Below are 113,552 nucleotides of genomic sequence, written 5' to 3'. Positions count from 1 at the left end.
TGAGGTGAGCGCGTGAAGTGAACGCGCTGGGTGAGCACTTGAGCTGTGCGCGCGAGGTGAGCCTGGAGTGAGACCTGTCCGTTCGGCCTGGGCGGTGCCTGCGCAACGCCGCGGGACGCGACGAGTGCCGCCCCTCCGCGCTTGCTAGAACAGCTCACCCTGAGCACCACCAGCGCCACTACCACCAGCGCCACTACCACCAGCACCCGCACCAGTGCCTCGCCCACCCCCCGGGCGGACGGGCAACATGAAGCGTGTGAGGTCCAGCGGCGTGCGCTCGCGGTTGAGCCCCAGGCGTGCGCAGGCCTTGCGCATGCGCTGCTGCAGGAGCTCGGCCCACAGCCCTTCCCCCTGCATGCGGCTGCCGAAGCGGGGATCGTTGTCCCGACCGCCGCGCAGGTCATGCACCCGGGCCATGACGCGCGCCGCGCGGTCGGGAAAGTGCTGCACCAGCCAGTCCTGGAACAAGGGGCTGACCTCCCAGGGCAGGCGCAGCGGAATGCTGAAGGCGGATCGCGCCCCTGCCTCGGCCGCCTGCTCAAGGATGCGTTCCAGCTCGGGCTCGTTGATGAAGGGGATCAGCGGCGACACGCTCACCCCCGCGGGTACGCCGGCCTCGGCCAGCGCCCGCAGCGTCTGCAGTCGCCGGTGCGGGGCCGCGGCCCGCGGCTCCAGGATGCGTGCCAGCGCCGGGTCCAGCGTCGTGATGGAGACGTAGACCGCGGCCATGCCCTGGGCCGCCATCGGGGCGATGAGGTCGAGGTCCCGCTCCACGCCGGACGATTTGGTGACGAGCGAGAAGGGATGGCGGTGCGCCGCCAGCACGTCAATGAGCTGCCGCGTGATGCCCAGCCGGCGCTCGATGGGCTGGTAGGCGTCCGTGGCCGTGCCGATGCACAGCAGGCGCGGCTCGTAGCGCGGGCGCGAGAGCTCGGCGGCCAGGCGCTCGGCCGCGTTCACCTTGGCCACGAGGCGCGTCTCGAAGTCGAGCCCCGGTGACAGGTTCAGGTAGCTGTGGGTGGGGCGGGCAAAGCAGTAGATGCAGCCGTGCTCGCAGCCGCGGTAGGGGTTGATGGAGAGGTCGAAGACGATGTCCGGCGACTGGTTGCGGCTCAGGATGCTGCGGACGTGCTCCTCCACCACCTGTGTCTCGGGGGGCAGCGTCTCTTCCTGCACCTGCTGGTCGAGGCTGCCCCAGCCGTCGTCGTAGACCTCTCGCTGCTCATGCGCGAAGCGGTGCGCAATGGACCAGGCGCTGCCCCGGCCCTTGATGGCCTGCGGCCATGGCAGCGGCACGGCTTCTTCGCGGTCTGCAAAGGGGCCGGTATCGGGCGGGGTCAGCGCGTCAGGCATGCTGTATTTTCGTACAGTACCCAAGGCAGCGCAAACGAATGACCCGGTGCGCCGCATGCCCTTCGCCGCTGAACCGCCCATGCCCCCTTGGCGGGCCGTCACCACCCCGCCCGCCCTCCCCCGCAGGACGTTAAAAAACCCGGCGCCGCGAGTGCGGATCGCCGGGCTTGACCGTGCCGGGCCCACAGGGGGCCGGATCCATCGATCAGTACTCGTCCCCTGCCGGGCTCACGTAGCCCGGTGCCAGGTTCTCGAACTTGGTGTGCATGCGCTGGAAGGCCAGCTTCACCGTGCCCACGGGGCCGTTACGCTGCTTGGCGATGATGATCTCGGCCACGCCCGGCTCCTTGCACTCTTCCTTGGTGTAGTACTCGTCGCGGTAGATGAACATGATGATGTCCGCATCCTGCTCGATGGCGCCCGATTCGCGCAGATCGGACATCATCGGCCGCTTGTCCGGCCGCGTTTCCACGCTTCGGTTCAGCTGCGACAGCGCGATCACCGGGCAGCGCAGCTCCTTGGCCAGCGCCTTCAGGCCCCGCGAGATCTCACCCACCACCGTGGCGCGGTTTTCCTCGCTCGCACCGCCGTTGCCGCTCATCAGCTGCAGGTAGTCGACGATGATCAGGCCGAGCTGGCCGCACATCCGCGCCTGCCGGCGGGCACGGGCGCGCACTTCGCTGGGCGACAGGCCGGGGCTCTCGTCGATGAAGATGGCCGCCTTGCCGAGCTTGTCCACCGCCTCGGAGAGGCGGCTCCATTCGTCGTCCGCCAGACGGCCCGTGCGCAGGTGGCCCTGGTCGATGCGGCCGATGGAACCCACCATCCGCAAGGCCAGCTGCGCGGCGCCCATTTCCATGGAGTAGATGACGACCGGCAGGCCTTCGTTGATGGCCACGTTCTCGCCGATGTTGATGGCGAAGGCCGTCTTGCCCATGGAGGGCCGCGCGGCCAGGATGATGAGGTCGCCCGGCTGCAGCCCCGCCGTCATGCGGTCGAGGTCGTAGAAGCCGGTTCGCACGCCGGTGACGTCCTCCGCGCCCTGCTCGGCCAGCTCATTGACGCGGTCGATCAGCTGCACCACGAGCTGGTCCATGGACTGGAAGCCCTGCTTGGAACGCGAGCCCTCCTCGCCGATGCGGAAGATCTTGCCCTCGGCCTCGTCCAGGATCTCGGTCACGGCGCGGCCCTGGGGCGCCAGCGCGGCGGTGGCGATCTCGTCGCTGGTGGTCACCAGCTTGCGCAGGATGGCGCGCTCACGGACGATCTCCGCATAGCGGCGCAGGTTGGCCGCGCTCGGCACGCTCTGCGCCAGGTCGTTCAGGTACTTCAGGCCGCCGCAGTCGGCCGCCTTGCCCAGCGAGGTGAGCTCCTCGAAGACCGTCACCACGTCGGCCGGCTTGCCGGCATTGATGAGCTTGCCCAGCGCGCCGAAGATCTGCTTGTGCTCGAAGCGGTAGAAGTCCGTCTCGGTGAGCAGGTCGCCGGCGCGGTCCCAGGCGGAGTTGTCGATCAGCAGGCCGCCCAGCACGCTCTGCTCCGCCTCGACGGAGTGCGGCGGCACACGCAGGCGGGCCACTTCGTCGTCGCGAGGGGTGCCGGGGGTCGGAGAAACGATGGCGTTCATGAAACTGCGCGGTCCTTGGCCAGACCCGTCCGCCAGCCCGGCGGCAGCCGGCTGTGGACAAGTCTGTGGATGACGTGGGGGCAGTTCGGGATAACTGCACGCCCCGAAAACGACAAAAGCCGACGGCCAGGAAGGCTGTCGGCTTTGCTGATTGTGCGCAGTACCCAGGGCACTGCGCAATCAGGATTTGGCGAAGGCTTACTCGGCCTCGGCCACCACCTGGACGGTGATCTCGACGACCACGTCGGTGTGGGCAGCGACGTTCACGGGGAACTCGCCCACGGCCTTCAGCGGGCCATGCGGCATACGCACTTGAGCCTTGATCACGGCGAAGCCGTTCTTGTTCAGGGCTTCAGCGACGTCGGCGTTGGTCACCGAACCGAACAGACGGCCATCCACGCCCGCCTTCTGGGCGATACGGATGGTCTTGCCGGTCAGGCTTTCGCCCAGGGCCTGGGCAGCGGCCAGCTTCTCAGCGGCAGCCTTTTCCAGTTCAGCGCGCTTGGCTTCGAATTCCTTGATCGCGGCCTCGGTGGCACGACGTGCCTGGCGGGTCGGGATCAGGAAGTTGCGGGCGTAGCCGTCCTTGACCTTGACGATGTCACCCAGGTTGCCGAGGTTGGCCACCTTTTCAAGCAGGATCACTTGCATGGTGTCTTAACTCCTCAAACCTTGTGCTGGTCGCTGTAGGGCAGCAGAGCCAGGAAACGGGCGCGCTTGATGGCGACGGTCAGCTGACGCTGGAAGAACGCGCGCGTGCCGGTCAGGCGAGCGGGCGTGATCTTGCCGTTTTCGGCGACGAAGTCGCGCAGGGTGTCCACGTCCTTGTAGTCGATCTGCTCGACACCGGCGACGGTGAAGCGGCAGAAACGCTTGCGACGGAACAGCAGCGATTGTTGGTTGCGCTTGGGCTTGCGGTCCTTGGAGAACCGACCCTTACCACGTGCTGGGGGCATAGTGTGACCTCTTAACTTTTCAATCCGGATAACGAATCAGGCGCTGCGAGCTGATCCAGGGCGGTGACATGGAACATCGTTCCACGGCCGTTGCGCTGGGCGCTGAGGAAGCCGCTGAAGCGGGCTTGGCCTCCGATGCCGAGCGTCTGGATGCGCTTGACGATCTCTCCGATCACCACGGCCCGGATCTCCAGGGAGACTTTGCGGGGCCTTCCGGCTTCCTGAACCTCGGATTCGGCCTTGAGGCTGAAATCCAGGGCGGGCATGCCGGCGGGGGTGTAACGGATCAGACCGACTTCCTGTACCTGCGCGGTGAGAACCAGTTGATTCACTGAAAGCGCGGTACGGCTCGCGACAGAACCTGGGGCTTAGGCTTCCTGAGGAGCCTTGCGGGCTTCCTCGCGCTCGACCGCCTTCATCATGACGGAGGGAGCGGTCTCGGCCTTGCTCTTGACCACGGTCATGTGGCGCAGCACGGCGTCGTTGAAGCGGAAGCCGGTCTCGAGCTCAGCCAGGGTTTCCTTGCTGCATTCGATGTTCAGGCACAGGTAGTGCGCCTTGGCCAGCTTCTGGATCAGGTACGCCAGTTGACGGCGGCCCCAATCTTCGACGCGGTGAACCACGCCACCACCGGTGGTGATCAGGCCCTTGTAACGTTCCAGCATGGCCGGAACCTGTTCGCTTTGATCCGGATGGATCAGCAGAACGATCTCGTAGTGACGCATAAACACTCCTTGTGGATTCCAGCCCGGCTCTCGAGATGACAGCCTGGCTGAGGAAGCCGAACCCCAGCGTCTTCTCTGGGTCCGGCAAGGGAAAGCCCGCGATTGTAGCCCACCAATCCGGCACAACGCAATGCGGCATGACGTTTTAGCTGAACAAGGCCCGGCGCTGGGTCGCCGCAGGCCCTGCGAGGCCTGCGCAGATGGCCGGCGGCCGTCCCCGCTGGGTCGCCACCCCGGCGCCGCGCGCTCAGGGCTGCGGCGGCCGGTGCAGCCGCGCGATGCGCTCCCGCACCTCCTGGCTCGGCGGCGGCGTCAGCCAGCTCACCAGCACCATGGCCAGCGCGCCGGCGGGAATGCCGAACACCCCCGCGGAGATGGGCTGGATGCCCCACCAGGTCTCGGCCGGCCCGGGCACCCCGAGGCTCAGGCGCAGCATGGTGCTGGCATGGACCATGTAGTAGACCGTCACGCACAGGCCGGTCAGCATGCCGGCCAGGGCGCCCTGCTTGTTGGCGCGCCCCCAGAAGATGCCCAGCACGAGCGGCGGCACCAGGGTCGCACCGGCCAGCGAGAACGCCGCGGCGACCATGAAGAGGATGTCCGCCGGCTTCTGCGAGGCGATGGCTGCCGCGCTGAGGGCCGTCGCCAGCAGCAGGGCCTTGGACAGCGTCACGCGGCGCGTGGCCGAGGCGCGGGGGTTCACGCCGCGGTAGTAGACGTCGTGCGTGAGCGCGCTGGAGATGGTCAACAGCAGCCCGTCCGCCGTCGACAGCGCCGCGGCGAGCCCGCCCGCCGCCACCATGCCCGAGATCACGTAGGGCAGCCCCGCCAGCTCGGGGGTGGCCAGCATGATGATGTCCCCCCCGATGCGCAGTTCGGCCAGCTGCAGGATGCCATCGCCGTTGATGTCGGAGATGGACAGCAGCCCCGGATCCACGCGCATCCACTGCCCGATCCAGCCGGGCAGCTCGGCGATGGGCGTGCCGACGAGGCCGTTGAAGATCTCGTACTTGACCATCACGGCCAGGGCCGGCGCCGTGAAGTACAGCAGCGCGATGAAGAAGAGCGACCAGGCCACGGAATAGCGCGCCTCGCGCACCGTGGCGGTCGTGTGATAGCGGATCAGGATGTGCGGCAGGCCGGCCGTGCCCACCGCCAGGCAGAAGACCAGGGCGAGGAAGTTGCGCCGGGAGCGGTCGAAGGTCTCGCGTTCGTCCAGCGTTCCCTCGGGCTGCCCCGCGAAGGGCTGCGCGTGAGGCGGCATGCCGGCCAGCGGGAGCGCCAGCTGCTCGTCCTGCTGGCGGGCGCGCGTCCACCGCTCGGTGGCCTCGGCCGGGGTCTTGGGCAGCGCGGCCCGCTGCTTCTCGGCCTGCTGGACCTGCGCCAGCGTGGCCTCGCGGGCCTTGAGCTCGGCGATGCGGCGTGAGGCCTCGGCCCGCTCCCGGGCCAGCGCCTGCTCGGGGTCCTGCAGCTTGCGTTCGTAGTCCCGCGCCCGGTTGGCGAAGAACTCCCGCACGGTGATCTCGCGCGGGTCCTGCACCAGCTCGCGCTCACGCTCGGTGATGCGCTGCACCTGGTAGCCGTAGACCGCCTGCGGCAGCGGCACGCCGGTCTGCTTCACCGAGAGCCAGACCACCGGCACGAGGTAGGCCAGGATCAGGACGATGTACTGCGCCACCTGCGTCCAGGTCACGGCACGCATGCCCCCGAGGAAGGAGCACACGAGCACGCCGCCGAGCCCCACGAAGACCCCGATCTCGAAGGTCAGGCCCGTGAGACGCGTGGTAATGAGCCCCACGCCGTAGATCTGGGCCACGACGTAGATGAAGGAGATCACGATGGCCGCGGCGGCTCCGAAGAGCCGCACCCACTGGCTGTCGTAGCGCTGGCCCATGAAGTCGGGAATCGTGAACTGCCCCAGCCGCCGCAGGTAGGGCGCCAGCAGCAGCGCCACCAGGCAGAAGCCGCCCGTCCATCCCAGCACGAAGGCCAGGCCGCCGTAGCCGCTGAGGTACAGCGTGCCCGCCATGCCGATGAAGGAAGCGGCGCTCATCCAGTCCGCGCCGGCGGCCATGCCGTTGTAGAAGGCCGGCACGCGCCGCCCGGCCACGAAGTACTCCTCCGGGTCCGTGGTGCGCGAGATGATGCCGATGCCGGCGTAGACCAGCACCGTCACCGCCAGGAAGCTGAAGCCGATCCAGCTCTTGGGCATGCCCCACTGCTCCAGCAGCGCCAGCAGGGCCACGAACAGCACGAAGCCCAGCGTGAATCCCGCGTAGATGCGGTTCAGGCGGGGCAGCAAGGGGCGCGAGGGCATGGCAGCAATGATGCGCGAACGCGGCCGGCGGCCGCATCAAGATCAACCCGGCAGGACCCGGCAACGATCAAACCACACGCCCGGCCCTGCAACGGGACGCGCAAGCCGCAGGCGTCGCGCCCTCACAGGAGCCTCAGGGTCCGGCTTTGCCGGCCCTAGAGGCTCGCCCCCCTGGGGGGGCCGGCGAAGCCGGTAGGGGGGGGGTCAACGTTTCGCCAGACGTTGCCAGGTGTCGATGACGCTGTCGGGGTTCAGGGACATCGACACGATGCCCTCCTGCGCCAGCCAGTCCGCGAAGTCCGGGTGGTCGCTGGGGCCCTGGCCGCAGATGCCGATGTACTTGCCCGTGGCACGGCAGGCCGTGATGGCGCGGGAGATCAGGGCCTTCACGGCGGAGTCGCGCTCGTCGAAGTCGCCGGCCAGCAGCTCCAGGCCGGAGTCGCGGTCCAGGCCCAGGGTGAGCTGGGTCAGGTCGTTCGAGCCGATGGACATGCCGTCGAAGTGCTCGAGGAACTGCTCGGCCAGGATGGCGTTGCTGGGCACCTCGCACATCATGATCAGGCGCAGACCATCGGTCCCGCCCGCGGCAGCGCGCTTCAGGCCGCGCTCGGCGAGCATTTCCACCACGCGCTCGGCCTGGCGGACGGTACGCACGAAGGGCACCATGATCTCGACATTGGTCAGGCCCATGTCGTTGCGCACGCGCTTGAGGGCCTCGCACTCCATGGCGAAGGCGTCGGAGAACTCGCCGCTGATGTAGCGCGACGCGCCACGGAAGCCCAGCATCGGGTTCTCTTCGTCCGGCTCGTAGCGCGAGCCACCGATCAGCTTGCGGTACTCGTTGCTCTTGAAGTCGGACAGACGCACGATCACCGGGCGCGGGAAGAAGGCCGCGGCGATGGTGGCGATGCCCTCGGCCAGCTTGTCCACGTAGAAGGCGCGCGGCGAGGCATGGCCCCGGGCGACCGATTCCACGGCCTTCTTCAGGTCGGCGTCGATGTTCGGATAGTCCAGGATGGCCTTGGGGTGGACGCCGATGTTGTTGTTGATGATGAACTCGAGGCGGGCCAGGCCCACGCCGCTGGAGGGCATCTGGGCGAAGTTGAAGGCCAGCTGCGGGTTGCCGACGTTCATCATGATCTTGACCGGGCAGTACGGCATCTCGCCGCGGTGCACCTCGGTGATCTCGGTCTCGAGCAGGCCGTCGTAGATGTGGCCGGTGTCGCCTTCCGAGCAGGCCACGGTGACCAGCTGGCCATCCTTGAGCGTCTCGGTGGCGTCGCCGCAGCCCACCACGGCCGGGATGCCCAGTTCGCGGGCGATGATGGCCGCGTGGCAGGTGCGGCCGCCGCGGTTGGTGACGATGGCGCTGGCGCGCTTCATCACCGGCTCCCAGTTCGGGTCCGTCATGTCGGTGACGAGGACGTCACCCGGCTGCACGCGCTCCATCTCGGAGATGTTGTGGACCAGGCGCACGGGGCCGGTGCCGATCTTCTGGCCGATGGCGCGGCCCTCGGCCAGCACCACGCTGTGACCCTTGAGCTTGTAGCGGTGCTCGACCTGGCCCTCGGCCTGGCTCTTCACCGTCTCCGGGCGGGCCTGCAGGATGTAGAGCTTGCCATCGACCCCGTCGCGGCCCCACTCGATGTCCATCGGACGCTGGTAGTGCTGCTCGATGATCAGCGCGTACTTCGCCAGCTCGGTGACCTCGTCATCGTTCAGCGAGTAGCGGTTGCGCTGCTCGGGGGCGGTGTCCACGGTCTTGACCAGCTTCTTCGTCGCGGCCTTTTCCTCAGGCGTGCTGAACTCCATGCGGATCAGCTTGGAGCCGAGGTTGCGGCGGATGACGGCGAGCTTGCCCTTGGCCAGCGCCGGCTTGTGCACGTAGAACTCGTCGGGGTTGACGGCGCCCTGCACCACGGTCTCGCCGAGGCCGTAGCTCGACGTGATGAAGACCACGTCCTTGAAGCCGGACTCGGTGTCGATGGTGAACATCACGCCGGCCGAGCCGAGGTCGGAGCGGACCATGCGCTGCACGCCGGCGGACAGGGCCACCTCGCTGTGCTCGAAGCCCTTGTGCACGCGGTAGCTGATGGCGCGGTCGTTGTAGAGGGAGGCGAAGACCTCCTTCATCTTGTGCAGCACTTCCTCGACGCCGTGCACGTTCAGGAAGGTTTCCTGCTGGCCGGCGAAGGAGGCGTCGGGCAGATCCTCGGCGGTGGCAGAGGAGCGCACGGCGAAGGTGGCGTCGAGGTTGTCGGCCGTCAGTGCGGCGAAGGAGGTGCGGATGGCCGCCTCGAGGTCCGCCGGGAAGGGCTGCGCCTCGACCCAGCCGCGGATCTCGGCACCGGCCTCGGCCAGCGCGCGGACGTCGTCGGTGTTGAGGTCGGCCAGGCGCTTCTGGATGCGGGCATCCAGGCCCTGGAACTTCAGGAACTCGCGGAAGGCGTGGGCCGTGGTGGCAAAGCCGCCGGGCACGCGCACGCCGGAGGCGGCGAGCTGCGAGATCATTTCGCCGAGGCTGGCGTTCTTGCCGCCAACGACCTCGACGTCGCTCATTCTCAGATTCTCAAACGGGACGACCAGGGCGGCCGCGTCGAAGCGAGAGGACATGGGAAAACTCCGTGATGTTGTGAAACCGGGGTTCCCACGCCGGGCGCAGCGGGCTCGCGGGGGGCGAGCGGCGCGTCCTTCGGCGCAGCACTGGCAACAGACATCACCCGAATCAAGGCATGCGCGGCTCCACCATTTCTGGATTCTGCTTGGAGGAGGAGCGGCTGCATGGCGCTTGCGTGCGGTTGGGTGTGGCGGTCCAGCGATCGAATGCGACCGATTCTACGGGCATCAGCTTCTATGATGGAACACCACGAAACCAGGTTTCCGGAGAAACAGGACATGCCCAATCGCACCGTGTATTTCGTCTCGGACGGCACCGGGATCACCGCTGAAACCTTCGGGAACTCGATCCTGGCGCAGTTTGGCGGCAAGCCCCGCCACGTGCGGCGCCCTTTCATCGACACCGCCGACAAGGCCCGGCAGGTGGTCCGCGAGATCAATGACTTGTGCGATAGCGAAGGCCAGCGCGTCATCGTCTTCGCGACGCTGGTCAACACCGAGGTGCTGGACGTCGTGCGCGCCCAGTGCCGAGGCCTGCTGCTGGACATGTTCGGCACCTTCATCGCCCCGCTGGAAGAGGAGCTGCAGATCAAGTCCAACCACCGCGTGGGCCGCTTCTCGGACGTGGCGAAGAGCCAGGAATATCACGACCGCATCGAGGCCATCAACTTCTCGCTGGCCCATGACGATGGGCAGTCCGCGAAGAACCTGGACACGGCGGACGTCATCCTCGTGGGCGTGAGCCGCTGCGGCAAGACGCCCACCTCGCTGTACCTGGCCATGCAGCACGGCATCAAGGCCGCCAACTACCCGCTGATTCCCGAGGACTTCGAGCGCGGCAAGCTGCCCTCGACGCTGAGCCCGCACAAGCGCAAGTGCTTCGGCCTGACCATCGACCCGGAACGCCTCTCACAGATCCGCAACGAGCGCCGCCCCGGCAGCAAGTACGCCGACATCCTCAACTGCCGCTACGAGGTCAACGAGGCCGAGACCATGATGAAGCGCGAGGGGATCTCGTGGCTGTCCTCGACGCACAAGTCCATCGAGGAAATCGCGACGACCATCCTCCGCGACATTCGCCCCGACAGACTGATCTATTGATCCCCCCCTACTCGCTTCGCGCCCTTGCAGGGCGCACCGGACCAGAGGCCCGGTCCTTCGGCAGGCACAAACGCCACGGCGTTTGTGTCCGGCCTCAGCCCCCCAGGGGGCGCACCCGCAGGCCCGGCTTACTGACCACCCCCTGCTCGCTTCGCGAGCCCCCTCAAGGGGGCACGCACGGCGGCCCGGCAAAGCCGGATCCGCGTGCGTCGCCCTGAGCGGAAAGGCCCGGCTGCTGCGCAGCGGGCCTTTCCTTTTTTTTGGCGCAGCGCCGTTGTGATCGGCGCCCGAGAGTCAGGCCAACAGCCTTTGGCGGGCGCTTTCGTAGAGGCAGATGCTCGCGGCGCTGCCGACGTTGAGCGATTCCTCGCCGCCGGGCTGGGGGATGCCCACGGTCAGCGTGCAGCGCTGCATCAGCTCGGGCTGGACGCCCTGCCCTTCGTGGCCCATCACCCAGGCGCAGGGGCTGGGGAGCTGCACGCGGTGGAGTTCGGCCTCGGCATGCGAGCTGGTGGCGATCAGGGGGAGCTGCAGGCGGTCGAGGTCGGCCGGCTGCAGGCCCTCGACCAGGCGCAGGCCGAAATGCGCGCCCATGCCGGCGCGCAGCACCTTCTGCGACCACAGCGCGGCCGTGCCCTTGAGCGCGGCGATCTGGCGAAAGCCCATGGCCGCGGCGCTGCGCAGGATGGTGCCCACATTGCCCGCATCCTGCAGGCGGTCCAGCACCACGGTGTCCATGCCGGGCTGCAGGGAAGCGTCCGACGGCAAGGCCATCTCGAAGCCCATGCGCGCCGGGCTTTCCAGGCCGCTCAGGCCCTGGAACAGGCTCTCGTTGACGACCAGCACCAGCGGCGCCTGCTCGGCCAGGGCCAGCAGGGACGGATCATGGCAGGCCCCCTCGGTGATCACCGCCATGGACGGCGTGCAGCCGCGCTGCAGGGCCGCCCGCGCGAGGTGGTCGCCCTCCAGCCACACGCTGCCAAGCTTGCGATAGGCACTGGCCTCCTGAGCCAGCTTGCGCAGGCGCTGGAGCTTGGGGTTGTCGCGGGCGCTGATGTGCTGGAGCTGGGGCTTCATTCGAGGAGTGCTTTCACGGGGCCGAAGCTGCGGCGGTGCCAGGGCGTGAGGCCGTGCTCGCGCAGGGCCTGCAGATGCTCGGCGGTGGGATAGCCCTTGTGCCCGGCAAATCCGTACTCGGGATGGCTCTCGTGCCACTGCACGCACAGGCGGTCCCGGTGGACCTTGGCCAGGATGGACGCGGCCGAGATGGCCTGGACCTTGGCATCGCCCTTGACGATGGCCTCGGCGGGGATCTTCAGCGTGGGCAGGCGATTGCCGTCCACCAGGACCTTGGCGGGCTTCAGGCGCAGGCCCTCGACGGCGCGGCGCATGGCCAGCATCGTCGCCTGGAGGATGTTGAGCTCGTCGATCTCCTCGACACTGGCCTCGGCGATGCAGCAGCACAGGGCCTTGGCGCGGATCTCGTCGAAGAGCTGCTCGCGGCGCTTCTCGGTCAGCACCTTCGAATCGGCCAGGCCGGCGATCGGGTGCTGGTCGTCGAGGATGACGGCGGCCGCCACCACGGGCCCGGCCAGCGGACCGCGGCCAGCCTCGTCCACGCCGGCCATCAGGCCCGGCGCATCCCACAGCAGCCCCAGCTGATGCGGGGGCTCAGGACGCGAGGACTTGCGCGATGGCATCGGCAGCGCGCTGCGCGGTGTTGCAGCGCAGGGTCAGGTGTTGCTCATGGAAGGTGGCGATGGCCGCGTCACGACGGGCCGGGTCGTCCAGCCAGGCCAGGCCTTCGCGGGCCAGAGCCTCGGGCGTGCAGTCGTCCTGCAGCAGCTCGGGCACGACAAATCGCCCGGCCAGCACATTCGGCAGGCCCACCCAGGGCTGCAGGCGCTTGCCCTTGATGCGCCACCAGTTCAGCGCATGCAGGCGGTAGGCGATCACCATGGGCCGCTTGAACAGCGCGGCCTCCAGCGTGGCGGTGCCGCTGGCCACCAGCGTGATGTCGCAGGCGGCCAGCGCCTCGTGGGACTGGCCGTCCAGCAGCGTGAGGTCCAGATCCGGCGCATGCTTGCGGACCAGGGGCTGGACCAGCGCCTGCAGGCCAGGCACCACCGGCATCACGAAGCGAAGCTCGGGGCGGACCCGGCTCATCAGCACGGCGGCCTGCAGCAGGGGCTCGGCGATGTAGCGGATCTCGCTCTTGCGACTGCCGGGGAGCAAGGCCACGACGGACTCGCCCTCGCCCAGCCCGAGCTTGCCCCGTGCGGCGGACTTGGGCGGCTCCAAGGGGATGACATCCGCCAGCGGATGGCCCACATAGCTCGCCGGGATGCCGGCCTCGGCCAGCAGGGCGGGCTCGAAGGGGAAGAGGCACAGCACGTGGTCCGTCGAGGCCCGGATCTTGTTCACGCGCTCGGCGCGCCAGGCCCAGATCGAGGGGCAGACGAAGTGGATGCTCTTGATGCCCGCGGCCTTGAGCTTCGCTTCGAGCGCGAAGTTGAAGTCCGGGGCGTCGATGCCGATGAAGGCGCGGGGCGGGTCGGCCAGCAGGCGCTCGCCGAGCGCCTTGCGGATGCCGAGGATCTCGCGCAGGTGCAGCAGCGCATCGACATAGCCGAAGACCGACAGCTTGTGGTGCGGCCACCAGGCGTCGAAGCCCTGGGCCGCCATGCGCGGGCCGCCAATGCCGGCCGCCTGCAGGGCCGGCCAGCGCTCGCGCAGTCCTGCCAGCAGCAGGCCGCCGAGCAGGTCGCCGGAGGCCTCGCCGGCCACCAGGCTGAGGCGGGGCGCGGCCTCAGTCATGCTCAGCGGATGATGCCGCGCGTGGCGGTGTTGAGAAAGTCCAGCATCAGCTGGATGGTGTCCTTCGCGGCGGCCATCTCGCCCTGCAGCGCCATCATCTCCATCTTCGCCTGGTCGACGGTGAGGCCGCGGCGGTAGAGGATGCGGTACATCTGCTTGACGGCATTGAGCTGCTCAGGAGAGAAGCCGCGGCGCTTGAGGCCTTCCAGGTTGAAGCTGCGGGCCTCGGCCGTGTTGCCGGCGGCCATGATGAAGGGCGGCAGGTCCTGGAAGAGGATGGAGCCCATGCCCGTCATGCTGTGCGCGCCGATGTGCACGAACTGGTGCACCACCGTGAAGCCGCCGAGGATGGCCCAGTCGCCCACGTGCACATGGCCGGCCAGCTGCGCGTTGTTCGCGAAGATGGTGCGGTTGCCGACGACGCAGTCATGGGCCAGGTGGACGTAGGCCATGATCCAGTTGTCATCGCCCAGGCGGGTGATGCCGGCGTCCTGCGAGGTGCCACGGTTGAAGGTGCAGAACTCGCGCACGACGTTGCGGTCCCCCACGATCAGCTGCGTGGGCTCGCCGGCGTACTTCTTGTCCTGCGGCGCGGCGCCGATGGAGCTGAACTGGAAGAACTGGTTGTCCCGACCGATGGTGGTCGGGCCCTCGACCACGCAGTGCGGGCCGATGCGCGTGCCGGCATCGATCTTCACGCCGGGCCCGATGAGGGTGAAGGCCCCCACCTCGACCGAGCTGTCCAGCTCGGCCTTGGGGTCCACGACGGCGGTGGGATGGATCTTGCTCATCGACAGCGTTCCAGAGTAATCGGCGAAAGGGGCGGCGCGCCGGGCCTCAGGCCTCGATGCGGCGCATGGTGCACATCAGCTCGGCCTCGCAGGCGATGTCTTCACCCACGTAGACCTTGCCGGTGTACTTGAAGATGGAGGCCTTGGCGCGGTCCAGGGTCACGTCCAGCACGAGTTGGTCGCCCGGCTCCACGGGGCGCTTGAAGCGGGCACCGTCGATGCCGGCAAAGTAGCAGACGGTCTTGTCGTCCAGCTCGGCGTCGAGGCTCACCAGCGTCAGCACCGTGGCCGCCTGGGCCATGGCCTCGAGCATCAGCACGCCCGGCATCACGGGGCGGTGCGGGAAGTGGCCCATGAAGTAGGGCTCGTTGATGGACACGTTCTTGAGCGCACGGATGCGCTTGCCCTTTTCGATCTCCAGCACGCGATCCACCAGCAGAATGGGGTAGCGGTGGGGGATCTTGGCCAGGATCTGATGGATGTCCATCTTGGTATCGGTCGCGGTCGTCATTCTTTTCTCTCTAAGGCGCGCAAACGGTCGCGCATGGCATGCAACTGTCTCAGGGTTGCTGCATTCTTTTCCCAGCTGGCATTGTCGTCGAAGGGGAAGACGCCGCTGTACTGGCCGGGCTTGCTGATGGTGCGGGTGACCACGGTGGCGGCGGACACATGGACGTGGTCCGCGAGGCTCAGGTGCCCCAGCACGATGGCGCCGCCGCCCACGGTGCAGTGGGCGCCGATGCGCGCGCTGCCGGCCACGCCGGCACAGCCGGCCATGGCCGTGTGGGCGCCCACGTGGACGTTGTGGCCGATCTGGACGAGGTTGTCGAGCTTGACGCCCTCCTCCAGGATGGTGTCGCCGAGGGCGCCGCGGTCGATGCAGCTGTTGGCGCCGATCTCGACGTGGTCGCCGATGCGCACGGCGCCGAGCTGCTCGATCTTCTCCCAGCGGCCCTGGCTCGGCGCGAAGCCGAAGCCATCCGCGCCGATGACGACGCCGCTGTGCACGATGCCGTGGGCACCGATGTGGCAGTCGAAGCCGACCGTGACACGCGGCGCGAGGCGCGTGCCCGCGCCGATGCGTGCCCGCGCCTCGATCACGCAATGGGCCCCGATGCGCGCGCCGTCGCCGATCACCGCGCCGGCCTCGATCACCGCCAGGGGGCCGATGTCCACGCCCTGCCCCAGCTGCACGTCGTCGGCGATCACGGCCGACGGGTGGACGCGCGCCGGTGCGAGCGGCCGCACGCGACGGGCCCACCACTGGGTCAGGCGGGCGAAGTAGAGGTAGGGGTCGGGCGTGACGATCACCGCCGCCCCCGGCTGGCGGGCCGCGGCGGCCTCGGCGAGCGCCGGAGCGACGATCACGCAGGCGGCCTGCGTCGTCTGGAGCTGCGACTGGTAGCGCACGTTCGCCAGGAAGGCGATGGCGCCGGCGTCCGCCGTCTCCAGGGATGCGATGCGGCGGATGGGCGTTTCGGGCGCACCAAGAAGATCGCCGCCCAAGGCGGCGATCAGTTCAGCCAGGGTGACGGCGGTGTCCAATCACTTCTGGGCGTTGAGCGCGTCGATCACCTTCTTCGTGATGTCCACGCGGTTGCTGACGAAGCTGGCGTCCTGCAGGATCAGGTCGTACTTCTCGTTGTCGAAGATCTGCTTGACGATGCGGTTCGTGCGCTCGATCAGGGCCTGGAGCTCCTCGCCGCGGCGCTGCTGCAGGTCTTCGGAGTACTCGCGCTTCTTGCGCTGCAGGTCCCGGTCCTGCTCGGCCAGATCACGCTGGCGGCGGCCGCGGTCCGCCTCGGACAGCATCGTGGAGTCCTTGTCGAACTTCTCCGCCGTCTGGCGAAGCTTCAACTCGGCGTCCTTGATGTCCTTCTCGCGACGGCTGAATTCCGTTTCCAGCTTGGTCTGCGCGACCTTCGCGAAATTGCTTTCGCGGGTGACGCGCTCAAGGTTCACGTACCCGATCTTGAGTTCCTGGGCTTGCAAGGTCATCACCGGCGCGGCCACCAGGGCCAGGGCACACAGCGATTTCATCAAGGTGCTCTTCATCAGAATGCAGTCCCGACTTGGAATTGGAATTTCTCGATTCTATCTTTCGCTTCCTTGCGGATCGGCTTGCCCATGCTGAGCTTCAGCGGACCCATGGGGGACATCCAGCTGATGCCGATACCGGCAGAGACCCGGATCGAGTCCAGGGAGACCTTGTACAGCGGGCTCTTGGTGTCCCACACATTACCGGCATCCACGAACGTGAACAGGCGGAAAGACTTGTCGTTGCCAGCCCCTGGAACGGGGATGTAGAGCTCGGCGTTGACATTGGCGCGCAGATTGCCGCCGATGTTGGAGCCCGTCAGGTCGACGGGGCCCAGCGAGTTGGCCTCGAACACGCGCACGGAGCCCAGGCCGCCGGCGTAGTAGTTCTTGAAGATCGGGTACTTGCGCCCACCCAGACCCATGCCCCAGTCCAGCTGGGCGTTGAACATCCAGCTGAACTTGTTGGTGATGGGGAAGAACTGCTGCCACTGCAGGCTGGCACGCGCGTAGCGGGCGTCGCCCAGGGCGCTCATCTCGAGGTTCACGCGCTGGTACTTGCCGGCCGTGGGCGAGATGATGCTGTCCCGCTGCTCGTTTTGCCAGCCGATGGTCATGGGGATGGCCAGGCTGTTGTTGCCCTGCTCGAGCACCTGCAGCTTGTACATCAGCGGGATGCCGGCGTTGGTCGAGATGTGGGTCTTCTCGACGCCCAGGCCGAAGAAGACGGTGTCCAGCTCGGAGAACGGCACGCCGAAGCGCAGCGAGCCGCCGTAGGTGGCGAACTCGTAGACGTCACCGAAGCTGTTGTAGGGCTTGCTGGTGCGGTAGAACACGTCAATGCCGCGCGAGACGCCATCCACGGTGTAGTACGGGTTGACCGTCGAGACCGAGAGGGCACGGCCGGTCTTGGCGGTGTTGACCTCGAGGCCCAGATAGCTGCCCGAACCCAGCACGTTCTCCTCGCGGATGGAACCGGTGAAAGAGATGCCCTGCTGGCTGCTGTAGCCCGCGCCGACCATCACGTTGCCCGTGGGGCGCTCGGTCACGGCGATGGTGACGTCCACCTGGTCCGGTGCGCCCGGGACCTCGGTGGTGTCGACCGTGACTTCCTTGAAGTAGCCCAGACGCTCCACGCGGTCGCGCGAGAACTTGATGCGCGTGCCGTCGTACCAGGCGCCCTCGAACTGGCGGAACTCGCGGCGGATGACCTCATCCCGCGTGCGGGTGTTGCCCGACACCAGCATGCGGCGCACATAGACGCGGCGGCCGGGGTCCACGGTCAGCGTGACCTGCACCTGGCCGGTGGTCTTGTCGATCTCGGGGCGGCTGTCCACGCGGGCGAAGGCGTAGCCGAAGGTGCCGAGGTAGTCGGTGAAGGCGCGCTTGGTCGCGGACACCGCATCGTCCCGGTAGGTCTGGCCCGGACGCACGGCCACCAGGCGCTTGAACTCTTCGTCGCGGCCCAGGAGCTCGCCCTCGAGCTTCACGCCGGTCACGGTGTAGGGCTGGCCTTCCTTGACGGTGACGGCGATATTGATGCTCTGCTTGTCCGGCGAGATGGTGACCTGCGTGGACTCGATCGAGAACTCCAGGTAGCCCCGGTTCAGGTAGTAGGAGCGGATCGTCTCGAGGTCGGCATTGAGCTTGGTGCGCGAATAGCGGTCGCTCTTGGTGTACCAGGTCAGCCAGCCGGTGGTCGTCTGCTCGAGCAGACCGAGCAGCGTGCTTTCCGAGAAGACCTTGCTGCCGAGAATGCGGATCTCGCCGATCTTGGCCGGTTCGCCTTCCGTCACGGTGAAGGCGACGTTGACGCGGTTGCGCTCGAGCGGGGTGATGGTGGTCGTGACCTCCGCGCCGTACAGGCTGCGGGTCAGGTACTGGCGCTTGAGCTCCTGCTCGGCGCGGTCGGCCAGGGCCTTGTCGAAGGGCTTGCCCTCGCCGATGCCGATGTCCTTCAGCGACTTCGTGAGCGCCTCGGTGTCGAATTCCTTGAGGCCGACGAAGCTCACCGCGGCGATGACGGGGCGCTCGTCGATCACGACGACCAGCACGTCGCCGTCGATGTTGATGCGCACGTCCTTGAACAGGCCGGTCGCGAACAGCGCGCGCAGTGCGGCGGCGCCCTTTTCATCGTTGTAGGTGTCGCCCACGCGGAAGGGCAGGCTGGCAAAGACCGTGCCGGGGTCGGTGCGCTGCACGCCCTCGACCCGGATGTCCTTGAGCACGAAGGGATCGACCGCCCATGCATTGCCCGCCTGCAAAGCAGCAGCGAGCGCGAGGGACAGGAGGGAGGGGCGGATGCGCGCGCGCTGGATCAGGTGTGGAGACATGCAGGTGAGAGATCAGTGCAGACCCAGCTTGCGGGTCACGTCGTTGGAAAGGGCCAGAGCCATCATCAGCAGCATCAGGAAGAAACCGGCGCGCTGCAGCCGCTCCAGCCACCACTCGGACACGGGGCGGCCGCTCAGACCCTCGAAAAGATAATACATCAGGTGTCCCCCATCGAGCATGGGCAGCGGCAGCAGGTTCAGGACGCCTAAGCCGACGCTAAGCATGGCCAGCAGCGCGAGGTACTGGTGCAGCCCCACCCGCGCGGCCTGCCCGGCGGCATCGGCGATGGTGATGGGACCGCTCAGGTTCTTGAGCGAGGCCTGGCCGATGAGCATGCGGCCGAAGACCTTGACCGTCATCGCCGACTGCTCCCAGGTCTTGCGAAGGCCGATGAACAGGGCGTCTCCGGCCGGGTGGCTCACCAGCACGGTCTGGGCCGGCGCGCCGACGGCCGCGCGGATGCGGCCGATGCGGGCCTCGCCCTCGACGTCGATGTCGGGCTGCACCGCCACGGGCAAGACCTGGCCCTGTCGTTCGATGCGCCACTGCTGCGCCTGCCCGGGCGCCTGGGCATAGGCCCGGATCAGCCCGACCAGCTGCGCCGCGTCCTGGACGCGCACGCCGTCGATGTCCAGCACGAGATCGCCCGTCCGCAGGCCGGCGCGCGCACCGGCGCCGTCCGGCTCCACCTTGCCGATGACCGGCTCGCGCAGGGGCCCGCCCAGGCCCAGCCGGCCCAGCGTGGCGGCATCCGGCTCGCGGCTGCCCAGCTCGCGCATGTCGAGGCGCACCTCACGGCGGCCGCGGCCTTGCGCATCGGCCATCTGCAGATTCAGCACGGACTGCTCGGTGATGGCCTCGATCACCGGCCATTGCAGGTCCGCCAGCGACGCGACCTCCTGCCAGGCCTGCCCTTCCCGGGCCAGCGCCATCACACGGTCCCCCGCCCGCAGGCCGGCGCGCTCGGCCAGGCCGCCCGGCTTGGGGGATCCCATCACCGCCAGCGGCTCCTGCTGGCCCAGCATGGCCAGCAGTGCGAACAGCACGATGGCCAGAAGGAAGTTGGCCACGGGACCGGCCGCAACGATGGCCGCGCGCTGTCGCAGCGGCTTGTTGTTGAAGGCCTGGGCCCGCTGCTCGGCCGGCACGGGGCCTTCGCGCTCGTCCAGCATTCGCACATAGCCGCCCAGCGGCAGCGCCGACAGGGTGAACTCCGTCGCGTCCGCCGATCGCTGGCGGCGCCACAGGACGGGGCCGAAGCCCAGCGAGAAGCGCAGCACCTTCACGCCGCACGCCCGCGCCACGCTGAAATGGCCGTATTCATGCACGAGGATCAGCACCCCCAGCGCGACGAGGAAGGCCAGCAGCTCCAGCATCAGGCCCTCAGCTGCGCAATGCGCTCACGGGCCGCCAGGCGCGCCCGGGCGTCGAGCGCGAGCAGGCCGTCGAGCGAGTCGCACTGCCCGGCCTCGGGATGCACGGACGCCAGCACGCCGGCATTGACCGCATGGATGTGGTCGAAGCGCAGCTGGCGGTCCAGGAAGGCCGCCACGGCTTCCTCGTTCGCGGCGTTCAGCACGGCCGTCGCCCCCTCCTCGGCGCGCAGCGCCTGCCAGGACAGGTGCAGCCCCGGGAAGCGGCGCTCGTCGGCCTCCTCGAAGCTGAGGTCGCGGCCCGCCAGCAGGTCCAGGCGCGAGGCGCCGGACTCGATGCGCTGCGGGAAGGACAGCGCATACGCGATGGGCACGCGCATATCCGGCGTGCCCAGCTGGGCGAGCACGGAGTTGTCACGGCAGACCACCATCGAGTGGATGATGCTCTGCGGATGGATCAGCACCCGGATCTGCTCGGGCTTGAGATTGAACAGCCAGCGCGCCTCGATCACCTCGAGCGCCTTGTTCATCATGGTCGCGGAATCGACCGAGATCTTGCGGCCCATGACCCAGTTGGGATGGGCACAGGCCTGCTCGGGCGTGACGTCGGCGAGCGTGGCCGGGTCGCGCTGCCGGAAAGGCCCGCCGGAGGCCGTCAGCACGATATGGTCGATGCGCTGGGCCCAGGTCGTGCGGTCCTCGGGGAGGCACTGGAAGATGGCCGAGTGCTCGGAGTCGACCGGCAGCAGCGTGGCGCCGCCCTCCTCCACCGCCTGCATGAACAGCGCGCCCCCGACGACGATGGCCTCCTTGTTGGCCAGCATCAGGCGCTTGCCCGCGCGGGCCGCGGCCAGGCAGGGCGCCAGGCCGGCGGCCCCGACGATGGCGGCCATCACGGCATCCACGTCCGGGTGGGCGGCGACATCGCTCAGGGCCTGGGCGCCGTCCAGCACCTCGGTGCGGCTGCCCTGCTCGGCCAGCAGGCGGCGCAGCTCGCGCGCGGCCGCGGCCTCGGGCATGACGGCAAAGCGCGGCTGCCATTGCAGGCACTGCGCCAGGAGCGCGTCCACGCGGCTCATGGCGCTGAGGGCGAAGACCTCGAACTGCTCGGGGTGGCGGGCCAGCACGTCGAGCGTGTTGGTGCCGATCGAGCCGGTCGAGCCCAGCACGCAGACGCGCTGTCGGCGGGAGGTGTTCATGCGACGAGGGAGTTCAGGGCCAGGGCCAGCGGGAACACCGGCAGCAAGGCGTCGACACGGTCCAGCACACCGCCGTGGCCGGGCAGCAGCTGACTGCTGTCCTTGGCCCCGACGGCGCGCTTGATGAGGGATTCGAAGAGGTCGCCGATCACGCTCATGGCGGACAGGAAGACCAGCGCCAGCAGGCCCAGCGGCAGGCCGAGGCCCGTCAGCAGGCGGGCGTAGAGGCTCGGGGTGTCCGTGTGCAGGCGCGGCTCCAGACCGAAGGTCCAGGCGAGGCCCAGCAGCAGCACGGCGGCCATGCCGGTCCAGACGCCCTCCCAGCTCTTGCCGGGACTGATGGCCGGTGCCAGCTTGCGCCGGCCCATCGTGCGGCCACCGAAGTAGGCGAAGACGTCCGCCACCCACACGAGGCAGAAGACGGAGAGGATGAAGTTCAGGCCGATGCCACGTGCCGTGGCGATCGCCGCCCAGGCCCCCCACAGCAGCACGAAGCCCAGCACGAGACGCCCGGCCCGCGGCAGGCGTGGCCAGCCGGCGGGCCCGAGGCGCAGCGCGTGCGCCGACCCCAGCACCCAGGCTCCGCCCAGCACCCACCACAGCCCGGCCGGCACGGCGGCCAGGCCCGGGCCCAGCAGCGTGAACAGGCACAGCCCCGCCAGCGCAGCGCCCATCGCGAGCGCGGCCGGCTGGGCGAGGCCGTTGAGGCGCCCCCATTCCCAGCCCCCGGCGGCGATGAGCACCAGCGTGACGGCCGCGAACGGCCAGGGCGAGCCGGCGAACAGCGCCGGCAGGAGGATGGCCAGCAGCACGATGGCCGTGATGATGCGGGTTCCGAGCACTCAGGCCTCCAGCGCCGTGTCCGTCTTCACGCCGCCGAAGCGGCGGTCCCGTTCGCGGAAGGCCGCGATGGCGGCGTCCAGCTGGGCCTCGCCGAAGTCCGGCCAGAGGCAGTCCGAGAACACGAATTCGCTGTAGGCCGACTGCCACAGCAGGAAGTTGCTGATGCGCACCTCACCGCCCGTGCGGATGAAGAGGTCCGGGTCCGGCGCATAGCTCATGGCCATGAACTCGGACAGCTTGGCCTCCGTCAGCTCCTCCGGCTTGACGCCGGCCACCAGGGCCGCGCGAGCCGCCTGCACGATGTCCCAGCGGCCGCCGTAGTTGAAGGCGACGTTCAGCGTGAGCTTGCTGTTGTGCAGCGTCGAGGACTCGGCCTCGTTCCAGGCGTTGCGCAGCTTGTCGGAGACCGCATCGCGATCGCCCACGATGCGGATGCGCACACCCATCGCGCCCATGCGGGCCAGGTAGCGCGAGACCGCCGCCAGCACCAGGCCCATCAGGCCTGAGACTTCGTCGGAGGGACGCTTCCAGTTCTCGCTGGAGAAGGCGAACACCGTGAGGTGCTCGATGTTGCGATCGATGCAGGCCTGGACGATGCGCACCAGCGCGTCGACGCCCTGCTTGTGGCCGAAGAAGCGCGGGAGGAATCGCTTCTTCGCCCAGCGGCCGTTGCCATCCATGACGATGGCCACATGGCGGGGGACCGCCTTGCTCTGATCCGTCACGACGCGTGCGGGCTCAGACGGCCAGGATCTCGGCTTCCTTGGCCGTGATCAGCTTGTCGATGTCGCCGATCACGCGATCGGTCAGCTTCTGCACCTCGTCCTGCGAGCGGCGCTCGTCGTCCTCGGTGATGGCCTTGTCCTTCTGCAGCTTCTTGGCCTGCTCGTTGGCGTCGCGGCGCAGATTGCGCACGGCCACCTTGGCATCCTCGCCAGCGCTCTTGACGACCTTGGTCAGGTCGCGGCGGCGCTCCTCGGTCAGCGGGGGCATCGGCACGCGGATCAGGTCGCCCTGGGCCGAGGGATTCAGGCCCAGGTCCGACTCGCGGATGGCCTTCTCGATCTTGGGGCCCATGCCCTTTTCCCACGGCTGCACGCTGATCGTGCGGGCGTCCAGCAGGCTCACGTTGGCGACCTGCGAGATGGGCACGGGCGAGCCGTAGTAGTCCACATGGACCTGATCCAGGATGCCCGGGTGAGCCCGGCCGGTGCGGATCTTCTGCAGTTCGGTCTTGAAGGACTCGACCGTCTTGGCCATCTTGGCCTCGGCGTTCTTCTTGATGTCAGCAATGCTCATGATGCTCAACCTTGTTCAGGAATGGACCCGGGCTCAACGCGCCAGGACACTCAAACGTGGACCAGCGTGCCCTCGTCCTCGCCCATGACCACGCGCTTGAGCGCGCCGGCCTTGAAGATGCTGAAGACCTTGATGGGCAGCTTCTGGTCGCGGCACAGGGCGAACGCGGTGGCGTCCAGCACCTGCAGATTCTTGGTGATCGCCTCGTCGAAGCTGATGCGGGCGTAGCGGGTGGCCGTCGGGTCCTTCTTCGGGTCGGCGGTGTAGACGCCATCGACCTTGGTGGCCTTCAGCATGATCTCGGCACCGATCTCGGCACCGCGCAGCGCGGCGGCGGTATCGGTCGTGAAGAAGGGATTGCCCGTGCCGGCCGCGAAGATGACGACCTTGCCCTCTTCGAGGTACTGCAGCGCCTTGGGGCGCACGTAGGGCTCGACCACCTGCTCGATGCTGATGGCGGACATCACGCGGGCCGTCATGCCCTCCTGGCGCATGGTGTCGGCCAGGGCCAGGGAATTCATCACCGTGGCCAGCATGCCCATGTAGTCGGCGGTGGCGCGGTCCATGCCGACCGAGCCGCCGGCCACGCCGCGGAAGATGTTGCCACCGCCGATCACGACGGCCACTTCCACACCCAGCTGCGTCACCTCCTGGATCTCGCGCACCATGCGCACGATGGTGGCGCGGTTGATGCCGTAGGCGTCATCGCCCATCAGGGCTTCACCGGAAAGTTTGAGCAGGATGCGTTTGTGCGCGGGCATTGTGTCCTCGTCGTGGGTGGTGGGTTGCCGCGATGCCGGGGAGAGCTCCTCCCCGACCGCAGGCGCAAGTGTAAAGGGCGCCAGAGGCGCCCTTTGTTTCCAGCCGTCGCGGTGATTCAAGGAAATCGGGGGCTCCCCCTCATTCCCAGGTCACGCCGAGCGGCAAACCGGGCTCGTCAGCCCGGCCAAAAGACGCTCAGGCGTTCTTGGCAGCGGCAGCCGCTTCGGCGGCAGCCTTCTGGGCGGCCACTTCGGCTGCGAAGTCGTCGACCTTCTTCTCGATGCCTTCGCCGACCACGTACAGGGTGAAGCTCTTCACCGCGGTGGCCTTTTCCTTGAGCATGGCAGCGACGGTCTGCTTGCCGTCGGCGGCCTTCACGAAGACCTGGTCCAGCAGCGAGACTTCCTTCAGGAACTTCTGCACCGAGCCTTCGACCATCTTGGCGACGATGTCGGCCGGCTTGCCGGACTCGGCAGCCTTCTCTTCGGCGATCTTGCGCTCCTTGGCGACCAGCTCGGCCGGCACTTCGGCGGAGGACAGGGCTGCCGGCTTCATGGCGGCGACGTGCATGGCGACGTCCTTGGCAGCCACGTCGTCACCGTCGAACTCGACCATCACGCCGATGCGGGTGCCGTGCAGGTACGAGACCAGCTTGCCACCTTCGTAGCGCTTGAAGCGGCGGATCGTCATGTTCTCGCCGATCTTGCCGATCAGGCCCTTGCGCACGTCTTCCACGGTCGGGCCGAAGCCTTCCTGGGACAGGGGCAGTGCCGACAGGGCGTCGACGTCAGCGGGGTTCTTCTCGGCAACCAGGCCGGCCAGGGCGTTCACGAAGGCCAGGAAGGCCTCGTTCTTGGACACGAAGTCGGTTTCGCAGTTGACTTCGAGCAGCGCGCCGGCGCCACCGACGACAGCCGCCGCCACCACGCCTTCAGCGGTGATGCGGGAAGCGGCCTTGCCAGCCTTGTTGCCCAGCTTGACGCGCAGGATTTCCTCGGCGCGGGTCAGGTCGCCCTCGGCTTCGGTCAGGGCCTTCTTGCACTCCATCATGGGAGCGTCGGTACGGGCGCGCAGCTCGGCGACCATGCTTGCGGTAATAGCAGCCATTTCAATCTCCGTTGGACTGGGAGCCGACGCAGCGGCTCCGCAAATACAGATTCAGCGTGGAAAAAAGGGGCTGAATCAGCCCCTGGTGAGCAAGTGCCGAAGGGCTCAGGCGCCTTCGTTCACTTCCACGAACTCGTCGCCGTCGGCGGCAACAGCCTGCACCAGCTCGGCGGTGCTGTTGGCACGGCCTTCCAGCACGGCGTCGGCCACAGCCTTGGCGTACAGAGCGACAGCCTTGGCGGAGTCGTCGTTGCCGGGGATGATGTAGTCGATGCCTTCGGGCGAGTGGTTGGTGTCAACCACGCCGATCACGGGGATGCCCAGCTTCTTGGCTTCGGCGATGGCGATCTTGTGGTAGCCGACGTCGATCACGAACAGGGCGTCCGGCAGGGCAGCCATGTCCTGGATGCCGCCGATGTTCTTTTCCAGCTTGGCCAGGTCACGCTGGAACATCAGCGCTTCCTTCTTGATGGCGGGCTGGGTGCCGTTCTCGACCTGAGCCTGCATGTCCTTCAGGTTCTTCAGCGAACCCTTGACCGTCTTGAAGTTGGTCAGCATGCCGCCCAGCCAGCGCTGGTCCACGAAGGGCACGCCGGCGCGCTGGGCTTCAGCAGCGACGATCTCGCGGGCTTGACGCTTGGTGCCGATCATCAGGATCGTGCCGCGCTTGGCCGACAGCTGGCGCACGAACTTCAGGGCCTCCTCGAACTTGGGCAGCGTCTTTTCAAGGTTGATGATGTGGATCTTGTTGCGATGGCCATAGATGAAGGGGGCCATCTTGGGGTTCCAGAAGCGGGTTTGGTGACCAAAGTGGACACCGGCTTCCAGCATTTCGCGCATCGTCACGGACATGAGTAACTCCGAAGGTTGGTTCTAAAATCCGGCTCGAATCGCGTCGTAGCGAAGGGCAAAAAAGGCCCGCTCATTGAGCTGCCACGACACGACACCTTTCGATTGCCGGTTTGCGATTGATTTGCCTGATCTGCCTCGATCTGCCTGACACCCCGCCACGGGACAAAGCCCACGACAACGGTGCCGGCCGCGGCGGCAAGCACGATTCAGCTCAGGGCAAGAAGCCCCCTTGAATGGCATGCACTATCCGGCAAAACCCAAAGAGTATAGCACGATTGAAATTCGCCCCCTCCCACCGCGCCCGGTCCTGCCCTCTGGCGCACCGCCCCACCGCCGCTGACCGCGCGGCATTCCACCCCTTCACCACGGCGAGGTCCTGAATGGAAGTCGCCATCATCGGCGCCGGCATCACCGGCATCCACGCGGCCCTGGAGCTGGCCGCCCAGGGCCACGCCGTCGTCGTGTTCGAGCGCAGCGGCAGCGTGGCCTCGGAGTCCAGCTTCGCCCAGGGCGGGCTCAGCGCCCCTGCGCTGAGCGGCGTCTGGGGTGCCCTGTGCGGCAGCCAGCCGCTGGCGCTGCAGGGATCGAGCCTGAGCCACCCCGCCTGGCGCTGGGCCGCGCGCCAGGCCCGCACCCAGCGCGACGACACCATCGCCGCGACCCTGCGCACCCTGGCCCAGCAGAGCCTCGCTCGCTCGACCGTGCTGCGGCGCCAGCTGCAGCTGGACCACGAACGCAGCGAAGGCCTGCTGCTCCTGGTCCGCAGCGAGGCGCAGGCCCGCAAGGCGCAGGCGCTGGCCGAGTCCTGGCAGCAGGCCGGCGTGTCCCATGCCTGGCGGGATGCGGCGCAGTGCCGCCAGCATGAGCCCGGCCTCAATCCGGACATCCCGCTGCATGGCGGCTGGCATCTGCCCGAGGCCGAAGCCACCAATGGCCGCGAGCTGTGCCTGCTGCTGAAGCAGGCGGCCCAGCGTCTGGGCGTGCACTTCAGCTTCCACACCGAAGTCCGCCAGCTGCAAGCCGGCAAGCGCCCCGCCCTCACCCACGGCCCCGCGCCGCAGGCCGGCCTGCCGGCAGTGAGCCCGCGGCAGGACGCGAACAGCGCTGCCGGCCCCGCCACCCTGCCCAGCCCGCGCGAAGTCCAGACGCACAGCTTCGATGCCGTGCTCGTCTGCGGCGCCCAGCTGGAGGACCCGCTGCTGCATCAGCTGGGTCTGAAGCCCGCGCTGCGGCAGGTCTGGGGCCGCACGCTGACGGCGCCGCTGCGGCAGCTGGAAGCCTTCCCGGACCTCGGCCCCCGCGCCAACCTCATCGACGACGAGCAGCAGGTGATCCTCAGCCGCCTGGGCCAGCGCGTGCGCGTCAGCGGTGGCGCCAGCTTCCAGCCCCCAAGCCGGGGCGACAAGGGTTTCGAGGCCCTGCATGCCGTGCTGCACGACTGGTTCCCGGGGGCCATCCAGCCTCAGCAGGTCCAGTACTGGCAGGGCAGCCGCCTGATGAGCGCCGATGGCCTGCCCTTGCTGGGCGCGAGCGGCGCCGACGGCATCTGGCTGAACCTGGCCCACGGCGGACAGGGCGCCGCGATGGCCGCGGGCGCCGCCCAGGTCATGGCCGCGCTGATCGGCGGTCGCGACCCCGGCCTGGACCTCACCCCCTTCGCCGCCGCACGACGGGGCTGAGCTAGAGTGGCCGCATGATCGAGGTCCTCCCGCACGGCGGCCGCCACCCCCTCTTCAGCACGTCGGGCTGCCGCACGCTGGAGGCCGAGGCCCTCGCGGCCGCTCCCGCCCATGCCCTGATGGCCCGCGCCGGCCTGGCGGTGGCCAGGCTCGCCCTCGCCGTCGCCCCGCATGCCCGCCGCGTCTGGGTGGCCTGCGGGCCCGGCAACAATGGCGGCGACGGCCTCGTGGCCGCGCGGCATCTCGCCCTTCAGGGGCTGGACGTCCATGTCAGCCTGTTGAATGCCGGCAAGCCGCTGCCTGCCGACGCGCAATGGGCCCTGGATGCGCTGGCCCCGCTGACGTCGGCGCCGAACGGGCACGTCCGCCTCGGCGCCGCGCCCTGCCCGCCCGCGGACTGCGATCTTTTCATCGATGCCCTGCTGGGGCTGGGCGTGCAGCGGCCACCACAGGGCGCGCTGGCCGAGGCCATCGCCGCGCTCCGCGCCGGGGGCGTGCCCGTGCTCAGCGTGGACCTGCCCAGCGGCCTGCAGGGCGACACGGGCCAGCCTTGCCAGGACGCTGACGGGCGCCCCGGCGCCGTCGCCCGTGCCGATCACACCCTGTGCCTGCTGAGCCTCAAGCCGGGCCTTTTCACGGCACAAGGCCGTGATCTCGCCGGCCGGATCTGGCTCGACACCCTGGGCCTCCACGTCCCGCGCGGCGACGCCGGTTGGCTCATCGCCCCTGGCGATCCGGGGCGGCCGCCTGCACCGGACGTCCGCGCCCACGCCAGCCACAAGGGCAGCTACGGGCAGGTGCTGGTCGTGGGCGGCGCCGCCCACATGCAGGGCGCCGCCGAGCTGGCGGCCTGCGCCGCGCTGGCGGCCGGTGCCGGCAAGGTGTTCGTGAAGACGCTGAGCCTCGGCCCTGAGCACATCCGCCGCGCGGCCGAGCACCGCCGGCCGGAACTCATGGACTGGCCCGATGGCAGCGCCGGCCGTCTCGATGACAGCACCGCCTGGCAAGACCTGACCCTCGTGGCCGGCTGCGGCGCCGGCACGGCCCTCGACAGTGCCGGCCTGCTGCAGCCACTCCTCCAGCACGCCCACCGCCTGGTGCTCGATGCCGACGGGCTGAACAGCGTCGCGACCAACGCACTGGCCCGGCAGGCGCTCGGCAGCCGGCGGGCGCGGGGCCTGCAGACGGTGCTGACACCGCATCCCCTGGAGGCCGCCCGGCTGCTCGGCCACACCGTGGGCCAGGTGCAGAACGACCGGCTGGGCGCCGCGCGCGCGCTGTCGGCCGCATTCGACTGCACCGTAGTGCTCAAGGGCTCCGGCACCCTCATCGCCAGCCCGGGCGAGCCACTGCACCTCAATGGCAGCGGCAATGCCGCGCTCGCGGGCGCCGGCACGGGGGACGTGCTGGCGGGGTGGATGGGCGGGCTGTGGGCACAGCAGTCGCGTGAAGCGCCCCATGAGGTCGCCACACGCAGCGTCGCCCGCCATGGCGAGGCCGCCCAGGGGGCGCGCGCACCGCTGCGCGCCGCCGACCTCATCGAGCAGATGCACGCCTTGCAGCCGCCGCTGCCATGAAGCCCTGAAGCGGCGGCGCCGGGCAAGGCCCGGCGGTCGGCTTCAGCGGCGCTTGCGCGGCTTGCCGGACTCCGTCGCCTGACGCGCCGCAGCCTTGCGCGCCTTCACGGGCGAGGCCGCCGTGGCGCCACCACTGCGCGAGGCGCTCCCCGAGCGTGCACGCTTGCCGCTGGCCTTGACCTCGCGGTCCTGGCGCTGCACCTCGACCAGCTTGTCCGTCGGCTGGCGGGGCGCTGCCTGGCCGGTCTTGTCACGTGGCGGACGGGCGGACGGGCGCGACTCGTCGGTCTCCCGCACGAGGCGGAAGTCGATCTTGCGGCCGTCGAGGTCCACGCGGCTGACCTGCACCTGCACCCGCGCGCCCGTGGCGTAGCGGATGCCCGTGCGCTCGCCGCGCAGCTCCTGGCGCACCTCGTCGAATCGGTAGTACTCGCCGCCCAGCTCGGTGATGTGGACCAGACCTTCGACGAAGAGCGCATCCAGCTGCACGAACAGGCCGAAGCTCGTCACCGCGTTGACGGTGCCGCTGAACTCCTCGCCCAGGTGCTCGCGCATGTAGCGGCACTTGAGCCAGGCCTCGACGTCACGCGAGGCTTCGTCGGCGCGGCGCTCGTTGGCGCTGCAGTGCGCCCCCACCACTTCCCAGCGTTCGACCTCGGTGCTCGCCGACGCCGGATTGATCGGCTTGGCCCTGCCGGGCCGCTTGGGCGGCGTAGGCACGTCCATCTTGGCCGGATCCAGCTGGTAGCGCTTGTTGCCCAGCATGGCCTTGATCACGCGATGCACCAGCAGATCGGGGTAGCGCCGGATCGGACTCGTGAAGTGCGTGTAGGCCTGGTAGGCCAGGCCGAAATGGCCGGCATTGGCCCCCGTGTAGATCGCCTGCTGCATGGAGCGCAGCAGCATGGTGTGGATCTGCGTGGCGTCCGGACGGTCCTTGGTGGCCTGGGCGATGGCCTGGAACTCACCGGGCGAGGGGTCGTCCGACAGCCCCATGCCGATGCCCAGGGCCCGCAGATAGGCCTGCAGCACCGTGCGCTTCTCGGGCGTCGGGCCCTCGTGGACGCGGTACAGCGAATGGTGCTTGCCTCCGGCGATGAAGTCCGCCGCGCAGACGTTGGCGGCCAGCATGGCTTCCTCGATCAGGCGGTGGGCGTCATTGCGGGTGCGCGGGATGATCTTCTCGATGCGGCCGTTGTCGTCGCAGACGATCTGCGTCTCGACCGTGTCGAAGTCGACGGCACCGCGCCGCTGGCGCTGGCTCAGCAGGGCCCGGTAGACCTCGTGCAGGTGCAGCAGGTGCGGCACCAGGCCCTTGCGGCGCGCGGCCTCGGGGCCGTGCGTGTTCGCCAGCACGGCAGCCACCTCGTTGTAGGTGAGCCGCGCATGCGAGCAGATCACGGCCGGATAGAACTGATAGGCAAAGGTCTCGCCCTCCTCCGTGACCAGCATGTCGCAGACCATGGACAGACGGTCCTGGTCCGGGTTCAGCGAGCACAGGCCGTTGGAGAGCTTCTCCGGCAGCATAGGGATGACGCGGCGCGGGAAGTAGACCGACGTGGCGCGCTCATAGGCATCGAGGTCCAGCGCCTCGCCGGGCTTCACGTAATGGCTGACGTCGGCAATGGCGACCAGCAGGCGCCAGCCCTTGAACGCCGTCTTGCCGCGCCCCTGCTTGTGAGGCGTGCAGTACACCGCATCGTCGAAGTCGCGGGCATCCTCGCCGTCGATGGTGACCAGCGGCACGTCACGCAGGTCCACGCGGTTCTTCATGTCCACCGCTCGCACGCGATCCGGCAGCTTGGCGGCCTGCGCGAGGGTCTCGGCGCTGAAGCGATGCGGGACCTCGTACTTGCGCACCGCGATCTCGATTTCCATGCCGGGATCGTCGATCTCGCCCAGCACCTCGGTCACGCGCCCCACGGGCTGCGAGTACAGCGAAGGCGGCTCGGTCAGCTCGACCGCCACCACCTGACCCGCCGTCGCATTCGCGATGGCGTTCTTCGGCACGAGGATGTCCTGCCCGTAGCGCTTGTCTTCCGGCGCCACGAGCCAGACGCCCGACTCGAGCAGCAGGCGGCCGATGATGGGACGCTTCTTGCGGTCGAGGATCTCCAGCACCCGGCCTTCCGGGCGCCCGCGCTTGTCATAGCGCACGATGCGCGCCCGCAGGCGGTCGCCGTGCATCACGGCATGCATTTCCTGGGAGGACAGGTAGAGGTCGGGCTGCCCGTCATCGGGGATGAGGAAGCCGTGCCCGTCGCGGTGCCCCTGCACCACACCCTCGACTTCACTCAGCAGCGCTGCCTGCGAACCGGCATTGTTGCCGGGACCACTTGTGTTCTTAAAATTTTTGATGATAGAATCTCAGCTTTCCTGAAACGGCCAGGCAATTCGTTCAGAGAGATCATAGTTCATGTGATCGGGTTTGAACAAAAAGCTTGGAAACCTTGCCCAGGTGGCGGAATTGGTAGACGCACTAGTTTCAGGTACTAGCGGGTAACTCCGTGGAGGTTCGAGTCCTCTCCTGGGCACCAAATGCTTGCAAAAGCCAGCTTCTGTTCTGCAGAGCTGGCTTTTGTTTTTGCGGCCTCTGTTTTGAGGCCCTCGACGGTGAATGGCTGCAGATCGAAAGACCTGCAGCCATTTTGCTTTGCGGCACGCCAAACACACAAGTGCGATGCCCGTGCGCCAGGCGTCCCGGCGCCCATGCGCAACACCTTGCGCAACACCCCGCACGACATCTCACGCAACACCTGACCCCCGCCCTGCCCCGCCGGAGCACAAACAGGCGAGCGGCGCGGCGCGCGCGCCCATGAAAAAGGCGCGTCGCCCGTCATGGAACGGGGCGGCGCGCCTGGCGGCGTGTGCGACGGCAATGACGCGCCGTCGCATGGCAGGGCGTGGAGGATCAGACCGAGAACTTCTTGGCCAGCGCGTCGGGGCGCATGTCGTCGTAGATCTCGAAAGGCTGATGGATCCAGGGGCTGGTCTCCAGCATCTCGACGTAGTAGTCCGGCGTGTAGGTCGAGACCGACTTCGTCCAGATCACCGCGGAACGCAGCTCCTTCACCGAGGGCATGCCACGCAGGCGCTCGACCACGGCCTTGAGCGTGACGCCGGAATCGGCCAGGTCGTCCACCAGCAGCACGCGGCCGGCCAGCTCGCCCTTGGGCATGGTGATGTACTTGGCGATGTCCAGGCGGCCCTGGATGGTGCCGGCCTCGGCGCGATAGGAACTCGTGGACATGATGCCCAGCGGCTTGTCGAACACGCGGGACAGCACATCACCCGGGCGGACGCCGCCGCGGGCCAGGCACAGGATCTGGTCGAACTCCCAGCCGGAAGCATGCACCTTGAGTGCCAGACGCTCCGTCAGCAGGTGGTATTCGTCCCAGGACACGTACAGGTGCTTGCCGTCGTCGGTCAACATAGATGCTTACTCCAAATGCGATGTGATCGTTGAGAGGGGCTCAGCCCTGGTAGGGATGGCGCAGGAGGATGGTGTGCTCGCGGTCCGGACCCGTGGACACCATGTCGATCGGCGCGCCGATGACCTCTTGCACACGCTCCAGGTAGCGCCGCGCGTTCAGCGGCAGCGCATCCCAGTTCGTGACGCCGAAGGTGCTTTCCGTCCAGCCCGGGAAGGTCTCGTAGATGGGCTTGCAGGCCACGATCTCGTCGGCATCCAGCGGAAGGATGTCGACTTGCTTGCCGTTCAGCTCGTAGCCGACGCACATCTGGATTTCCTTGAGGCCATCCAGCACGTCCAGCTTCGTCAGGCACAGGCCCGTGATGCCGTTGATGATGATCGAGCGCTTGAGGGCGGCGGCGTCCAGCCAGCCGCAGCGGCGGGCACGGCCCGTCACGGTGCCGCGCTCCTGGCCGACGGTGGACAGGTGGTAGCCGACGGTGCCTTCCTTCTCCCACTCGAGCTCGGTCGGGAACGGGCCCGAGCCCACGCGGGTGGTGTAGGCCTTGGTGATGCCCAGCATGTAGTGCAGCATCTGCGGACCGACGCCCGCACCGGCGGCGGCATTGCCGGCCACGCAGTTGCTGGAGGTCACGTAGGGGTAGGTGCCGTGGTCGATGTCCAGCAGCGTGCCCTGGGCGCCCTCGAACAGGATGTTCGCGCCGGCCTTGTGGGCCTTGTGAAGCATGTAGCCGACGTCAGCCAGCATGGGCTTGACCTGCTCGGCCAGGGCCATGGTCTTGTCGAAGATGGGCTGGAACTCCAGCGCGCTGGCGTTCAGGTAGCCCGTCAGTGCGTGGTTGTGCAGATCCAGCAGCTCGCGCAGCTTCTTGGCGAAGCGCTCGGGGTGCTTCAGGTCCTGCAGGCGCAGGGCGCGGCGGGCGACCTTGTCCTCGTAAGCCGGGCCGATGCCCTTGCCCGTGGTGCCGATCTTGCCGCTGCCGCTGCTCTCGCGCAGCGCCTCGCGGGCCTTGTCCACCTCCACGTGGAAGGGCAGGATCATCGGGCAGGATTCGCTGATGTAGAGGCGCGAGCGCACGTCCACGCCGGCCTTCTCCAGGCGCTCGATCTCGGACACCAGATGGGCCGGATCCACCACCACGCCGTTGCCGATGTAGCAGGCCACGCCGTCACGCATGATGCCCGACGGAATCAGCTGCAGGGCCGTCTTCACGCCCTTGATCACCAGCGTGTGGCCGGCGTTGTGGCCGCCCTGGAAGCGCACCACGCCCTGTGCGTGGTCGGTCATCCAGTCGACGACCTTGCCCTTGCCTTCGTCACCCCACTGGGTGCCCACAACGACCACATTACGGCCGCGCGCGATCTCACTGTGCATGATGCTCATCCAATGAAAAGTATTCAGATTGGCGGGCCGCGTCAACGCGCGCGCACCACCCATTGCCCGCCAACAGTGACCAGTTCGCGGTCGCAGTCGAATTCGTCGTTCTCGTGCTCGTGCCCGGGCAGCACGCAGACGACAGTTTCCCCTTGCTCACGCAAGGCTCGCACGGCAGCGCGCAGGGCCGCGTCCTCGCCCCAGGGGGCGCGCACGGCGGCCCGCAGCGGCGTGACGGGGCTCAGCGCCACCAGCGTCTTCAGGTCAAGGCTGAAGCCCACGGCCGGACGGCGGCGGCCGAACACGGCCCCCACCTCGTCGTAGCGCCCGCCGCGCAGCACGGCATCGCTGCAACCGGCGGCATAGAGGGCGAAACGCATGCCGCTGTAGTAGGCATAGCCCCGCAGATCCGCCAGGTCGAAGCCCAGGCGCAGGTCCGGATGGCTCTCGCGCAGGTGGCTGGACAGCCAGCGCAGGTCGTCCAGCGCCGCACGGATCAGCGGATGATCCGGCAGCTGCGCACGCGCCTGGTCGAGGACCTCGAGGCCACCATACAGGCCGATCAGGGCCTGCAGACCCTGAGCCACGACAGCGGGCATGCCCGCCGTCGCCTGGGCCAGGTTCGCCGCATCCTTCGCGGCAAGGGCCGAGACGATGGCATCCAGCGTATCCGCTGGCAGCTTCAGCTCGCCCAGCACGCCTTGCACCAGGCGGGCATCGCCCAGGTCCAGCGTGATGCCGGTCAGGCCGGCCTTGCGCAGCGTGGCGATGGCCAGCTCCTGCACTTCGAGGTCGGCTTCCAGGCCGGCATGGCCATAGATCTCGACGCCGAACTGCAGCGGCTCGCGGCTGCCATGCAGCCCTTCCGGCCGCGTGTGCACCACGGGACCGCAGTAGCACAGGCGCGTCACGCCGGCACGGTTCAGCAGGTGGGCGTCGATGCGCGCGACCTGCGGCGTGGTGTCCGCGCGCAGGCCGAGGCTGCGACCGGACAACTGGTCGACGAGCTTGAAGGTCTTGAGGTCCAGTTCACGACCCGTACCGGTGAGCAGCGACTCGAGGTGCTCCAGCATGGGAGGCATCACCAGTTCGCAGCCGTAGGTCCGCGCCAGATCCAGGAGTTCACGCCGGAGTTCTTCGATACGGCGAGCCTGGGAGGGCAAGACGTCAGCAATGTGCTCGGGCAGCAGCCAAGCAGAGGCCATGGACGTTTCTGGGGGGGTTAAAAACGGCATTGTACCGGGAAGTCCCGGACGGACGAACAGGCGAGCCTACGTGACGCGCAAATGCGGGTCACGCACAACGGGTGAACCGCGGGCGGCCACCCTGCCCTGGCAGCGCCGGGCGGCTCAGGGGCTCAGCGCAGCAGCAGGAGCCCGATCAGCCCGAAGGCCACGCTGGCCAGCCCGACGAAGCGGATTTGGCCGTCGCTGAGGGCGGTCATGCGCTGGAACAGCGCGCGCCAGCGTGCCGGCTGCAGCAGCGGCAGCAGCCCCTCGATCACGAGCATCAAGGCCAGGGCGGTCCAGAGAAGGTCGAGACTCATCGAAAAAGCCCCGCTCGAGGGCGGGGCAGATCTGCTGTGCGGTGGCGGCGCTTACTTCTTGGCCGGCGCTGCGGGACCGGTCGGTGCGCCGCGCATGGCCTTGAAGAACTCGGAGTTCGGATCGAGCACCATCACGTCCGACTTGTTCTTCCACACCGCGCGGTAGGCCTCGAGCGAGCGGTAGAACTGCGCAAACTGCGGGTCGCGGCCAAAGGCCTCGGCATACAGGGCCGAAGCCTTGGCATCGCCCTCGCCCTTGATCAGCTGCGCATCGCGGTAGGCCTCGGCCAGGATGACTTCACGCTGACGGTCCGCATCGGCGCGGATCTTCTCCGCCTCGGCGCTGCCGGTGGCGCGCCATTCATTCGCCACGCGCTTGCGCTCGGACTCCATGCGGCGATAGACCGCCTCGGTGATGTTCGCCGCGAAGTCCACGCGCTTGATCCGCACGTCCAGGATCTCGATGCCGAACTGCTTGGCTTCCTCGACCAGGCGGCGGCGCACGTCCTGCATGACCTTGTCGCGCTCCGTGGCGAGCACGGCCCGGACATCGCGCTTGGTGACTTCCTCGTTCAGCGCCGCCTGCACGATGGGGCTCAGGCGGGCATTCACGGCGCTCATGGTGCTGCCGCTGTTGCGGATGAACTGGCGGGGATCGGTCACGCGCCACTTCACCAGCCAGTCGAGCACCAGGCTCTTCTTCTCGGCAGTGAAGATCGGGCGGGGATCGGGGTTGTCCAGCGTCTGCACGCGGCGATCCAGGAAGACCACGTTCTGGAACGGCGGCGGCGCCTTGAACTTCAGGCCCGGCTCGCTGACCACTTCCTTGATCTCGCCGAGGGCATACACGACGGCAAACTGGCGCTGGTCCACGACGTACATCGTCGAGCTCAGGACCATGAAGGCGACCAGCGCGCCCAGCACGATGCTAGTGATTCGGTTCATGTCGTCGCTCCCTCAACGGCCTTCACGATTGCGCAGGGCATCGCGGTTGCGATCCACCGGTGCGGTGGCGGCAGGCGCCGGCTCGACGGTCACCGGGACCGGCGTGGTGCTCGTGACGCTGGAGTTGCCCTGCTGCATCAGCTTGTCCAGCGGCAGGTACAGCAGGTTCGAGCCGTTGCGGCTGTCCACCATGACCTTGGTGACGTCGCTGTAGATCTGCTGCATGGTGTCGATGTAGATGCGGTCGCGCGTGACGGCCGGCGCCTTCTGGTACTCGACCAGCACCGACTTGAAGCGCTGCGCATCACCCTCGGCACGGGCGATCACGCGCGAGCGGTAGCCCTCGGCCTCCTGGCGCAGGCGCGCAGCCTTGCCCTGGGCCTCGGGGATCACGCTGTTGGCGTAGGCCTCGCCCTCGTTCTTGAGCTGTTCCTTGTTCTGGCCGGCCTTGAAGGCGTCGTCGAAGGCCGCCTGCACCTGTTCGGGGGCCTGCACGCTGCCGACGTTGACGTTCTTGATCTGGATGCCGGCCTTGAGGCGGTCCAGCTGCGCCTGCACCGACTTGCCGAGCTCGGCGGCGATGGCGTCACGCTGCTCGTACAGCACGGAATCCATGTTGGACTTGCCGACGATCTCGCGCACGGCCGACTCGGCGGCCTGGCGGACCGCCTCGTCCGGATCGCGGTTCTCGAAGAGGTAGTCGCGCGCGTCCTTGAGCAGGTACTGCACCGTGAAGCGGATGTCCACGATGTTCTCGTCCTGCGTCAGCATGGAGGAGTCCCGCAGGCCGGTGACCGGCACCTGGTTCAGGCGTCCGACTTCCACCGAACGGAGCTGCGTCACGGCGACGGTCTCGTGAGCCTGGAAGGGATAGGGCAGGCGCCACTGGAAGCCGGCCTCGACCGTCCGGCTGTACTTGCCGAAGGACGTGATGACGGCCTGCTCGCCTTCCTGCACCGTGAAGAAGCCGCTGCCGAGCCAGGCCAGGGCCACGACACCACCGATCAGGCCCATGCCCACGCCAGCGCTGCGCATGTCGGGACCGGAACCGCCCGGCTGGGGTTCGGAGCCGCCGCCTCGACCGCCGAAGAAGCCGGAGAGCTTGCGGTTGAAATCGCGCCAGAGCTCGTCGAGATCGGGCGGGCCGTCATTGCGGCCATTGTTGAGCACAGCACCATCGCGACGGGTGCGCGGCGTCATCAAAGCTCTCAGCAGCGACGCTGCAGCAGCAGCGGTCTCTCGCAGCGTGGGGGCGCCAGCGGCGCGCTCAGCGTGATTCATGCTCATGCCTGTGTGTTGGAATTGGGCGCGGGGTCATTGTCCATCGCTTTGGCCTCCGGATTCGGAAGGCCCCGGCGGCGCGGACCATTCGTCCTCATGTGGCGGCTGGGCCAGGGAAATCAAGCGCGGGTCGTGCGGCGCTGCGTCGGGGGTCAGGCCTTGCTCCCGCATGCTGGTGACAATCTGGGCGCGCAGCAGGTCCAGGCCCTCGCCGCTCAGGGCGCTGACGAAGATGCGCGGCACGCGCTGGCCGTTCGGGCGCTCCATCCAGTCCGAGGGCTGGCGCGGGCGCTGGTTGTCCTCAAGGCGGTCCAGCTTGTTGTAGACCAGCAGCTGCGGGATGCCGGCGGCATCGATTTCCTCGAGCACGCGCTCGACCTCGACCATCTGCTCGTCCAGCACCGGCGACGCCGCATCGACCACATGCAGGAGCAGGTCGGCATCGGCCGCCTCCTGCAGCGTGGCCTGGAAGGCCTCCACGAGCTTGTGAGGCAGGTCGCGGATGAAGCCCACGGTGTCCGACAGCGACACGCTGGTGGACGCCTCCTCGAGGTACAGCGAGCGGGTGGTGGTGTCCAGCGTGGCAAAGAGCTGGTCGGCTGCGTAGGTGCGGGCCTTCACCAGCGCATTGAAGAGCGTGGACTTGCCGGCGTTCGTGTAGCCGACCAGCGAGACGCGGAACACGCCGTTGCGGGCCCGCGCACGGCGCTGGGTGCTGCGCTGGCGCTGCACCTTCTTGAGCCGCTCCTTGATGCTCTTGATGCGGTCGTCGATCATCCGGCGGTCCAGCTCGATCTGGGCCTCGCCGGGGCCGCCGCGCATGCCGATGCCCCCGCTCTGGCGCTCCAGGTGGCTCCAGCGTCGCACGAGGCGCGACGCAAGGTACTGGAGGCGGGCCAGCTCGACCTGCAGCTTGCCCTCATGACTCTTGGCGCGGGCGGCGAAGATCTCGAGGATCAGGGCCGTGCGATCTGCGACCGGCACACCGAGGACACGCTCCAGATTGCGCTGCTGGGCCGGCGAAATGGCCTGGTCGAAGAGCACCGTGTGGGCGCCGTGGGCCTGCACGAGCAGCTTGATCTCGTCGGCCTTGCCGGACCCGACGAACAGCGCGGCATCGGGCGCCTGGCGCTTCGCGGTCACGCGGGCCACGGGCGTGTCCCCGGCCGAGGCGGCCAGCAGGGCCAGCTCGTCCAGCGTGGGATCGAACGGGGCGCCGCGTCCGAAATCGACGCCCACAAGAATGGCGCGCGCCGCCTCGGAGGGCGGCGTCGCGGCGGAATGGCTTGAAGAACTCAAGGTCGGTGGAGGCCGTCACGGCATCAGCCGTGACGGCGAGTCCTCTCAGGCAGCGCCTTCGGCGCCGTCGTTGGCGTGGAAGTTCACGGCGCGGCCGGGAACCACCGTCGAAATGGCGTGCTTGTAGACCATCTGAGTGACCGTGTTGCGCAGCAGCACGACATATTGGTCAAAGGACTCGATGTGGCCCTGCAGCTTGATGCCGTTGACCAGGTAGATGGACACCGGCACATGCTCCTTGCGCAGGAGGTTCAGGAAGGGGTCTTGCAGGAGTTGTCCTTTGTTGCTCACGATATGCTCCGTGTTGTGAGAGGGGAAGGGAGAACGGCACCTTAACACAGCCGCGGGTTTCCCCGCGCCCGGGAATCAGTCATCCTTATCCAGGAATGGATTCTTGGATGAGCGCATCTCGATGCGCAGCGGCGTGCCCGAGAGCTTGTAGTGGGCGCGGATGCGGCCCTCCAGGTAGCGCTTGTAGGCATCGGAGACGCTGTCCAGGGCATTGCCGTGGATCACCACGATCGGCGGATTCATGCCCCCCTGGTGCGCATAGCGCAGCTTGGGACGCGACACGCCGGAGCGCTGCGGCTGCTGATGCTGCACGGCTTCCTGGATCAGGCGGGTGAGCACCGGCGTGGTCATCTTCTTGTAGGCCGACGAATACGCATCGGCCAGCGCATTCCACAGCGGACCGAGGCCCTGCCGCTTGAGCGCCGAGATGTTGAGCACCGGCGCGAACTTCAGGAAGGACAGGCGGGCCTCGATGGAACGCTGCAGCATCTCGCGCTGGTAGCTGTCGACGGCATCCCACTTGTTGATGGCCACGACCACGGCGCGGCCGCTGTCGAGGATGTAGCCGGCGATGTGCGCGTCCTGGTCGGTGACGCCCTGCGTGGCGTCGATCAGCAGCAGCACGACGTTGGCATCCGCGATGGCCTGCAGCGTCTTGACGACCGAGAACTTCTCGATGGCCTCGAAGACCTTGCCCTTGCGTCGCAGGCCCGCGGTGTCGATGAGCTTGAACTTCTGGCCTTGGCGCTCGAAGTCCACCGAGATGGCATCGCGCGTGGTGCCCGGCATGTCGAAGGCGACGAGGCGCTCCTCACCCAGCCAGGTGTTGATCAGCGTGCTCTTGCCGACGTTCGGCCGGCCGGCGACGGCCAGGCGGATCACCTGCTCTTCCTCGGCGCCCTCCCCGTCCTCATCGCCGTAGTCAAAGCCTTCCAGCACGGCCTCGAGCATGCTGCGAATGCCCTGGCCATGGGCCGCGGAGATGGGATGGGGTTCACCCATGCCCAGCTCGTGGAACTCGCCCAGCAGGGGCGATTCGCTCATGCCCTCGGCCTTGTTGACGGCGAGGTAGATGCGCTTGTTGCAGGCACGCAGGTAGCGGGCGATGTCCTGGTCCTGGGCGGAGAGGCCCAGGCGGATGTCGACGACGAAGACCACGGCATCGGCCTCGGCCACGGCCTGGCGCGTCTGCTTGGCCATTTCCTTGACGATGCCGGTGGAGCTGTCGGGCTCGAAGCCCCCGGTGTCGATGACGATGAACTCGCGGTCACCGAGACGGCCGTCGCCATAGTGCCGGTCGCGCGTCAGGCCGGCGAAGTCGGCCACGATGGCGTCACGGCTCTTGGTCAGCCGGTTGAACAGCGTGGACTTGCCCACATTGGGGCGGCCCACCAGGGCGATCACGGGTTTCATGTTCTTGTTCTTCTTTCAAAAAACGGGAGGCGCCACAGGCGCGCGGCCTCACTGGGGCCGCAGCGCGAACAGGCCTCCATTGCGGGTCACGACGAGGATGGTGTTGCCGGCGGCCACCGGCGCCGCGGCAATCGCCGAGCCGTCCGTCGGCAGGCGCAGCTGCGTCTTGCCGGTGTCGCGATTCAGGAAGTGCACCTGGCCTTCGAAGTCCCCCACGACCACGCTCTGGCCCAGCAGCAGCGGTGCGGAGAGCTTGCGGTTCAGGAACTGCTCGGCATTCCAGAGCACGTCGCCATTGCTGGTGCGCCAGGCCGTCAGGCGATCGGAGGCATCCGCCGCCACGATGGCCTGGGCGTCGCCGCCCACCCCCATGGCGCCGCCCACGTTGCGGGTCCAGACGGTCGAGCCACGCTCGGCGTTGATGCAGCTGACCGCGGACTGGAAGCCACGGGCGCACAGCAGCTCGCCGGTGCGCACCAGGGGGCCGACCACATCGGCCAGGCGTTCCACCTCGTTGGTCCCACGGGGATTGGCGACGTTGGCTTCCCAGCGGATGGTGCCGCGCAGCGGATCGACGCCCGCCAGACGCGAGCCCTGGCCGACGACGAGGGTGTCCTTGTAGCTGGTGATGGCACCGGGCTGCAGGAGCGTCAGCGGATCACCCGGGCGGCGCACCTCGAACAGCTTGCGGCCATCGATCGCATCGAAGGCCAGCACGGCGCGGTCGACCGTCAGCACGAAGATGCGCTCGCCCGCCACCAGGGGGGCGGTCAGGATGGGCACGGCCAGCGGCTTGCGCCACAGGGTCTTGCCCTCGTCGAGGGACACCAGCTCATTGTTGCGGGTCACCACGGCGGCGTAGCGGCCGTCGCTGCCCACGCCGGCTGCCAGCCGCTCCTTCAGGTCGGCACGCCAGACCACGGTGCCGTCGGCCGCCTTCAGGCGTTCGATGCGGCCGTCACCGTCCGCGACGACGAAGCTGTCGGCCAGCGCCACGGTGTTCAGCGGGAAACGGATGCTGTCCAGACGCTGCTGCCAGACGACCTTGCCGGCGATGGCCGGCGTCACGGTCTCCAGCGCCGCGGGCCTGGCTTCCTTGGAGGTGGAGAACAGCGAGCAGGCCGACAGCAGGGCCGGCACGGTGGCCAGCAGCAGCCCGCGACGCAGCAGGTTCAGGGAGGTCGTGCTCACTTGCCGGACTCCTTGGCTGCGTCCTTGGCGTCCTTGGCATCTTCCGGGACGGCCGCGCCGAGGGTGGCCAGCTTGGCCTCGACCAGACGGCGGTAGTCCAGGTTCTTGTCCAGGCCCTGGTAGGCCTTCAGGTACTCGGCCTTGGCGACCTCGGGCTTCGACTGCAGCACGGCCAGATCGCCGCGGCGGTCCGCCACGAGCGCGGCGTAGTCGGCCGTCTTCACGGCGTCCAGGGTCTTGCCGGCTTCGTCGAGCTGCTTGGCGTCGATCTGCAGCGCGGCCAGACGCAGGCGGGCGATGTCCTGGTACAGGGCGTCAGCGCCGTTCTGAGCCGCCCAGGCCAGCGTGGCGCGAGCGCCGTCATCGTTCTGCTTGTCATGCTGCAGGCGGGCCTGCAGCAGCGCGCCCTGGGCCGCGGCCACGGTGGACGGGAAGCGCTCCTTCAGGATCGCGAAGGCCGCGTTGGCCTTGTCCACATCGCCCGCTTCCACCTGGTTGGACAGCTGCTCGTACAGTGCCGTGGCCTTGGCGCCCTGGTCACGCTGCCACCAGTTCCAGCCCATCCAGGCGGCATAGGCCAGCAGCACGACGGTCAGGCCGCCGCTGATGAGATTGCCCCATTGCTTCCAGAAGGCCTTGAGCGCTTCCAGTTGTTCCTGTTCTTCCAGATCGAGATGCGACGCCATTGCTTGTGTTCGGTAGGGAATGGGGTGATTGAGCCGCGATTATGCGTTGCGGAGTTCGTGTGCCCAGGAAGCCACCTCGGCCAGCTTGCGCAGGGACTGGGCTTCGCCTTCGTTGCGCAAGGGCTTGAGCCCCACTTCGCCGCGGGCAAGTTCGTCATCGCCGAAGATCAGCGCCACGCGTGCACCGCTGGCATCGGCCTTCTTGAATTGAGACTTCATGCTGGACTGCCCCGGATGCATCACCACGGTGACGCCCTCGGCGCGCAGGCCCTCCAGGGCCACCATCACCTGCGGCAGGCCACTGGCCGAAGGCACGATGGCATAGGCATCCGGCACCGGGGCATCCGGCGCGACACCCACTTCCTCCAGCAGCAGCAGCATGCGCTCGATGCCCATGCCGAAGCCCACGGCGGGCGCCGGCTTGCCACCCAGCTGCTCGATCAGGCCGTCGTAGCGGCCACCCCCGCAGACGGTGCCCTGCGACCCGAGCTTGTCGGTGATCCACTCGAAGACGGTCAGGTTGTAGTAGTCCAGCCCCCGCACGAGGCGCGGGTTGATGGTGTACTTCACACCCGCCGCATCGAGGATGGCGCGCACGCCGTTGAAGTGCGCCAGCGAGGCCTCGCCCAGGAAGTCCAGCAGCTTGGGGGCCCCATTGGCCATGTCCTGCAGGGCGGGATTCTTGGTGTCGAGCACGCGCAGCGGGTTGCTGTACATGCGACGCTGGCTGTCCTCGTCCAGCATGGCCTTGTGCTGCTCGAGGTAGGCCACCAGGGCCTCGCGGTGGGCGCGGCGCTCATCGGGGGCGCCCAGGCAGTTGAGCTCGAGACGGAAATGCTCACCGTCCAGCAAGCCGAGCTCCCGCAGCAGGCGGCTGCCCATCAGGATGACCTCGGCGTCCACGTCGGGCCCCGCGAAGCCCAGGGCCTCGACGCCCATCTGGTGGAACTGCCGGTAACGCCCCTTCTGCGGCTTCTCGCGACGGAACATCGGGCCGAAGTAATAGAGGCGGCGGCCCGAATCGCGCAGGAAGGAATGCTCGGTCATGGCCCGCACCACGCCGGCCGTCATCTCAGGCCGCAGGGCCAGATGCTCGGCCTGGCCGTGCTTGTCGGCGCGGTCCTCGAAGGCGTACATCTCCTTCTCGACGATGTCCGTCACTTCGCCGATGCCGCGCACGAACAGCGCGGTGGGCTCGACGATGGGCGTGCGCACGTTCTGGTAGCCGTAGCGCTGCAGCACGCTGCGCATCTTGGCCTCCAGCCACTCCCAGCGCGCCGATTCCGGCGGCAGGATGTCGTTCATGCCCTTCACCGCCTGCAGCGGCTGCTTCTTCAGATCACTCATGGACTCTTTCGCGGGGGCTCAGGCGTTCTGAGCGCCGAAACGTTTCTCGATGTAGTTCTCGACCAGGGCCTGGAAGTCGGTCGCGATGCCCTCCCCGCGCAGGGTCAGGGCCTTCTCGCCGTCGATGAACACGGGGGCGGCGGGCGCCTCGCCGGTGCCGGGCAGGCTGATGCCGATGTCGGCATGCTTGCTCTCGCCAGGGCCGTTGACGATGCAGCCCATCACGGCCACCTTCATGTTCTCCACGCCGGGGTACTTGGCACGCCAGATGGGCATCTGGGCGCGCAGATAGTCGTCGATCTGCTTGGCCAGCTCCTGGAAGGTGGTGCTGGTCGTGCGGCCGCAGCCCGGGCAGGCCGTGACGCTCGGGTTGAAGGCGCGCAGGCCGAGCGACTGCAGGATCTCCAGCGCCACCACGACCTCCTGGGTGCGGGACTCGCCGGGCTGGGGCGTCAGCGAGACACGGATGGTGTCGCCAATGCCCTCCTGCAGCAGGATGGACAGGGCCGTGGCCGACGCCACCGTGCCCTTGGTGCCCATGCCGGCCTCGGTCAGGCCGAGGTGCAGGGCGTAGTCGCAGCGCTGGCTCAGTGCGCGGTAGACCGAGATCAGGTCCTGCACGCCGCTGACCTTGCAGCTGATGATGATGTTGTCCGGGTTCATGCCCAGCTCGCGGGCATAGCTGGCGGAGCTCAGGGCCGACTGGATCAGCGCCTGGTACATGACCTGCTGGCCATCCCAGGGCTGCGCGCGGCGGGCGTTGTCGTCCATCATCTGGGCCAGCAGTTCCTGGTCCAGGCTGCCCCAGTTGACGCCGATCCGCACGACCTTGTCGTACTGCATCGCCGCCTCGATCATCTGGGCGAACTGGCGGTCCTTCTTGTCGCCCTTGCCCACGTTGCCGGGGTTGATGCGGTACTTGGACAGCGCCTGGGCCATCGCGGGATGCTCGGTCAGCAGGCGGTGGCCGTTGTAGTGGAAGTCGCCGACCAGCGGGACGTCGATGCCCATGCGGTCGAGCTGATCGCGGATGTGCGGCACGGCCTCGGCGGCCTCCGGCGTGTTGACCGTGATGCGCACCAGCTCCGAACCGGCGATGGCCAGCTCCTTCACCTGGATGGCAGTCTCGATGACGTCCACGGTGTCCGTGTTCGTCATGGACTGCACGCGCACCGGGGCATCGCCGCCGATGGTCACGATGCGGTCGCCCCAGCGCACGCGGGCCTGGCGACTGCGGCGGGCCGCAGGCCGGGCCGCCGCGATGGCGTCGAGGCGGTCGGACGTTTCGGACGGGGTCGTCGGGGTCACACTCATCACTTCTTTCGGCTAGTTCAGCGCTGCGGTCCGCGGGCGGCGCAGCTCAGGGCAGTTCCAGTCGGGCCACGTTGTCGCGGGAGCGGGCGAGCAGGTCCACGGGCTCCCCGCGCAGGCTCAGGCTGGTGCCCGAGACATTGCCCACACGCACCTTGACCGGCGTCTGCACCTGCAGGTCCGCCACGTCGCCGGCACGCATCAGGCGGGAATACTGGACCTGGCCGCGGGCATCCGCCACTTCGACCCAGGTGTCGGCGCTGGCCCGCAGGCGCAGCGGCGCCAGGCCGGCGGTGCCCCCCGACGGGAGCGTCGCGGCGGCAGCCGGGGGGCTGACGGGCGCCGGTGCAGACGCCACGGCCGGCGCAGGCACGGTCGCGGCCGAGGCGGCAACCGACGCACCCGGCATCGAGGGGGCGGACGGCGTGGAGGCCGGCGCGAGGACGGCGGGCCCGGCACTCGCCTCCGCCGGGGCGGACGCCGCCGGTGCCGGGGCCGTGGTGCTCAGCGGCGTCGGGGCCGTCGTGGAGACGGCGCCGACGCGCGCATCGGCAGCGGGATCGAAGGCCGGCTCGCTGGCCGCCACCGGACCGGTGCCGACGTCCGAGGCCTTCCAGCGGGCCGCGAAGTCGGCAGGCAGGAAATACACGACGGCTGCCGCCAGCAGCACGCCGACGGGCGCCAGCACCACAGGCTTGCGCAGCACGGCAAGGCTGACGCCGCCGCCGCCCAGTGCCTGGGCCTTGAACGTCTGGTTCAGGCCCTTGCTGACCCGCTCCAGGCCTGGTTCGGTCGAGGCGGGCAGCAGGGCCAGCACCTCCGAGGGGTCCACCTTCAGCACGCGGCAGACCGCCTTGGCCAGGGCCCGGGCGAAGGTGGCATCGGGCAACTCGCCCAGACGGTCCGCCTCCAGGGCTTCCAGCCGGGCCTGCGGCACCTTCAGGGTTGCCGACAGAACACCGATGTGCATGCCGGACGCCTCGCGGAGCGCCTTCAGCCGCGCACCAGCCGTGGAGGGCTCGGCACGGCGCAGGCCCAGGCCTGCCGCCTCGTGCCCGGGGGACAGCTCGCGATCAGTCATCGAATCGCCCATCCCTCAAGCGCTGGGTCTCCGCGGCGTCGCTGAAGCGACGGCGCAGCTGCTGGCTCAGGTCATCGACGGCCACGCCGTTGTTCAGGCGGCGTTCGATGCGCAGCTCCAGCCACAGGCTCTGCGCGTTCACGAAGTCAGCCTGCGTGTTGATGCGACGCACATAGAAGCGGGCGCGCTCATACTGCTGCTGGCGGTAGAGCACCTCGGCCAGGTTCAGGGCCACGGCGGGGTTGCCGGGCTCGAGCTCGAAGGCCTTGGACAGGCTGCGCTCGGCGGCGGGCCACTCGCCGTTGCGGGCCTCGCAGACACCTCGGGCCAGCAGCGTGCGGGCCATGCCGCGGTAGTTGGGCAGGGCCAGGGCCTGTTCGAACAGGGCGCGCGACGGCGTCCAACGCCCCTGCTGGCACAGGAACCAGGCGTAGTTGTGCATGGCGTCACCATCTGCCGGCGCCGAGTTCAGCGCGCGCTTGAAGCCCTCCTCCGCCATGGCGGTCTCGCCCATCGCGGCATAGACGAGGTTGCGCAGGTTGATGGCCTCGCGCAGGTCCGGCTTCAGGGCCAGGGCCTGCTTGATCTCGTCCAGCGCCGTCTCGTACTGGCCGCGGGTGAAGTAGCCGGTGGCCAGCTCGATGCGGACCGAGGAGCGGCGGTCGGCATCCGTGCGATCGCTGTCCGTCTTCGGCTCGGTGGAGCTGCCGGCGCCCGTGCTCGCGCAGCCGGGCAGCAGCAGCGCCGCCGAGATCGCCAGGAGGCCCTGCTGCAGCAGGGAACGCACACGGCGGCCCGAGGGGCGGCCGGGGCGGGAATTCGGGAACACGATCGCTGACGTCATCATGGAGGGGCGTGACTCGAGATCAAGTAGTGGGCTGCCCGGGCACGGAGTCCGCACCCTCGGCAGAACGGTCGGCCGCATTCTTCACTACAACCACCGGCCGCACCATGCGTAGATGCGCGCGGGTGCGATCTTGCACCTCTCCGGCGAGCTGCCCGCAGGCTGCGTCGATGTCGTCACCGCGCGTCTTGCGCACCGTGGTGACGATGCCGGCACGGATCAGGACCTCGGCGAAAGCCTGCACGCGCTCCCGGGGGCTTCGCTTCAGGCCGGAGGCCGGGAAGGGATTGAACGGGATCAGGTTGAGCTTGCAGGGCACCTTGCCCTTGAGCAGGCGCACCAGCTCCTCGGCCTGCTCGGGGGTGTCGTTCACCTGATCGAGCATGCAGTACTCGAAGGTGATGAAGTCGCGCGGCGCGGCGTCGAGGTAGCGATTGCAGGCCGCCAGCAGCTCGGCGATGGGGTACTTCTTGTTCAGCGGCACGAGCTGGTCGCGCAGCGGATCGCTGGGCGCGTGCAGCGACACCGCCATCGCGACGGGGCAGTCCTCGCGCAGGCGGTCCATCATGGGCACGACGCCGGAGGTGGACACCGTCACGCGGCGGCGCGAGAGGCCGTAGCCGTGGTCGTCCAGCATGACCTTGAGCGCGGGCACCAGGGCCGCGTAGTTCTGCAGCGGCTCGCCCATGCCCATCATCACGACGTTGCTGATGACGCGGTCGGGCGTGTTCAGGCGCACGCGCAGGTGGTGCTCGGCAAACCACAGCTGGGCCAGGATCTCCCAGGTCTCGAGGTTGCGGCTGAAGCCCTGGTGGCCGGTGGAGCAGAAACGGCAGCCCACGGCACAGCCGGCCTGGCTGGAGACACACAGCGTGCCGCGATCGTCCTCGGGAATGAACACCGCCTCGACGGCATTGCCCTGCCCCACGTCGAACAGCCACTTGATCGTGCCGTCGGCGGAGGCCTGCTCGGAGATCACCGGCAGGGCCTGGATGTAGGCGCGGGTGGCCAGCTTGTCCCGCAGGGACTTGGCCAGGTCGGACATCTGCGCGAAGTCAGACGCCCCTTTCTGATGGATCCAGCGGAAGAGCTGAGTCGCGCGAAAACGCTTCTCCCCCAGCTGCTCGCAGTACGCGGCCAGGCCTTCGAGATCGAACCCGAGCAGGTTCGTGAGTCCGGATGGGGTGACCGCGTCGTTCATGGTCTTGCCTCTCAAGGAAACGCCAGGGCCACTGCGGATGTCCCGCCGCGCGGGACGGGCAGGCAGCGGCAGCCCGGCGCTCTTCATTCTTCAAATGCCGACCGCCCCAGGCACTGCACAAGGCAGCACGGCCGCGATGACGGCCTCCTGAGGCGGCTTTGTTGCGACTCGCCCCTTGAGGCTCGCTGCAAGAGGCGTTGGCGCGTTTTAGCGGCTGTAGACGTTCATGCCGGCGAAGAAGAAAGCGATTTCCACTGCGGCGGTTTCGGGAGCGTCAGAGCCGTGCACGGCGTTGGCGTCGATGCTGTCGGCGAAGTCGGCGCGGATGGTGCCCTTCTCGGCCTTCTTCGGGTCGGTGGCGCCCATCAGGTCGCGGTTCTTCAGGATGGCGCCTTCGCCTTCCAGCACCTGGATCATCACGGGGCCGGAGATCATGAAGTTCACCAGGTCGTTGAAGAACGGGCGAGCCTTGTGGACGGCGTAGAAGGCCTCGGCTTCGCCGCGCGACAGGTGGGCCATCTTGGAAGCGATGACCTTCAGGCCGGCGCCTTCAAAGCGCGAGTAGATCTGACCGATGACGTTCTTGGCCACGGCATCGGGCTTGATGATGGAAAGGGTGCGTTCGATGGCCATTTTTTCTCCTGGAATCTGAGGCTTGGCAAAGCCGATGATTGTACTGCGGGAACATGCAGGGGCGGTGTCCGCCCCGATTGACTTGTGAGAGATTGCGCCGTCAGCGGCAGGCTCAGCGGCGGCCTCGGCCACCACCACCACCGCCGCCGCCACGACCACCCCGGCCGCCGCCACCGCTGCGGCGATGGAAGGCGTCAGCGCCGATGTAGCCGACCGACGTCTGCATCGGATCCGGCTCGCGGGGGCCGCCGCCGCCCTTCTTGCCGCCGCGCGGACCGGGATCCACCGGGTCCGGCGCACTGCCGCCGCGGCCGAAGCCCTGCGGGATGCCACGCGACTTGCCGCTCGCGAAGCGGCGGTCGAAGGTCTGCTCCAGCGGGTTGATGTTGCGCGGGATGAAGTCGTCTTCCTCGTCGTCATCGCGGTCGCGGCCCCGGTCCTGGGCGCGCGGCTCGACGAAGCGCTCCTTGCGCTCCGGACGCGGCTGCTGCGACTCCTGCGGGCGGCTCGGGCGCGGACCCGTGCCTTGCGCACGGTCGCCACGGCGCTTGCCGCTCTTGCGGTCGCGCTGCTGCGGTTGCTGCGCATTGCGATCGCCACCGCGCTCGGCACGCTCCTCGCGCGGGCCACCCGCCAGACGGCGGATGACGCGCACGTCGCCGTCTTCCAGCTCGACCCACACGCCGCGCTTGAGGCCGCGCGGCAGCACGACGGTGCCGTAGCGGATGCGGATCAGGCGGCTGACGGTCAGGCCCACGGCGTCGAAGAGCTTGCGCACTTCGCGGTTGCGGCCTTCGGTGATGATGACGCGGTACCAGTGGTTCACGCCCTCACCGCCGCCGTCCTCGATGCTCTTGAAGCTGGCCGACTGGCCCTCGATCTCGACGCCCGACAGCAGCTTGGCGCGCTGCTCCTCGTTGAGCGTGCCCAGCACGCGCACGGCGTACTCGCGCTCCACGCCGAAGCGCGGGTGCATGAGCTGGTTGGCCAGTTCGCCGGAGTTGGTGAACAGCAGCAGGCCTTCGGTGTTCAGGTCCAGGCGCCCCACCGACTGCCACTTGCCCTGGTGCAGCTTGGGCAGGCGGCGGAAGACCGTCGGACGGCCTTCCGGGTCGTTGTGGGTGACCACCTCGCCCGCGGGCTTGTGATAGGCAATGATGCGCGGCGCCGGCGGCTGGATGCGCACCTTGATCGGCTTGCCGTTCACGGCCACGCGATCCCCGAAGGAGATGCGCTGGCCGATGTGGGCCACCTCGCCGTTCACCGAGATCTTGCCCTCGGCGATCATGTCCTCGATGTCACGGCGCGAGCCGATGCCGGCCTGGGCCAGCACCTTCTGCAGCTTGGGCGCGTCCAGTTCGGGCGCGAGCACGCGCTTGGTGTCCTCGACGGCGGCCTCCTCGGCCACGGCGGCTTCCTCGCCCTCCTCGCCGTCATAGGCGCCGGACAGCAACTCGGCAAAGCGCTCACCGGCCTGAGCCAGCAAGGCTTCGGGCGCGTCGTCGCCTCCCGCGGCTTCGCCTTCGGGAGCCAGCGTGAACACGGCCTCGGGACGGGCCTGACGTTCGCCGCCACGCTCACCACCACGCTCACCACCACGCTCACCACCGCGTTCCCCACGCTCGCCACGCTCGCCATCGCGATCGCGACGACCCCGGCGGCGGTTGCGACGACCCCGGCCGTCCTCGCCCCCCTCCTCGCCACCAGCGACCGGCGCATCGGCCGCTTGCTGGGGAGAGGTCTCGGCGGCGGACTCGGTCACCTCGGGCGCCGCGGCGGGAGCGGGCGTGGCGACTGCCACCACCGCGTCCGCCACCGCATCCCCTGCCTCGGCCTTGGCCTTGACGGTCTTGCGCGGGGCGCGCGCCTTGGCGGGCTTGGCGTCGTCGGCCGCAGCCTCCGGCACGCCAGCCGGCGCAGCGTCGGCATCCCCCACGGGTGCCGCCTCGGCGGTCTTCTTGGCCGCCGTCTTGCGCGGTGCGCGGGGCTTGGGCGCCGGCGCCTCGGCGCTGGCCTCTGCCGCCGCCGGAGCGGCAGCCTCGGCCGCCTTCTTGGCCGCGGTCTTGCGCGGCGCGCGCGGCTTGGGCGCTTCGGCTTCGGGGTTCATTGCGCCCGCGCCGTCGGCGGCCGGATCGGTGTCATGGGCATTCATGCGTCAGCTTGCACCTTGTCATTCACATCGGGATGCTGAGCTTGCTGCGGCACCAGGGCCTCCTGCTCAGCGGGGACGGCAGCGACCTCGGTCACCACCGTTGCGGCGTCACCAGGGACGCCTTCATCAACTTGCACTTCTCGCCCCTCGGGGGGCTCCATCGCCTCGTCCACCCCTTGCGGTGCGGACAGGGCCATGTTCTCGATCACGTCGGGTCCGGCCTCGGCGTCCGTCGCGGACGGCACGCCCGCGTCGGTCACCACCGCCGTCTCACCACCTTCGGCCGGCGTACCCGCCTCCAGCAGCGACCCCTGCCCTTCCAGCGCCTCGACCAAGGCCGCACCGGGCTCCCCTGCCGCCTCCAGGGCCGGCAGCTGCGACAGGCTGGCCAGACCGAGGTCATCCAGGAACTGCTGCGTCGTCGCGTAGAGCGCCGGGCGCCCCGGAGCTTCCCGGTGCCCGACCACCTCGATCCAGTTGCGGTCTTCCAGCTGCTTCACGATCTGCGTGGACACCACGACGCCGCGGATGTCCTCGATGTCGCCCCGCGTCACCGGCTGGCGGTAGGCAATGATGGCCAGCGTCTCCATCACGGCCCGCGAGTAGCGCTGCGGCTTCTCCGGGTGCATGCGGTCGAGGTACTCCCGCAGCTCCGGGCGGCTCTGGAAACGCCAGCCGCTGGCAATCGCGACCAGCTCCACGCCGCGGTCCGACCAGTCGTCCGCCAGGTCGTCCAGCAGCATCCGCAGGCTGTCCGCACCGATCTCGTCGGCGAACAGGCTGCGCAGATCCTTGATCGTCAGGGGCTGCTGCGCACAGATGAGCGCGGTCTCCAGGATTCGCTTGGCTTCCTGCGTGTTCATCGCGTGTGTCGGCAGCGCCTGCTCGTCGAGCTGGCCATGGTGTTCAACAGTGTTCCAACGGAGGGCCTGGCGGGCCCTCGAGCAAACATCAGCTCATGCTGCCGGGACCCAGCCCGCGTGCACCGCTTCCCGCATCAGACAGCACGGGGGCCGCAGTGCATCGGCACATTCAGGGACATCGAGGATCCGGCAACTCGGGTGGCGAAACTCACGCTCGCCGTCAGGTGCCGATCGTCCCTCACGGACGACCACCGGGCACCGGCATGGGATGGGGCGAGGTTCCTGGCTCCAGCCAGCGGCTGCGGCGTGGATCACACCTGCAGATTGCGGCCGAACTTCCGCGGCAATCCAGGCCTGACCCACAGCGCGACTCGTCACCGAGCCCCTTGCTTCCATGCTTTGCGGCCGGATTGTACCCTGAGCGCGATCACCCCCCGTCAGAGGGCCGGCTCGGGGAATCCCGCCTGGGCCCAGGCCTCGGCCAGATCCGGCGGCAGCGGCGCCAGGAAGACCATCGTCTCCCCCGTCATGGGATGCACGAAACTCAGCTTGGCGGCATGCAGCGCCTGGCGCGTCAGGCCCAGCGCCGGGGTGCCGCCGTACAGGGCATCGGCGAGCAGCGCATACCCCTTGTGCGCCAGATGCACCCGGATCTGGTGCGTACGGCCGGTGTGCAGCACGCAATGCACGGCACTGATCCACGGCGCCTCGGCCGTGTGCGCGAGCGGGTAGACATCCGTCTGCGCCGCCTTGCCGCCGCTGAGCACGGCCATCTTCACGCGGGAGGCCGGGTCGCGGCGCATCGGGGCATCGATGTGCAGCTCGTCCGCCAGGCGCCCGTGACACAAGGCCAGGTACTCGCGGTGCACGTCACGGTCCGCGATGAGGCGCGACAGCCCTGCCGTGGCCTCCAGCGTCTTGCCGACGACCATCAGGCCGGAGGTGTCCTTGTCCAGCCGGTGCACGATGCCGGCGCGCGGCAGGTGCGCCGCCTGCGCGTGATGGGCCAGCAGGCCGTTCATCAGCGTGCCGGACCAGTTGCCGGGCGCCGGATGCACCACGAGGCCAACGGGCTTGTGGACGACCAGCAGATGGGCGTCCTCGTGAACGATGTCCAGCGCCATGGGCTCGGCGCGGAAGGCCTGGCTCTCCTCGGTGGGCTGCAGTTCCACGCGGACCAGCTGGCCGGCGAGCACCTTGCGCGCCGCCGTCTTCTGCACCTGCCCCTGCACCTGCACCAGCCCCCGCTCGATGAGCCCCTGCAGATGGCTGCGTGAGAACTCGGGCGCCATGCCGACCACGAACTTGTCCAGCCGCTGCCCCTGGGCGTCATAGCCCACCCGGGCCTCCCGGACCTCGACCTCCGAGGCGCCTGCCTCGGCATCCGCCTCCGACTCGAAGTCGGCGGCTGCCATCTCTTGCGTGGCTTTCAGGTCCGCCAAAGCCTGAACCATATAATCGCCGCTCCTTTTTCAGCTGGGCTGGCGCTTGGGCGCCTGGCCGATGGACCATGATGGATTTCCTGGGGAAGCGTCACCCGACGCAGCGCGGCCTTCAACCCGTCGCTCAGCCCGTCTCGCCTGACGGCAGGCCTTTGCGCGGCCTCGCCCGCCTGATGGTCGGCGGCCTGGTGCTGGCGCTCGCGGCCTGCTCCTCGACCTTCAAGGACGATCCCAACTCGCAGGCCAGCCTGGACAAATTGTACTCAGAGGCCAAGGACGACCTGGCCTCGGGCGCCTTCGACCGCGCCATCAAGGGCTTGGAGAAGGTCGAAGGCCGTGCGGCCGGTACGGTACTCGCCCAGCAGGCACAGCTGGACATCGCCTGGGCCCACTACAAGAGCGGCGACCGCGCCCAGTCCATCAGCGCGCTGGACCGTTTCATCAAGCTCAACCCCTCGAGCCCGGCAATGGACTACGCCCTGTACATGAAGGGCATCGTCAACTTCAACGAGGACATGGGCCTGTTCGGCCGCCTGGCCAACCAGGACGTGTCCGAGCGCGACCAGCAGGCCTCGCGCGACGCCCTGCTGGCCTTCCGCCAGGTGGTCGAGCAGTACCCGGAATCGAAGTACGCCCCCGATGCCTCCATCCGCATCGACTTCATCACCAACACGCTGGCCGCCTACGAAGTGCACGTGGCCCGCTACTACCTGAACCGCGGCGCCTTTGTGGCGGCAGCCAACCGCGCGCAGTCGGCCGTGAAGGAATTCGAGACCGCTCCGGCCGTCGAGGAAGCGCTGTCCATCATGGTGCGCAGCTACGACAAGCTGGGCCTCGAGAAGCTCCGCGACGACGCCGAGCGCGTGCTGCGCAAGAGTTTCCCGAAGAGCCAGTACCTGGCCGGCAACGAGCCCGCCGCCAAGAAGTCCTGGTGGAAGTTCTGGTGACCCATCCGGGTCATGGGCGCGACTGAGCGCCCGCCCCGCACAAGGCGCATGCAGCGAAGGCTCATGCGCCTTTTTGCTGGGCGCATGGCCCAGGGCATGCCTCAGGGCGACGCGGCCCGCTCCGCCGCCAGGCTGCGCAGCCAGGTCAGCGCCTCGCCCTCGTTCGCCACCGGCGTCATCGGCGGAAGGGCGCCCCGCAGGCGGCGACCGTAGTTCATGCCGGCCATGCGCGGATCGCAGACGACAAGCAGGCCCTTGTCCGTCTCGGTGCGGATCAGCCGCCCGCCCCCCTGCTTCAGCGCGATGGCGGCCTCCGCAATGAAGTAGTCGGCGAAGGCATTGCGCCCCTCGCTCTCCAGCCGCTGCACCCGTGCCTCGACGAGCGGGTCGTTGGGCGGCGGGAAGGGCAGCTTGTCGATGATCACGCACTGCAGCGCGTCGCCCGGCACGTCGATGCCCTCCCAGAAGCTGGCCGAGCCCACGAGCACCGCGCGCGGGTCCTCCATGAACTGCTGGAGCAGCATGCGCTTGGGAATCGAGCCTTGCACCAGCACCTTGAGCGGGGCGCCGAGCGTCTCCAGCTCGGTGCGCAGGGCATCGCCGATCACCTGCAGCGCCCGCAGCGTGGTGGTGAGCACGAAACAACGGCCGCCCAGCGCCTGCGCGCAGCGCGCCGCGAGCACGGCCACGCTGGCCGAGTGATGGGGCTCGGAGGGCTTCGGGAAGCCGCGCGGGACGTACAGCCGGGCATGGGCGGGGTAGTCGAAGGGGCTGCCCACACGCAGCACGCGCGCGTCCGTCAGGCCAGCGGACTCCGTGAACCAGCTCAGGCGCTCGTCATCGCCCAGCGTGGCCGACGTGAAGACCCAGGCCTTGGGCGCCGCCTTCAGCTGCTCCTGCATGGCCTCGCGGATGTCCAGGGGCGACTCCACGAGGCGGGCCTGGTGCGGGCTGATGTCGATCCAGCGCACCGCGCCGGGCGCCGGGTCCTGCGAGAAGGCATGGGCCCGCTCGGACAGCTGGCGCGCCCGCTCGATGAGGCGCAGGAAGTCCGGCGAACCGTTCTCGACCTCGGCCAGCGCATCAGCGGCTTCGTCCGCCGCGCAGGCGACGTCGGCCAGCGCCGCCGCGAAATCCTCCTCCCCGGCCCGCTCGTTCCAGCGCAGCTTGATGAGACCGCGCAGCTCCTTGAGCCGGCCCGCGCACACGAGGCGCAGCTCGCGGGCGGCCCGCTCCAGCTGGGCATGCAGCGCCTGCCAGTCCAGCGCGCCGCGGGCCTCGGTCAGGCCGAGGGCGAGCACGTCGCGCGCGAAGTCGATCAGCTGCGAGGTGCCGAGGTGCTGCCCGAGGAACTGCACGCCAGCCTCGGTGAGCTGGTGCGCCTCGTCGAACACCGCCACCTCCACGCTGGGCAGCAGCTCCGCCACACCGCTGTCGCGCAGGGCCATGTCGGCAAAGAAGAGGTGATGGTTGACGACGGCGATGTCAGCCTCCATCGCCTCGCGCCGGGCCTTGACCACGAAGCAGCCACTCCACTGCGGACACTCGCTGCCCAGGCAGTTCTCGCGCGTGGAACTCACGATGGGGATGACGGGCGAGCGCTCATCCAGGCCGTCCAGCTCGGCGAAATCCCCGCTGCGGGTCTGCTGCGCCCAGCGCTCCACGCGGGCGAGCGCCAGCACGGCGCGCCGGTCGGGCAGTTCGGCGCCGTGGCGGGCGTACTCCAGGCGATGCAGGCACAGATAGCTGCTGCGCCCCTTGAGCAGCGCGATCCGCGCCGGCACGGACAGCGACTCGCACAGCCGCGGGAGGTCGCGCAGGAAGAGCTGGTCCTGCAGGCTCTTCGTGGCGGTACTGATCAGCGCGCGGCCGCCGCTCAGCAGTGCGGGCACGAGATAGGCGAAGGTCTTGCCCACGCCGGTACCCGCCTCGACGACCAGCGTCTCACGCCGCGCGATGGCCCGCGCCACGGCCTGCGTCATCGCGAGCTGCGGCGCACGCGGGCGGTAGGAGGCGTCCGCCCGCGACAGGGGCCCTCCCTGGTCGAACGCCGCCTGCACCCATTGCTCCAGCTCGCTCGGAGCGGCCTCGGCATCGGTACCGGCCGGGGCCGGGGGGCTGGCGGTGTCAGCGGCGGAAGGATCGGGGGCCGAAGGGCTCAAGGAAGTGCTCAAGGGCGTGACGTCGTCTGGGTCAGGCGCGGGGCCCGAGCGGTCTTGGGAGGGTGGATCGACCGTGGCACGGCGCGGTGCGCGCGCGGCCCTGGCCGGGCTTGCCGGCCTTCATGCCGGCTCGTCGGGATCGCTGGCCTTCTCCAGCCGGGCAATGCGGTCCTTCAGGACCAGACGCCGCTTCTTGAGGCGCTGCAGCTGCAGCTCGTCCAGGGGCAGCATGACCGACGCGCGGTCGATGAGGCTGTCCAGGTCCGCGTGTTCCATCCGCAATTCGATCAGCTGGCGTGACAGGGAGTGAAGATCTGCGTCCATTTGTGGGTAGATCGCGGGGGAAAGGCGCCTGAATGGGGGCCGCAGCGCCGGTGCGTGGCGGAATCGCGATTATAGTTTTGGGCAAACTCGAGAGACCGCATGAGCCGCAGCAATCCTGGATTTCGACTGAACGCCGCCACGGGCATTCACCGGGGCGACCGCACCTACCAGCAGGACCAGGTCCAGGTCATCGGGCACCCGCGCGTGCCAGGCTGCCTGCTGGCCGTGCTGGCGGATGGGATGGGCGGCAAGAGCGGCGGGCGCAAGGCCGCCGACCAGGTCGTGCTGACCGCGCAGCAGCTCTTCGAGCGCTTCTCGCCCGACGATGAAAGCCCGGCCGACCTGCTCCGCCAGATCGCCGACGAGGCTCACCTGATGATCAAGCTGACCGCCATCTCCGCCGAGGAGGAGCCGCACAGCACGCTCGCCGCCTACCTGATCACCCCGGACCGCCAGTGCCACTGGCTGCACACCGGCGACTCCCGCATCTACTACTTCCGCGGGCCCAACATGCTCAAGCGCACGCTGGACCATTCCTACGTGCAGCGGCTCGTCGACGAAGGCAAGATCAGCGAGGCCGAGGCCAGCACCCATCCGCAATCCAACCTGCTGACGGGCTGCCTGGGCACCGTGCAGGACCCCACGCCCACGCCCGACCAGATCGGTCCGCTGGAGCCCGGCGACTGCCTGATGGCCTGCAGCGACGGCCTGTGGCACTACTTCAATCCGCGCGAGCTCGGCACCGTGCTGCACAGCCTGCCGCCCCGCGAGGCCGCCGAGCTGCTGCTGAACAAGGCCCGCCAGCGAGCGCACGGCAGCGGGGACAACCTCTCGCTGGCCGTGGTACGGATCGAGCCGCTCGGCTGAGCCCCCCCTGACACGGGCGCCCGAGCCCGCGGCGAGGCCCTCAGCGGGGCGCCGAGGCGGCGCTGGCGGGTGGCAGGGGCGGGGCCAGCGGCTTGTGCAGGGCGCGATCCTGCAGGCGCTGCAGGACCTGCCGGCGGTGCGCCTCGGCCTTCTCCAGCCGTTCCTTCTGGTCCTGGGCGCGCCGCGCCGCGGCGGCCTCGGCTTCGCTCCGCTGCTTCTCGACGTCAGGCACCGCCCGCGCCTCGCGGGAGGCCGCACGGGCCGCCGGCGCGGCCTCCGGGATGCTGGCCGGCGGCGGCGCCATCAAGGCGGCACTCCGACGCTGGGCCTCGAGCAGCGCCTGATCCTGGGCCTTCTGGCGCAGGCGATGCCGGCTCTGCACCGCACGCTGCTCGCGCTCGGCCTGGGATTCGGCGATCTCCTCGTCCTGCAGCGGCTGCAGCGCCTGCTGCCGGGCCGTGCGGGCCTCCTGCACGCAGGCGTTGACGGCAAAGCGCGTCTGGCAGGCCTCGACGTCCGCCTGGTAGCGGCGCTCGATCTGCGCCCGCAGCGCGGCGCGCCCCTCGCCCGCCGGCGCGTCAGCCGCCATCGCGGCGCTCGCGCACCGCACGAGGAGGGCAAGCAGCAGGCCGGTGCGCGCCGGCGTTCGAGGCCATCGGTTCATGTCAGGGAGGTGTCCACTTCGCGGCGTTCCAGCTCCAGGTACTCACGGGACTGCATTTCCTGCAGGCGCGACACCGTGCGCGGGAACTCATGGGCCAGCGGGCCCTCGGTGTAGAGCTGATCCGGCGGCACGGCGGCCGAGATGATCAGCTTGCAGCGGCGATCGTAAAGCACGTCCACGAGCCACGTGAAGCGTCGGGCTTCGCTCGCCAGACGCACGGGCATCTCGGGCACGCCGGAGAGGATCAGCGTGTGGAAGCGCGAGGCCAGCTCGAGGTAGTCATTCTGCGAGCGCGGGCCCCCGCACAAGGTCTGGAAATCGAACCACACCACGCCGCCCGCGCGCCGGCGCGAGCGCAGCTCACGGTGCTCGATGTGCAGCCGTGGGTCCTCGTCCTTGGCTTCGGCCAGGCTCTCGAAGGCATGCGTCAGCGCGGCGTCGGCCTTGTCATCGAGCGGGCAGTGGTAGAGCTCCACATGCTCCAGCGAACGCTGGCGATAGTCGGTGCCGTGGTCGACGTTGATCACCTCCATCTTGTCCTTGAGCAGCTCGATGGCCGGCAGGATGCGGTCGCGGTGCAGGCCGTTGGGATAGAGGCCGTCCGGATGGAAGTTGGAGGTGGTGACGATGGACACGCGGTACTTGAACAGCGCGTCCAGCAGCCGGTGCAGGATCATCGCGTCCGTCACGTCGGCCACATGGAATTCATCGAAGCAGATCAGCCGGAAGCGCTTGGCGATGCGCTTGCCCAGCTCATCCAGCGGGTCGGCGATGCCCTTGAGGTCCTGCAGCTCGCGGTGCACCTCGCGCATGAACTCGTGGAAGTGCAGGCGCGTCTTGCGCGTCAAGGGCACGGCCTGGAAGAAGCAGTCCATGAGGAAGCTCTTGCCGCGCCCCACACCGCCGTACATGTAGACGCCGCGCGGGATCGGCGGGCGCACGAGCAGTTTGGTGACGGCATTGCTGCGGCGGGCCTTGTAGTCCGCCCATTCATCCTGGCAGCGCTGCAGGGCCGCGATGGCGCGCAGCTGCGCGGGATCGGCCGTGAAGCCGCGTTCGGCCAGGGTCTGGTGGTAGAGCTCGGTAACGCTGCTCATGGGTCCTCAGGCTACATCTCGTGAAAAGGGGCGACCGAGGCCGCCCCTTCCGAACCCGTGACTTCCGATCGAAATCAGAAGTTCAGGGTGCGCTTGTCCACGGCCAGGGCCGCTTCCTTGGTGGCTTCGCTCAAGGACGGGTGCGCGTGGCAGATGCGGGCGATGTCCTCGGCCGAGGCCTTGAACTCCATCGCGACCACGGCTTCCGAGACCAGCTCGGAGGCGAAGGGGCCGATGATGTGCACGCCCAGGATCTCGTCCGTCTTGGCGTCCGCCAGCATCTTCACGAAGCCGGTGGTGTCACCCAGCGCGCGGGCACGGCCGTTGGCCATGAACGGGAACTGGCCGGCCTTGTACTCGACGCCCTCGGCCTTGAGCTGCTGCTCGGTCTTGCCGACCCAGGCGATCTCGGGGCTGGTGTAGATGACCCAGGGGATGGTGCCGAAGTTCACGTGGCCGTGCTGGCCCGCGATGCGCTCGGCGACGGCCACGCCCTCTTCCTCGGCCTTGTGGGCCAGCATGGGGCCGCGCACGACGTCACCCACGGCCCAGACGTTGGGCAGGTTGGTCTTGCACTCGTCGTCCACCACGATGGCGCCGCGCTCGTCGAGCTTCAGGCCCACGGCGTCGGAGTTCAGGCCGATGGTGTTGGGCACGCGGCCGATCGAGACGATCAGCTTGTCCACCACCAGGCTCTGCTCGGCGCCCTTGGCGTCGGCGTAGGCGATGGTGATGCTGCCGTTGCCCTTGGTCACCGAGGCGATCTTCACGCCGAGCTGGATGTCCAGGCCCTGCTTCTTGAAGACCTTGGCGGCTTCCTTGGCCACGGACTCGTCAGCGGCCCCCAGGAAGGCCGGCATGGCTTCGAGGATGGTCACTTCCGCGCCCAGACGGCGCCACACGGAACCCATCTCCAGGCCGATCACGCCGGAGCCGATCACGCCCAGCTTCTTCGGCGTGGCGGGGATGCGCAGCGCGCCGTCGTTGGAGAGGATCAGCTCCTCGTCGAACTCGGCACCGGGCAGCTGGCGGGCGTTGGAGCCCGTGGCGATGATGACGTGCTTGGCGGTCAGCGTCTCTTCGGCGGCGCCGGCCACCTTGATCTCGTAGCCGCCGTCCTTGGCAGCCACGAAGGAGCCGCGGCCGTGGAAGAAGCTGACCTTGTTCTTCTTGAACAGGTAGAGGATGCCGTCGTTGTTCTGCTTCACGACGGTGGCCTTGCGGCCGATCATCTTGGCGACGTCGATCTGGACGTTGTCCGCCGTGATGCCGTGGTCGGCGAAGTGGTGGTTGGCGTGCTCGAAGTGCTCCGAGGACTGCAGCAGGGCCTTGGAGGGGATGCAGCCGACGTTGGTGCAGGTGCCGCCCGGTGCGGGGCCGCCCTTCTCGTTCTTCCACTCGTCGATGCAGGCCGCGTTGAAGCCCAGCTGGGCGGCGCGGATGGCAGCGATGTAGCCGCCGGGGCCGCCGCCGATCACGACGACGTCAAAGTTCTTGGTGCTCATGTCTTGATTCCTTGTCGCAGCAGGCCCCGAGGGCTCGGGGCATGGCAAACGGCCTCAGGCTCGCGCCAGGATCCGGGGATGGACCTGCCGCGCTGCCCTGAGGCCGCGCAGTCACCGTTTAGATATCAAACAGCAGACGGGCCGGGTCTTCCAGCGCTTCCTTCATCGTCACCAGACCCAGCACGGCTTCGCGGCCGTCGATGATGCGGTGGTCGTAGGACATCGCGAGGTAGTTGATCGGGCGCACCACGACCTGGCCGTTCTCGACCACGGCGCGGTCCTTGGTGGCATGCACGCCCAGGATGGCCGATTGCGGCGGGTTGATGATGGGGGTCGACAGCATGGAGCCGAAGGTGCCGCCATTGGAGATGGAGAAGGTGCCGCCGGTCAGGTCGTCGATCGAGATCTTGCCTTCCTTGGCCTTCTGGCCGAACTCGGCGATCTTCTTCTCGATGTCGGCGAAGCTCAGCTGGTCGGCATTGCGGATGATGGGCACGACCAGGCCGCGGGGCGAGCCCACGGCGATGCCGATGTCGAAGTAGCCGTGGTAGACGATGTCATTGCCGTCGACCGAGGCGTTCAGCACCGGGAACTTCTTCAGCGCGGCGACAGCGGCCTTCACGAAGAAGCTCATGAAGCCCAGCTTGACGCCGTGTTCCTTCTCGAACTTCTCCTGGAACTTCTTGCGCATCTCCATCAGCGGGGCCATGTTCACTTCGTTGAACGTGGTCAGGATGGCGTTGGTCGACTGCGACTGGATCAGACGCTCGGCGACGCGGGCGCGCAGGCGGCTCATCGGCACGCGCTGCTCGGGGCGGTCACCCAGGCTCTGAGCCACCGGTGCGGCCACGGCGGGCAGCGGCTTGGCGGCGGCTACGGGCGCGGCGACGGGCCCGGCCACGGCGGCGGGCTTGGCGCCGGCGGCCAGGGCGTCGCCCTTGGTCACGCGGCCGTCCTTGCCGGAGCCGGCGACGTCGGTGGCCTGCAGGCCCTTCTCGGCCAGGATCTTGGCGGCGGCGGGCATGGCCACGTCACCCTTGCTGGCAGTGGCGGCAGCTGCCGGCGCCGCAGCCGGGGCAGCGGCGACCACCGGCTGCACCTGCAGCGGGCTGGCCTGGGCCTTGCCGTCGGTGTCGATGCGGGCGATGACCTCTTCGCTGGCCACGCTTTCGCCGTCGTTCTTGATGATCTGCGCCATCACGCCGGCGCTCGGCGCGGGCACTTCCAGGACGACCTTGTCGGTCTCGATCTCGATCAGGATCTCGTCCACCGCGACGGCTTCGCCGGGCTTCTTCTTCCAGGAGATCAGGGTGCCTTCGGACACCGATTCGGACAGTTGGGGAACCTTGACTTCAACGATTGCCATGATGATTCTTTCTGCTTGCTGCTGGGCTGGCCGCTCACTGCCGGCGGTCTGACGTCACGAGGAGGACGCCCGAACCGCCGGGGTCAGGAGCGGCACCGAGTGCCGCTTGACTTATTTGGTGAGAACGAAGCCCTTGAGCTTGGCGAAGGCCTGATCCAGCAGCGCCTTTTGCTGCTCCTGGTGCAGGTGCGCATAGCCGCAAGCCGGCGAGGCCGAGGCCGGACGACCGGCGAAGCCCAGCTTCTGGCCGTCCTGCATGTTCTCGTGGATGTAGTGCTGCACGAAGAACCAGGCGCCCTGGTTCTGCGGCTCGTCCTGGCACCACACGATGTCCGCGAGGTTCGGGTACTTCTTGATCTCGGCAGCAAAGGCCTTGTGCGGGAAGGGATAGAGCTGCTCGACGCGGATGATGGCCACGTCGGTCGCCTTCTTCTCCTCGCGCTTCTTGACCAGGTCGTAGTAGACCTTGCCCGAGCAGGCGATCACGCGCTTGACCTTGGCGGCGTCGATGCTGGCGTCCAGCTCGCCGATCACGGTCTGGAACTCACCCTTGGTGAACTCGGACAGCGGCGAGGTGGCGTCCTTGGCACGCAGCAGGCTCTTGGGGGTCATGATGACCAGCGGCTTGCGGAACATGCGCAGCATCTGGCGACGCAGCACGTGGAAGATCTGCGAGGCCGTGGTGGGCTGCACGATCTGCATGTTGTTGTCCGCGGCCAGCTGCATGAAGCGCTCCAGGCGGGCCGAGCTGTGCTCGGGGCCCTGGCCTTCGTAGCCGTGCGGCAGCATCATGGTCAGGCCGTTGGCACGGCCCCACTTCACTTCGCCGGAGGCGATGAACTGGTCGATCACGACCTGCGCACCGTTGACGAAGTCGCCGAACTGGGCTTCCCAGATGGTCAGCGTGTTGGGCTCGGCGGCGGCATAGCCGTACTCGAAGCCCAGCACGGCCTCTTCCGACAGGATGGAGTCGATGACCACGAACGGCGCCTGGTTCTCGGCCACGTTCTGCAGCGGGATGAAGGAGCCTTCGTCCCAGTTGCTGCGGTTCTGGTCATGGATCACGGCATGGCGGTGCGTGAAGGTGCCACGGCCGCAGTCCTCACCCGACAGACGCACGGGGTAGCCCGAGGCGACCAGCGAGGCGAAGGCCATGTGCTCGCCCATGCCCCAGTCGACGTTGATCTCGCCACGGCCCATGGCGGCGCGGTCGGCGATCAGCTTCTGCACCAGGTTGTGCGGGACGAAGTCCTTGGGCAGCGTGGTGATGCGCTCGGCCAGCCGCTTCCATTCGGAGACGGGGATGGCGGTGTCGCAGTTGTCCGTCCACTTCTTGCCCAGGAAGGGCGTCCAGTCCGTGGCGTACTTGCCCTTGTAGTTGGTCAGCACCGGGTCCACGGTGTGACGGCCTTCGTCCATGGCGGCGCGGTAGGCCTTGACCATGTTGTCGGGCTCGTCCGCAGCCAGGGCGGTCTGGGCGACCAGCTTGTCGGCGTACAGCTTGCGGGTGCCGGGGTGGGCGGCCACCTTCTTGTACATCAGCGGCTGCGTCAGGGCCGGGGTGTCCTGCTCGTTGTGGCCCAGCTTGCGGAAGCAGACGATGTCGATGACCACGTCCTTCTTGAACGCGGTGCGGTAGTCCATCGCCAGCTGCGCGGCCCACACGACGGCTTCCGGGTCATCACCGTTCACGTGCAGCACCGGGGCCTCGATCATCTTGACGACGTCGGAGCAGTACTGCGTGGAGCGCAGGTCGCGCGGATCGCTGGTGGTGAAGCCGATCTGGTTGTTGATGACGATGTGCACCGTGCCGCCCGTGCGGTAGCCGCGGGTCTGGGCCATGCACAGGGTTTCCTGCACGACGCCCTGGCCGCCGAAGGCCGCATCACCGTGTACCAGCACCGGCAGCACCTGGCTGCCGGCGGTGTCGCCGCGGCGGTCCTGGCGGGCGCGCACGCTGCCCTCCACCACCGGGTTCACGATTTCCAGGTGCGAGGGGTTGAAGGCCAGGCTCAGGTGGACGGGGCCGCCCTGCGTGGACACATCGCTCGAGAAGCCCTGGTGGTACTTCACGTCACCGGCCGGCAGGTCGTGGGCACCCTTGTGCTCGAACTCGGCGAACAGGTCCTTGGGCATCTTGCCCAGAGTGTTCACCAGCACGTTCAGGCGGCCGCGGTGGGCCATGCCGATCACGATTTCCTGCACGCCGTTCTCGCCGGCGCGCTGGATCAGCTCGTCCATCGCCGCGATGAAGCTCTCGCCGCCTTCCAGCGAGAAACGCTTCTGGCCGACGTACTTGGTGTGCAGATAGCGTTCGAGGCCTTCGGCCGCGGTCAGGCGGTCGAGGATGCGCTTCTTGTCTTGCGCCGCGAAGCTCGGCTTGCCGCGCTGCTTCTCGAGGCGTTCCTGCCACCAGCGCTTCTCGGCCGGGTCGGAGCCATGCATGAACTCGGCGCCGATGGTGCCGCAGTAGGTCTCGCGCAGGGCCTGCACGATCTGGCGCAGGCTCATGGTCTCGCCACCGAAGTAGGTGTTGGCGGCGGAGAAGGCGATGTCCATGTCGGACTCGCTCAGGTCGTAGAAGGCCGGATCGAGTTCGGGAATCTTGGGACGCTCACCACGCTTGAGCGGGTCGAGCTCGGCCCAGCGGTTGCCGAGGAAGCGGTAGGCGGCAATCAGGGACTGGACGTGCACCTGCTTGCGGGCCACGGCCAGATCGGCGCTGGAGGCCTTGTTGCCGAAGGCGTTGGCCTTGGCGCGTTGGGCGAAGGACTCGATCACGGGCGCATGGGCCACATCGCGAGAGTCGGTGCCGTCCACGGCAGGGACGTGCTGGAGGGCGTCGAAGTAGGCGCGCCAGTTGTCCGGCACGGAACCCGGGTTGTCGAGGTAAGCCTCGTACATCTCTTCGACATAGGGCGCATTGCCCCCGAACAGGTACGAATTCGACCTGTATTGCTGCATCATTTCGCTCACCTCTCGCCTCGGTTTCCGAAGCTGTTGGCTGGTTGGACAACCTTCCGCGACACGGCTTGACCGGTTGGCGGATTGCGACCCGCCTTTGCTGTTGCCAGAAAAGGGGACGGGAAGGACCTGAGGATCCGCCTCGGCCCACCGGGCAATTGGCAAAAATCCTCATCACAGGGAACCGGACTGTAACACCCTTGCCATCTGCCACCAATGCGCCTGTCGCATTGATCTTCGGCAACTTGTGTGCAGTCCTGAGGCTTTTGCACGCCCCGCCGGGGGTCAGCTCTTGCCCATTTGAGCGGGACCTCGCCGGAGCACATCGGGCCAAACGTTTGCGAATTCAGAGGGCATCGCCTAGACTTCCCGCGCGCGCCACGGCCCCGCGATTGAATGGCCGGGCGACGGGAAGAGAAAAGGACCTCCCCCATGCAAGTCAGCGTCGTTGACTACCGCGCCCCGGATGCCGCCGAGCGCTTCACCCGTTCCCTCCATGAAACCGGCTTCGGCGTCCTGGTGAACCACCCGATCCCCCAGCCGCTGGTCGAGAAGATCTACGGCGACTGGCTGGGCTTCTTCAACGGGGACGAGAAGACGGGTTACGCCTTCTCCAAGGAGACCCAGGACGGCTGGTTCTCCACCGAGATCTCCGAGACGGCCAAGGGCTTCACCCAGAAGGACATCAAGGAGTACTTCCACATCTACCCCTGGGGCCGCATCCCGCCGAGCCTCAAGGACGATGCGATGCAGTACTACGGCCTGGCCAACGGCCTGGCGGCGGAGCTGCTGTCGTGGGTCGAGAAGCACACCCCCGCGGACATCGCGAAGAACTACCGCGAGCCGCTGTCCCACATGATCAAGGACAGCAGCCAGACGCTGCTGCGCGTGCTGCGCTACCCGCCGCTGACGGGCCAGGAGCCCGCAGGCTCCCTGCGCGCGGCCCCGCATGGCGACATCAACCTGCTGACCATCCTGCCCGCCGCCAACGAACCGGGCCTGCAGGTCCAGGCCAAGGACGGCAGCTGGGTGGACGTGCCCTGCGATTTCGGCATGCTCATCATCAACATCGGCGACATGCTGCAGGAAGCCTCGCAGGGCTACTACCCCTCGACCATCCACCGCGTGGTGAACCCCACCGGCGAAGGCGCGAAGAAGAGCCGCATCTCCCTGCCCCTCTTCCTGCATCCGCGCAACGAGGTGGTGCTGAGCGATCGATACACGGCGCACGCCTATCTGGAGGAGCGGCTGCGGGAGCTGGGTGTCAAGACCTGACCCCCGTGCCCGTCAATGAACAAGGCCGCCCTGGGGCGGCCTTTCTCATGGGCACTGGCCGGCGCTCGCAGCGCTACAGTGCGGCGCATGCCCCACCCTCGCATCATCGAGATCCACCCCGACGCACCGCCCAAGCCGGCAGTCGGCGAATCCTGCAATGGCTGCGGCGTCTGCTGCCTCGCCGAGCCCTGCCCGCTGGGCATGCTGCTGAGCCGGCGTCTGCGTGGGGCCTGCGTAGCCCTGCGCTGGGAAGGTGGACGCTATGTGTGTGGTGCCCTGGGGGCGAAGCCCCGCGGCCTGCGGGGCTGGCTGGTGCGCCGCTGGATCGGCGCGGGCCAGGGCTGCGACTGCTCGCTGGAGCCCCAGCCGCCCGAAGGCTGATCAGCCCAGCGCCAGGCGGGCGCGTGCGGCGCGGTACTCGCGCTCCAGGCGATCCACCAGCTGCGCGGCCGGCACCACCTCGCGGATGGCGCCGATGCCCTGCCCGCAGCCCCAGATGTCCTTCCAGGCCTTCTTGGAGTCGCCCCCGAAGTTCATCGCGCTCGGATCGGACTCCGGCAGGTTCTCCGGATCCATGCCCGCCGCGACGATGGAGCCCTTCAGGTAGTTGCCATGCACGCCGGTGAAGAGGTTGCTGTAGACGATGTCGTCGCTGTTGCTGGCCACGATCATCTGCTTGTAGGCCTCGGCGGCGCGGGCCTCTTCGGTCGCGATGAAGGCCGAGCCCATGTAGGCGAAGTCCGCGCCCATGGCCTGCGCCGCGAGCACGGCGTCACCCGTGGCCATCGAGCCCGACAGCGCCAGCGGGCCGTCGAACCACTCGCGGATCTCCTGGATCAGGGCAAACGGGCTCTTGGTGCCGGCATGGCCACCCGCGCCCGCAGCCACAGCGATGAGGCCGTCGGCGCCCTTCTCAATGGCCTTGTGGGCGAACTTGTTGTTGATGATGTCGTGCATCACCAGGCCGCCCCAGGCATGCACGGCCTGGTTGACGTCCTCGCGGGCGCCCAGGGACGTGATGACCAGCGGCACCTTGTACTTCTCGCACACGGCCATGTCCTGCTCGAGGCGGTCATTGCTCTTGTGCACGATCTGGTTGATCGCGAAGGGCGCGGCCGGGCGGTCCGGATGCGCGCGGTCATGCTCGGCCAGGGCCTCGGTGATCTCGGCGAGCCAGTCGTCCAGCTGCGCGGCCGGGCGGGCGTTCAGCGAAGGCATGGAGCCCACGATGCCCGCGGTGCACTGGGCGATCACGAGCTTGGGGTTGCTGATGATGAACAGCGGCGAGCCGATGACGGGCAGGCGCAGGCGCTTCAACAAGGCGGGCACGGTCATTCCAAGTCCTTCCGGAAAGACGGATCAACGAGAGGGAAGATGAACCGGCAAGACCTGGCACCGGCAAAGCGGGGTCAGGTCTTGCCCGGGGGGCGAAACCTCGATCAGAAGGCTTCCAGGGCCAGCGCCGTGACGCTCTCGGCGCCCTCGACGATGGCATCGCGCTGCGCCAGTGCGCGCGGCAGGATGTGCTCGGCGTAGAAGCGCGCCGTGGCGATCTTGGCCTGCATGAAGGCCACATCCTCGCCGGCGGCGAGCTTGTCCTCGGCCACGATCAGCGCGCGGGCCAGCTGCCAGCCGGCGACCAGGTTGCCCGCCAGCATCAGGTAGGGCACGGACCCGGCGAAGGCCGCGTTCGGATTGCCCTTGCCGCTGCCGGCGATGAACTCGGCCGACTCGATGAAGGCCTTGCGGGCCGAGGCCAGCTGCTTGAGCATGGCCCGGGCGGCCGCGCTGTCGCGCTTGGCGAGCAGGGCTTCCGTGCCTTCGATCTGGGCCGCGACGGCCTTGGCCATCTGGGCACCGTCACGCAGGGTCTTGCGGCCCACGAGGTCGTTCGCCTGGATGGCGGTCGTGCCTTCGTAGATGGTCAGGATCTTGGCGTCACGGTAGTACTGGGCCGCGCCGGTCTCCTCGATGAAGCCCATGCCGCCATGCACCTGCACGCCCAGCGAGGTCACTTCCAGGCTCATCTCGGTGCTGTAGCCCTTCACCAGGGGCACCATGAACTCGTAGAAGGTCTGGTTCTGCTTGCGGGTGTCGGCATCCGGATGATGGTGCGCGGCGTCGTACGCGGCGGCCGCCACCAGGGACATGGCACGGCAGCCTTCGGTCAGCGAGCGCATGGTCATCAGCATGCGGCGCACATCCGGGTGGTGGATGATGGCGGCGCTGCCGGCCACCGAGCCATCCACCGGGCGCGACTGCACGCGGTCACGCGCGTACTGCACGGCCTTCTGGTAGGCGCGGTCGGCAATGGCGATGCCCTGCACGCCCACGCCGAAGCGGGCGGCGTTCATCATGATGAACATGTACTCGAGGCCGCGGTTCTCCTGGCCGATCAGCGTGCCGATGGCACCGCCGTGATCGCCGAACTGCAGCACGGCGGTCGGGCTGGCCTTGATGCCCATCTTGTGCTCGATGGACACGCAGTGCGCGTCGTTGCGGGCGCCCAGCGAGCCGTCGGCGTTGACCAGGAACTTCGGCACGAGGAACAGGCTGATGCCCTTCACGCCCTCCGGCGCCCCGGCCACGCGGGCCAGCACCAGGTGGACGATGTTCTCGGCCATGTCGTGCTCACCGTAGGTGATGAAGATCTTGGTGCCGAAGATCTTGTAGGTGCCGTCCGGCTGCGGCTCGGCGCGGGTGCGCACCAGGGCCAGGTCCGAACCGGCCTGCGGCTCGGTCAGGTTCATGGTGCCGGTCCAGCTGCCGTCGATCAGCTTGGGCAGGTAGACGGCCTTCTGCTCGTCGCTGCCGGCCGTCAGCAGCGCCTCGATGGCGCCGTCGGTCAGCAGCGGGCACAGCGCGAAGCTCATGTTGGCGCTGTTGATCATCTCGCCGCAGGCGGCGCCGATGGTCTTGGGCAGGCCCTGGCCACCGAAGTCCGTCGGGTGCTGCAGACCCTGCCAGCCGCCCGCGGCGAACTGCTTGAAGGCCTCCTTGAAGCCCGGGGTCGTGAAGACCTGGCCGTCCTTCCAGTAGCTGGGGTTCTTGTCGCCTTCGAAGTTCAGCGGGGCGATCACATCCTCGTTGAGCTTGGCGCACTCTTCCAGCACGGCCTGGGCGGTCTCGACGCCGTAGTCGGCGAACTCAGGGATCGACTCGGTCAGCTGCTGCAGGCCGGCGAGCTCCTGCATGGTGAAGATCATGTCCTTGACGGGGGCGCGGTAAGTCATCGTCTTGTCTCCAGATGGACGAAGGGCGCCGCAACCGTGAGTTCCGGCGCCCTGCTGATGTCAGCCCCCAGACCTGTCACCTGGTGCCAGGCTCCCCCCGAGGGGGCAAGGAAGCTGGGGGCGGCCCTGCGCTTCCTTGAGAGGCTGTGGGCGTGTGGGTGCGGCTCAGAGGCTGTTGACCAGCTCCGGCACGGCCGTGAACAGGTCGGCTTCCAGGCCGTAGTCGGCCACCGAGAAGATCGGGGCTTCCGGGTCCTTGTTGATGGCGACGATCACCTTGGAGTCCTTCATGCCGGCCAGATGCTGGATGGCGCCGCTGATGCCGCAGGCGATGTACAGCTGCGGCGCGACGATCTTGCCGGTCTGGCCGACCTGCCAGTCGTTGGGGGCATAGCCGGCGTCCACGGCGGCGCGCGAGGCACCCAGGGCGGCGCCCAGCTTGTCGGCCAGCGGGATCAGGACTTCATTGAACTTGTCGCTGGAGCCCAGGGCACGGCCACCGGAGACGATGATCTTGGCGGCGGTCAGCTCGGGGCGGTCGCTCTTGGTGACCTCACGACCCACGAAGCTGCTCTTGCCGCTGTCGGCGGCGGCAGCCACGGTCTCGACGGCGGCGCTGCCACCGGTCGCGGCGGCGGCATCAAAGCCGGTCGTGCGGACGGTGATCACCTTGACGGCATCGGCCGACTGCACGGTGGCGATGGCGTTGCCGGCGTAGATCGGACGCTCGAAGGTGTCGGCGCTGAGGACCTTGGTGACGTCGCTCAGCTGGGCCACGTCCAGCAGGGCGGCGACGCGCGGGGCGACGTTCTTGCCCGAGGCGGTGGCGGGGAACAGCAGGTGGCTGTAGCCGGAGGCCACGGCCAGCACCTGGGCAGCCAGGTTCTCGGCCAGGCCATCGGCCAGGGCGGCGCTGTCGGCGTGCAGCACCTTGCTCACGCCCGCGATCTGGGCGGCCGCGGCGGCAGCGGCGGCGGCATTGTGGCCGGCCACCAGCACATGGACGTCCCCACCAGCGGCCACAGCGGCCGTGACGGTGTTCAGCGTGGCGCCCTTGATGGACGCATTGTCGTGTTCGGCAATGACGAGTGCGGTCATGTCTTCTATCTCCATCAGTGCGGCGCCAACAGTCGCCGCACCACTCAATCTGTTTTGATGTCCCGAATGGGGCATGCGGATCCGGCTTTGCCGGGCCGCCATGCCCGCCCCCTGGCAGGGGGCGCGCGAAGCGCGTAGGGGGTCAGATCACTTTTGCTTCGTTCTTGAGCTTGGACACCAGCGTGGCCACATCCGGCACCTTGATGCCGGCGCTGCGCTTGGGCGGCTCCTCGACCTTCAGGGTCTTGATGCGGGGAGCGACGTCCACGCCCAGATCCGCCGGCTTGACGACGTCGAGCTGCTTCTTCTTGGCCTTCATGATGTTGGGCAGCGTGACGTAGCGCGGCTCGTTCAGGCGCAGGTCGGTGGTGACCACGGCCGGCAGGCTCAGGGACACGGTCTCGAGGCCGCCGTCCACTTCGCGGGTCACGGCCACCTTGCCGTCGGCCACTTCAACCTTGGAGGCGAAGGTGCCCTGCGGCAGGCCGGTCAGCGCGGCCAGCATCTGGCCGGTCTGGTTGCAATCATCATCGATGGCCTGCTTGCCGAGGATCACCAGCTGGGGCTGCTCCTTGTCGACCAGGGCCTTCAGGATCTTGGCCACGGCCAGGGGCTGCAGCTCGGCGTCGGTCTCGACTAGGATGGCGCGATCGGCGCCGATGGCCATGGCGGTGCGCAGGGTCTCCTGGCACTGGGTCACGCCGCAGGACACGGCGATCACCTCGGTGACGACGCCCTTTTCCTTCAGGCGCACAGCCTCTTCGACGGCGATCTCGTCAAAGGGGTTCATGGACATCTTCACATTGGCGATGTCCACGCCCGTGCCGTCACTCTTGACGCGCACCTTGACGTTGTAGTCGACGACTCGTTTGACGGGAACCAATACCTTCATCGAAGCACTCCAGGCGAATTGACGTAAACGTTAATCAGGATTCTACGGGGGTCTGACGCCCATCCGCGAAGCCCTGCACGTCGCACGTCCATCAAGGTGAAAAATAAAACGAACGATCGTTCTATTTTAGACATGAAGATCCGGGCCTTGGCAAGCAGCATTTAGACTCCGCTCCCTGATGATGGCCGCCACCTCCCCTGCCCCAGACATCCTCGCCAGCGAGGCTGGCATGCCGCCGTGCATCGGCGTCTTCGATTCCGGCGTAGGCGGGCTCACCGTCTTGCGAGCGCTGCGCGCCGCCATGCCGGAGGCGCCGCTGCATTACGTGGCGGACTCGGGGCATGCGCCCTACGGCCCGAAGAGCACCGAGGCCATCCTGGCGCGCTGCCTGGCCATCGGCGAACACCTGATCGCACACGGCGCGGCGCTGATCGTCGTCGCCTGCAACACGGCCACCGCCCACGCCGTGGCCGCCCTGCGCGCCCGGTGGCCCGCCCTGCCCATCGTCGGCATCGAGCCCGGCATCAAGCCGGCCGTGCAGGCCACCCGCAACGGCCGCATTGCCGTGATGGCCACGCAGGCCACCGTGAACAGCGAGCGCTACCGGCAGCTCATCGCGACGCATGCCGGCGATGTCCACGTGCACAGCCAGGCCTGCCCGGGGCTGGTGGATCGCATCGAGACGGGCGACCTCAGCGACGCGCATCTGCAGGAACTGCTGAAGACCTACACCGACGCCGTGAAGGCCAGTGGCGCCGACACGGTGCTGCTCGGATGCACGCACTACCCCTTCATCCAGGACCGGATCGAGGCGCTGCTGGGGCCGGACATCACGGTGCTCAACACCGAAGGCGCGGTCGCCCGACAGGCCCACAAGCGATGGGCGGCACTGGACCTGCCGGCCACCTCACCCAGCGTGCGGCTGGAAAGCACCGGTGACCCCGCCCCGCTGGCGCGTCTGGCCACGCTGGCGCTGCAGGCACCGCAGGTGGCGAGGCAGATCGACATCTGAACCAGCCCTCCAGACATGACAAAGCCGACGCAAGGTCGGCTGGATGCTGAGCAAGGCGCTGGTGCCCGGGACGGGAATCGAACCCGTACGCCCCGTTCAGGGCCGCGGATTTTAAGTCCGCTGCGTCTACCAATTTCACCACCCGGGCGGCGGTCGCTGACGGTGCGCATTATCAGTGCGTCCCGGCTCGGCGGGCACGGAGGCTCGAACCGAGCAAGCCGGCGCTGAAACGACAAAGGGGAAGCATCGCTGCTTCCCCTGGGTCAAGACTGGAGCGGGAAACGAGGCTCGAACTCGCGACCTCAACCTTGGCAAGGTTGCGCTCTACCAACTGAGCTATTCCCGCATGGACCGGATGAAATTCATCCAGCGCATCAAAACTGGAGCGGGAAACGAGGCTCGAACTCGCGACCTCAACCTTGGCAAGGTTGCGCTCTACCAACTGAGCTATTCCCGCATGGTGCCGACTGCTTTGGTGACAGCCAGCGTTCGGACTGAATGATGGAGCGGGAAACGAGGCTCGAACTCGCGACCTCAACCTTGGCAAGGTTGCGCTCTACCAACTGAGCTATTCCCGCATGTCACTCTGGAGGCGCGGTCCGGAGTCGAACCGGACTAACCGGATTTGCAATCCGGGGCATAACCGCTTTGCTACCGCGCCATCACAATCCACGACAAGGCCCTTGGTGGTGGCCTTGACGAAAAAGGGAAGCCGGGGCCTCCCTTTTAAATTCGCTTTCAAAATCCTGGAGCGGGAAACGAGGCTCGAACTCGCGACCTCAACCTTGGCAAGGTTGCGCTCTACCAACTGAGCTATTCCCGCATGGACTCTGATTAGAGATCAACACACGTTTGCGAAGACTTATGTGCGCCGCTTTCGCTTTGCTTTCAGTGTCGCGTCGTTTGCGCTGAAGCTCAGATTATAGACAGAAATTCATGCCCCGCGCAAGAGTTCGCGGGGCATTTCATCAAAGTCTCAATGCTTGATGGCGTCGCCCGCGGCAGCGGCGGGCTTGGCGCCCTCCTCTGCGGTCTTGGCCGGCACCACTTCCTCTTCTGGCAGCGGCTTGGGCAGAGACTCCAGCGCCACCTCGAGCACGCGCTCGATCCAGCGCACGGGCACGATCTCGAGCTGGTTCTTCACGTTCTCGGGGATGTCCTGCAGGTCCTTGACGTTCTCTTCCGGGATCATCACGGTCTTGATGCCACCGCGGTGCGCGGCCAGCAGCTTTTCCTTCAGGCCGCCGATCGCCGTGACCTCGCCGCGCAGCGTAATCTCGCCCGTCATGGCCACGCCGGCTCGCACCGGGATGCCCGTGAGTGCGGACACGAAGGCCGTGGTCATGGCGATGCCCGCGCTCGGGCCGTCCTTGGGCGTGGCGCCGTCCGGCACGTGCACGTGGACATCGCGCTTCTCGAAGAGCTCGTCCTTGATGCCCAGGCGGCTGGCGCGCGAGCGCACCACGGTGCGGGCCGCCTCGACGGACTCCTTCATCACGTCGCCCAGCGAGCCGGTGCGGATGATGTTGCCCTTGCCCGGCATTGCGGTCGCCTCGATGGTGAGCAGGTCGCCGCCCACTTCCGTCCAGGCCAGACCGACCACCTGGCCCACCTGGTTGGTCTTCTCGGCACGGCCGAAGTCGTACTTGCGCACGCCGAGGAAGTCGTGGAGGTTGTCCTCGGTGACGACGACCTTGCCTTCATAACTCTTCAGCTGGTGACCCTTCACCACCTTGCGGCAGATCTTGGAGACCTCGCGCTCGAGCGAGCGCACGCCGGCTTCGCGGGTGTAGTAGCGGATCACGCCACGGATGGCGGATTCGGTGACTTCCAGCTCCTCGTCCTTCACGCCGTTGTTGCCACGCTGCTTGGGCAGCAGGTAGCGCTCGGCGATGCTGACCTTCTCGTCTTCCGTGTAGCCGGACAGGCGGATCACCTCCATGCGGTCCAGCAGGGCCGGCGGGATGTTCAGCGAGTTCGACGTGGCCACGAACATGACGTCGGACAGATCGAAGTCCACCTCGATGTAGTGGTCGGCGAAGGTGTGGTTCTGCTCGGGGTCGAGCACCTCCAGCAGCGCCGAGGACGGATCGCCGCGGAAGTCCATGCCCAGCTTGTCGATCTCGTCCAGCAGGAACAGCGGATTGCGCGTGCCCACCTTGGAGAGCGACTGCAGCACCTTGCCCGGCATGGAGCCGATGTAGGTGCGGCGGTGGCCGCGGATCTCGGCCTCGTCACGCACGCCGCCCAGGGCCATGCGCACAAACTTGCGGCCGGTGGCGCGGGCCACGGACTGACCCAGCGAGGTCTTGCCCACGCCAGGAGGGCCGACCAGGCACAGGATGGGCGCCTTGACCTTGTCCACACGCTGCTGCACCGCGAGGTACTCGAGGATGCGTTCCTTGACCTTGTCGAGGCCGTAGTGGTCCTCGTTCAGCACCGACTCGGCAAAGGCCAGGTCGTGCTTGATCTTCGTCTTCTTGCTCCAGGGCAGGTTGACCAGGGTGTCGATGTAATTGCGCACCACGGTGGCCTCGGCCGACATGGGCGACATCAGCTTGAGCTTCTTCAGCTCGCCCTCGGCCTTCTTGCGGGCTTCCTTGGGCATGCGGGCAGCCTGGATGCGCTTCTCGAGCTCCTCCATGTCCGCGCCTTCCTCGCCGTCGCCCAGCTCCTTCTGGATGGCCTTGACCTGCTCGTTGAGGTAGTACTCGCGCTGGCTCTTCTCCATCTGGCGCTTGACGCGGCCACGGATGCGCTTTTCCACCTGCAGGATGTCGACCTCGTGCTCCAGCAGGTCCAGCAGCTTCTCCAGACGCTTGGCGACGTCGGCCAGGTCCAGCACCGACTGCTTGGCGTCGAGCTTCAGCGGGAGGTGGGCGGCGATGGTGTCGGCCAGGCGGCCGGCGTCATCGATGCCGGCGATGGACGTGAGGATCTCCGGAGGGATCTTCTTGTTGAGCTTGACGTACTGGTCGAACTGCTGCGTCACGGCGCGGCGCAGGGCTTCGACCTCCGGCGCCTGGGCGGCCTCCGGCGGGATGGGCGTCACCTCGGCCACGAAGTGCTCTTCGGTCTCGGTGATGGTGCTCGTGGTGGCGCGCTGGATGCCCTCGACCAGCACCTTCACGGTGCCATCCGGCAGCTTGAGCATCTGCAGGATGCTGGAGACGCAGCCGACCTCGAACATGTCGTCGGCCTTGGGCTCGTCCTTGCCGGCGGCCTTCTGGGCCACGAGCATGATCTGGCGGCCGGCGTCCATGGCGGCCTCAAGGGCCTTGATGGACTTGGGGCGCCCGACGAACAGCGGAATCACCATGTGCGGGAACACCACCACATCGCGCAGCGGCAGCAGCGGCAGCGTGATGGGTTCAGCGGGCAGGATGGGATGACCGGACATAGAAACCTCTCTTTCTCAAGCCCATCTGGGGCCCGAGGACCTGATTGCAAGGCGGGGATCTCGCCCCTCGCTTGCCCTCAGGCCGGTTGTGACTGTGCGCTTTCGCACGGACAGCCCGACAACAGGCTGCCGTGCGGGCCGGGACCGGTCAGGCGCTGGCCTTGGCCTGCTCGCGATAGACGAGCAGCGGCTTGGCGTCCTCTTCGATGTTGTGTTCGTCCAGCACGACCTTGGCCACGCCATCGAGGGCCGGCAGTTCGAACATGGTGTCGATCAGCGAGTGCTCCATGATGGAGCGCAGACCCCGTGCGCCGGTCTTGCGGGCCAGCGCCTTGCGGGCGATGGCACCGAGGGCCGACGAACGGATCTCCAGCTCGACGCCATCCATGGCGAACAGCTGCTGATACTGCTTGACCAGAGCGTTCTTGGGCTCGGTGAGGATCTGGATGAGCGCGTCCTCGGTCAGCTCGCCCAGCGTGGCGACCACCGGCAGGCGGCCGACCAGCTCGGGGATGAGGCCGAACTTGATCAGATCCTCGGGCTCGACCTCGCGGAAGAGCTCGGAGACCTTGCGCTCGGACTTGCTCTTCACCGAGGCCCCGAAGCCGATGCCCGATTTCTCGGAGCGGTTCTGGATGACCTTCTCGAGGCCGTCGAAGGCGCCGCCGCAGATGAACAGGATGTTGGTCGTGTCGATCTGCAGGAAGTCCTGGTTCGGGTGCTTGCGACCGCCCTGCGGCGGCACCGAGGCCATCGTGCCCTCGACCAGCTTCAGCAAGGCCTGCTGGACGCCCTCGCCCGACACGTCGCGGGTGATGGAGGGGTTGTCGGCCTTGCGGGAGATCTTGTCGATCTCGTCGATGTACACGATGCCGCGCTGCGCACGCTCGACGTCGTAATTGCAGTTCTGCAGCAGCTTCTGGATGATGTTCTCGACGTCCTCGCCCACATAGCCGGCTTCGGTCAGCGTGGTGGCGTCGGCGATCACGAAGGGCACGTTCAGCAGGCGGGCCAGCGTCTGGGCCAACAGCGTCTTGCCGGAGCCCGTGGGGCCGATCAGCAGGATGTTGCTCTTGGAGAGCTCCACCTCGCCCTTGTTGTCCGCCATGTGGCGCAGGCGCTTGTAGTGGTTGTAGACGGCCACAGACAGCGTGCGCTTGGCCACGTCCTGCCCGATGACGTACTGGTCCAGGCTGGACTTGATTTCGCTCGGGACGGGCAGATCGGACTTGCTGGCGCGCGGCTGGGCGCCCTCGGCCGGCACTTCATCACGGATGATGTCGTTGCACAGCTCGATGCACTCATCGCAAATGAACACCGACGGGCCGGCGATCAGCTTCTTGACCTCGTGCTGGCTCTTGCCGCAGAAGGAGCAGTAGAGGACTTTCTCGCTGGAGTTGCCTTTTTTCTCGGCCATGGATCTGCTTTACGGTTCAGGTGGGAGACCTGGGGTGATGATAGTTCAAATGAAGAATGGGTCCTTGGGCGGATAAGGACCCTCATCCGGCACCAGTTGGCAGCTGGGCCGGCGGCGCCGGGCCGGCCAGGGCGGTCACCGCCGCCCCCGCCCGCCCGGGGCCCGCGCTCAGGGGCGCTTCTCGATGACCTGGTCGATCAGGCCGTAGGTCTGGGCCTCGGCGGCGGACATGAAATAGTCGCGCTCGGTGTCGTTCTGGATCTTGTCCAGCGGCTGGCCGGTGCGTTCCGCCATGATGCGGTTGAGCTGCTCGCGCGTCTTGAGGATCTCGCGGGCGTGGATCTCGATGTCCGTGGCCTGGCCCTGGGCGCCACCCAGCGGCTGGTGGATCATGATCTTGGAGTTGGGCAGCGCAAAGCGCTTGCCCTTGGCGCCGGCGGTCAGCAGGAAGGCACCCATGCTCGCGGCCATGCCCATGCACAGGGTCGAGACCTCGGGCTTGATGAACTGCATGGTGTCGTAGATGGACATGCCCGCCGACACGCTGCCGCCCGGGCTGTTGATGTACAGCGAGATCTCCTTGTCGGGGTTCTCGCTCTCCAGGAACAGCAGCTGGGCCACGACCAGGTTCGCGGTGGCGTCGTTGACCGGGCCCACCAGGAAGATGATGCGCTCGCGCAGCAGGCGGCTGTAGATGTCATAGGCACGCTCGCCGCGGCCCGATTGTTCGATGACGATGGGCACCATGCCCAGATTGCTCGTTTCCAGCGCGCTCATGAAGGGTCCTTGCGGTTGTTTTCAGCGGGGGATGGCAGGGTATATGGGGTGGGATTATGTCCCGGCAAGCCCGGCCCTTCCGGTCTGGGGATTCATTGGAACAACAGGGCAGATCCGGGCCTGCCCGAGCCATGGCCGGCGGCGAACGCCGGGGGCTGCAGAGCACCAATGAAAAAGGCGCCGGCCTCGCGGCACGGCGCCCTGTCAGCCCCGGCAAGCCGGGACGTCGGCCGATCAGGCCTGGGCCATCAGCTCGTCGAACGGCAGGGCCTTGTCGTTGACCTTGGCCTTGGCCAGGACGAAGTCGGTCACGTTGTTCTCGATGACGACGGCTTCGACTTCAGCCAGGCGCTGACGGTCGCTCAGGTACCAGCGCACGACCTCGGCCGGCTTCTCGTAGCTCTGCGACAGCTCTTCGATGTGGGCTTGCAGCTGCTCGGGCTTGGCCTGCAGGTTGTTGGCGCGGACCAGTTCCGACACCACCAGGCCCAGGCGCACGCGGCGCTCGGCTTGGGCGGAGAACATGTCAGCGGGGATCTCGACCTTGTCGGCATCCTTCACGCCACGCTTCTTCAGGTCCTCGCGGGCACCTTCGACCAGGCGCTCGGCCTCGCCAGCCACCAGGGCCTTGGGCACGTCCAGTTCGGCAGCGGCGACCAGGGCGTCCATCACGGCAGCCTTGTTGCGGGCCAGCACGCGGAACTTCACTTCGCGCTCGAGGTTCTTCTTGATGTCGGCGCGCAGGGCTTCGACGCTGGCGTCCTTGATGCCCAGGGACTTGGCGAAGGCCTCGTTCACCTCAGGCAGGTGCTGGGCCTCGATCTTCTTGACCGTCACCAGGAAGTCGGCTTCCTTGCCGGCCACGTCCTTGCCGTGGTAGTCCTCGGGGAAGGCGAGCGGGAAGGTCTTGGACTCGCCAGCCTTCATGCCGCGCACGGCCTTCTCGAAGGCTTCGAGCATCTGGCCTTCACCCAGCAGGAACTGGAAGCCTTCGGCCTTGCCGCCGGCGAAGGTTTCGCCGTCGATCTTGCCTTCGAAGTCGATGGTGACGCGATCGCCGTCAGCGGCGGCCTCGGCAGCCGGACGCTGGGCGAAGGTGCGGCGCTGCTTGCGCAGGATCTCGACGGTCTTGTCGATGGCTTCCTCGGTCACTTCGCTGGAGACGCGCTCCACTTCCGAAGCGGCCAGGTCGCCGATCTTGACTTCCGGATACACCTCGAAGGTGGCATCGAAAGCCATCTGGCCTTCGGGAGCGCCATCCTTCTGGGCGATGTTGGGCATGCCGGCGACGCGCAGCTGCGCTTCGTTGGCGGCGGCGTTGAAGGCCTGACCCAGCTTGTCGTTCATGACTTCGTACTGGACGGAATAGCCATAACGCTGGGCGACCACGCTCATCGGCACCTTGCCGGGGCGGAAGCCGTCAGCCTTGACCGTGCGGGCCAGCTTCTTCAGGCGGGTCTCGACTTCGCTGTTGATGTCAGCGGCCGCCAGCGTGAGCGTGATGCGGCGTTCGAGCTTTTCGAGGGTTTCGACGGTGACAGCCATAGTGGACTCTGTGAACAAAGTGATTCTGGTGCGCGGGGTCGGACTCGAACCGACACGCCCGTGAAGGCGTCAGGACCTAAACCTGGTGCGTCTACCAATTTCGCCACCCGCGCGAGTGGTTTCAAGGCTGCCGTGGCATCAGGGTCCGAAAACCCCAAGCCACCTCAGCCTCGTGGCATTTCGGCAAACCGGTGATTGTAGCCGCGAATACGGGCATTTCCCGGACCTAGGGGTTAGCCGCAATCCTTCCCCCCCAAAAGAGAAAGGCGCCCGGCCGGTTTCCTGGCGGGGCGCCTCCTGATCGGCGGATGGGTTCGGTCGCTCGACCCCGCGTCCTGCGGCAGCCCTTCCGTCAGAAGCGCGAGGGCGTCGGGAAGCGCGAGCTGGCTTCCGCCGGGCGCATCACGCGGAACCAGGCGGCATACATGGCCGGCAGCGCCAGCAGGGTCAGCACGGTCGCCACGATGAGGCCGCCCATGATGGCGACGGCCATCGGGCCCCAGAACACGCTGCGCGAGAGCGGGATCATGGCCAGCACCGCCGCGGCGGCCGTCAGCACGATCGGGCGGAAGCGCCGGACGGCGGATTCCACGATGGCCGACCACGCCGGCACGCCGCGCGCACGATCCTGCTCGATCTGGTCGATCAGGATCACCGAGTTGCGCATGATCATGCCCATCAGGGCGATCACGCCCAGCAGGGCCACGAAGCCGAAGGGCCGGTTCAGCAGCAGCAGGGCCGCCGCCACGCCCGCGATGCCCAGCGGGCCGGTCAGGAAGACCAGCATGGCGCGCGAGAAGCTCTGCAGTTGCAGCATCAGCAGCGTGAAGATGATGAACAGCATCACCGGCACGCCAGCCGCGATCGAGCCCTGGCCCTTGCTGCTTTCCTCGACGGCACCAGCCACCTCGATGCGATAGCCCGGCGGCATCTTGGCACTCAGCGCCTGCATCTGCGGCCAGACCTGCGCGGAGACAGTCGCCCCCTGCATGCCTTCCTCGACGTCGCCCTGCACCGTGACAGCATAGTTGCGGCCCTCGCGCCACATCACGCCCGGCTCCCACTCGAAGCCGACCTTGGCCACCTGCGTGAGCGGCACGGCGCGGCCCGTGGTGGTGGGCATGTAGGCATTGCCGAGATCGGTGATGGCGTTGCGCTCCTCCAGCGGCTGGCGCAGCACGATGTCGATGAGCTTGTCGCCCTCGCGGTACTGGCCGATGACACTGCCGGACAGGATGGTGCGCGACGCCTGGGCGAGGCTCTGGCTCGTCACCCCGAGGGCGCGTGCCTTGTCCTGGTCCACGTCCAGCTTCAGGGCCTTGATGGACTCGTTCCAGTTGTCATTCACGCCGCGCATGTGCGGGTTGGCCTTGAGCAGCTCCTTGGCCTGGTCCGCCCACTGGCGCACGACCCGGGGGTCCTCGCCCATCACGCGGAACTGCACCGGATACGGCACCGGCGGCCCGTTGGGCAGCAGCTTGACCCGCGTGCGCACCTCGGGGAACTCGGTCGCCATCAGCTCGGGCAGGCGCTTGCGCAGGGTCTCGCGGGTGACGAGGTCCTTGGGCAGCACGATGGCCTGGCTGACGTTGGATTGCGGGAAGACCTGGTCCAGCGGCAGATAGAAGCGCGGCACGCCGCTGCCCACCCACGTCGTGATGCTGGAGACGCCCTCCTCCTTGAGCATGCGCGCCTCGAAGCGCTTGGCCATCTGCTCGCTCTGCTGGATGGTCGAGCCCTCGGGCAGCCACAGGTCCACCAAGATCTCGGGGCGGCTGGAATCGGGGAAGAACTGCTGCTGCACGCGCGTCATGCCGAAGAGCCCCGCGAAGAACAGCAGCACGGTGATGCCGATGGTCTTCCAGCGGTTCTCCACGCACCAGCGCACCAGGGCGCGGAAGCGGTTGTAGAACGGCGTGTCGAAGAGCTCGTGCGCCTCGCCACCGTGGCCGGCCTTGGTCTTGAGCAGGAAGGAGCCGAGGTAGGGCACGAAGTAGATCGACACCACCCAGGAGATGACCAGCGAAGCCGCCGTCACCGCGAAGATGGCGAAGGTGTACTCGCCCGTCGTGGACCGGGCCAGGCCGATGGGCAGGAAGCCCACCGCCGTGATCAGCGTGCCCGTCAGCATGGGCATGGCGGTGACGTCATAGGCGAACGTCGCCGCGTGCATCTTGTCGTAGCCCTCCTCGAGCTTGCGCACCATCATCTCGACCGCAATGATGGCGTCGTCCACCAGCAGGCCCAGGGCGATGATCAGCGAGCCCAGCGAGATCTTGTGCAGGCCGACGCCCCAATAGAACATGGTCACGAAGGTGATCGCCAGCACCAGGGGGATGGTCACGGCCACGACGAGGCCCGGCCAGATGTCGATGCGCAGCGGCCGCGTGTGCAGACCCAGGCTGATGAAACTGACGGCCAGCACGATCACCACGGCCTCGATCAGCACATGGACGAACTCGTTCACCGAGCGCGACACCGAGGACGGCTGGTCCTGGATCTGCGACAGCTCCATGCCGGCCGGCAGGCCCTTCTGCACATCGGCCAGCTGTGCCTTGAGCGCCTGGCCCATGGCGATGATGTCCCCGCCCTTGGCCATGGAGACGCCCAGCGCCAGCACCTGCTTGCCCTGGTGGCGCACCATGGTGCTGGGGGGGTCGACGTAGTCGCGCTTGATCTCCGCGATGTCGCCCAGGCGGAACTGGCTGGCGGCGCCGGTGAAGGGGTTGACCGCACGGATGGAGAAGTCGCGCAGCGCCTTCAGGTCGTCCAGCTGGCCCTGCACACGGATCTGCAGGTTGGTGCTGCCGGCATTGAGCACGCCGGCGCCCTCGACGGCGTTCTGCGCACCGATCTGGTTGATGACCTGCGTGAAGTCCAGGCCCAGCTCGGCCAGGCGCTTCTGGGAGATCTCGATGTAGACCTTCTCCGCCTGGACGCCGAAGATCTCGACCTTCGCGACGTCCTTCACCTTGAGCAGCTGATGGCGCACGCGCTCGGCATAGACGCGGGTCTCCTCGCGGCTGAAGCCATCGCTGCTCAGGGCGTAGATGGAGCCGTAGACGTCACCGAAATCGTCATTGAAGACGGGGCCCAGCACGCCCTGCGGCAGGGTGTAGCGCATGTCGCTGATGCGCTTGCGGACCTGGTACCAGACCTCTGCCACGTCCTTGGGCGGCGTGCTGTCCTTCAGCTGGAAGATCGTGAGGGACTCGCCCGGCTTGGTGTAGGAACGGATCTTGTCGGAGTAAGGCACTTCCTGGAGCGTCTTCTCGATCTTGTCCGTCACCTGGTCGGCCATCTGCATGGCGGTGGCCCCCGGCCAGAAGGCCTGGACCACCATCAGGCGGAAGGTGAAGGGGGGGTCCTCGTCCTGGCCGAGCTGGAAGTAGGCCGCGAAGCCCATCACCATCAGCACGATCATCAGGTAGCGCGTCAGGGCCGGATGCTCGAGCGCCCAGCGCGACACATTGAAACGGGAGCCAGCGTGGCCCGGTTTGGAGCTCATGGACACGGCGGGCCTCCTCAGCGCGAAGCGGCGACGGCGGCCGACGAAGCGGTGGCGGCCGGCACGGCGTCACCCGCGTAGCGACGCACCTTCTGGCCGTCCGTCAGCACGTGCACGCCGGCGGTCACGACTTCCTGGCCGGGCTGCAGCCCGCCCGCGATGACGACGGTGTTGCCGTCCGCCCCGCCGATCTGCACCGGCTGGGCACGGACGGTCATGGCGGAGGGGTCCAGCACCCACACCTGGCTCTTGCCGCCGCGCTCCAGGATGGCGCTCAGGGGCAGCTTGACGACATTGCCCAGGCGCGGAAGCTCCCACAGCACGGCGGCAGTCTGGCCGAGCTTGACGTCGAACTTGCCCACGTCGGCCTTGACCTGGAAGGTGCGGGTCACCGGATCGGCCGAGGCCGACACCTCACGCAGCTGCAGCGGCTGAGCCTCCTGCTGGCCCCACAGCCGCATGCGCAGGGCGCCGGGCTGGCTGGCGGCGGCGCGCAGACCGCCGACCTGGTCTTCGGGGACGGAGAACACCACGTCGCGCGGGCCATCGTGGGCCACGCGCAGCACCGGCATGCCGGCACCGACGACCATGCCGGCTTCGGCGTCCACGCCGGTCACGACGCCCGGGGCGTCGGCCACCAGCGCGGCGTAGGCCACCTGGTTCCCCTGCACGCTGGCCTGGGCCTTGGCCTGGTCCAGCTGGGCCTGGGCGGCCTTGAAGTAGGCATCACGGCGCTCCAGCTCCGCGGCGCTGATGAAGCCCTGCTGATGCAGCTCGATGAAGCGGCGGTAGTCGGCGCCCGCCTGGTCGCGGTTGGTGCGGGCGGCGATCATCTGCGCCTGCGCCGCCTCCGAGCCGAGGCGCAGGTCCTGGGCATCCAGCTGGGCCAGCACCTGTCCGGCACGGACCTTGTCGCCCAGGTTCACCAGACGCTGCTGGATCTTGCCGCCCACGCGGAAGGACAGGCGCGACTCGGTGCGGGCGCGGATCTCGGCCGCGAACTCGCGGGTCATGCCGGCCGTGCTCGACTCGATCAGCTGGGTGCGCACGGCACGTTCCGGTTCAGGGGCTGCCGCCTGCTTGCCGCAGGCGCTGAGCAGCAGCGCCACCATCACAGGCAGCAGAGCGGGGAGTCGGGAATTCCGGAATTTGGGCATCAAAGACCTCTTCATGACGGATCGTGCGGCGAGGCACAGCGGCGCGCCGACACAGCGGCCGCGCAGTAACTGACTGACCGGTCAGTAATGTATTGAGCCCCTCCCGGCTTGTCAAACCCCGGAGTGGGCGCACCCGAGCTCCTCCGGCCGGGTGGACATTGCGGACACAATGCCGGCCGTGAGCATAGAGCACTACGAGAACTTTCCTGTCGCTTCCTGGCTGTGCCCCCCACACTTGCGGCCCGCCGTGGTGGCGATCTACCATTTCGCCCGGACGGCGGACGACCTGGCCGATGAAGGCACGGCGAGCACGGCCGAGCGCCAGGCCGATCTGCGGGCCTACCGCGCCGACCTCCAGGCCTGCTTCGCCGGGCAGGCGCCGTCGCCGCGCTGGGCCCGGCCGGTGTTCGAGCCGCTGGCCGTGCAGCTGCACCGGCACGCCCTGCCCGCGGCCCTGCTGGAAGCCCTGCTCGACGCCTTCGAGCAGGACCTCGTGAAGACGCGCTACCGCAGCCGCGAGGAGCTGCTGCACTACTGCGAGCGATCCGCCAATCCGGTCGGACGGCTGCTCCTGCATCTGTACGGCGTGCAGGGCGCGACGGCGCTGGCGCAGTCGGACGCCATCTGCACCGCGCTCCAGCTGATCAACTTCTGGCAGGACTTCACCCGCGACGGGCCCAACGGCCGCTGCTACGTGCCGCAGTCCGACCTCGACCGCCACGGTCTCGAGGTGCAGGCCTGGCTGCGCTGCGAGGACGGCCCCGCCGCCCGCGCCCTGATCGCCGAGCTGTGCGCCTGGGCGCGGCAGCTGATGAGGGCTGGGGCGCCGCTGGTGCATGCCCTCCCCGGGCGGGCAGGCTGGGAACTGCGACTGGTGGTCCAGGGCGGCCTGCGCATTCTTGAGAGAATCGAGGCCATGGATCACGCCTCTCTCGTTCGCCGCCCACAGCTGGGCGCCCTGGACTTCGCCCCCCTGCTGTGGCGCGCGCTGCGCATGCGCCCCACCCAAGGAGCCGCCGCGTGACGCCCGACCAGTACGCGCAGGAGCGCGCCGCCGCGAGCGGCTCCAGCTTCTACTACGCCTTCCAGTTCCTCTCGGCCCCGCGCCGGGCGGCCATCACCGCCTTCTATGCCTTCTGCCGCGAGGTGGACGACGTGGTGGACGAGATTCACGATCCCGGCGTCGCCGCGGCCAAGCTGGCCTGGTGGCGCAAGGAAGTGCTGGCGGCCTTTGCCGGCCAGCCCAGCCACCCGGCCATGAAGGCGCTGATGCCACATGCGCGGGACTACGACATCCGCGCCGAGCACCTGCTGGCCGTGATCGACGGCTGCCAGATGGACCTGGACCAGAGCCGCTACCTCGACTTCGCGGGCCTGCAGCGCTACTGCCACCTGGTGGCGGGCGTGGTGGGCGAGGTCGCGTCGGGCATCTTCGGCCGCACCGAGGCCCAGACCATCGCCTACGCCCACAAGCTCGGCCTGGCGCTGCAGCTGACCAACATCATCCGTGACGTGGGCGACGACGCCCGCCGCGGCCGCATCTACCTGCCCGTGAACGAGCTGCAGCAATTCGGCGTCAAGGCCAACGAGATCCTGCTGCGCCAGGCGCCCTGGGGCTACAGCGACCGCTTCACGGCCCTGATGCAGTTCCAGGCCGAACGGGCCCACCGCTGCTACGACGAGGCCTTCGCCCTCCTCCCCGAGGCCGACCGCAAGGCCCAGAAGCCGGGGCTGATGATGGCCAACATCTACCGTGCCCTGCTGCGCGAGCTGGAGGCCGAGGAGTTCCGCGTGCTGCACCAGAAGATCTCGCTGACGCCGCTGCGCAAGGTGTGGATCGCGATGAAGACGAACTGGCGCGGCCGCTGAACGCATGGCGCGCATCGCTGTCATCGGCGCCGGATGGGCCGGCCTCAGTGCGGCCCTGGCCTTGCAGGCCGAGGGCCATGACCTGAGCGTCTTCGAGATGGCGCCAGCCCCTGGCGGGCGCGCGCGCAGCCTGCCGCCCGACGAGGCCGGGCCGCCCCTGGACAACGGTCAGCACATCCTGATCGGTGCCTACACCGAGACGCTGGACCTGCTGGCCTCGCTGGGCCTGGCGCAGGCATCGCTGTTCCGCCGCAGCCCGCTGCAGCTGACGGACGCCGCCGGGCGCGGCCTGCGGCTGCCCAAGGGCCCGCCACAGCTCACCTTCGCCTGGGCCGTGCTGCACGCCCGGCACTGGTCCTGGTCCGCGCAATTCAGCGTGCTGGGGTTCTGCCTGGGCTGGGCGCTGAGGGGCTTCCGCTGCCGCGAGTCCCTGACCGTTCGCGAGCTGTGCCAAGGCATGCACCGTCAGCCCTACGAGGAGCTGGTCGCGCCGCTGTGCGTTGCCGCGCTCAACACCCCGGCCGAGCAGGCCAGCGCCCGCGTGTTCCTGCGGGTACTCAAGGATGCGCTGTTCAGCGGGCGCGGCTCGGCCGACCTCCTGCTGCCGCGCCAGCCGCTGTCCGCGGTGCTCCCGGATCCCGCGCTGGCAGCCCTGCGGGCCCGTGGCGCCCGCGTGCAGCTGGGTCGCCGGGCCCTGCTCGGCCGCGCCCCCGACGGCCGCTGGACGGTTCAGACCGACGGCGCCCCGGCGGCCTTCGACGCCGTCGTCCTGGCGTGCCCTGCCCGCGAGGCGGCACGGCAGCTCGCCGGCTTCCACCCCGCGTGGGCTGCCGAGGCGGAGGCCCTGCGTTACGAACCCATCGTGACCGTCTACCTGCGCGCCCAGGGGCAGCTGCCCTTCCCCATGGTCTCGCTGAAGGAATCCGCGATCGAGCCTGCGCAGTACCTCTTCGATCACGGGGCCCTGGGCCTCGCGCCGGGCCGCTTCGCCGCGGTCATCAGCGGCGCGGGCGCCTGGCTGGACCGCGGGCCGGACGGCGTGGCCGCCTGCGCCGAGGCCACGCTCGCCCAGGTGGCCCGGCAGGCCGCGCCGCTGAGCCAGTTGCGGGTGGAGCGGGTGCTCACCGAAAAGCGTGCCACCTTCGCCTGCACGCCGGGCCTGAAGCGCCCCGCCGCTCGCATTGCCGCCGGGCTGTGGGCCGCGGGCGATTACCTCGACGGGCCCTACCCCGCCACCTTGGAAGGCGCGGTTCGTTCCGGGCGTCAGACCGCCCGGGGACTGCTGGCCGAACTCGGTGAAGTCGCGCCCCACGCCACACACTGAGACCGGCCTCCAATTTCGCCATGCAAAAAATTGCTGCCATGCCGCACAATGGTCGGCATGAAGAGCAATGAGGCACAGACTCCCGCCATTCAGGTGCTGGAGCGCAGTTTCGCCATCCTGGACGTGCTGGCCAGCCACCAGGACCCGGTCTCCCTGAAGCAGATCAGCGAAACCACCGGCCTGCACCCGTCCACGGCCCACCGCATCCTGAACGACCTCGCCATTGGTCGCTATGTCGATCGTCCGGAAGCCGGCGCCTACCGCCTCGGCATGCGCCTTCTGGAGCTTGGCAATCTGGTCAAGGCCCGACTGGACGTGCGGGACGCTGCGCTGGAACCCATGCGCGAGCTGCACAAGTTCACGCACCAGCCGGTCAACCTCTCGGTGCGCCAGGGGGACGAGATCGTCTACATCGAGCGCACCTACTCCGAGCGCTCCGGCATGCAGGTCGTGCGGGCCGTGGGGGGCCGCGCCCCGCTGCATCTCACGTCGGTGGGCAAGCTCTTCCTGGCCAGCGATGACCCGCAGCGCGTGCGGGCCTATGCCACGCGCACGGGGCTGGCCGGCCACACGCGCAACAGCCTGACCGACATCGCCGCCCTCGAACGCGAGATGGCGACGGTGCGCCAGCGCGGCGTCGCCCGCGACGACGAGGAACTCGAACTCGGCGTGCGCTGCATGGCCGCCGGCATCTACGACGACCAGGGCAAGCTCGTCGCCGGCCTGTCCATCTCGGCCCCGGCGGATCGTCTCGAGGAAGCCTGGCTCGGCCGGCTCAAGGACACCGCCGCCCAGATCTCCTCGGCCCTCGGCTACCGCGGCTGACCCCGCGTCCAGGCCAGAAACGACAACGCCCGGCACCTTGCGGTCCGGGCGTTGTCGCTTCTGGGGGCCGGCGTCGATCGTCAGCCCGCCTTGTCCAGGGTCATCTGCGCCTGCGGCTGCGCGCTGCCGGAGGACGTGGCGCCCGCGTTGGTGAGCCACTTGCGGATGCGCTCGGCGTCGCCGATGCGGGAGTACTTGCCGGTGGAATCCAGCAGCACCATGATCAGCTTGCGGCCCGCCAGGCTGGCCTGCATGACCAGGCAGCGGCCCGCCTCATTGATGAAGCCCGTCTTCTGAAGACCGATGTCCCAGCTGCCCGAACGCACGAGGCCATTGGTGTTGTGGAAGGCCACCTGACGGCGGCCGAGCGCCACGGTGGCGTCCCGGGTCGTCGAGTACTCGCGCAGCAGCGGCACCTCGTGGGCCACCTTGACCAGGGCGGCAAGATCCTTGGCGCTGGACTGGTTGCGGCTGGACAGGCCCGTGGGCTCGACGTAATGGGTGTCCGTCATGCCCAGGGACTGCGCCTTCTGGTTCATGGCGGCCACGAAGGCCGTCAGCCCGCCGGGGTAGTGCCGCCCGAGGGCATTGGCCGCGCGGTTCTCCGAGGACATCAGCGCCAGGTGCAGCATCTCCGCGCGCGTCAGCGTCGTGCCGACGGCCAGGCGCGAGCCCGTGCCCTTCTCGGTGTCACGGTCTTCGTCGGTGATGGTGATCTTGTCGTCCAGCGACTGGCCGGCCTCGACGATCACCAGCGCCGTCATCAGCTTGGTGATGGAGGCGATGGGCAGGACCGCCTGGGTGTTCTTGGACAGCAGGACCTCGTTGGTGTCCTGGTCCATGACCAGGGCGACGCTGCTCTTGAGGTCCAGCGGGTCGTCAACCGAATGCAGGCCGTACATCTGGCCGAAGGTGGGGTTTGCCGGCGTGGCGACCACGGCGGCCTTGCGCACGACGGACGCCGGCTTGGCCTTGCGGACGTTCTTGGACGCGACCTTGGGGATCGCGGCGGCCTTGCTCGCGGACTTGGTGCCGGTCTTGCCCGTGCTCTTTCCGGTGCTGCCGGTGGCGGCCTGAGCCCCGTGCGGCGCCAGCGCGAGCGCCAGGGCGACGGTCAGGGCAAACGCGCTGCCGGCCACAGCGCCCAGGAAGGTCTTGACACCCAAGGTCTTTACAACAGTACTCACGCCAGCCCCCAACAAGGTCGCCACCAGTTTAGGTGAAGCTCAAAACCCGGGCAAGATCAAAAACTTAGCCGCGGCTTTTAAAGTTCACGATCGAGACGCCCCGCACGGTCCGGGCCTGCTGCCAGGCCCGGGTCCGCGGGCCTCAGCCCTGGGCCGCCACGCGCTCGATTTTGCTCTGCAGCTTGTTCAACGCGGCCAAATATGCCTTGGCTGACGCCACGACGATATCCGGATCGGCACCGACGCCGTTCACGACGCGACCGGCATGCTGCAGGCGCACCGTCACCTCGCCCTGCGATTCTGTGCTGCCGCTGGTAATGGCATTGACGGAATAGAGGATCATTTCCGCGCCGCTTTGCACCTCGGACTCGATGGCCTGCAGGCAGGCATCGACCGGACCGTTGCCGTCGCTCTCGGCCTTGAACTCCTTGTCACCGACGGAGAAGACCACCCGGGCGTGCGGGCGCTCGCCGGTCTCGCTGCGCTGCGCCAGCGAAAGCAGGCGGTAGTGCTCGTGGTCCTGGATGACGGACTCGTCCATCACCAGGGCGATGATGTCCTCGTCGAAGATCTCGTTCTTGCGATCGGCCAGGTCCTTGAAGCGCTGGAAGGCGGCGTTGATCTCGGCCTCGGACTCCAGCTCGATGCCCAGCTCCTGCAGGCGCTGCTTGAAGGCGTTGCGGCCCGAGAGCTTGCCCAGCACGATCTTGTTGGCACTCCAGCCCACGTCCTCGGCGCGCATGATCTCGTAGGTGTCACGGGCCTTGAGCACGCCGTCCTGGTGAATGCCCGAGGCATGGGCGAAGGCGTTGGCACCCACCACGGCCTTGTTGGGCTGCACGACGAAGCCCGTGGTCTGCGAGACCAGCCTCGAGGCCGGCACGATCTGCGAGGCGTCGATGCCGACGTCCAGGCCGAAGTAGTCGCGACGCGTCTTGACCGCCATCACGACCTCTTCCAGCGAGCAGTTGCCGGCGCGCTCGCCCAAGCCGTTGATGGTGCACTCGATCTGTCGCGCGCCGCCGATCTTCACGCCGGCCAGCGAGTTGGCGACGGCCATGCCCAGGTCGTTGTGGCAGTGCACGGACCAGATGGCAAGGTCGGAGTTGGGCACCTTCTCGCGCAGGGTCTTCAGGAAGTTGCCGTAGAGCTCGGGGATCGCGTAGCCCACGGTGTCGGGGATGTTGATGGTGCGCGCACCCTCGGCGATCACGGCCTCGCACACGCGGGCGAGGAAGTCCATGTCGGAGCGGTAGCCGTCTTCCGGCGAGAACTCGATGTCGTCGGTCAGATTGCGGCCGAAGCGCACGGACAGGCGCGCCTGTTCCAGCACCTGCTCGCGGGTCATGCGCAGCTTCTTCTCCATGTGGAGCTCGCTCGTCGCGATGAAGGTGTGGATGCGCGAACGGGCCGCGCCTTTGAGGGCCTCGGCTGCACGGGCGATGTCGCGGTCATTGGCGCGGGCCAGCGAGCAGACGGTGCTCTCGCGGATCACGTCGGCGATGGCCTTGACCGCCTCGAAGTCACCGTTGCTGGCGGCAGCGAAGCCGGCCTCGATCACGTCCACGCGCATGCGCTCGAGCTGGCGGGCAATGCGCAGCTTCTCGTCCTTCGTCATCGAGGCGCCGGGCGATTGCTCGCCATCGCGCAAGGTGGTGTCGAAGATGATGAGCTTGTCAGCCATGAGGGTCTCCGTGAAAACGTGAAAGAGGTGATTCGGATGGGGTGGCCGGATAAACAAAAAGCCCGCGAAGCAGGTGCTCGGCGGGCTCTTGGGGTGGAAGTACGGTGACGTTCAGACGCGCGACTGCCTCGTGCCCAAGGGCCCGATGGCTAGTAGCAGAGCGGCGATGACGGTCAGCGTCTTCATGGTGGTCGAATGTAGCACGGGGTCCGGCGGCCGCACCCGGCCTGCCTACGTCAATGGTGAAGGCCCTTTTCATCCGGCTCGTCGGTCGAGATGGCGATCACGCTGACGGGCTTGCCCTTCACGCGCTTGTAGCCGTAGACCACGTAGCCGGACAGACCGTAGGCGCAGAACAGGCCGAAGAGCACCTTCGGCGGATCAAGGTTGATCAGCGCGATGCCCAGGGCGATGGCCACCACGCTCACAAAGGGCACCGAGCGCTTGAAGCTGATGTCCTTGAAGCTGTAGAACGGGGCATTCGTGACCATGGTCAGACCCGCAAAGAGCGTGAAGCCGAAGGCCAGCCAGGCCAGGCCCGTCGAGGCGGCGGGCGCATGGTAGCCGGCGTCCTCCACCACCCAGATCAGGCCCATCACGAGCGCGGCAGCGGCGGGACTCGGCACGCCCTGGAAGAAGCGCTTGTCGACCACCGCGATGTTGGTGTTGAAGCGGGCCAGGCGCAGCGCGGCGCCAGCGCAGTACACGAAGGCCGCGAACCAGCCCCACTTGCCCAGGCCCTGCAGGGCCCATTCGTAGGTGATCAGCGCGGGCGCGGCGCCGAACGACACCATGTCCGAGAGGGAGTCCATCTGCTCGCCGAAGGTGCTCTGGGTGTTGGTCATGCGGGCGACGCGGCCGTCCAGGCTGTCCAGCACCATGGCACAGAACACGCCATAGACGGATTGCTCGAAGCGTCCGTGCATGGCCATCACGATGGCATAGAAGCCGCCGAACAGGGCCGCCAGCGTGAAGAGATTGGGCAGGATGTAGATGCCCTTGCGGCGCGGACGCACCGGGGTCAGGACTTCAGCGTCATCCTCGTCGTCGAGGTGCGCCGGCTGCTTGGAATCGGTCATGGGCAGGGAGGATAGCGCATGCGCCGGCATAAAAAAGCCGCGTCGGCCCGAAGGCGACGCGGCTCTCTAATGCCGGGTGAGGATCCTTTGACGGATCCGGCGATCAGTTCTTCGACTGGTCGACCAGGCGGTTCTTCTTGATCCAGGGCATCATCGCCCGCAGCTTCTCGCCGACCTGCTCGATCGGGTGCTCGGCCGTCAGGCGGCGGCGCGACAGCAGCGTCGGAGCGCCGGCCTTGTTCTCCAGGATGAAGCTCTTGGCGTATTCACCGGTCTGGATGTCCTTCAGGCACTGGCGCATCGCGTCCTTGGTGGCCTCGGTCACCACGCGCGGGCCGGTGACGTACTCACCGTACTCGGCGTTGTTGGAGATCGAGTAGTTCATGTTGGCGATGCCGCCTTCGTAGATCAGATCCACGATCAGCTTCAGCTCGTGCAGGCACTCGAAGTAGGCCATCTCGGGGGCGTAGCCCGCTTCGGTCAGCGTTTCGAAGCCGGCCTTGATCAGCTCGACGGCACCACCGCACAGCACGGCCTGCTCGCCGAAGAGGTCGGTCTCGGTCTCTTCGCGGAAGTTGGTCTCGATGATGCCGGCCTTGCCGCCGCCGTTGGCCGAGGCGTAGGACAGCGCCAGGTCACGCGCCTTGCCGGTCTTGTCGGCATAGACGGCGATCAGGTGCGGCACGCCGCCACCTTGCGTGTAGGTGCCGCGCACGGTGTGGCCCGGGGCCTTGGGGGCGACCATCCAGACGTCCAGGTCGGCGCGGGGCGTCACCTGCCCGTAGTGGACATTGAAGCCGTGGGCAAAGGCCAGCGAGGCGCCCTGCTTGATGTGGGGCTCGACTTCGCGCTTGTAGACATCGGCGATCTGCTCGTCGGGCAGCAGGATCATGACCACGTCGGCGGCCTTCACGGCCTCGGCGATCTCGGCGACCTTCAGGCCGGCGTTCTCGGCCTTGGACCAGGACGCGCCACCGCGGCGCAGGCCGACCGTGACCTTCACGCCGCTGTCGTTCAGGTTCAGGGCGTGGGCGTGGCCTTGTGAGCCGTAGCCGATGATGGTGACGTTCTTGCCCTTGATGAGGCTGAGGTCGGCGTCCTTGTCGTAGTAAACGTTCATGTCGGTCTCCAGAAAAACGATGCAATCAATATTCGGGCCCCTTGTGCTTGCGAACCTCGTGCCGGGGCCACACCGAGCCAGGTTCGCTGCCCCGCCGGCTCATGGCCTGCCGGGCGACGGCAGACCATGCAGGCCCGCCGCCAGGGGAAAGTTCAGACTCTGAGGATGCGCTCGCCGCGGCCGATGCCACTGGCGCCGGTGCGCACCGTCTCGAGGATGGCGGTGCGGTCGATGGCGTCGATGAAGGCGTCGAGCTTGCTGGCGTCGCCGGTCAGCTCGACGGTGTAGGTCTTCTCCGTCACGTCGATGATGCGGCCGCGGAAGATGTCGGCGGTGCGCTTCATCTCCTCGCGCTCCTTGCCGACGGCGCGCACCTTGATGAGCATGAGCTCGCGTTCGGTGTAGTTGCCCTCGGTGAGATCGACGACCTTCACGACCTCGATCAGCCGGTTCAGGTGCTTGGTGATCTGTTCGATGACGTCATCGGAGCCGGTGGTCACGATGGTCATGCGGGACAGCGACGGGTCTTCCGTCGGCGCCACGGTGAGGCTCTCGATGTTGTAGCCCCGGGCGGAGAACAGGGCCACGACGCGCGACAGCGCCCCCGGCTCGTTCTCGATGAGCAAAGCAATGATGTGTCTCATGGGTCTCGTCCTTCGCGCTCTTCAGGCCGGCGGCGGTAACCGACGGCCCTTGGCCACGCTTTCCGATGGTGGAAAAAGAATGCTCGGGGGTGCCGATGCAAGCTCTGGCGGGCCCTGCGCCGGTCCGGGGCCGGTAAGCCGGCGGACCGTGCAGGACTCACACGGGGCTCACAGGTCCTCGGACCCCAGCAGCATTTCCGAAATGCCCTTGCCCGCCTTGACCATGGGCCAGACGTTCTCGGTCGGATCGGTGCGCACGTCGAGGAAGACGGTGCGGTCCTTCAGGCGCATGGCCTCACGCAGCGCGGGCTCCACGTCGGACGGATGCTCGACGAGGATGCCCACATGCCCGTAGGCCTCCGCCAGCTTGACGAAGTTGGGCAGCGCATCCATGTAGCTGTGGGAGTAGCGGCCCTCGTAGTCGAGTTCCTGCCACTGCCGCACCATGCCCAGATAGCGGTTGTTGAGGGAGACGATCTTGACCGGCGTCTTGTACTGCTGGCAGGTCGAGAGCTCCTGGATGCACATCTGGATCGAGCCTTCGCCGGTGATGCAGAACACATCCGACTCCGGCTTGGCCAGCTTGATGCCCATGGCGTAGGGCAGGCCCACGCCCATGGTGCCCAGGCCGCCGGAGTTGATCCAGCGGCGGGGCTCATCGAACTTGTAGAACTGCGCCGCCCACATCTGGTGCTGGCCCACATCGGAGGTGATGTAGGTGTCGCGATCGCGGGTGAGGTTCCACAGGGTCTCGACGACCATCTGCGGCTTGATGACGTCGCTGTCGCGCTTGTAGGACAGGCAGTCCTTGCGACGCCAGTCGTTGATCTGGCTCCACCAGGCGTTGATGGCGGCGCTGTCCGGGCGGGCCTGCGCTTCCTTGATCTGGTGGATCAGCTCCTGCAGCACGTCCTTGACGTCGCCGACGATGGGGATGTCCACGCGCACACGCTTGGAGATCGACGAGGGGTCGATGTCGACGTGGATGATCTTGCGCTCGACCTGCGAGAAGTGCTTGGGGTTGCCGATCACGCGGTCATCGAAGCGCGCGCCCACGGCCAGCAGCACGTCGCAGTGCTGCATGGTCATGTTGGCCTCGTAGGTGCCGTGCATGCCCAGCATGCCCAGGAAACGCGGGTCGGTGCCGGGCATGGAGCCCAGGCCCATCAGCGTGTTGGTGCAGGGGTAGCCCAGCAGGTTGACCAGCTCGCGCAGCTCGGCCGTGGCCTCGCCCAGGATGACGCCGCCGCCCGTGTAGATGTAGGGGCGCTTGGCGCTCATCAGCAGCTGGACGGCCTTGCGGATCTGCCCCGAGTGCCCCTTCTTGACGGGGTTGTAGGAGCGCATCTCGACCGTGGCCGGGTAGCTGAAATGGGTCTTGTTGAGGGAGACGTCCTTGGGGATGTCCACCACCACGGGGCCGGGACGGCCGGTGCGGGCGATGTGGAAGGCCTTCTTGAGCGTGCTCGCGAGGTCGCGCACGTCCTTGACCAGGAAGTTGTGCTTGACGATGGGGCGGGTGATGCCCACGGTGTCGCACTCCTGGAAGGCGTCCAGGCCGATGGCGGGCGTCGGCACCTGGCCGGTCACGATCACCATGGGGATGGAGTCCATGTACGCCGTGGCAATGCCGGTGATGGCATTCGTGACGCCGGGACCCGAAGTCACCAGGGCCACGCCGACTTCGCCAGTGGCGCGGGCATAGCCGTCAGCGGCATGCACGGCGGCCTGCTCGTGGCGCACCAGAACGTGCTGGATGGAGTCCTGTTTGTACAGCGCGTCGTAGATGTAGAGGACGGCGCCGCCCGGATAGCCCCAGAGGTACTTGACGCCCTCTGCTTGCAGACTACGGACCAGGATCTCGGAGCCGTTCAGCTCCGAAGCGGAATGTGAAGAATGCGGTTGTGCACGACCATCGGTCGCTGCACGTTTGACGTCCGCGGCAGACATATCCATGTCGAACCTCTGTGAATTTCTCTGACGAAAAACCATCGGTGCTCCTCTTCACACCCTTGTGAGGCGGATTCGGAACGTGCGCGGTCAAAAAACTCGGCGCCCCGGTCGGGCACCAGCTTGAGACCTTGGGAACTCATTGTGCGAAGCAACATTATGCATGGAATTGGCGCTCTGGCTGGGGGTTTGACTCCAATTCCGGACCCGGTGACATAATCCGCGACGTTTTTCCCGCCGGCACTCCAGGCCGGGCGCACTGGATCCATCTTGGCGACAGACAAAGAACTCAACGATTTCCTGAAGAGCGTGGACCGGCGGGCCTTCAAGCGCACCGCCTACATGGTGCGCGACGACGATGCCGCCCTGGACATCGTCCAGGACTCCATGATCCGCCTGGCCGAGAAGTACTTCGACCGCCCGGCCGCCGAGCTGCCCATGCTCTTCCAGCGCATCCTGTCCAACGCCACGATGGACTGGTTCCGGCGCCAGAAGGTGCGCAACGCGGTCATGTTCAATCTGTCGGACGTCGAGGGCGCCGACCCGGACGATGACTTCGACCTGCTGGAAACCCTCACCAGCAGCAACGGCGGGCTGGGTACGCTCAGCGCGGCGGACGAGGTCTCGCGCAGCCAGATCCTGCAGTCCATCGATGCCGAGGTGAGCCAGCTGCCGACGCGTCAACGGGAAGCCTTCCTGCTGCGTTACTGGGAGGAGTTGGACGTCGCCGAGACGGCCAGCGTCATGGGTTGCTCGGAGGGAAGTGTGAAGACGCACTGCTCCCGGGCCGTTCACGCACTGGCAAAGGCGCTCAAAGCCAAGGGGATCACACTATGAACAAGCACACGACGCCCGGGATGGACGCAGACGCCGAAAACCGTGTGGCGGCCTATGGCAAGCGCGTGGCGGCCGGCCTGAGCCTGGCCTCCGACGAGCTGCCCGGCGACATCACCGAACGCCTGCGCTTCGCGCGCGAGCAGGCGCTGCGCAAGGCCAAGGAAGCCCGTGCCGCGGCCCCCGTCACCGCGGAGCAGACCCTGCGCATGGGCAGCACCCTCGCCCTGCAGGGCGGTGAGCGCTCGCCGCGCTGGTTCAAGCTGGCCTCGCTGGGCCCCCTGCTGCTGCTGCTGCTGGGCCTGCTGCTGATCCAGCACAGCCAGTGGTACCAGCAGATCCTGGCCGCCGCCGAAGTGGACACGGCCATGCTGGCCAAGCCGCTGCCGCCCGCCGCCTACAGCGATCCGGGCTTCAAGGAATATCTGGATGAGAATCCGGACGAGCAACAAGAACGACACGAAGAGTGACCGCCCGCCCATGACGCCTGCGCTGAACGTCCGACGCCCGCTCGCCCTGCTGCTGATCCCGGCACTGCTGAGCACCGCCCACGCCCAGCCCAGCGACGCGTCTCCCCCCGCCGCTGCGGCGAGTGCCATCGCCCCGGCCGCCTCCCTGCCCGCCGCCCTGCCCCAGGCGGCCAAGCCCCTGCCCACCGCCAGCCTGGTCGGTGGCCAGCGCTGGGCCAGCCTGAGCCCGGCGCAGCAGGCCGTGCTCGCCCCGCTGGCCCAGGAATGGGACGGCCTCGACGCCGCCCGCAAGAGCAAGTGGCTGGAGATCGCCGCCCGCTTCCACACCCTCACGCCCGAGCAGCAGTCGCGCCTGCGCGAGCGCATGATCGAATGGACCCGCATGAGCCCCACCGAACGCCAGCAGGCGCGTGTGGGCTTCCAGTCCAACCCGCAGCTGCGGGACGACAAGCTCCAGTCGGAGAAGCTGCAGTCCAAGTGGCAGGCCTACCAGGCGCTGACACCCGAGGAGCGCCAGGCCCTGGCCCAGAAGGGCGCCGAGAAGGCCGCGCAGAAGCACCCGGGCGGCAAGGCCGCCGCCGAGGCACCGAAGCCGCTGAACGGTGCGAAGTCCAGCTTCGTGCCGCAGAAGCCGGCCGCCGCCCCCGTGGCCGTGGCGCCCTCGGTGCTGCAGGCCAAGCCTGGGGTGACGACGGTCCTGATCACCCAGGGCCATCCGGCCGCGGGCGCGCGCCCCGTCGGGCGCGGCAAGCTGGTGGTCGATCCCGCCCTCGTCGACCCCAAGACCCTGCTGCCGCGCGTGCCGCCGGCCGCTCCCGCAGCCTCTGCCAGCAGCCGCTGATCATGGACGTGCCGACCCCGCAGCAGGCGCCCAGCCTGTGGCGCCGCATGGCGTCGTTCCTCTATGAAGGTGTCGTCCTCTTCGGCGTCGTCTTCATTTCCGGCTACCTCTTCAGTGCGTTGACGCAGCAGCGCAGCGCCCTCGAGGGCAAGGGCGGCCTGCAGGCCTTCGAGTTCGTGGTCCTCGGCATCTATTTCGTCTGGTTCTGGACCCATGGCGGCCAGACCGTGGCCATGAAGTCCTGGCATCTGCGCATCGTCGACGAGGCCGGCGCCCCGATCGGCCAATGGCGCGCCCTCGCCCGCTACCTGCTGGCCTGGCTGTGGTTCCTGCCGGCGCTGGTGTCGGTCGAGCTCGCCGGCCTGCACAGTGGCGGTGCCATCTTCGGTGCGCTGATGACCGGCGTGGCGGCCTATGTGCTGCTCGCCCGCCTGCACCCGTCCCGCCAGTTCCTGCACGACGTGCTGTGCCGGACGCAGGTGGTGACGCAGCGGCCCGCGCTGCGCAAGAAGCCATGAGCAACCCCCACAAGGGCCGCACCGGCCTCGACCGCATCCGGCATGCCGCGGGCTACTCCTGGGCCGGGCTGCGTGCGGCCTACACCGGCGAGAGCGCCTTCCGCCAGGAAGTCTGGCTGTGCGTGGTCGCGGTGCCGCTGGCCCTGTGGCTCGGGCAGGGCTGGGTGGAGACCGCGCTGCTGCTGGGCTCGCTGCTGCTGGTGCTCATCGTGGAACTGCTGAACTCGGGCATCGAGGCCGCCATCGACCGCGTGGGTTTCGAGCTGCACGAGCTCTCCAAGCGGGCCAAGGACCTCGCCAGCGCCGCCGTGCTGCTGTCCCTCCTGCTGTGCGCCGGGGTGTGGGGCGCCGCGGCCTGGCATCGCCTCTTCTGAACCCGTGACGCCCAAAGACCAAGGGCGCCTCGAGAGGCGCCCTTGTGCTTGCCGGGTCTGACGATCAGACCGCGGCTTCGTCTTCCTCGCCGGTGCGGATGCGGATGACCTGCTCCACCGGCGTCACGAAGATCTTGCCGTCACCGATCTTGCCGGTCTTGGCCGCCTTCAGGATGGCCTCGATGCAGCGCTCGACGTCGTCGTCCTTGACCACCACCTCGACCTTCACCTTCGGCAGGAAGTCCACCACGTATTCCGCACCGCGGTAGAGCTCCGTGTGGCCCTTCTGGCGACCGAAACCCTTCACCTCGGTGACGGTCAGACCGGACGCGCCCACCTCGGCCAGCGCCTCGCGGACCTCGTCCAGCTTGAAGGGTTTGATGATGGCGGTGATCTGTTTCATCGGGGACTCCAAAGCGGATTGATTAAGCCTGTTGCCCCGATTTAAGCATGGAACTCAGGCCGGAATGCGCAGCAGGTCGGCCAGCCAGACGCTCGCTTCACCGTCGCTCGGGGCCCGCCAGTCGCCCCGCGGCGAGAGCGATCCACCACTGCCCACCTTGGGAGCGTTGGGCACGCAGCTGCGCTTGAACTGGCTGCCCTGGAAGAAGCGTTTCACGAAGATGCCGAGTACCCTCTTGATTTCGGCAAGCTCGTATTCGTTGCGCTTCACGTGCTCGCCGTCCGGCCAGTCGCCCTGGGTACGGTCGCCCCAGGCCTGCAGCGCCAGGAAGGCGATCTTGGACGGCGCGAAGCCGTGGCGCAGGGTGTAGAAGAGGTTGAAGTCCTGCAGCTCGTAGGGCCCGATATGGCTCTCGGTGCTCTGCAGCACCTGGCCCGGCACCAGCTCCGGGCTGATCTCCGTGGCCAGGATGTCCAGCAGGACATCACGCCCGCTGTCGTGGCCCAGCTGGTCGGTCTCCGCCACCCAGCGCACGAGGTACTGGATCAGCGTCTTGGGCACGCTCGCATTCACGTTGTAGTGGGACATGTGGTCGCCCACGCCATAGGTGCACCAGCCCAGCGCCAGCTCGCTGAGGTCACCGGTGCCCAGCACGAGGGCGCCCAGGTGGTTGGCCAGGCGGAACAGGTGGCTCGTGCGCTCGCCCGCCTGGACGTTCTCGAAGGTGACGTCGTAGACCGACTCCCCCGCCGCATACGGGTGGCCGAGGTCCTGCAGCATCTGCGTGCAGCTGGGTCGGATGTCGATCTCGCGCGCTTCGCAGCCGATGGCCTGCATGAGCCGCCAGGCCTGGTCGCGCGTGCGGGTGCTGGTGGCGAAGCCGGGCATCGTCACGCCGATGATCTGCTGGCGCGGCAGGCCCAGCTGGTCCATGGCGCGGGCCGCGACGAGCAGCGCATGGGTCGAATCCAGGCCGCCCGACACCCCCAGCACCAGCTTGCGGATGCCGCTCGATTCGAGCCGCTGCACCAGCGCCTGCACCTGGATGCTGAAGACCTCCTGGCAGCGCTCGTCGCGGCGGCTGCGGTCCGCGGGCACGTAGGGGAAGCGGTCCACCCGGCGGCGCAGGCCGAGTGCCTGCTCACGCGGCGGGGCGAGCTCCAGCCCCACCCGGCGGAAGTCCCGCAGCTGGGGCGCGTGCCGGCGCACCGAGGCGCCGAAGCTGGTCTGGCGCATGCGTTCGCGCGCCAGGCGCTCGAGGTCCACGTCCGCGAAGATCAGCTGCGAGCCGCGGTGGTAGCGGCGCGACTCCGCCAGCAGCTCGCCGTTCTCGCTGATGAGCGCCTGGCCGTCCCAGGCGAGATCCGTGCTGGACTCGCCCGCGCCGGCCGAGGTGTAGACATAGGCCGCCAGGCAGCGCGCGGCCTGCTGCGAGACCAGCTGGCGGCGGTAGGCCGCCTTGCCCACGGTCACGTTGGAGGCCGACAGGTTCACGAGCACCGTCGCGCCGGCCAGCGCCGCGAAGCTCGACGGCGGGATCGGCGTCCAGACGTCCTCGCAGATCTCCGCATGGATCACCAGCCCCGGCACGTCCTGCGCTTCCACGAGCACGTCGCTGCCCACCGGCACGCGCTGGCCCAGCAGCTCCATCTCGCGGGACAGCAGCTCCTCGGCGGCATTGAACTGGCGGGCCTCGTAGAACTCGGCGTAGTTCGGCAGGTAGGTCTTGGGCCAGACGGCCAGCAGGCGGCCGCGGTGCAGGGCCACGGCACAGTTGAAGAGCCGGTGCTCGATGCGCAGCGGCAGCCCCACGATGGCGATGGGCGTCAGGCCCGCCGACAGCGCCAGCAGCTCGGCGAGCGCCTCCTCGCAGCCGTCCAGCAGGGCCCGCTGATGGAAGAGGTCGTCGCAGCTGTAGGCCGACAGGCCCAGCTCGGGAAACGCCACCAGGGCCGCACCGGCGTCATGGGCCTGCTGCATCAGGGCGCCGGTCTGCACGGCATTGAAGGCCGGATCGGCGATGCGGCACTGCGGGACCCCCACGGCGATGCGCGCCAGCTGGTGGTTGTAGAGATTGTGGAATTCCATGGCCTGCATCCTGCCACCATTTGCCCTGGCCGTTGAGCGCGGGGCAAATCCCTGCGCGCCCGCGGCTGACGCCCCTCGCCCTAAGATCGCGGCCACCATGCCCGACTGCCTGCCCCTCGAGGTCCGGATCGACGACGATCCCGCCCGCCTGCCCGCCGATGCCTGGAACGCCCTGCTGGCGGCCAGCCCGCAGCCGACGCCTTTCATGCGGCACGAGTACCTCCAGGCCCTGCACGACTCGGGCTCGGCCGTCCCGGCGCGGGGCTGGACGCCTCGCTACCTGAGCCTGTGGGACGGCGCGGCGCTCGTGGCCGCGTGTCCGGCCTACCTCAAGGACCATTCCTACGGCGAGTACGTGTTCGACTGGGCCTGGGCGGATGCCTATGCCCGCCACGGCCTGGCCTACTACCCCAAGCTGCTGGTGGCCGTGCCCTTCACGCCCGTGCCCGGCAGCCGGCTCCTCGCGCGCGATGCCGCCACCCGCACGGCGCTGATCCAGGCCTTGCAAGGGCATGCGCAGGCGCAGGCGCTCTCCTCCGCCCATGTGCTCTTTCCCACGGCCGAGGAGCAGCACGCGCTGCTCGATGCCGGCTGGCTGGCCCGCAGCGGCGTGCAGTTCCACTGGGAGGCCGAGGCCGAGCCGCCCGCCAGCTTCGAGGCCTTTCTCGCCAGCCTGCAGCGGGACAAGCGCAAGAAGATCCAGCAGGAGCAGCGCCGCGTGCGCGAGGCCGGCGTCCGCTACCGGGTGCGCCTGGGCGACGAGATCGGCGAGGAGGACTGGGACTTCTTCCACCGCTGCTACCGCCAGACCTACGCCGAGCACCGCAGCACGCCCTACCTGAGCCGCGATTTCTTCCGCCGCATGGCCGGCACGATGGCGCGCCACTGGCTGCTCTTCATCGCCGAGGTCGACGGCCAGCCCGCCGCCTGCTCCCTCATCGCGCTGGACCCGGACCGGCGCGCAGCCTACGGGCGCTACTGGGGCAGCCTCGTCGACATCTCCTGCCTGCACTTCGACGCCTGCTACTACCAGCCCCTGGCCTGGTGCATGGCGCACGGCTACCGGCGCTTCGAAGGAGGCGCGCAGGGCGAGCACAAGCTCGCGCGGGGTCTGCTGCCGGTCGGGACGCAGTCCGCCCACTGGCTGGCCCATCCCGACTTCCGCGACGCCGTGGCCGACTACCTCGCCCGCGAAGGCCCGGCCATCGCCGGCTATGCCGAGGACCTGCGGGCGCATCAGCCCTTCCGGCGCGGCACGGCCCCGGATCCCGGCTCGCCATGAAAAACGCCGCCGGGGCGGGGCCGCGGCGGCGTCGATGCGATCACGAGCGCCCGCGAGGGGTCAGCTCTTGCCTCGCAGGGCTTACTTCTGCTGGGCCTTGGCGTAGTTGTCGATGCCGGCCTGCACTTCGGCCTTGGCGGCCTCCGGGCCTTGCCAGCCCTTCACCTTGACCCACTTGCCGGGCTCGAGGTCCTTGTAGTGCTCGAAGAAGTGCTGGATCGAGTTCAGACGCATCGGGTTGACGTCCTCGGGCGAGTGCCAGCGGTCGTACAGGGGCAGGATCTTGGTCGTCGGGACGGCCAGCAGCTTGGCGTCGCCGCCCGCCTCGTCGTCCATCATCAGCACGCCGATGGGGCGGCAGGTCACCACGACGCCCGGGGTCAGCGGGAAGGGCGTCACCACCAGCACGTCCACCGGGTCGCCGTCGTCGGACAGGGTCTGGGGAATGTAGCCGTAGTTGCACGGGTAGTGCATGGCGGTGGTCATGAAACGGTCCACGAACAGGGCACCGGTTTCCTTGTCGACCTCGTACTTGATCGGGTCGGCGTTCATCGGGATCTCGATGATCACGTTGAATTGCTCAGGCGCCTTGGGGCCGGGGGTCACGTTGTGCAGGCTCATGGTCTTGTCTTTAGTCAACGAAAGGGGTCCGCGCGCAGGTCACGGGGAAACCCGGATTCTACCGGCGCCCCTGATCTCAGCCTGACACAGGCATCCCGGCTGCCTGGAGTCGGGCGTCAAGGCTTTTCTCGCAACCACTGGTAAACGATCAATCTTTCGGCACTTCCACTCGCATAGCATGCCCCGGCGGACCTGTGGAACAGCGGGCTGGACTGACGTTGAGAAGCAGGCTCTTTTTCAAACGGCAGAGACAACGAAGGAGACATGTTCATGTCGACGAGTGTGGCGCTGTATTTCGCGCTGGCCTGCGGCCTGGCCGCGGTCATCTATGGTTTCATTCAACGCAGCTGGATCCTGAGCCAGGACGCCGGCAATGCCCGGATGCAGGAGATCGCCGCGGCGATCCAGCAGGGCGCCGCGGCCTACCTGGGCCGCCAGTACCGCACGATCGCGGTGGTGGGCGTGGTGCTGGCCATCGCCATCGCCGTGGTCCCCGGCCTCGGCCTGCAGACGGCCGCGGGCTTCGTCCTCGGCGCGGTGCTCTCGGGCATCTGCGGCTTCATCGGCATGAACATCTCCGTGCGTGCCAACGTGCGCACCGCGCAGGCCGCCACCAAGGGCATGGGCCCGGCCCTGAACGTCGCCTTCAAGGGCGGCGCCATCACCGGCATGCTGGTCGTGGGCCTGGGCCTGATCGGCGTGGGCGGCTTCTACTACGCCATCACCGGCGGCACCGGCGCCACGAGCGAGGCGCTCAAGCCCATGCTCGGCCTGGCCTTCGGCTCCTCGCTGATCTCCATCTTCGCGCGCCTGGGCGGCGGCATCTTCACCAAGGGCGCTGACGTCGGCGCCGACCTGGTGGGCAAGGTCGAGGCCGGCATCCCCGAGGACGACCCGCGCAACCCGGCCGTGATCGCCGACAACGTGGGCGACAACGTCGGCGACTGCGCCGGCATGGCGGCCGACCTCTTCGAGACCTATGCCGTGACCCTGATCGCCGCCATGGCGCTGGGCGCGCTGATGGTGTCGGGCCCTGCGGCCCACGCCGGCGTGATCTACCCGCTGGCCCTGGGCGGCGTGTCCATCATCGCCTCCATCATCGGCTGCGGCTTCGTCAAGGCCAGCGAGGGCATGAAGAACGTGATGCCCGCGCTGTACAAGGGCCTGATCGTGGCCGGCGTGCTGAGCCTGATCGCCTTCTTCTTCGTCACCCGGGCCATGTTCCCCGGCGAGGTCGAACTCGCCGGCGGCCTCAAGACCGACGCCATGGGCCTCTTCGGCGCCTGCGCCGTGGGCCTGGTGCTGACGGCGGCCATGGTCTGGATCACCGAGTACTACACCGGCACGCAGTACGCCCCCGTGCGGCACGTCGCGCAGGCCTCGACCACCGGCCACGGCACGAACATCATCGCGGGTCTGGGCGTGTCGATGAAGTCCACCGGCTGGCCGGTGATCTTCGTCTGTGCGGCCATCTACACGGCCTTCCACCTGGCGGGGCTCTACGGCATCGCCGTGGCGGCGACCTCCATGCTGTCGATGGCCGGCATCATCGTGGCCCTCGACGCCTACGGTCCCATCACCGACAACGCCGGCGGCATCGCCGAGATGAGCGACCTGCCCGACAGCGTGCGCGACATCACCGACCCGCTGGACGCCGTGGGCAACACGACCAAGGCCGTGACCAAGGGCTACGCCATCGGCTCCGCCGGCCTGGCCGCCCTGGTGCTGTTCGCCGACTACACGCACGCCCTGGAAGCGCGCGGCATGCACCTGAGCTTCGACCTGTCCGACCACAAGGTGATCCTCGGCCTCTTCATCGGCGGCCTGATCCCCTACCTCTTCGGTGCGATGGCCATGGAAGCCGTCGGCCGCGCCGCCGGCTCGGTGGTGGTGGAGGTGCGCCGGCAGTTCAAGGAGATCCCCGGCATCATGGAAGGCACGGCGAAGCCCGACTACAGCGCGGCCGTGGACATGCTGACCTCGGCGGCCATCAAGGAAATGATCGTGCCGTCGCTGCTGCCGGTGATCGCCCCGATCGTGGTGGGCATGACGCTGGGCCCGGCCGCCCTGGGCGGTGTGCTGATGGGCACCATCGTGACCGGCCTCTTCGTGGGCATCTCCATGTGCACCGGCGGCGGCGCCTGGGACAACGCCAAGAAACTGATCGAGGAAGGGTTCACCGACGACAAGGGCGTCGTGCACCGCAAGGGCTCCGAGGCACACAAGGCGGCCGTCACGGGCGACACCGTGGGTGATCCCTACAAGGACACCGCCGGCCCGGCCGTGAACCCCTTGATCAAGATCATCAACATCGTGGCCCTGCTGATCGTGCCGCTGCTGCCCATGACGCCGGGCACGGCCAAGCCGATGGAAGCCGCCCCGGCGGCCGCCATGGCCCCGGCGCCTGCCGCCTCCGAGCCCGCAGCCCTGGCGTCCGCGCCGGACGTGGCGGCCTCCGCGGCAGACATGGCATCGGGCGCCAAGCCCTGACCGTCCTGGGCTGGCAAGGCCTGGCCCCGCCCGCGGGACCAGGTTTACCCGAATCCAGGCAAAAGAGCTCGCCTCGGCGAGCTCTTTTTCATTGGCGGGCACCGCGATCGGGCCACAATAGCGATCCATATGTTCGTGAGTAGTGACACCTGACGCCCCCGCCCTGTTCTGCCATGCGCCACCCGGTCCTCACTCGCCATGAATTCGAACGCCGCCAGCAGCAGCTGGCGGACCTGCAGCGCTATGTCGCCGAGCAGGAGCAGAGTTTCCACTTCCTGCACACCTCGCTGCAGGCCTTCGTGGACCGCTACATCGACCTGCTGGGCCCGCTGTACCTCGAACTGGACGCGCTGGAGTCGCAGCTGCATACGGCCAGCGTCTACCTGGCCGAGGCCCTGCGCCGCAACGGCCTGGCGGCCCCGCTGCCCACCCCGCCGCGCGCCACCGCCCTGCCCCGGGTTCCCCGCCTGCCGGAGGCCGCCCCGCTGCCGCAGCAGCCCGCGGGCGATGGCGTGGTGGAGGTCGAGCCGCCCTCGCTGAAGCAGCTGTACCGCCGGGCCGCCATGCGCCTGCACCCGGACCTCGCCCCCAACGAGCTGCTGCGCCGCCGGCGCGAGCAGGCCATGATGGAGGCCAACCAGGCCTATGCCGAGGGCAACCGCTTCCTGCTGGAGCGCCTGCTGCTGGAGGCCGGCGAGGATCCGCTCAAGGTGACCGGCAGCAACGGCGACGCCGTGCTCGAATGGCTGCGCCGCAGCGAGCTGGCCGTCCAGGGCCGCCTGCGGGTCGTGCAGGCCCATCTCGTCGCGCTGCAGGCCCATCCCATGCACCAGCTGATGCAGGCCATCGAGGGCGCCGAAGGCCGCGGCCTCGCTCCCTTCGAGGTCATGCAGAGCCGCCTGCGCACGCAGATCAGCCAGCGCCGCCAGGAGCTCTACATCGGCCAGCGCCTGCAGCCGGAGTCCGAGCTCGCGGTGGCCTTCCTCGCTCAGCGCGTGGAGCGCCTGGGCGCTTCGGCCTGCTGACCTCAACGAAAGTCCGGGGGCAAAGCCACCGCACTGGCACCACGGACTTCACCGTTGCCTTGCAAAGCGCCCATTGGCTGGATGTCCATGGCCACAGCTCCGCACCTGTGACGGCACGCATTGAAAGCAATCCTCATGCGACGTGTTCGCCCCTTCAGCCTGCTCATGACACTGCTGCTCGCCCCCATCTGTGGAATGGCAGACGGAAAGCCCGCAGGCCCGCCCAGCCGCTTCCTCTTCTCGGTCAGTCACATGGGGACGAGCAATGAGCTGCAAATTGTCGGCGGGCGCCTGAAGTGCACGCGCCATGACCGCGGCTCGACTACTCGCCCCAAGATGCGCCAGCCGACCCCCGAAGATTGGCGTCGTCTCAGACAGGTCCTGGACGATGCCAATGTATGGCGCTGGCGCCCGTCATATTCGCCGCAGGGCGTCGAGGTGATGGATGGCCAGTTGTGGCGGCTTGAGGTTCGCTATGCCGATGCCGCCGTCACCTCCCGCGGTTACGCGGAGTACCCAGCCGTCGACGGGAGCCTGGCTGCGGGTCCAGAAAAGCCCAGCGTCTGGTTCCCCCTGCGCAAGGCCTTGGTTGAGCTGGCGCCCGGCTGCCTGGACTGGCGTCCGTCCTGAAGCGCCGGCGACGTTCCGGTTCGCCATCAGCGGGGCACGGACAGAGCAAAGTCCGGCGGGCCCAGCCTGCGTAGCTCGGATCGCCCGCATGCAAGACTGCCAGCCGTCTCCCCTCGCTCCCACCGATCAATGCGAGGTCCCCTCCTCGCGGCTGATCTTGTTCCAGACGTTGTACTTGCCCACCGGCTTGCTCATGGGCAGGCGCTTGAGCTCCTTGAAGGTCCGGGCGTCGTACACGATCAGCGCGCCGTCCATCTCCCACAGGCTGGCCAGCACGTAGCGGCCGTCCTTGGTGAACTCGACATGGGCCAGGGTCTTGCCCGGCTCGCGCACCTGCGCCACGACCTCCAGGCGCTGCTTGTCGATGATGCTCAGCGTGTCCTTGGCCGTGGGGCTCATCATCGAGTCCGTCCACGCATAGGGGCTCTGGGCGTGGCTGCGCATGAAGAAGCCCGGGCCCGGCGTGACGATCTCCTGGACCAGCTGCCAGCTCTTGAGGTCGACCACGCTGATGCGCCCATCCTTCAGGTTCGGGCTGGCCAGCAGACGCCGACCGTCGCGCGTGAAGCTGATGCCCGAACCCAGGTGCGGCAGCCCCGGGATGGGCAGCTCGGCGATCTTCTTGCGCACGTCGAGATTGACCACCTGCCCCAGGCTGCCACCGCCCTCGCGCGGGCGCGCGGAGCCCAGCACATGGGCATAGCTGTCATCGAAGAAGAAGTCGTCCAGCGGCTCCGCCAGCAGCGTGCGGCGGATGTGCTGGTAGCCCGGCGTGGGCAGCGATTCGCCCATCTTGTAGTCATGCACATAGCCCTCGTGGATGGGCTCGGCCTTGGGGTCGTAGCTGATCTCCCAGAGCTCGGGCAGGTCCTTGAGCGCCACGACGAAGCTCTTGCGGGGCGTGGCGTCGTACACCGCCGACACCCGCGAGCTCTGCGCGCCGTCGCGGCTCTGCGCCGCATAGCTGCGCACGAGCTTCAGGTCGGCATCGAACAGCACCGCGTTGCGCGGCAGGTAGTTCGCCGCCATCACCCAGCGCCCATCGGCACTGACGGCCACATTGCGCATGTTGAGCCCGGCGCGCACCTCGGCCACCATCTTCAGGTTCCAGAGGTCGTACTTGCTGATCCAGCCGTCGCGCGAGCCGAAGAACACATAGCGGCCATCGGGCGTGAACTTCGGCCCCCCGTGCAAGGCATAGCGGCTCGCGAAGCGATGCAGCACCTCGAAGCGGTCGCCGTCGACCAGGCTCACGTGGTGATCCCCGCCCTCCACCACCACGAACAGGTTCATGGGGTCGGCCTTCCACTGCGGCTTGGCGGGCCAGCGGGCGCTGTCTGGGTCGATGCTGCGGGAGGCCTCGATGTCGGCGTCCGTCCAGCGGGGCAGCACGGGCGGCGGCGCGTACACAAAGGCCTGCAGCGCCTGGATCTCGGCCTCGCTCAGCTGCGCGCCGAAGGCCGGCATCTGCGTGGCGGCACGGCCGTTGCGGATCACCGCCAGCGCCTCGGGCTTGCGCAGGCGCTCCAGGCTTTCCGGCAGCAGCGCCGGACCCATGCCGCCGGTGCGCTCGGCGCCATGGCAGCTGACGCAGTGCTGCTGGTAGAGCGCTGCGGCTGACAGCGGTGCAGACGGCGGACGCGGGGCGTCCTCGGCCGCACGGGCGTAGTCGAGGCCCACCATCACGAGGCCGGCCGCCAGCAGCAGCTTGCAGAGGGACTTGATGCGTTCGTTCATGCGGACAGCACCTCGATGATGCGGCGCTTGCCGCTGAAGGGCGTGAGCTCGACGCGCGCCAGCCGGCCCGCCGCCTCGGGCGAGAGGCCGATCTCGTCGTCGTCCAGGTAGCAGCCCGGGTCCTCGGCCCAGTAGTCGCCGGTGAGCTGGTGGGCGCGGACCCGCGTGTTGCCGCCGCACAGGGCGAAGTGCTGGCATTCGGCGCAGCGGCCCTTCACGGGGCGGGGATGGCTCTTGAGGCCGGCCATCAGCGGGTCGCTGCGGTCGCTCCAGATCTCGGAGAAGGGCCGCTGGCGCACGTTGCCAAGGGGGTGGTGGCCCCACATGGTGTCGGGATGGACCTCGCCCTGGCTGTCGATATTGGCCACGCCGACGCCCGAGGCATTGCCGCCCCAGGCCACGAGGCGCGCGCGCAGCGCGGCCTGCCATTGCGGCCAGCGCCGGCCCGCCCAGGCCAGCAGGTAGGCGGCGTCGGCGTCGTTGTTGCCCGTCACGTAGTCGCGTGTGCTGCCGGCCTCGGCATCGGCCCAGGCGGTCTCGAAGAGCAGGTCCAGGGCCTGGCGTGTGGCCTGGAAATGGGCATCGCGACCGCGGTGGATGTTGCCCCGGCCGGCGTAGTTCAGGTGCGAGAAGTAGAACTTGTCCACGCCCTCGTCCTTCATCAGCTGCAGCAGGAAGGGGAAGTCCTGGCCGTTGAGGTCGGTGAAGGTGTAGCGCAGGCCCGTCTTGACGCCGCGCTCGTGCAGCAGGCGGATGCCGGCCATGGACTCGTCATAGGCCCCGACCTTGCGACGGAAGCGATCGTGGGTGTCGCGGCTGCCGTCGATGCTGACGCCCACGTAGTCGAAGTGCTGGGCCGCGATGCGGTCCGCCATCGCGGCGTCGATCATCGTGCCGTTGCTGGAGAGCGCCGTGTAGAAGCCCTGCGCCTGCGCCCGGCTGGCGATCTCGAAGAGCTGCGGGTGCAGCAGGGGCTCGCCGCCCGAGAGGATCAGCACCGGCACGCCGTAGGCCCGCAGGTCGTCCATCACGGTGCAGATCTCGTCGTAGGCCAGTTCGCCGGGGTAGTGGTGATCCGCGGACAGCGCGTAGCAGTGCTTGCAGGTCAGGTTGCAGCGCCGGGTGAGGTTCCAGATGACGACGGGTCGCGTCTCGCCGCCGGCGCCCAGGCGCCGCGCCGCCGGGTAGACCCCGTCGCGCTCGGCCTGGGCGATCTCGCGCAGGTAGTGGCTGATGCGGAGCATGCTCAGTCCTCCAGGGTTGCTGCCGGACGCGCCGCCAGGCGCAGGCCGGTCTTCTTCAGGATCGCGCTGCTGTAGAGGATGTCGTGAGCGCGGCAGGCGTCGCCCAGCAGCGTGCGGATCTCCTGCGCCTGCGCCTCCACCTCCTCGCGGCTGCGGCCGTGCAGCATGGCGAAGAGGTTGTAGGGCCATTCGGGCCGATGGCGCGGGCGGCGGTAGCAGTGGCTGACGCAGGCCAGGCTGCCGATGCGCTCGCCGATCTCGTCGACCCTCGCATCGTCCACGTCCCACACCGTCATGCCGTTGGCCAGGTAGCCCAGGCGGTAGTGATTGGGCACGGCGCCGATGCGGCGGATCAGGCCGCGGTCCTGCATGTCCTGCATCAGGTGCAGGACCTCGGTCTCGGTGACGCCCAGCAGCGCGCCCAGCGCCTCGTAGGGCTTGGCGACCAGGGGCAGCCCCTGCTGGGTGGCGGCGATGAGGTGGCGCTCCAGCGCGCTGAGCGGCGCGGGGGCCTGCAAGGCGGCAATCATGGACGGGCCTCCATCGTGGCGCGGGCCGGCAGGTGCAGGCCCACGAAGTACTCGCGCTCCTTGGGAAAGGCCCAGACCTTGAGGCCGGTCTCGGCCTCGATGGCGTGGACCACGCGCGTGATGTCCGACGCTTGCTCGGTGGCCAGCACGAACCACATGTTCAGCAGATGCTCGCGGCGGTAGTTGTGGGCGACCTCGGGATGCGCGTTCACCAGGGCCGTGACGGCCTCGTAGCGTTCCAGGGGCACCTGCAGCGCGGCCAGCACGAAACGGCCCCCGGCACGCTCGATCTGGAACAGCGGACCGAAGCGGGTCAGCGTGCCCTCGCCCAGCAGGCGATGCAGGCGCTCGAGCAGCTCGTCCTCGCTGCAGCCCAGCGCCTCGGCCACGGCGGCAAAGGGCCGGGGCACCAGGGGCAGCTCGCCCTGCAGGCGATTGATCAGGGCCGCATCGAGGGCATCAAGGCGCGCCAGGCTGCGGCGCGCGGCGGAAGGCTCATGCATGGGCACACTCCTGGGCCGACGCGCCCGCGGCCCAGGCCGGCAGCGCGTCGACGAAATAGCCCGAGCCGCACTGCTTGAAGCGACGGCGGCTGAACAGCTGGGCCTGGGGGAAGGCATGAAGGCCGGCGGCCTCGCGGGCGGCGACCAGCGCCGCACGCACGGCGTCGCGCTCGCGGCCATGGATCATGCAGAAGAGATTGAAGGGCCAGCCCGGCCCGCGTTCGCGGCGGTAGCACAGGGTGACGCCGGGCTGCTGCGCGAGCACGCGTGCGTGGGCGTCGACCTCGTCGTCCGGCACGTCGAAGACGCACATCGCATTGCTGGCGATGCCCAGCTCATGATGGCGCACGATGACGCCGAAGCGCCGCAGCACGCCCTCGTCCAGCCAGGCCTGGAGCCTGGCAAGCACCTGGGGCTCGCGCCAGCCCAGAGCCTCACCCCACGCCGCGAAAGGACGCGGCCGCAGGGGCAGGCCCTGCTCCAGCAAGGCCGCCAGGGGCCGCTGCCCGGGCTCGATGGCCCGCACCCGCGCCGGCTGGGCGGCGCCCGCCGGCACCGGTGCCGGGCCGCGCGCACGCAGGTCGAAGCCGAGGTTGATGCGGTAAGGCCGGACCATGGGCAGGCGCAGCGCCTGCAGTCCGCAGCGCTGCTCCAGCGCCACCAGGCGCTGTTCAATCCAGTCCCGCGAGGGCCCGGTGATCACGAACCACAGCGAGTACGCATGCTCGCGCTCATAGTTGTGATTGACGCCCGGCACCGCGTTGACCAGGGCCGCCACGGCCTCCAGCCGCGCCGGCGGCACGGCCAGCGCACACAGCAGCCCGGCCCCGCCCGAGCCCGGCGCGAACACGCCGCCCAGCCGCGAGACGGAGCCCTGGCTCACGGCCTGAGCCAGCTGCTCGATCACCACCGCCTCGCTGCAGCCGTAGCGCCGCCCCATGGCCTCGAAGGGCTGGGAGACCAGCGGCAGTCGCTGCTGCCAGTCGTTGAGCAGGGCTTCGCGCAGCGGCACGGGGCCCGCCACAAGGTCGAGGGTCCGTGCGTTCACAGGCCCACCTTGCCGGCCCGGCTCGTGAAGAAGATGCCGCTGGGCGAGGCCGAGTCCAGCGTGGCCAGCGTCTGGAAGCTGGCGGTGTCGATCACGGAGACGCGGTTCGCGTCACGCGAGGAGATCCACACGGCCTCGCCGCGCGGCGTGAACTCCATGTGCAGCACGGCCTTGCCGGGGCTCAGGGTCTGCACGATCTGGCGGGTCTGGGTGTCGATGACCTGCACGCGGTCGTAGTCGGGCACGGCGAAGTTGACCCAGACCTGGCGACCGTCCGGCCGGGCCATCACGAAGACAGGCTGGCCCTGCACCGGGATGCGGCC

General features: G+C 68.2%; 98 protein-coding genes and 8 tRNA genes (1 of these 106 running past the window's edge). 22 read left to right on the top strand and 84 right to left on the bottom strand.

What is annotated here, in order from left to right:
* Window positions 1-144 precede the first annotated feature (144 nt).
* The 8 genes from QRD43_RS10120 to ppsA all read right to left on the bottom strand — a co-directional run bounded on the left by QRD43_RS10120 (window position 145) and on the right by ppsA (window position 9,591).
* Window positions 145-1,353, bottom strand: a complete 1,209-nt coding sequence (locus QRD43_RS10120) for a PA0069 family radical SAM protein (RefSeq protein ID WP_285982346.1) — start codon at window positions 1,351-1,353, stop codon at window positions 145-147.
* A 205-nt stretch (window positions 1,354-1,558) separates the two neighbouring features.
* The gene (gene dnaB / locus QRD43_RS10115) at window positions 1,559-2,980 is read right to left on the bottom strand and encodes a replicative DNA helicase (RefSeq protein WP_285982345.1); all 1,422 of its coding nucleotides are present in this window, start codon (window positions 2,978-2,980) and stop codon (window positions 1,559-1,561) included.
* 198 nt (window positions 2,981-3,178) lie between these two features.
* The gene (rplI, locus tag QRD43_RS10110; protein ID WP_285982344.1) at window positions 3,179-3,631 is read right to left on the bottom strand and encodes a 50S ribosomal protein L9; all 453 of its coding nucleotides are present in this window, start codon (window positions 3,629-3,631) and stop codon (window positions 3,179-3,181) included.
* Window positions 3,632-3,645: 14 nt separating this feature from the next.
* A complete protein-coding gene (gene rpsR / locus QRD43_RS10105; RefSeq protein WP_285982343.1) occupies window positions 3,646-3,936 on the bottom strand; it encodes a 30S ribosomal protein S18 in 291 nt (96 codons plus the stop codon).
* Window positions 3,937-3,947: 11 nt separating this feature from the next.
* On the bottom strand, window positions 3,948-4,268 hold the full coding sequence (gene priB, locus QRD43_RS10100; protein WP_285982342.1) for a primosomal replication protein N: 321 nt from the start codon (window positions 4,266-4,268) through the stop codon (window positions 3,948-3,950).
* 36 nt (window positions 4,269-4,304) lie between these two features.
* On the bottom strand, window positions 4,305-4,661 hold the full coding sequence (gene rpsF, locus QRD43_RS10095; RefSeq protein WP_183102705.1) for a 30S ribosomal protein S6: 357 nt from the start codon (window positions 4,659-4,661) through the stop codon (window positions 4,305-4,307).
* Window positions 4,662-4,908: 247 nt separating this feature from the next.
* Window positions 4,909-6,978 carry a VC_2705 family sodium/solute symporter gene (locus QRD43_RS10090; protein WP_285982341.1) on the bottom strand — a complete coding sequence of 690 codons (2,070 nt, stop codon included), beginning with the start codon at window positions 6,976-6,978 and terminating at the stop codon, window positions 4,909-4,911.
* Window positions 6,979-7,182: 204 nt separating this feature from the next.
* The gene (gene ppsA / locus QRD43_RS10085) at window positions 7,183-9,591 is read right to left on the bottom strand and encodes a phosphoenolpyruvate synthase (protein ID WP_285982340.1); all 2,409 of its coding nucleotides are present in this window, start codon (window positions 9,589-9,591) and stop codon (window positions 7,183-7,185) included.
* A gap of 282 nt (window positions 9,592-9,873) precedes the next feature.
* On the opposite strand from ppsA, the gene ppsR reads away from it, so the two are divergent.
* Window positions 9,874-10,695 carry a posphoenolpyruvate synthetase regulatory kinase/phosphorylase PpsR gene (gene ppsR / locus QRD43_RS10080; RefSeq protein ID WP_285982339.1) on the top strand — a complete coding sequence of 274 codons (822 nt, stop codon included), beginning with the start codon at window positions 9,874-9,876 and terminating at the stop codon, window positions 10,693-10,695.
* Window positions 10,696-10,989: 294 nt separating this feature from the next.
* Here the strand turns inward: ppsR and QRD43_RS10075 are convergent, their stop codons facing one another.
* The 16 genes from QRD43_RS10075 to rpsB form a co-directional block, all read right to left on the bottom strand.
* Window positions 10,990-11,772: a TrmH family RNA methyltransferase gene (locus QRD43_RS10075; protein ID WP_285982338.1), complete on the bottom strand. Its 783-nt coding sequence runs from the start codon at window positions 11,770-11,772 to the stop codon at window positions 10,990-10,992.
* Window positions 11,769-12,395 (bottom strand): ribonuclease HII, encoded by a 627-nt coding sequence (gene rnhB, locus QRD43_RS10070; RefSeq protein WP_285982337.1) that lies wholly within the window; start codon window positions 12,393-12,395, stop codon window positions 11,769-11,771. The genes QRD43_RS10075 and rnhB overlap by 4 nt, the downstream gene beginning before the upstream one ends.
* On the bottom strand, window positions 12,367-13,512 hold the full coding sequence (lpxB, locus tag QRD43_RS10065) for a lipid-A-disaccharide synthase (protein ID WP_285982336.1): 1,146 nt from the start codon (window positions 13,510-13,512) through the stop codon (window positions 12,367-12,369). The genes rnhB and lpxB overlap by 29 nt, the downstream gene beginning before the upstream one ends.
* A gap of 2 nt (window positions 13,513-13,514) precedes the next feature.
* Window positions 13,515-14,303: an acyl-ACP--UDP-N-acetylglucosamine O-acyltransferase gene (gene lpxA, locus QRD43_RS10060; RefSeq protein WP_285982335.1), complete on the bottom strand. Its 789-nt coding sequence runs from the start codon at window positions 14,301-14,303 to the stop codon at window positions 13,515-13,517.
* A 46-nt stretch (window positions 14,304-14,349) separates the two neighbouring features.
* Window positions 14,350-14,814: a 3-hydroxyacyl-ACP dehydratase FabZ gene (gene fabZ, locus QRD43_RS10055; RefSeq protein WP_285982334.1), complete on the bottom strand. Its 465-nt coding sequence runs from the start codon at window positions 14,812-14,814 to the stop codon at window positions 14,350-14,352.
* Window positions 14,811-15,848: a UDP-3-O-(3-hydroxymyristoyl)glucosamine N-acyltransferase gene (lpxD, locus tag QRD43_RS10050; RefSeq protein ID WP_285982333.1), complete on the bottom strand. Its 1,038-nt coding sequence runs from the start codon at window positions 15,846-15,848 to the stop codon at window positions 14,811-14,813. The genes fabZ and lpxD overlap by 4 nt, the downstream gene beginning before the upstream one ends.
* Window positions 15,849-16,343 carry an OmpH/Skp family outer membrane protein gene (locus QRD43_RS10045; protein ID WP_285982332.1) on the bottom strand — a complete coding sequence of 165 codons (495 nt, stop codon included), beginning with the start codon at window positions 16,341-16,343 and terminating at the stop codon, window positions 15,849-15,851. It abuts the gene before it with no gap.
* A 14-nt stretch (window positions 16,344-16,357) separates the two neighbouring features.
* Complete coding sequence (gene bamA / locus QRD43_RS10040) at window positions 16,358-18,673, bottom strand: outer membrane protein assembly factor BamA (protein ID WP_285982331.1); 2,316 nt, start codon at window positions 18,671-18,673, stop codon at window positions 16,358-16,360.
* Between the two features lie 12 nt (window positions 18,674-18,685).
* Window positions 18,686-20,050 (bottom strand): RIP metalloprotease RseP, encoded by a 1,365-nt coding sequence (rseP, locus tag QRD43_RS10035; RefSeq protein WP_285982330.1) that lies wholly within the window; start codon window positions 20,048-20,050, stop codon window positions 18,686-18,688.
* Window positions 20,050-21,246, bottom strand: coding sequence for a 1-deoxy-D-xylulose-5-phosphate reductoisomerase (gene ispC / locus QRD43_RS10030; RefSeq protein WP_285982329.1), 1,197 nt, complete (start codon window positions 21,244-21,246; stop codon window positions 20,050-20,052). The genes rseP and ispC overlap by 1 nt, the downstream gene beginning before the upstream one ends.
* On the bottom strand, window positions 21,243-22,088 hold the full coding sequence (locus QRD43_RS10025) for a phosphatidate cytidylyltransferase (RefSeq protein WP_285982328.1): 846 nt from the start codon (window positions 22,086-22,088) through the stop codon (window positions 21,243-21,245). Before QRD43_RS10025 ends, ispC begins: the two co-directional genes overlap by 4 nt.
* The gene (gene uppS, locus QRD43_RS10020; protein WP_285982327.1) at window positions 22,089-22,814 is read right to left on the bottom strand and encodes a polyprenyl diphosphate synthase; all 726 of its coding nucleotides are present in this window, start codon (window positions 22,812-22,814) and stop codon (window positions 22,089-22,091) included.
* Between the two features lie 13 nt (window positions 22,815-22,827).
* Window positions 22,828-23,388, bottom strand: coding sequence for a ribosome recycling factor (gene frr / locus QRD43_RS10015; protein WP_285982326.1), 561 nt, complete (start codon window positions 23,386-23,388; stop codon window positions 22,828-22,830).
* A 50-nt stretch (window positions 23,389-23,438) separates the two neighbouring features.
* Window positions 23,439-24,149 carry a UMP kinase gene (gene pyrH, locus QRD43_RS10010; protein WP_285982325.1) on the bottom strand — a complete coding sequence of 237 codons (711 nt, stop codon included), beginning with the start codon at window positions 24,147-24,149 and terminating at the stop codon, window positions 23,439-23,441.
* A 196-nt stretch (window positions 24,150-24,345) separates the two neighbouring features.
* Window positions 24,346-25,257: a translation elongation factor Ts gene (tsf, locus tag QRD43_RS10005; RefSeq protein ID WP_285982324.1), complete on the bottom strand. Its 912-nt coding sequence runs from the start codon at window positions 25,255-25,257 to the stop codon at window positions 24,346-24,348.
* 105 nt (window positions 25,258-25,362) lie between these two features.
* Window positions 25,363-26,109 (bottom strand): 30S ribosomal protein S2, encoded by a 747-nt coding sequence (gene rpsB, locus QRD43_RS10000; RefSeq protein ID WP_285982323.1) that lies wholly within the window; start codon window positions 26,107-26,109, stop codon window positions 25,363-25,365.
* 380 nt (window positions 26,110-26,489) lie between these two features.
* Here rpsB and QRD43_RS09995 point away from each other — a divergent pair, with 380 nt between their 5' ends.
* Together QRD43_RS09995 and QRD43_RS09990 are read left to right on the top strand one after the other, a co-directional pair.
* Complete coding sequence (locus tag QRD43_RS09995) at window positions 26,490-27,788, top strand: NAD(P)/FAD-dependent oxidoreductase (protein WP_285982322.1); 1,299 nt, start codon at window positions 26,490-26,492, stop codon at window positions 27,786-27,788.
* 14 nt (window positions 27,789-27,802) lie between these two features.
* Window positions 27,803-29,365: an NAD(P)H-hydrate dehydratase gene (locus QRD43_RS09990; protein ID WP_285982321.1), complete on the top strand. Its 1,563-nt coding sequence runs from the start codon at window positions 27,803-27,805 to the stop codon at window positions 29,363-29,365.
* 42 nt (window positions 29,366-29,407) lie between these two features.
* Here the strand turns inward: QRD43_RS09990 and rnr are convergent, their stop codons facing one another.
* Window positions 29,408-31,663: a ribonuclease R gene (gene rnr / locus QRD43_RS09985; RefSeq protein ID WP_285982515.1), complete on the bottom strand. Its 2,256-nt coding sequence runs from the start codon at window positions 31,661-31,663 to the stop codon at window positions 29,408-29,410.
* 154 nt (window positions 31,664-31,817) lie between these two features.
* Between rnr and QRD43_RS09980 the strand changes: the two genes are divergently transcribed.
* Window positions 31,818-31,902, top strand: a tRNA-Leu gene (locus QRD43_RS09980).
* 374 nt (window positions 31,903-32,276) lie between these two features.
* On the opposite strand, the gene QRD43_RS09975 is transcribed toward QRD43_RS09980, so the two are convergent.
* The 20 genes from QRD43_RS09975 to QRD43_RS09880 form a co-directional block, all read right to left on the bottom strand.
* The gene (locus QRD43_RS09975) at window positions 32,277-32,798 is read right to left on the bottom strand and encodes a phosphoribosyltransferase (protein WP_285982320.1); all 522 of its coding nucleotides are present in this window, start codon (window positions 32,796-32,798) and stop codon (window positions 32,277-32,279) included.
* Between the two features lie 40 nt (window positions 32,799-32,838).
* Window positions 32,839-34,173, bottom strand: coding sequence for an adenylosuccinate synthase (locus QRD43_RS09970; RefSeq protein WP_285982319.1), 1,335 nt, complete (start codon window positions 34,171-34,173; stop codon window positions 32,839-32,841).
* A 41-nt stretch (window positions 34,174-34,214) separates the two neighbouring features.
* A complete protein-coding gene (locus QRD43_RS09965) occupies window positions 34,215-35,378 on the bottom strand; it encodes an ATP phosphoribosyltransferase regulatory subunit (protein ID WP_285982318.1) in 1,164 nt (387 codons plus the stop codon).
* A 152-nt stretch (window positions 35,379-35,530) separates the two neighbouring features.
* Complete coding sequence (locus QRD43_RS09960) at window positions 35,531-35,719, bottom strand: DUF2065 domain-containing protein (protein WP_285982317.1); 189 nt, start codon at window positions 35,717-35,719, stop codon at window positions 35,531-35,533.
* A gap of 51 nt (window positions 35,720-35,770) precedes the next feature.
* On the bottom strand, window positions 35,771-36,664 hold the full coding sequence (gene hflC / locus QRD43_RS09955) for a protease modulator HflC (RefSeq protein WP_285982316.1): 894 nt from the start codon (window positions 36,662-36,664) through the stop codon (window positions 35,771-35,773).
* A gap of 12 nt (window positions 36,665-36,676) precedes the next feature.
* A complete protein-coding gene (gene hflK, locus QRD43_RS09950) occupies window positions 36,677-37,864 on the bottom strand; it encodes an FtsH protease activity modulator HflK (protein WP_285982315.1) in 1,188 nt (395 codons plus the stop codon).
* 114 nt (window positions 37,865-37,978) lie between these two features.
* Window positions 37,979-39,244: a GTPase HflX gene (hflX, locus tag QRD43_RS09945; protein WP_285982314.1), complete on the bottom strand. Its 1,266-nt coding sequence runs from the start codon at window positions 39,242-39,244 to the stop codon at window positions 37,979-37,981.
* 45 nt (window positions 39,245-39,289) lie between these two features.
* On the bottom strand, window positions 39,290-39,535 hold the full coding sequence (gene hfq / locus QRD43_RS09940) for an RNA chaperone Hfq (RefSeq protein WP_285982313.1): 246 nt from the start codon (window positions 39,533-39,535) through the stop codon (window positions 39,290-39,292).
* Window positions 39,536-39,610: 75 nt separating this feature from the next.
* Window positions 39,611-40,948 (bottom strand): ribosome biogenesis GTPase Der, encoded by a 1,338-nt coding sequence (der, locus tag QRD43_RS09935; RefSeq protein ID WP_285982312.1) that lies wholly within the window; start codon window positions 40,946-40,948, stop codon window positions 39,611-39,613.
* A 48-nt stretch (window positions 40,949-40,996) separates the two neighbouring features.
* Window positions 40,997-42,139 carry an outer membrane protein assembly factor BamB gene (gene bamB / locus QRD43_RS09930; RefSeq protein ID WP_285982311.1) on the bottom strand — a complete coding sequence of 381 codons (1,143 nt, stop codon included), beginning with the start codon at window positions 42,137-42,139 and terminating at the stop codon, window positions 40,997-40,999.
* A complete protein-coding gene (locus QRD43_RS09925; RefSeq protein WP_285982310.1) occupies window positions 42,136-42,825 on the bottom strand; it encodes a YfgM family protein in 690 nt (229 codons plus the stop codon). The genes bamB and QRD43_RS09925 overlap by 4 nt, the downstream gene beginning before the upstream one ends.
* Before the next feature lie 39 nt (window positions 42,826-42,864).
* Window positions 42,865-44,172, bottom strand: coding sequence for a histidine--tRNA ligase (gene hisS, locus QRD43_RS09920; protein ID WP_285982309.1), 1,308 nt, complete (start codon window positions 44,170-44,172; stop codon window positions 42,865-42,867).
* Between the two features lie 18 nt (window positions 44,173-44,190).
* Window positions 44,191-45,486 (bottom strand): flavodoxin-dependent (E)-4-hydroxy-3-methylbut-2-enyl-diphosphate synthase, encoded by a 1,296-nt coding sequence (gene ispG / locus QRD43_RS09915; RefSeq protein WP_285982308.1) that lies wholly within the window; start codon window positions 45,484-45,486, stop codon window positions 44,191-44,193.
* 46 nt (window positions 45,487-45,532) lie between these two features.
* Window positions 45,533-46,564, bottom strand: coding sequence for a helix-turn-helix domain-containing protein (locus QRD43_RS09910; protein ID WP_285982307.1), 1,032 nt, complete (start codon window positions 46,562-46,564; stop codon window positions 45,533-45,535).
* Window positions 46,557-47,411, bottom strand: coding sequence for a type IV pilus biogenesis/stability protein PilW (pilW, locus tag QRD43_RS09905; RefSeq protein WP_285982306.1), 855 nt, complete (start codon window positions 47,409-47,411; stop codon window positions 46,557-46,559). The genes QRD43_RS09910 and pilW overlap by 8 nt, the downstream gene beginning before the upstream one ends.
* A gap of 19 nt (window positions 47,412-47,430) precedes the next feature.
* Entirely contained in the window at window positions 47,431-48,609 is a 1,179-nt protein-coding gene (gene rlmN / locus QRD43_RS09900) for a dual-specificity RNA methyltransferase RlmN (RefSeq protein ID WP_285982305.1), read from the bottom strand.
* A gap of 207 nt (window positions 48,610-48,816) precedes the next feature.
* The gene (ndk, locus tag QRD43_RS09895) at window positions 48,817-49,242 is read right to left on the bottom strand and encodes a nucleoside-diphosphate kinase (RefSeq protein WP_285982304.1); all 426 of its coding nucleotides are present in this window, start codon (window positions 49,240-49,242) and stop codon (window positions 48,817-48,819) included.
* Between the two features lie 112 nt (window positions 49,243-49,354).
* Window positions 49,355-51,394 carry a 23S rRNA pseudouridine(2605) synthase RluB gene (rluB, locus tag QRD43_RS09890; RefSeq protein WP_285982303.1) on the bottom strand — a complete coding sequence of 680 codons (2,040 nt, stop codon included), beginning with the start codon at window positions 51,392-51,394 and terminating at the stop codon, window positions 49,355-49,357.
* On the bottom strand, window positions 51,391-52,257 hold the full coding sequence (scpB, locus tag QRD43_RS09885) for an SMC-Scp complex subunit ScpB (protein WP_285982302.1): 867 nt from the start codon (window positions 52,255-52,257) through the stop codon (window positions 51,391-51,393). Before scpB ends, rluB begins: the two co-directional genes overlap by 4 nt.
* Window positions 52,258-52,694: 437 nt before the next feature.
* Entirely contained in the window at window positions 52,695-53,711 is a 1,017-nt protein-coding gene (locus QRD43_RS09880; RefSeq protein WP_285982301.1) for an RluA family pseudouridine synthase, read from the bottom strand.
* Between the two features lie 161 nt (window positions 53,712-53,872).
* Between QRD43_RS09880 and QRD43_RS09875 the strand changes: the two genes are divergently transcribed.
* Window positions 53,873-54,646 (top strand): outer membrane protein assembly factor BamD, encoded by a 774-nt coding sequence (locus QRD43_RS09875; RefSeq protein ID WP_285982514.1) that lies wholly within the window; start codon window positions 53,873-53,875, stop codon window positions 54,644-54,646.
* Window positions 54,647-54,747: 101 nt separating this feature from the next.
* On the opposite strand, the gene yoaA is transcribed toward QRD43_RS09875, so the two are convergent.
* Window positions 54,748-56,706 carry a DNA repair helicase YoaA gene (gene yoaA, locus QRD43_RS09870; RefSeq protein ID WP_285982513.1) on the bottom strand — a complete coding sequence of 653 codons (1,959 nt, stop codon included), beginning with the start codon at window positions 56,704-56,706 and terminating at the stop codon, window positions 54,748-54,750.
* A gap of 222 nt (window positions 56,707-56,928) precedes the next feature.
* Window positions 56,929-57,132, bottom strand: a complete 204-nt coding sequence (locus QRD43_RS09865) for a YdcH family protein (protein ID WP_285982300.1) — start codon at window positions 57,130-57,132, stop codon at window positions 56,929-56,931.
* Between the two features lie 99 nt (window positions 57,133-57,231).
* Here QRD43_RS09865 and QRD43_RS09860 point away from each other — a divergent pair, with 99 nt between their 5' ends.
* Window positions 57,232-57,999 (top strand): PP2C family protein-serine/threonine phosphatase, encoded by a 768-nt coding sequence (locus QRD43_RS09860; protein WP_285982299.1) that lies wholly within the window; start codon window positions 57,232-57,234, stop codon window positions 57,997-57,999.
* Window positions 58,000-58,039: 40 nt separating this feature from the next.
* Here the strand turns inward: QRD43_RS09860 and QRD43_RS09855 are convergent, their stop codons facing one another.
* From QRD43_RS09855 to QRD43_RS09835, 5 genes are all read right to left on the bottom strand, one after another.
* Window positions 58,040-58,663, bottom strand: a complete 624-nt coding sequence (locus tag QRD43_RS09855; RefSeq protein ID WP_285982298.1) for a hypothetical protein — start codon at window positions 58,661-58,663, stop codon at window positions 58,040-58,042.
* Window positions 58,660-59,760, bottom strand: coding sequence for a cell division protein ZapE (gene zapE, locus QRD43_RS09850; protein ID WP_285982297.1), 1,101 nt, complete (start codon window positions 59,758-59,760; stop codon window positions 58,660-58,662). The genes QRD43_RS09855 and zapE overlap by 4 nt, the downstream gene beginning before the upstream one ends.
* A 74-nt stretch (window positions 59,761-59,834) precedes the next feature.
* Window positions 59,835-61,265, bottom strand: coding sequence for a dihydrolipoyl dehydrogenase (lpdA, locus tag QRD43_RS09845; protein ID WP_285982296.1), 1,431 nt, complete (start codon window positions 61,263-61,265; stop codon window positions 59,835-59,837).
* Between the two features lie 118 nt (window positions 61,266-61,383).
* A complete protein-coding gene (odhB, locus tag QRD43_RS09840) occupies window positions 61,384-62,631 on the bottom strand; it encodes a 2-oxoglutarate dehydrogenase complex dihydrolipoyllysine-residue succinyltransferase (RefSeq protein WP_285982295.1) in 1,248 nt (415 codons plus the stop codon).
* A 111-nt stretch (window positions 62,632-62,742) separates the two neighbouring features.
* Window positions 62,743-65,598, bottom strand: coding sequence for a 2-oxoglutarate dehydrogenase E1 component (locus tag QRD43_RS09835; protein WP_285982294.1), 2,856 nt, complete (start codon window positions 65,596-65,598; stop codon window positions 62,743-62,745).
* A 429-nt stretch (window positions 65,599-66,027) separates the two neighbouring features.
* Here QRD43_RS09835 and QRD43_RS09830 point away from each other — a divergent pair, with 429 nt between their 5' ends.
* Both QRD43_RS09830 and QRD43_RS09825 read left to right on the top strand, forming a co-directional pair.
* Window positions 66,028-66,870: a 2OG-Fe(II) oxygenase family protein gene (locus tag QRD43_RS09830; RefSeq protein ID WP_285982293.1), complete on the top strand. Its 843-nt coding sequence runs from the start codon at window positions 66,028-66,030 to the stop codon at window positions 66,868-66,870.
* 87 nt (window positions 66,871-66,957) lie between these two features.
* The gene (locus tag QRD43_RS09825; RefSeq protein ID WP_285982292.1) at window positions 66,958-67,251 is read left to right on the top strand and encodes a hypothetical protein; all 294 of its coding nucleotides are present in this window, start codon (window positions 66,958-66,960) and stop codon (window positions 67,249-67,251) included.
* Here QRD43_RS09825 and QRD43_RS09820 read toward each other — a convergent pair whose 3' ends face one another.
* From QRD43_RS09820 to QRD43_RS09805, 4 genes are all read right to left on the bottom strand, one after another.
* Window positions 67,252-68,205, bottom strand: coding sequence for an NAD(P)H-dependent flavin oxidoreductase (locus tag QRD43_RS09820; protein WP_285982291.1), 954 nt, complete (start codon window positions 68,203-68,205; stop codon window positions 67,252-67,254).
* Window positions 68,206-68,309: 104 nt separating this feature from the next.
* Window positions 68,310-70,103 carry an acyl-CoA dehydrogenase gene (locus tag QRD43_RS09815; protein ID WP_285982290.1) on the bottom strand — a complete coding sequence of 598 codons (1,794 nt, stop codon included), beginning with the start codon at window positions 70,101-70,103 and terminating at the stop codon, window positions 68,310-68,312.
* 165 nt (window positions 70,104-70,268) lie between these two features.
* Complete coding sequence (locus QRD43_RS09810) at window positions 70,269-71,201, bottom strand: electron transfer flavoprotein subunit alpha/FixB family protein (protein WP_285982289.1); 933 nt, start codon at window positions 71,199-71,201, stop codon at window positions 70,269-70,271.
* A gap of 142 nt (window positions 71,202-71,343) precedes the next feature.
* Window positions 71,344-72,093 (bottom strand): electron transfer flavoprotein subunit beta/FixA family protein, encoded by a 750-nt coding sequence (locus QRD43_RS09805; RefSeq protein WP_285982288.1) that lies wholly within the window; start codon window positions 72,091-72,093, stop codon window positions 71,344-71,346.
* Window positions 72,094-72,322: 229 nt separating this feature from the next.
* On the opposite strand from QRD43_RS09805, the gene murI reads away from it, so the two are divergent.
* The gene (gene murI / locus QRD43_RS09800; protein WP_285982287.1) at window positions 72,323-73,105 is read left to right on the top strand and encodes a glutamate racemase; all 783 of its coding nucleotides are present in this window, start codon (window positions 72,323-72,325) and stop codon (window positions 73,103-73,105) included.
* A gap of 59 nt (window positions 73,106-73,164) precedes the next feature.
* Here murI and QRD43_RS09795 read toward each other — a convergent pair.
* From QRD43_RS09795 to QRD43_RS09735, 13 genes are all read right to left on the bottom strand, one after another.
* A tRNA-Leu gene (locus QRD43_RS09795) sits at window positions 73,165-73,253 on the bottom strand.
* Between the two features lie 122 nt (window positions 73,254-73,375).
* A tRNA-Gly gene (locus QRD43_RS09790) sits at window positions 73,376-73,451 on the bottom strand.
* Between the two features lie 35 nt (window positions 73,452-73,486).
* Window positions 73,487-73,562: transfer RNA gene (locus QRD43_RS09785), tRNA-Gly, on the bottom strand.
* A gap of 45 nt (window positions 73,563-73,607) precedes the next feature.
* Window positions 73,608-73,683: transfer RNA gene (locus tag QRD43_RS09780), tRNA-Gly, on the bottom strand.
* A gap of 9 nt (window positions 73,684-73,692) precedes the next feature.
* A tRNA-Cys gene (locus QRD43_RS09775) sits at window positions 73,693-73,766 on the bottom strand.
* An 86-nt stretch (window positions 73,767-73,852) separates the two neighbouring features.
* A tRNA-Gly gene (locus QRD43_RS09770) sits at window positions 73,853-73,928 on the bottom strand.
* Window positions 73,929-74,081: 153 nt separating this feature from the next.
* A complete protein-coding gene (lon, locus tag QRD43_RS09765; RefSeq protein WP_285982286.1) occupies window positions 74,082-76,505 on the bottom strand; it encodes an endopeptidase La in 2,424 nt (807 codons plus the stop codon).
* Between the two features lie 148 nt (window positions 76,506-76,653).
* Window positions 76,654-77,922, bottom strand: coding sequence for an ATP-dependent Clp protease ATP-binding subunit ClpX (gene clpX / locus QRD43_RS09760; RefSeq protein WP_183104799.1), 1,269 nt, complete (start codon window positions 77,920-77,922; stop codon window positions 76,654-76,656).
* Window positions 77,923-78,090: 168 nt separating this feature from the next.
* A complete protein-coding gene (clpP, locus tag QRD43_RS09755) occupies window positions 78,091-78,699 on the bottom strand; it encodes an ATP-dependent Clp endopeptidase proteolytic subunit ClpP (RefSeq protein WP_285982285.1) in 609 nt (202 codons plus the stop codon).
* Window positions 78,700-78,933: 234 nt separating this feature from the next.
* Complete coding sequence (tig, locus tag QRD43_RS09750; protein WP_285982284.1) at window positions 78,934-80,244, bottom strand: trigger factor; 1,311 nt, start codon at window positions 80,242-80,244, stop codon at window positions 78,934-78,936.
* Between the two features lie 26 nt (window positions 80,245-80,270).
* Window positions 80,271-80,357: transfer RNA gene (locus QRD43_RS09745), tRNA-Leu, on the bottom strand.
* Window positions 80,358-80,596: 239 nt separating this feature from the next.
* A complete protein-coding gene (locus QRD43_RS09740; RefSeq protein WP_285982283.1) occupies window positions 80,597-83,752 on the bottom strand; it encodes an efflux RND transporter permease subunit in 3,156 nt (1,051 codons plus the stop codon).
* A 17-nt stretch (window positions 83,753-83,769) separates the two neighbouring features.
* Window positions 83,770-84,909, bottom strand: coding sequence for an efflux RND transporter periplasmic adaptor subunit (locus QRD43_RS09735; RefSeq protein ID WP_285982282.1), 1,140 nt, complete (start codon window positions 84,907-84,909; stop codon window positions 83,770-83,772).
* A 169-nt stretch (window positions 84,910-85,078) separates the two neighbouring features.
* Here QRD43_RS09735 and hpnC point away from each other — a divergent pair, with 169 nt between their 5' ends.
* Genes hpnC through QRD43_RS09715 form a run of 4 tightly spaced genes read left to right on the top strand, consistent with a single transcriptional unit; the run spans window position 85,079 to window position 88,927 of the window.
* Complete coding sequence (gene hpnC / locus QRD43_RS09730; RefSeq protein WP_285982281.1) at window positions 85,079-85,933, top strand: squalene synthase HpnC; 855 nt, start codon at window positions 85,079-85,081, stop codon at window positions 85,931-85,933.
* Window positions 85,930-86,778, top strand: coding sequence for a presqualene diphosphate synthase HpnD (gene hpnD, locus QRD43_RS09725; RefSeq protein WP_285982280.1), 849 nt, complete (start codon window positions 85,930-85,932; stop codon window positions 86,776-86,778). Before hpnC ends, hpnD begins: the two co-directional genes overlap by 4 nt.
* Window positions 86,779-86,782: 4 nt before the next feature.
* Entirely contained in the window at window positions 86,783-88,102 is a 1,320-nt protein-coding gene (hpnE, locus tag QRD43_RS09720; RefSeq protein ID WP_285982279.1) for a hydroxysqualene dehydroxylase HpnE, read from the top strand.
* A 57-nt stretch (window positions 88,103-88,159) separates the two neighbouring features.
* Window positions 88,160-88,927, top strand: coding sequence for an IclR family transcriptional regulator (locus QRD43_RS09715; RefSeq protein WP_285982278.1), 768 nt, complete (start codon window positions 88,160-88,162; stop codon window positions 88,925-88,927).
* An 80-nt stretch (window positions 88,928-89,007) separates the two neighbouring features.
* Here QRD43_RS09715 and pbpG read toward each other — a convergent pair whose 3' ends face one another.
* From pbpG to QRD43_RS09685, 6 genes are all read right to left on the bottom strand, one after another.
* A complete protein-coding gene (gene pbpG, locus QRD43_RS09710; protein ID WP_434063864.1) occupies window positions 89,008-90,075 on the bottom strand; it encodes a D-alanyl-D-alanine endopeptidase in 1,068 nt (355 codons plus the stop codon).
* Window positions 90,076-90,256: 181 nt separating this feature from the next.
* Entirely contained in the window at window positions 90,257-91,798 is a 1,542-nt protein-coding gene (locus QRD43_RS09705) for a 2-isopropylmalate synthase (RefSeq protein ID WP_285982276.1), read from the bottom strand.
* A 236-nt stretch (window positions 91,799-92,034) separates the two neighbouring features.
* Window positions 92,035-92,877 carry a CDP-diacylglycerol--serine O-phosphatidyltransferase gene (gene pssA / locus QRD43_RS09700; protein ID WP_285982275.1) on the bottom strand — a complete coding sequence of 281 codons (843 nt, stop codon included), beginning with the start codon at window positions 92,875-92,877 and terminating at the stop codon, window positions 92,035-92,037.
* A gap of 103 nt (window positions 92,878-92,980) precedes the next feature.
* Window positions 92,981-93,997, bottom strand: coding sequence for a ketol-acid reductoisomerase (ilvC, locus tag QRD43_RS09695; RefSeq protein ID WP_285982274.1), 1,017 nt, complete (start codon window positions 93,995-93,997; stop codon window positions 92,981-92,983).
* 152 nt (window positions 93,998-94,149) lie between these two features.
* Window positions 94,150-94,641 (bottom strand): acetolactate synthase small subunit, encoded by a 492-nt coding sequence (gene ilvN, locus QRD43_RS09690; protein WP_183104787.1) that lies wholly within the window; start codon window positions 94,639-94,641, stop codon window positions 94,150-94,152.
* Window positions 94,642-94,809: 168 nt separating this feature from the next.
* On the bottom strand, window positions 94,810-96,597 hold the full coding sequence (locus QRD43_RS09685; RefSeq protein ID WP_285982273.1) for an acetolactate synthase 3 catalytic subunit: 1,788 nt from the start codon (window positions 96,595-96,597) through the stop codon (window positions 94,810-94,812).
* 264 nt (window positions 96,598-96,861) lie between these two features.
* On the opposite strand from QRD43_RS09685, the gene QRD43_RS09680 reads away from it, so the two are divergent.
* From QRD43_RS09680 to QRD43_RS09660, 5 genes are read left to right on the top strand one after another with little or no spacing between them, the layout of a single operon-like run.
* Complete coding sequence (locus tag QRD43_RS09680) at window positions 96,862-97,428, top strand: RNA polymerase sigma factor (RefSeq protein ID WP_285982272.1); 567 nt, start codon at window positions 96,862-96,864, stop codon at window positions 97,426-97,428.
* Window positions 97,425-97,895: a DUF3619 family protein gene (locus QRD43_RS09675; RefSeq protein WP_285982271.1), complete on the top strand. Its 471-nt coding sequence runs from the start codon at window positions 97,425-97,427 to the stop codon at window positions 97,893-97,895. Before QRD43_RS09680 ends, QRD43_RS09675 begins: the two co-directional genes overlap by 4 nt.
* Entirely contained in the window at window positions 97,855-98,736 is an 882-nt protein-coding gene (locus QRD43_RS09670; protein ID WP_285982270.1) for a DUF3106 domain-containing protein, read from the top strand. Before QRD43_RS09675 ends, QRD43_RS09670 begins: the two co-directional genes overlap by 41 nt.
* A 2-nt stretch (window positions 98,737-98,738) precedes the next feature.
* Window positions 98,739-99,254 carry an RDD family protein gene (locus QRD43_RS09665; RefSeq protein WP_285982269.1) on the top strand — a complete coding sequence of 172 codons (516 nt, stop codon included), beginning with the start codon at window positions 98,739-98,741 and terminating at the stop codon, window positions 99,252-99,254.
* Window positions 99,251-99,628, top strand: coding sequence for a diacylglycerol kinase (locus QRD43_RS09660; protein ID WP_285982268.1), 378 nt, complete (start codon window positions 99,251-99,253; stop codon window positions 99,626-99,628). Before QRD43_RS09665 ends, QRD43_RS09660 begins: the two co-directional genes overlap by 4 nt.
* 64 nt (window positions 99,629-99,692) lie before the next feature.
* On the opposite strand, the gene QRD43_RS09655 is transcribed toward QRD43_RS09660, so the two are convergent.
* Both QRD43_RS09655 and QRD43_RS09650 read right to left on the bottom strand, forming a co-directional pair.
* On the bottom strand, window positions 99,693-100,031 hold the full coding sequence (locus QRD43_RS09655) for a P-II family nitrogen regulator (RefSeq protein ID WP_183104780.1): 339 nt from the start codon (window positions 100,029-100,031) through the stop codon (window positions 99,693-99,695).
* Window positions 100,032-100,085: 54 nt separating this feature from the next.
* Window positions 100,086-102,128: an NAD(+) synthase gene (locus QRD43_RS09650; RefSeq protein ID WP_434063849.1), complete on the bottom strand. Its 2,043-nt coding sequence runs from the start codon at window positions 102,126-102,128 to the stop codon at window positions 100,086-100,088.
* 88 nt (window positions 102,129-102,216) lie between these two features.
* Between QRD43_RS09650 and QRD43_RS09645 the strand changes: the two genes are divergently transcribed.
* Window positions 102,217-103,401: a GNAT family N-acetyltransferase gene (locus QRD43_RS09645; protein WP_285982266.1), complete on the top strand. Its 1,185-nt coding sequence runs from the start codon at window positions 102,217-102,219 to the stop codon at window positions 103,399-103,401.
* Window positions 103,402-103,482: 81 nt separating this feature from the next.
* On the opposite strand, the gene ppa is transcribed toward QRD43_RS09645, so the two are convergent.
* Window positions 103,483-104,022: an inorganic diphosphatase gene (ppa, locus tag QRD43_RS09640; RefSeq protein ID WP_285982265.1), complete on the bottom strand. Its 540-nt coding sequence runs from the start codon at window positions 104,020-104,022 to the stop codon at window positions 103,483-103,485.
* Between the two features lie 270 nt (window positions 104,023-104,292).
* Here ppa and QRD43_RS09635 point away from each other — a divergent pair, with 270 nt between their 5' ends.
* The 3 genes from QRD43_RS09635 to QRD43_RS09625 all read left to right on the top strand — a co-directional run bounded on the left by QRD43_RS09635 (window position 104,293) and on the right by QRD43_RS09625 (window position 108,167).
* A complete protein-coding gene (locus QRD43_RS09635; protein WP_285982264.1) occupies window positions 104,293-106,512 on the top strand; it encodes a sodium-translocating pyrophosphatase in 2,220 nt (739 codons plus the stop codon).
* A 173-nt stretch (window positions 106,513-106,685) separates the two neighbouring features.
* A complete protein-coding gene (locus tag QRD43_RS09630; RefSeq protein ID WP_285982263.1) occupies window positions 106,686-107,537 on the top strand; it encodes a J domain-containing protein in 852 nt (283 codons plus the stop codon).
* 165 nt (window positions 107,538-107,702) lie between these two features.
* Entirely contained in the window at window positions 107,703-108,167 is a 465-nt protein-coding gene (locus QRD43_RS09625; protein ID WP_285982262.1) for a hypothetical protein, read from the top strand.
* Window positions 108,168-108,293: 126 nt separating this feature from the next.
* Here the strand turns inward: QRD43_RS09625 and QRD43_RS09620 are convergent, their stop codons facing one another.
* The 6 genes in view from QRD43_RS09620 to QRD43_RS09595 are tightly spaced (at most 2 nt apart) and all read right to left on the bottom strand, a layout consistent with a single transcriptional unit that may run on beyond the window.
* Entirely contained in the window at window positions 108,294-109,904 is a 1,611-nt protein-coding gene (locus tag QRD43_RS09620; RefSeq protein WP_285982261.1) for a nitrite reductase, read from the bottom strand.
* On the bottom strand, window positions 109,901-111,148 hold the full coding sequence (gene nirJ / locus QRD43_RS09615) for a heme d1 biosynthesis radical SAM protein NirJ (RefSeq protein ID WP_285982260.1): 1,248 nt from the start codon (window positions 111,146-111,148) through the stop codon (window positions 109,901-109,903). Before nirJ ends, QRD43_RS09620 begins: the two co-directional genes overlap by 4 nt.
* 2 nt (window positions 111,149-111,150) lie before the next feature.
* Complete coding sequence (gene ahbB / locus QRD43_RS09610) at window positions 111,151-111,678, bottom strand: siroheme decarboxylase subunit beta (protein ID WP_285982259.1); 528 nt, start codon at window positions 111,676-111,678, stop codon at window positions 111,151-111,153.
* Window positions 111,675-112,181, bottom strand: coding sequence for an AsnC family transcriptional regulator (locus tag QRD43_RS09605; RefSeq protein WP_285982258.1), 507 nt, complete (start codon window positions 112,179-112,181; stop codon window positions 111,675-111,677). The genes ahbB (QRD43_RS09610) and QRD43_RS09605 overlap by 4 nt, the downstream gene beginning before the upstream one ends.
* Entirely contained in the window at window positions 112,174-113,229 is a 1,056-nt protein-coding gene (ahbB, locus tag QRD43_RS09600; protein WP_285982257.1) for a siroheme decarboxylase subunit beta, read from the bottom strand. The genes QRD43_RS09605 and ahbB (QRD43_RS09600) overlap by 8 nt, the downstream gene beginning before the upstream one ends.
* Window positions 113,226-113,552, bottom strand: partial view of a cytochrome D1 domain-containing protein gene (locus QRD43_RS09595; RefSeq protein WP_434063848.1) — the 3' end only. Its footprint extends 903 nt past the window's final position; 327 of the gene's 1,230 nt are visible here — the last part of the coding sequence; its start codon lies beyond the right edge, outside the window; the stop codon is at window positions 113,226-113,228. The genes ahbB (QRD43_RS09600) and QRD43_RS09595 overlap by 4 nt, the downstream gene beginning before the upstream one ends.

Source organism: Roseateles subflavus, assembly GCF_030285365.1.
GTDB lineage: Bacteria > Pseudomonadota > Gammaproteobacteria > Burkholderiales > Burkholderiaceae_C > Roseateles_B > Roseateles_B subflavus.
The sequence above is the reverse complement of the archived record's forward strand: the minus strand, read 5'-3'. Positions and strand labels throughout refer to the sequence as shown.

Bases quoted from the DNA above. Each gene is read 5' to 3' on its own strand.
- QRD43_RS10120 (WP_285982346.1), bottom strand. From the start codon at position 1,353: ATGCCTGACGCGCTGACCCCGCCCGATACCGGCCCCTTTGCAGACCGC.
- dnaB (WP_285982345.1), bottom strand. From the start codon at position 2,980: ATGAACGCCATCGTTTCTCCGACCCCCGGCACCCCTCGCGACGACGAA.
- rplI (WP_285982344.1), bottom strand. From the start codon at position 3,631: ATGCAAGTGATCCTGCTTGAAAAGGTGGCCAACCTCGGCAACCTGGGT.
- rpsR (WP_285982343.1), bottom strand. From the start codon at position 3,936: ATGCCCCCAGCACGTGGTAAGGGTCGGTTCTCCAAGGACCGCAAGCCC.
- rpsF (WP_183102705.1), bottom strand. From the start codon at position 4,661: ATGCGTCACTACGAGATCGTTCTGCTGATCCATCCGGATCAAAGCGAA.
- QRD43_RS10090 (WP_285982341.1), bottom strand. From the start codon at position 6,978: ATGCCCTCGCGCCCCTTGCTGCCCCGCCTGAACCGCATCTACGCGGGA.
- ppsA (WP_285982340.1), bottom strand. From the start codon at position 9,591: ATGTCCTCTCGCTTCGACGCGGCCGCCCTGGTCGTCCCGTTTGAGAAT.
- ppsR (WP_285982339.1), top strand. From the start codon at position 9,874: ATGCCCAATCGCACCGTGTATTTCGTCTCGGACGGCACCGGGATCACC.
- QRD43_RS10075 (WP_285982338.1), bottom strand. From the start codon at position 11,772: ATGAAGCCCCAGCTCCAGCACATCAGCGCCCGCGACAACCCCAAGCTC.
- rnhB (WP_285982337.1), bottom strand. From the start codon at position 12,395: ATGCCATCGCGCAAGTCCTCGCGTCCTGAGCCCCCGCATCAGCTGGGG.
- lpxB (WP_285982336.1), bottom strand. From the start codon at position 13,512: ATGACTGAGGCCGCGCCCCGCCTCAGCCTGGTGGCCGGCGAGGCCTCC.
- lpxA (WP_285982335.1), bottom strand. From the start codon at position 14,303: ATGAGCAAGATCCATCCCACCGCCGTCGTGGACCCCAAGGCCGAGCTG.
- fabZ (WP_285982334.1), bottom strand. From the start codon at position 14,814: ATGACGACCGCGACCGATACCAAGATGGACATCCATCAGATCCTGGCC.
- QRD43_RS10045 (WP_285982332.1), bottom strand. From the start codon at position 16,343: ATGAAATCGCTGTGTGCCCTGGCCCTGGTGGCCGCGCCGGTGATGACC.
- bamA (WP_285982331.1), bottom strand. From the start codon at position 18,673: ATGTCTCCACACCTGATCCAGCGCGCGCGCATCCGCCCCTCCCTCCTG.
- rseP (WP_285982330.1), bottom strand. From the start codon at position 20,050: ATGCTGGAGCTGCTGGCCTTCCTCGTCGCGCTGGGGGTGCTGATCCTC.
- ispC (WP_285982329.1), bottom strand. From the start codon at position 21,246: ATGAACACCTCCCGCCGACAGCGCGTCTGCGTGCTGGGCTCGACCGGC.
- frr (WP_285982326.1), bottom strand. From the start codon at position 23,388: ATGAGCATTGCTGACATCAAGAAGAACGCCGAGGCCAAGATGGCCAAG.
- pyrH (WP_285982325.1), bottom strand. From the start codon at position 24,149: ATGCCCGCGCACAAACGCATCCTGCTCAAACTTTCCGGTGAAGCCCTG.
- tsf (WP_285982324.1), bottom strand. From the start codon at position 25,257: ATGGCTGCTATTACCGCAAGCATGGTCGCCGAGCTGCGCGCCCGTACC.
- rpsB (WP_285982323.1), bottom strand. From the start codon at position 26,109: ATGTCCGTGACGATGCGCGAAATGCTGGAAGCCGGTGTCCACTTTGGT.
- QRD43_RS09995 (WP_285982322.1), top strand. From the start codon at position 26,490: ATGGAAGTCGCCATCATCGGCGCCGGCATCACCGGCATCCACGCGGCC.
- QRD43_RS09990 (WP_285982321.1), top strand. From the start codon at position 27,803: ATGATCGAGGTCCTCCCGCACGGCGGCCGCCACCCCCTCTTCAGCACG.
- QRD43_RS09975 (WP_285982320.1), bottom strand. From the start codon at position 32,798: ATGTTGACCGACGACGGCAAGCACCTGTACGTGTCCTGGGACGAATAC.
- QRD43_RS09970 (WP_285982319.1), bottom strand. From the start codon at position 34,173: ATGCACAGTGAGATCGCGCGCGGCCGTAATGTGGTCGTTGTGGGCACC.
- QRD43_RS09965 (WP_285982318.1), bottom strand. From the start codon at position 35,378: ATGGCCTCTGCTTGGCTGCTGCCCGAGCACATTGCTGACGTCTTGCCC.
- QRD43_RS09960 (WP_285982317.1), bottom strand. From the start codon at position 35,719: ATGAGTCTCGACCTTCTCTGGACCGCCCTGGCCTTGATGCTCGTGATC.
- hflC (WP_285982316.1), bottom strand. From the start codon at position 36,664: ATGAACCGAATCACTAGCATCGTGCTGGGCGCGCTGGTCGCCTTCATG.
- hflK (WP_285982315.1), bottom strand. From the start codon at position 37,864: ATGACGCCGCGCACCCGTCGCGATGGTGCTGTGCTCAACAATGGCCGC.
- der (WP_285982312.1), bottom strand. From the start codon at position 40,948: ATGAAACCCGTGATCGCCCTGGTGGGCCGCCCCAATGTGGGCAAGTCC.
- QRD43_RS09925 (WP_285982310.1), bottom strand. From the start codon at position 42,825: ATGGCGTCGCATCTCGATCTGGAAGAACAGGAACAACTGGAAGCGCTC.
- hisS (WP_285982309.1), bottom strand. From the start codon at position 44,172: ATGAGTGATCTGAAGAAGCAGCCGCTGCAGGCGGTGAAGGGCATGAAC.
- ispG (WP_285982308.1), bottom strand. From the start codon at position 45,486: ATGAGTGTGACCCCGACGACCCCGTCCGAAACGTCCGACCGCCTCGAC.
- QRD43_RS09910 (WP_285982307.1), bottom strand. From the start codon at position 46,564: ATGACTGATCGCGAGCTGTCCCCCGGGCACGAGGCGGCAGGCCTGGGC.
- pilW (WP_285982306.1), bottom strand. From the start codon at position 47,411: ATGATGACGTCAGCGATCGTGTTCCCGAATTCCCGCCCCGGCCGCCCC.
- rlmN (WP_285982305.1), bottom strand. From the start codon at position 48,609: ATGAACGACGCGGTCACCCCATCCGGACTCACGAACCTGCTCGGGTTC.
- ndk (WP_285982304.1), bottom strand. From the start codon at position 49,242: ATGGCCATCGAACGCACCCTTTCCATCATCAAGCCCGATGCCGTGGCC.
- rluB (WP_285982303.1), bottom strand. From the start codon at position 51,394: ATGAATGCCCATGACACCGATCCGGCCGCCGACGGCGCGGGCGCAATG.
- scpB (WP_285982302.1), bottom strand. From the start codon at position 52,257: ATGAACACGCAGGAAGCCAAGCGAATCCTGGAGACCGCGCTCATCTGT.
- QRD43_RS09880 (WP_285982301.1), bottom strand. From the start codon at position 53,711: ATGGTTCAGGCTTTGGCGGACCTGAAAGCCACGCAAGAGATGGCAGCC.
- QRD43_RS09875 (WP_285982514.1), top strand. From the start codon at position 53,873: ATGGTCGGCGGCCTGGTGCTGGCGCTCGCGGCCTGCTCCTCGACCTTC.
- QRD43_RS09865 (WP_285982300.1), bottom strand. From the start codon at position 57,132: ATGGACGCAGATCTTCACTCCCTGTCACGCCAGCTGATCGAATTGCGG.
- QRD43_RS09860 (WP_285982299.1), top strand. From the start codon at position 57,232: ATGAGCCGCAGCAATCCTGGATTTCGACTGAACGCCGCCACGGGCATT.
- QRD43_RS09855 (WP_285982298.1), bottom strand. From the start codon at position 58,663: ATGAACCGATGGCCTCGAACGCCGGCGCGCACCGGCCTGCTGCTTGCC.
- zapE (WP_285982297.1), bottom strand. From the start codon at position 59,760: ATGAGCAGCGTTACCGAGCTCTACCACCAGACCCTGGCCGAACGCGGC.
- lpdA (WP_285982296.1), bottom strand. From the start codon at position 61,265: ATGAGCACCAAGAACTTTGACGTCGTCGTGATCGGCGGCGGCCCCGGC.
- odhB (WP_285982295.1), bottom strand. From the start codon at position 62,631: ATGGCAATCGTTGAAGTCAAGGTTCCCCAACTGTCCGAATCGGTGTCC.
- QRD43_RS09835 (WP_285982294.1), bottom strand. From the start codon at position 65,598: ATGATGCAGCAATACAGGTCGAATTCGTACCTGTTCGGGGGCAATGCG.
- QRD43_RS09830 (WP_285982293.1), top strand. From the start codon at position 66,028: ATGCAAGTCAGCGTCGTTGACTACCGCGCCCCGGATGCCGCCGAGCGC.
- QRD43_RS09825 (WP_285982292.1), top strand. From the start codon at position 66,958: ATGCCCCACCCTCGCATCATCGAGATCCACCCCGACGCACCGCCCAAG.
- QRD43_RS09820 (WP_285982291.1), bottom strand. From the start codon at position 68,205: ATGACCGTGCCCGCCTTGTTGAAGCGCCTGCGCCTGCCCGTCATCGGC.
- QRD43_RS09815 (WP_285982290.1), bottom strand. From the start codon at position 70,103: ATGACTTACCGCGCCCCCGTCAAGGACATGATCTTCACCATGCAGGAG.
- QRD43_RS09810 (WP_285982289.1), bottom strand. From the start codon at position 71,201: ATGACCGCACTCGTCATTGCCGAACACGACAATGCGTCCATCAAGGGC.
- QRD43_RS09805 (WP_285982288.1), bottom strand. From the start codon at position 72,093: ATGAAGGTATTGGTTCCCGTCAAACGAGTCGTCGACTACAACGTCAAG.
- murI (WP_285982287.1), top strand. From the start codon at position 72,323: ATGCCGCCGTGCATCGGCGTCTTCGATTCCGGCGTAGGCGGGCTCACC.
- lon (WP_285982286.1), bottom strand. From the start codon at position 76,505: ATGTCCGGTCATCCCATCCTGCCCGCTGAACCCATCACGCTGCCGCTG.
- clpX (WP_183104799.1), bottom strand. From the start codon at position 77,922: ATGGCCGAGAAAAAAGGCAACTCCAGCGAGAAAGTCCTCTACTGCTCC.
- clpP (WP_285982285.1), bottom strand. From the start codon at position 78,699: ATGAGCGCGCTGGAAACGAGCAATCTGGGCATGGTGCCCATCGTCATC.
- tig (WP_285982284.1), bottom strand. From the start codon at position 80,244: ATGGCTGTCACCGTCGAAACCCTCGAAAAGCTCGAACGCCGCATCACG.
- QRD43_RS09740 (WP_285982283.1), bottom strand. From the start codon at position 83,752: ATGAGCTCCAAACCGGGCCACGCTGGCTCCCGTTTCAATGTGTCGCGC.
- QRD43_RS09735 (WP_285982282.1), bottom strand. From the start codon at position 84,909: ATGCCCAAATTCCGGAATTCCCGACTCCCCGCTCTGCTGCCTGTGATG.
- hpnC (WP_285982281.1), top strand. From the start codon at position 85,079: ATGCCGGCCGTGAGCATAGAGCACTACGAGAACTTTCCTGTCGCTTCC.
- hpnE (WP_285982279.1), top strand. From the start codon at position 86,783: ATGGCGCGCATCGCTGTCATCGGCGCCGGATGGGCCGGCCTCAGTGCG.
- QRD43_RS09715 (WP_285982278.1), top strand. From the start codon at position 88,160: ATGAAGAGCAATGAGGCACAGACTCCCGCCATTCAGGTGCTGGAGCGC.
- QRD43_RS09705 (WP_285982276.1), bottom strand. From the start codon at position 91,798: ATGGCTGACAAGCTCATCATCTTCGACACCACCTTGCGCGATGGCGAG.
- pssA (WP_285982275.1), bottom strand. From the start codon at position 92,877: ATGACCGATTCCAAGCAGCCGGCGCACCTCGACGACGAGGATGACGCT.
- ilvC (WP_285982274.1), bottom strand. From the start codon at position 93,997: ATGAACGTTTACTACGACAAGGACGCCGACCTCAGCCTCATCAAGGGC.
- ilvN (WP_183104787.1), bottom strand. From the start codon at position 94,641: ATGAGACACATCATTGCTTTGCTCATCGAGAACGAGCCGGGGGCGCTG.
- QRD43_RS09685 (WP_285982273.1), bottom strand. From the start codon at position 96,597: ATGGATATGTCTGCCGCGGACGTCAAACGTGCAGCGACCGATGGTCGT.
- QRD43_RS09675 (WP_285982271.1), top strand. From the start codon at position 97,425: ATGAACAAGCACACGACGCCCGGGATGGACGCAGACGCCGAAAACCGT.
- QRD43_RS09670 (WP_285982270.1), top strand. From the start codon at position 97,855: ATGAGAATCCGGACGAGCAACAAGAACGACACGAAGAGTGACCGCCCG.
- QRD43_RS09665 (WP_285982269.1), top strand. From the start codon at position 98,739: ATGGACGTGCCGACCCCGCAGCAGGCGCCCAGCCTGTGGCGCCGCATG.
- QRD43_RS09660 (WP_285982268.1), top strand. From the start codon at position 99,251: ATGAGCAACCCCCACAAGGGCCGCACCGGCCTCGACCGCATCCGGCAT.
- QRD43_RS09655 (WP_183104780.1), bottom strand. From the start codon at position 100,031: ATGAAACAGATCACCGCCATCATCAAACCCTTCAAGCTGGACGAGGTC.
- QRD43_RS09650 (WP_434063849.1), bottom strand. From the start codon at position 102,128: ATGCAGGCCATGGAATTCCACAATCTCTACAACCACCAGCTGGCGCGC.
- QRD43_RS09645 (WP_285982266.1), top strand. From the start codon at position 102,217: ATGCCCGACTGCCTGCCCCTCGAGGTCCGGATCGACGACGATCCCGCC.
- ppa (WP_285982265.1), bottom strand. From the start codon at position 104,022: ATGAGCCTGCACAACGTGACCCCCGGCCCCAAGGCGCCTGAGCAATTC.
- QRD43_RS09635 (WP_285982264.1), top strand. From the start codon at position 104,293: ATGTCGACGAGTGTGGCGCTGTATTTCGCGCTGGCCTGCGGCCTGGCC.
- QRD43_RS09630 (WP_285982263.1), top strand. From the start codon at position 106,686: ATGCGCCACCCGGTCCTCACTCGCCATGAATTCGAACGCCGCCAGCAG.
- QRD43_RS09625 (WP_285982262.1), top strand. From the start codon at position 107,703: ATGACACTGCTGCTCGCCCCCATCTGTGGAATGGCAGACGGAAAGCCC.
- QRD43_RS09620 (WP_285982261.1), bottom strand. From the start codon at position 109,904: ATGAACGAACGCATCAAGTCCCTCTGCAAGCTGCTGCTGGCGGCCGGC.
- nirJ (WP_285982260.1), bottom strand. From the start codon at position 111,148: ATGCTCCGCATCAGCCACTACCTGCGCGAGATCGCCCAGGCCGAGCGC.
- ahbB (WP_285982259.1), bottom strand. From the start codon at position 111,678: ATGATTGCCGCCTTGCAGGCCCCCGCGCCGCTCAGCGCGCTGGAGCGC.
- QRD43_RS09605 (WP_285982258.1), bottom strand. From the start codon at position 112,181: ATGCATGAGCCTTCCGCCGCGCGCCGCAGCCTGGCGCGCCTTGATGCC.